99 protein-coding genes, 1 pseudogene and 1 riboswitch (1 of these 101 running past the window's edge) are annotated in these 115,343 nt (G+C 70.9%); of the genes and pseudogenes, 47 read left to right on the top strand and 53 right to left on the bottom strand.

Annotated features, from left to right (window positions below; translation table 11 throughout):
• Positions 1–890, bottom strand: partial view of an NAD-dependent epimerase/dehydratase family protein gene (locus ABT342_RS19365; protein ID WP_351574885.1) — the 5' portion only. The gene continues 103 nt to the left of window position 1, outside the view; the window shows 890 of its 993 coding nt (coding positions 1–890); it begins with the start codon at positions 888–890; its stop codon lies off the left edge, out of view.
• 225 nt (positions 891–1,115) lie between these two features.
• Here ABT342_RS19365 and ABT342_RS19360 point away from each other — a divergent pair, with 225 nt between their 5' ends.
• Positions 1,116–1,646 carry a hypothetical protein gene (locus ABT342_RS19360; protein WP_351574882.1) on the top strand — a complete coding sequence of 177 codons (531 nt, stop codon included), beginning with the start codon at positions 1,116–1,118 and terminating at the stop codon, positions 1,644–1,646.
• 50 nt (positions 1,647–1,696) lie between these two features.
• Positions 1,697–3,115 carry a PepSY-associated TM helix domain-containing protein gene (locus ABT342_RS19355; protein WP_351574880.1) on the top strand — a complete coding sequence of 473 codons (1,419 nt, stop codon included), beginning with the start codon at positions 1,697–1,699 and terminating at the stop codon, positions 3,113–3,115.
• Between the two features lie 103 nt (positions 3,116–3,218).
• Here the strand turns inward: ABT342_RS19355 and ABT342_RS19350 are convergent, their stop codons facing one another.
• The 3 genes from ABT342_RS19350 to glnII all read right to left on the bottom strand — a co-directional run bounded on the left by ABT342_RS19350 (position 3,219) and on the right by glnII (position 6,187).
• Positions 3,219–3,776: a winged helix-turn-helix domain-containing protein gene (locus ABT342_RS19350; protein WP_351574877.1), complete on the bottom strand. Its 558-nt coding sequence runs from the start codon at positions 3,774–3,776 to the stop codon at positions 3,219–3,221.
• Positions 3,777–4,106: 330 nt separating this feature from the next.
• The gene (locus ABT342_RS19345; RefSeq protein ID WP_351574874.1) at positions 4,107–5,021 is read right to left on the bottom strand and encodes a DUF6891 domain-containing protein; all 915 of its coding nucleotides are present in this window, start codon (positions 5,019–5,021) and stop codon (positions 4,107–4,109) included.
• Between the two features lie 146 nt (positions 5,022–5,167).
• Positions 5,168–6,187 (bottom strand): glutamine synthetase, encoded by a 1,020-nt coding sequence (gene glnII / locus ABT342_RS19340; RefSeq protein WP_351574871.1) that lies wholly within the window; start codon positions 6,185–6,187, stop codon positions 5,168–5,170.
• 239 nt (positions 6,188–6,426) lie between these two features.
• On the opposite strand from glnII, the gene ABT342_RS19335 reads away from it, so the two are divergent.
• Positions 6,427–7,335 (top strand): Gfo/Idh/MocA family protein, encoded by a 909-nt coding sequence (locus ABT342_RS19335; RefSeq protein ID WP_351574868.1) that lies wholly within the window; start codon positions 6,427–6,429, stop codon positions 7,333–7,335.
• A gap of 36 nt (positions 7,336–7,371) precedes the next feature.
• Here ABT342_RS19335 and ABT342_RS19330 read toward each other — a convergent pair whose 3' ends face one another.
• Together ABT342_RS19330 and ABT342_RS19325 are read right to left on the bottom strand one after the other, a co-directional pair.
• On the bottom strand, positions 7,372–8,043 hold the full coding sequence (locus ABT342_RS19330) for an SCO2207 family protein (RefSeq protein ID WP_351574866.1): 672 nt from the start codon (positions 8,041–8,043) through the stop codon (positions 7,372–7,374).
• A 148-nt stretch (positions 8,044–8,191) separates the two neighbouring features.
• A complete protein-coding gene (locus tag ABT342_RS19325; protein ID WP_351574863.1) occupies positions 8,192–8,551 on the bottom strand; it encodes an arsenate reductase family protein in 360 nt (119 codons plus the stop codon).
• A gap of 152 nt (positions 8,552–8,703) precedes the next feature.
• Here ABT342_RS19325 and ABT342_RS19320 point away from each other — a divergent pair, with 152 nt between their 5' ends.
• Positions 8,704–9,024: a hypothetical protein gene (locus ABT342_RS19320; protein WP_351574861.1), complete on the top strand. Its 321-nt coding sequence runs from the start codon at positions 8,704–8,706 to the stop codon at positions 9,022–9,024.
• A gap of 24 nt (positions 9,025–9,048) precedes the next feature.
• Here ABT342_RS19320 and ABT342_RS19315 read toward each other — a convergent pair whose 3' ends face one another.
• Complete coding sequence (locus ABT342_RS19315) at positions 9,049–10,392, bottom strand: DUF1254 domain-containing protein (protein ID WP_351574858.1); 1,344 nt, start codon at positions 10,390–10,392, stop codon at positions 9,049–9,051.
• Positions 10,393–10,560: 168 nt separating this feature from the next.
• The gene (locus ABT342_RS19310) at positions 10,561–12,486 is read right to left on the bottom strand and encodes an ABC transporter ATP-binding protein (protein WP_351574855.1); all 1,926 of its coding nucleotides are present in this window, start codon (positions 12,484–12,486) and stop codon (positions 10,561–10,563) included.
• Positions 12,487–12,819: 333 nt separating this feature from the next.
• On the opposite strand from ABT342_RS19310, the gene ABT342_RS19305 reads away from it, so the two are divergent.
• A complete protein-coding gene (locus ABT342_RS19305; protein WP_351574852.1) occupies positions 12,820–14,238 on the top strand; it encodes a hypothetical protein in 1,419 nt (472 codons plus the stop codon).
• Positions 14,239–14,374: 136 nt separating this feature from the next.
• Here the strand turns inward: ABT342_RS19305 and glnA are convergent, their stop codons facing one another.
• Complete coding sequence (gene glnA, locus ABT342_RS19300; RefSeq protein WP_351574850.1) at positions 14,375–15,784, bottom strand: type I glutamate--ammonia ligase; 1,410 nt, start codon at positions 15,782–15,784, stop codon at positions 14,375–14,377.
• Between the two features lie 223 nt (positions 15,785–16,007).
• On the opposite strand from glnA, the gene ABT342_RS19295 reads away from it, so the two are divergent.
• A complete protein-coding gene (locus ABT342_RS19295; protein WP_351574847.1) occupies positions 16,008–16,475 on the top strand; it encodes an RDD family protein in 468 nt (155 codons plus the stop codon).
• A gap of 79 nt (positions 16,476–16,554) precedes the next feature.
• Here the strand turns inward: ABT342_RS19295 and ABT342_RS19290 are convergent, their stop codons facing one another.
• The 4 genes from ABT342_RS19290 to lipB all read right to left on the bottom strand — a co-directional run bounded on the left by ABT342_RS19290 (position 16,555) and on the right by lipB (position 19,742).
• Entirely contained in the window at positions 16,555–17,259 is a 705-nt protein-coding gene (locus ABT342_RS19290) for a DUF4191 domain-containing protein (protein WP_351574844.1), read from the bottom strand.
• A gap of 18 nt (positions 17,260–17,277) precedes the next feature.
• The gene (locus ABT342_RS19285) at positions 17,278–17,481 is read right to left on the bottom strand and encodes an SCO2195 family GlnR-regulated protein (RefSeq protein ID WP_351574841.1); all 204 of its coding nucleotides are present in this window, start codon (positions 17,479–17,481) and stop codon (positions 17,278–17,280) included.
• Positions 17,482–17,805: 324 nt separating this feature from the next.
• Positions 17,806–18,771 (bottom strand): lipoyl synthase, encoded by a 966-nt coding sequence (gene lipA, locus ABT342_RS19280; RefSeq protein ID WP_351574838.1) that lies wholly within the window; start codon positions 18,769–18,771, stop codon positions 17,806–17,808.
• 146 nt (positions 18,772–18,917) lie between these two features.
• Positions 18,918–19,742 carry a lipoyl(octanoyl) transferase LipB gene (lipB, locus tag ABT342_RS19275; protein WP_351574835.1) on the bottom strand — a complete coding sequence of 275 codons (825 nt, stop codon included), beginning with the start codon at positions 19,740–19,742 and terminating at the stop codon, positions 18,918–18,920.
• 297 nt (positions 19,743–20,039) lie between these two features.
• On the opposite strand from lipB, the gene ABT342_RS19270 reads away from it, so the two are divergent.
• Complete coding sequence (locus tag ABT342_RS19270) at positions 20,040–21,497, top strand: NsdA family TPR-like regulatory protein (RefSeq protein ID WP_351574832.1); 1,458 nt, start codon at positions 20,040–20,042, stop codon at positions 21,495–21,497.
• Positions 21,498–21,742: 245 nt separating this feature from the next.
• Here the strand turns inward: ABT342_RS19270 and ABT342_RS19265 are convergent, their stop codons facing one another.
• Together ABT342_RS19265 and ABT342_RS19260 are read right to left on the bottom strand one after the other, a co-directional pair.
• Positions 21,743–23,068 (bottom strand): NAD(P)/FAD-dependent oxidoreductase, encoded by a 1,326-nt coding sequence (locus tag ABT342_RS19265; RefSeq protein WP_351574829.1) that lies wholly within the window; start codon positions 23,066–23,068, stop codon positions 21,743–21,745.
• Between the two features lie 284 nt (positions 23,069–23,352).
• Entirely contained in the window at positions 23,353–24,252 is a 900-nt protein-coding gene (locus ABT342_RS19260; RefSeq protein WP_351574827.1) for a TIGR01777 family oxidoreductase, read from the bottom strand.
• A 137-nt stretch (positions 24,253–24,389) separates the two neighbouring features.
• Between ABT342_RS19260 and ABT342_RS19255 the strand changes: the two genes are divergently transcribed.
• Positions 24,390–24,905, top strand: coding sequence for a GNAT family N-acetyltransferase (locus ABT342_RS19255; protein WP_351574824.1), 516 nt, complete (start codon positions 24,390–24,392; stop codon positions 24,903–24,905).
• Between the two features lie 63 nt (positions 24,906–24,968).
• Here the strand turns inward: ABT342_RS19255 and ABT342_RS19250 are convergent, their stop codons facing one another.
• Positions 24,969–25,622, bottom strand: a complete 654-nt coding sequence (locus tag ABT342_RS19250; RefSeq protein ID WP_351574821.1) for a TetR family transcriptional regulator — start codon at positions 25,620–25,622, stop codon at positions 24,969–24,971.
• Positions 25,623–25,737: 115 nt separating this feature from the next.
• Here ABT342_RS19250 and ABT342_RS19245 point away from each other — a divergent pair, with 115 nt between their 5' ends.
• On the top strand, positions 25,738–26,508 hold the full coding sequence (locus tag ABT342_RS19245) for an SDR family NAD(P)-dependent oxidoreductase (protein ID WP_351574818.1): 771 nt from the start codon (positions 25,738–25,740) through the stop codon (positions 26,506–26,508).
• Positions 26,509–26,561: 53 nt separating this feature from the next.
• Here ABT342_RS19245 and ABT342_RS19240 read toward each other — a convergent pair whose 3' ends face one another.
• Positions 26,562–27,080, bottom strand: a complete 519-nt coding sequence (locus ABT342_RS19240; RefSeq protein ID WP_351574935.1) for a DUF4240 domain-containing protein — start codon at positions 27,078–27,080, stop codon at positions 26,562–26,564.
• A 110-nt stretch (positions 27,081–27,190) separates the two neighbouring features.
• Between ABT342_RS19240 and ABT342_RS19235 the strand changes: the two genes are divergently transcribed.
• Positions 27,191–28,111, top strand: coding sequence for an SDR family oxidoreductase (locus ABT342_RS19235; RefSeq protein WP_351574815.1), 921 nt, complete (start codon positions 27,191–27,193; stop codon positions 28,109–28,111).
• 3 nt (positions 28,112–28,114) lie between these two features.
• On the opposite strand, the gene ABT342_RS19230 is transcribed toward ABT342_RS19235, so the two are convergent.
• Positions 28,115–29,071, bottom strand: a complete 957-nt coding sequence (locus ABT342_RS19230) for a helix-turn-helix transcriptional regulator (protein WP_351574812.1) — start codon at positions 29,069–29,071, stop codon at positions 28,115–28,117.
• A gap of 152 nt (positions 29,072–29,223) precedes the next feature.
• Here ABT342_RS19230 and ABT342_RS38245 point away from each other — a divergent pair.
• A pseudogene (locus ABT342_RS38245) lies at positions 29,224–30,552 on the top strand (serine/threonine-protein kinase); the annotation flags it as partial.
• A gap of 189 nt (positions 30,553–30,741) precedes the next feature.
• On the opposite strand, the gene aceE reads toward ABT342_RS38245, so the two are convergent.
• The 5 genes from aceE to ABT342_RS19195 form a co-directional block, all read right to left on the bottom strand.
• Positions 30,742–33,423, bottom strand: coding sequence for a pyruvate dehydrogenase (acetyl-transferring), homodimeric type (gene aceE, locus ABT342_RS19215; protein ID WP_351574810.1), 2,682 nt, complete (start codon positions 33,421–33,423; stop codon positions 30,742–30,744).
• Between the two features lie 1,034 nt (positions 33,424–34,457).
• On the bottom strand, positions 34,458–35,081 hold the full coding sequence (locus ABT342_RS19210; RefSeq protein WP_351574807.1) for a GntR family transcriptional regulator: 624 nt from the start codon (positions 35,079–35,081) through the stop codon (positions 34,458–34,460).
• Between the two features lie 119 nt (positions 35,082–35,200).
• Positions 35,201–36,979, bottom strand: coding sequence for a 2-oxoglutarate dehydrogenase, E2 component, dihydrolipoamide succinyltransferase (gene sucB / locus ABT342_RS19205; protein WP_351574805.1), 1,779 nt, complete (start codon positions 36,977–36,979; stop codon positions 35,201–35,203).
• 88 nt (positions 36,980–37,067) lie between these two features.
• Positions 37,068–38,456: a dihydrolipoyl dehydrogenase gene (lpdA, locus tag ABT342_RS19200; protein ID WP_351574802.1), complete on the bottom strand. Its 1,389-nt coding sequence runs from the start codon at positions 38,454–38,456 to the stop codon at positions 37,068–37,070.
• A 383-nt stretch (positions 38,457–38,839) separates the two neighbouring features.
• Positions 38,840–40,384, bottom strand: a complete 1,545-nt coding sequence (locus ABT342_RS19195; RefSeq protein WP_351574799.1) for a leucyl aminopeptidase — start codon at positions 40,382–40,384, stop codon at positions 38,840–38,842.
• A 293-nt stretch (positions 40,385–40,677) separates the two neighbouring features.
• Here ABT342_RS19195 and ABT342_RS19190 point away from each other — a divergent pair, with 293 nt between their 5' ends.
• The 3 genes from ABT342_RS19190 to ABT342_RS19180 are packed head-to-tail and all read left to right on the top strand — an operon-like array spanning position 40,678 to position 45,839.
• Complete coding sequence (locus ABT342_RS19190; RefSeq protein WP_351574796.1) at positions 40,678–42,780, top strand: hypothetical protein; 2,103 nt, start codon at positions 40,678–40,680, stop codon at positions 42,778–42,780.
• 12 nt (positions 42,781–42,792) lie between these two features.
• On the top strand, positions 42,793–44,337 hold the full coding sequence (gene pelF / locus ABT342_RS19185; RefSeq protein ID WP_351574793.1) for a GT4 family glycosyltransferase PelF: 1,545 nt from the start codon (positions 42,793–42,795) through the stop codon (positions 44,335–44,337).
• Positions 44,334–45,839, top strand: a complete 1,506-nt coding sequence (locus ABT342_RS19180; protein WP_351574791.1) for a hypothetical protein — start codon at positions 44,334–44,336, stop codon at positions 45,837–45,839. The genes pelF and ABT342_RS19180 overlap by 4 nt, the downstream gene beginning before the upstream one ends.
• A 9-nt stretch (positions 45,840–45,848) precedes the next feature.
• On the opposite strand, the gene cobS is transcribed toward ABT342_RS19180, so the two are convergent.
• On the bottom strand, positions 45,849–46,628 hold the full coding sequence (gene cobS, locus ABT342_RS19175; protein ID WP_351574789.1) for an adenosylcobinamide-GDP ribazoletransferase: 780 nt from the start codon (positions 46,626–46,628) through the stop codon (positions 45,849–45,851).
• Positions 46,629–46,719: 91 nt separating this feature from the next.
• Between cobS and ABT342_RS19170 the strand changes: the two genes are divergently transcribed.
• Positions 46,720–47,490, top strand: coding sequence for a hypothetical protein (locus ABT342_RS19170; RefSeq protein ID WP_351574786.1), 771 nt, complete (start codon positions 46,720–46,722; stop codon positions 47,488–47,490).
• Here the strand turns inward: ABT342_RS19170 and ABT342_RS19165 are convergent.
• The 3 genes from ABT342_RS19165 to ABT342_RS19155 form a co-directional block, all read right to left on the bottom strand.
• A complete protein-coding gene (locus ABT342_RS19165; protein WP_502965575.1) occupies positions 47,427–48,254 on the bottom strand; it encodes a hypothetical protein in 828 nt (275 codons plus the stop codon). The genes ABT342_RS19170 and ABT342_RS19165 overlap by 64 nt on opposite strands.
• A gap of 103 nt (positions 48,255–48,357) precedes the next feature.
• Complete coding sequence (gene cobT, locus ABT342_RS19160; RefSeq protein ID WP_351574931.1) at positions 48,358–49,464, bottom strand: nicotinate-nucleotide--dimethylbenzimidazole phosphoribosyltransferase; 1,107 nt, start codon at positions 49,462–49,464, stop codon at positions 48,358–48,360.
• A gap of 331 nt (positions 49,465–49,795) precedes the next feature.
• Positions 49,796–50,998 (bottom strand): bifunctional adenosylcobinamide kinase/adenosylcobinamide-phosphate guanylyltransferase, encoded by a 1,203-nt coding sequence (locus ABT342_RS19155; RefSeq protein ID WP_351574783.1) that lies wholly within the window; start codon positions 50,996–50,998, stop codon positions 49,796–49,798.
• Between the two features lie 99 nt (positions 50,999–51,097).
• Here ABT342_RS19155 and ABT342_RS19150 point away from each other — a divergent pair, with 99 nt between their 5' ends.
• Positions 51,098–51,307: a hypothetical protein gene (locus tag ABT342_RS19150; protein ID WP_351574780.1), complete on the top strand. Its 210-nt coding sequence runs from the start codon at positions 51,098–51,100 to the stop codon at positions 51,305–51,307.
• Positions 51,308–51,487: 180 nt separating this feature from the next.
• Here the strand turns inward: ABT342_RS19150 and ABT342_RS19145 are convergent, their stop codons facing one another.
• From ABT342_RS19145 to ABT342_RS19135, 3 genes are all read right to left on the bottom strand, one after another.
• On the bottom strand, positions 51,488–52,573 hold the full coding sequence (locus ABT342_RS19145; protein ID WP_351574777.1) for a S1C family serine protease: 1,086 nt from the start codon (positions 52,571–52,573) through the stop codon (positions 51,488–51,490).
• Positions 52,574–52,690: 117 nt separating this feature from the next.
• Positions 52,691–53,434, bottom strand: a complete 744-nt coding sequence (locus ABT342_RS19140) for a class I SAM-dependent methyltransferase (RefSeq protein WP_502965576.1) — start codon at positions 53,432–53,434, stop codon at positions 52,691–52,693.
• A gap of 50 nt (positions 53,435–53,484) precedes the next feature.
• Positions 53,485–54,081, bottom strand: coding sequence for a DUF3043 domain-containing protein (locus tag ABT342_RS19135; protein ID WP_351574775.1), 597 nt, complete (start codon positions 54,079–54,081; stop codon positions 53,485–53,487).
• Positions 54,082–54,350: 269 nt separating this feature from the next.
• Here ABT342_RS19135 and ABT342_RS19130 point away from each other — a divergent pair, with 269 nt between their 5' ends.
• From ABT342_RS19130 to ABT342_RS19110, 5 genes are all read left to right on the top strand, one after another.
• Positions 54,351–55,142 carry a PspA/IM30 family protein gene (locus tag ABT342_RS19130; RefSeq protein ID WP_351574772.1) on the top strand — a complete coding sequence of 264 codons (792 nt, stop codon included), beginning with the start codon at positions 54,351–54,353 and terminating at the stop codon, positions 55,140–55,142.
• A gap of 12 nt (positions 55,143–55,154) precedes the next feature.
• Positions 55,155–55,433 carry a PspA-associated protein PspAA gene (gene pspAA / locus ABT342_RS19125; RefSeq protein WP_351574769.1) on the top strand — a complete coding sequence of 93 codons (279 nt, stop codon included), beginning with the start codon at positions 55,155–55,157 and terminating at the stop codon, positions 55,431–55,433.
• A 61-nt stretch (positions 55,434–55,494) separates the two neighbouring features.
• A complete protein-coding gene (locus ABT342_RS19120; protein ID WP_351574766.1) occupies positions 55,495–56,739 on the top strand; it encodes a sensor histidine kinase in 1,245 nt (414 codons plus the stop codon).
• On the top strand, positions 56,736–57,425 hold the full coding sequence (locus ABT342_RS19115) for a response regulator (protein ID WP_351574763.1): 690 nt from the start codon (positions 56,736–56,738) through the stop codon (positions 57,423–57,425). Before ABT342_RS19120 ends, ABT342_RS19115 begins: the two co-directional genes overlap by 4 nt.
• Positions 57,426–57,579: 154 nt before the next feature.
• Entirely contained in the window at positions 57,580–60,762 is a 3,183-nt protein-coding gene (locus tag ABT342_RS19110; RefSeq protein WP_351574761.1) for an efflux RND transporter permease subunit, read from the top strand.
• Positions 60,763–61,454: 692 nt separating this feature from the next.
• On the opposite strand, the gene nadA is transcribed toward ABT342_RS19110, so the two are convergent.
• The gene (nadA, locus tag ABT342_RS19105; RefSeq protein ID WP_502965574.1) at positions 61,455–62,642 is read right to left on the bottom strand and encodes a quinolinate synthase NadA; all 1,188 of its coding nucleotides are present in this window, start codon (positions 62,640–62,642) and stop codon (positions 61,455–61,457) included.
• 317 nt (positions 62,643–62,959) lie between these two features.
• Between nadA and ABT342_RS19100 the strand changes: the two genes are divergently transcribed.
• On the top strand, positions 62,960–63,316 hold the full coding sequence (locus ABT342_RS19100; RefSeq protein WP_005318559.1) for a HesB/IscA family protein: 357 nt from the start codon (positions 62,960–62,962) through the stop codon (positions 63,314–63,316).
• A gap of 78 nt (positions 63,317–63,394) precedes the next feature.
• Here ABT342_RS19100 and ABT342_RS19095 read toward each other — a convergent pair whose 3' ends face one another.
• Both ABT342_RS19095 and ABT342_RS19090 read right to left on the bottom strand, forming a co-directional pair.
• The gene (locus ABT342_RS19095) at positions 63,395–64,816 is read right to left on the bottom strand and encodes a hypothetical protein (protein WP_351574756.1); all 1,422 of its coding nucleotides are present in this window, start codon (positions 64,814–64,816) and stop codon (positions 63,395–63,397) included.
• A gap of 81 nt (positions 64,817–64,897) precedes the next feature.
• The gene (locus ABT342_RS19090) at positions 64,898–65,104 is read right to left on the bottom strand and encodes a hypothetical protein (protein ID WP_351574753.1); all 207 of its coding nucleotides are present in this window, start codon (positions 65,102–65,104) and stop codon (positions 64,898–64,900) included.
• A gap of 130 nt (positions 65,105–65,234) precedes the next feature.
• Here ABT342_RS19090 and ABT342_RS19085 point away from each other — a divergent pair, with 130 nt between their 5' ends.
• Positions 65,235–66,209 carry a carbohydrate kinase family protein gene (locus tag ABT342_RS19085; RefSeq protein WP_351574750.1) on the top strand — a complete coding sequence of 325 codons (975 nt, stop codon included), beginning with the start codon at positions 65,235–65,237 and terminating at the stop codon, positions 66,207–66,209.
• Positions 66,210–66,357: 148 nt separating this feature from the next.
• On the opposite strand, the gene ABT342_RS19080 is transcribed toward ABT342_RS19085, so the two are convergent.
• The gene (locus tag ABT342_RS19080; RefSeq protein WP_351574748.1) at positions 66,358–67,722 is read right to left on the bottom strand and encodes a cysteine desulfurase/sulfurtransferase TusA family protein; all 1,365 of its coding nucleotides are present in this window, start codon (positions 67,720–67,722) and stop codon (positions 66,358–66,360) included.
• A 270-nt stretch (positions 67,723–67,992) separates the two neighbouring features.
• Between ABT342_RS19080 and ctaC the strand changes: the two genes are divergently transcribed.
• The 4 genes from ctaC to ABT342_RS19060 all read left to right on the top strand — a co-directional run bounded on the left by ctaC (position 67,993) and on the right by ABT342_RS19060 (position 72,449).
• Entirely contained in the window at positions 67,993–68,958 is a 966-nt protein-coding gene (ctaC, locus tag ABT342_RS19075) for an aa3-type cytochrome oxidase subunit II (protein WP_351574746.1), read from the top strand.
• On the top strand, positions 68,955–70,685 hold the full coding sequence (gene ctaD, locus ABT342_RS19070; RefSeq protein WP_351574743.1) for an aa3-type cytochrome oxidase subunit I: 1,731 nt from the start codon (positions 68,955–68,957) through the stop codon (positions 70,683–70,685). Before ctaC ends, ctaD begins: the two co-directional genes overlap by 4 nt.
• Positions 70,682–71,080, top strand: a complete 399-nt coding sequence (locus ABT342_RS19065) for a cytochrome c oxidase subunit 4 (protein ID WP_351574740.1) — start codon at positions 70,682–70,684, stop codon at positions 71,078–71,080. Before ctaD ends, ABT342_RS19065 begins: the two co-directional genes overlap by 4 nt.
• Before the next feature lie 118 nt (positions 71,081–71,198).
• On the top strand, positions 71,199–72,449 hold the full coding sequence (locus tag ABT342_RS19060) for a L,D-transpeptidase (RefSeq protein ID WP_351574737.1): 1,251 nt from the start codon (positions 71,199–71,201) through the stop codon (positions 72,447–72,449).
• Between the two features lie 13 nt (positions 72,450–72,462).
• Here ABT342_RS19060 and ABT342_RS19055 read toward each other — a convergent pair whose 3' ends face one another.
• The gene (locus tag ABT342_RS19055; protein ID WP_351574733.1) at positions 72,463–72,864 is read right to left on the bottom strand and encodes a DNA-binding transcriptional response regulator; all 402 of its coding nucleotides are present in this window, start codon (positions 72,862–72,864) and stop codon (positions 72,463–72,465) included.
• A gap of 190 nt (positions 72,865–73,054) precedes the next feature.
• On the opposite strand from ABT342_RS19055, the gene ctaE reads away from it, so the two are divergent.
• The 7 genes from ctaE to idi all read left to right on the top strand — a co-directional run bounded on the left by ctaE (position 73,055) and on the right by idi (position 80,708).
• A complete protein-coding gene (ctaE, locus tag ABT342_RS19050) occupies positions 73,055–73,675 on the top strand; it encodes an aa3-type cytochrome oxidase subunit III (protein WP_351574730.1) in 621 nt (206 codons plus the stop codon).
• An 80-nt stretch (positions 73,676–73,755) separates the two neighbouring features.
• Entirely contained in the window at positions 73,756–74,565 is an 810-nt protein-coding gene (gene qcrC, locus ABT342_RS19045; protein ID WP_351574727.1) for a cytochrome bc1 complex diheme cytochrome c subunit, read from the top strand.
• The gene (gene qcrA / locus ABT342_RS19040; RefSeq protein WP_351574724.1) at positions 74,562–75,614 is read left to right on the top strand and encodes a cytochrome bc1 complex Rieske iron-sulfur subunit; all 1,053 of its coding nucleotides are present in this window, start codon (positions 74,562–74,564) and stop codon (positions 75,612–75,614) included. The genes qcrC and qcrA overlap by 4 nt, the downstream gene beginning before the upstream one ends.
• A complete protein-coding gene (qcrB, locus tag ABT342_RS19035; protein WP_351574721.1) occupies positions 75,611–77,257 on the top strand; it encodes a cytochrome bc1 complex cytochrome b subunit in 1,647 nt (548 codons plus the stop codon). Before qcrA ends, qcrB (ABT342_RS19035) begins: the two co-directional genes overlap by 4 nt.
• 232 nt (positions 77,258–77,489) lie before the next feature.
• Complete coding sequence (locus ABT342_RS19030; RefSeq protein WP_351574718.1) at positions 77,490–78,746, top strand: cytochrome P450; 1,257 nt, start codon at positions 77,490–77,492, stop codon at positions 78,744–78,746.
• A 192-nt stretch (positions 78,747–78,938) separates the two neighbouring features.
• A complete protein-coding gene (trpD, locus tag ABT342_RS19025; protein ID WP_351574715.1) occupies positions 78,939–80,006 on the top strand; it encodes an anthranilate phosphoribosyltransferase in 1,068 nt (355 codons plus the stop codon).
• A gap of 126 nt (positions 80,007–80,132) precedes the next feature.
• On the top strand, positions 80,133–80,708 hold the full coding sequence (idi, locus tag ABT342_RS19020; RefSeq protein WP_351574712.1) for an isopentenyl-diphosphate Delta-isomerase: 576 nt from the start codon (positions 80,133–80,135) through the stop codon (positions 80,706–80,708).
• Between the two features lie 36 nt (positions 80,709–80,744).
• Here idi and ABT342_RS19015 read toward each other — a convergent pair whose 3' ends face one another.
• From ABT342_RS19015 to ABT342_RS18975, 9 genes are all read right to left on the bottom strand, one after another.
• Positions 80,745–81,173 (bottom strand): PPOX class F420-dependent oxidoreductase, encoded by a 429-nt coding sequence (locus ABT342_RS19015; protein WP_351574709.1) that lies wholly within the window; start codon positions 81,171–81,173, stop codon positions 80,745–80,747.
• Between the two features lie 38 nt (positions 81,174–81,211).
• A complete protein-coding gene (qcrB, locus tag ABT342_RS19010; RefSeq protein ID WP_351574706.1) occupies positions 81,212–82,822 on the bottom strand; it encodes a cytochrome bc1 complex cytochrome b subunit in 1,611 nt (536 codons plus the stop codon).
• Between the two features lie 325 nt (positions 82,823–83,147).
• Complete coding sequence (locus tag ABT342_RS19005) at positions 83,148–84,116, bottom strand: aminotransferase class I/II-fold pyridoxal phosphate-dependent enzyme (RefSeq protein ID WP_351574703.1); 969 nt, start codon at positions 84,114–84,116, stop codon at positions 83,148–83,150.
• A 19-nt stretch (positions 84,117–84,135) separates the two neighbouring features.
• Positions 84,136–84,369 (bottom strand): acyl carrier protein, encoded by a 234-nt coding sequence (locus ABT342_RS19000; protein WP_351574700.1) that lies wholly within the window; start codon positions 84,367–84,369, stop codon positions 84,136–84,138.
• Positions 84,370–84,407: 38 nt separating this feature from the next.
• Complete coding sequence (locus ABT342_RS18995) at positions 84,408–85,421, bottom strand: beta-ketoacyl-ACP synthase III (protein WP_351574697.1); 1,014 nt, start codon at positions 85,419–85,421, stop codon at positions 84,408–84,410.
• 117 nt (positions 85,422–85,538) lie between these two features.
• The gene (locus ABT342_RS18990; protein WP_351574694.1) at positions 85,539–86,552 is read right to left on the bottom strand and encodes a phytoene/squalene synthase family protein; all 1,014 of its coding nucleotides are present in this window, start codon (positions 86,550–86,552) and stop codon (positions 85,539–85,541) included.
• A 59-nt stretch (positions 86,553–86,611) separates the two neighbouring features.
• On the bottom strand, positions 86,612–88,396 hold the full coding sequence (locus ABT342_RS18985; protein WP_351574691.1) for a thiamine pyrophosphate-binding protein: 1,785 nt from the start codon (positions 88,394–88,396) through the stop codon (positions 86,612–86,614).
• A 37-nt stretch (positions 88,397–88,433) separates the two neighbouring features.
• On the bottom strand, positions 88,434–89,117 hold the full coding sequence (locus ABT342_RS18980; protein WP_351574688.1) for a hypothetical protein: 684 nt from the start codon (positions 89,115–89,117) through the stop codon (positions 88,434–88,436).
• 105 nt (positions 89,118–89,222) lie between these two features.
• Positions 89,223–90,182: a 3-oxoacyl-ACP synthase III family protein gene (locus ABT342_RS18975; RefSeq protein WP_351574685.1), complete on the bottom strand. Its 960-nt coding sequence runs from the start codon at positions 90,180–90,182 to the stop codon at positions 89,223–89,225.
• A 560-nt stretch (positions 90,183–90,742) separates the two neighbouring features.
• Positions 90,743–90,860, top strand: a riboswitch (SAM riboswitch).
• A gap of 219 nt (positions 90,861–91,079) precedes the next feature.
• Between ABT342_RS18975 and ABT342_RS18970 the strand changes: the two genes are divergently transcribed.
• The gene (locus tag ABT342_RS18970) at positions 91,080–92,504 is read left to right on the top strand and encodes an aminotransferase class V-fold PLP-dependent enzyme (RefSeq protein WP_351574682.1); all 1,425 of its coding nucleotides are present in this window, start codon (positions 91,080–91,082) and stop codon (positions 92,502–92,504) included.
• On the opposite strand, the gene ABT342_RS18965 is transcribed toward ABT342_RS18970, so the two are convergent.
• The 7 genes from ABT342_RS18965 to ABT342_RS18935 form a co-directional block, all read right to left on the bottom strand.
• On the bottom strand, positions 92,465–93,898 hold the full coding sequence (locus ABT342_RS18965; RefSeq protein WP_502965573.1) for a glycerate kinase family protein: 1,434 nt from the start codon (positions 93,896–93,898) through the stop codon (positions 92,465–92,467). The genes ABT342_RS18970 and ABT342_RS18965 overlap by 40 nt on opposite strands.
• The gene (locus ABT342_RS18960) at positions 93,895–95,313 is read right to left on the bottom strand and encodes an SLC13 family permease (RefSeq protein ID WP_351574679.1); all 1,419 of its coding nucleotides are present in this window, start codon (positions 95,311–95,313) and stop codon (positions 93,895–93,897) included. Before ABT342_RS18960 ends, ABT342_RS18965 begins: the two co-directional genes overlap by 4 nt.
• A 142-nt stretch (positions 95,314–95,455) precedes the next feature.
• The gene (locus ABT342_RS18955) at positions 95,456–96,115 is read right to left on the bottom strand and encodes a response regulator transcription factor (protein ID WP_351574677.1); all 660 of its coding nucleotides are present in this window, start codon (positions 96,113–96,115) and stop codon (positions 95,456–95,458) included.
• 11 nt (positions 96,116–96,126) lie between these two features.
• Positions 96,127–97,476: a sensor histidine kinase gene (locus ABT342_RS18950; RefSeq protein WP_351574926.1), complete on the bottom strand. Its 1,350-nt coding sequence runs from the start codon at positions 97,474–97,476 to the stop codon at positions 96,127–96,129.
• A gap of 52 nt (positions 97,477–97,528) precedes the next feature.
• Positions 97,529–97,846, bottom strand: a complete 318-nt coding sequence (locus ABT342_RS18945; protein ID WP_351574674.1) for a small hydrophilic protein — start codon at positions 97,844–97,846, stop codon at positions 97,529–97,531.
• A gap of 137 nt (positions 97,847–97,983) precedes the next feature.
• Positions 97,984–98,265: an Lrp/AsnC family transcriptional regulator gene (locus ABT342_RS18940; protein WP_351574672.1), complete on the bottom strand. Its 282-nt coding sequence runs from the start codon at positions 98,263–98,265 to the stop codon at positions 97,984–97,986.
• A complete protein-coding gene (locus tag ABT342_RS18935; RefSeq protein WP_351574669.1) occupies positions 98,262–98,963 on the bottom strand; it encodes a rhomboid family intramembrane serine protease in 702 nt (233 codons plus the stop codon). The genes ABT342_RS18940 and ABT342_RS18935 overlap by 4 nt, the downstream gene beginning before the upstream one ends.
• Positions 98,964–99,077: 114 nt before the next feature.
• On the opposite strand from ABT342_RS18935, the gene ABT342_RS18930 reads away from it, so the two are divergent.
• The 5 genes from ABT342_RS18930 (at position 99,078) to ABT342_RS18910 (ending at position 104,497) form a co-directional block, all read left to right on the top strand.
• The gene (locus tag ABT342_RS18930) at positions 99,078–99,320 is read left to right on the top strand and encodes a hypothetical protein (protein WP_351574666.1); all 243 of its coding nucleotides are present in this window, start codon (positions 99,078–99,080) and stop codon (positions 99,318–99,320) included.
• Between the two features lie 44 nt (positions 99,321–99,364).
• Positions 99,365–100,735: an NYN domain-containing protein gene (locus ABT342_RS18925; protein ID WP_351574664.1), complete on the top strand. Its 1,371-nt coding sequence runs from the start codon at positions 99,365–99,367 to the stop codon at positions 100,733–100,735.
• Between the two features lie 332 nt (positions 100,736–101,067).
• Positions 101,068–102,093 (top strand): C40 family peptidase, encoded by a 1,026-nt coding sequence (locus ABT342_RS18920; protein ID WP_351574661.1) that lies wholly within the window; start codon positions 101,068–101,070, stop codon positions 102,091–102,093.
• A 235-nt stretch (positions 102,094–102,328) separates the two neighbouring features.
• A complete protein-coding gene (locus ABT342_RS18915; protein ID WP_351574658.1) occupies positions 102,329–103,357 on the top strand; it encodes a C40 family peptidase in 1,029 nt (342 codons plus the stop codon).
• A gap of 24 nt (positions 103,358–103,381) precedes the next feature.
• On the top strand, positions 103,382–104,497 hold the full coding sequence (locus ABT342_RS18910) for a hypothetical protein (protein ID WP_351574655.1): 1,116 nt from the start codon (positions 103,382–103,384) through the stop codon (positions 104,495–104,497).
• 200 nt (positions 104,498–104,697) lie between these two features.
• On the opposite strand, the gene ABT342_RS18905 is transcribed toward ABT342_RS18910, so the two are convergent.
• Positions 104,698–105,963 carry a glycosyltransferase 87 family protein gene (locus ABT342_RS18905; protein ID WP_351574652.1) on the bottom strand — a complete coding sequence of 422 codons (1,266 nt, stop codon included), beginning with the start codon at positions 105,961–105,963 and terminating at the stop codon, positions 104,698–104,700.
• A 49-nt stretch (positions 105,964–106,012) separates the two neighbouring features.
• Between ABT342_RS18905 and ABT342_RS18900 the strand changes: the two genes are divergently transcribed.
• Together ABT342_RS18900 and ABT342_RS18895 are read left to right on the top strand one after the other, a co-directional pair.
• On the top strand, positions 106,013–107,161 hold the full coding sequence (locus tag ABT342_RS18900) for a glycosyltransferase family 4 protein (protein ID WP_351574649.1): 1,149 nt from the start codon (positions 106,013–106,015) through the stop codon (positions 107,159–107,161).
• A 242-nt stretch (positions 107,162–107,403) separates the two neighbouring features.
• A complete protein-coding gene (locus tag ABT342_RS18895; RefSeq protein WP_351574646.1) occupies positions 107,404–109,050 on the top strand; it encodes a GMC oxidoreductase in 1,647 nt (548 codons plus the stop codon).
• On the opposite strand, the gene ABT342_RS18890 is transcribed toward ABT342_RS18895, so the two are convergent.
• Positions 109,038–110,834, bottom strand: coding sequence for an AMP-dependent synthetase/ligase (locus ABT342_RS18890; RefSeq protein ID WP_351574643.1), 1,797 nt, complete (start codon positions 110,832–110,834; stop codon positions 109,038–109,040). The two genes, ABT342_RS18895 and ABT342_RS18890, sit on opposite strands and share 13 nt — an antisense overlap.
• Positions 110,835–111,095: 261 nt before the next feature.
• Here ABT342_RS18890 and ABT342_RS18885 point away from each other — a divergent pair, with 261 nt between their 5' ends.
• From ABT342_RS18885 to ABT342_RS18865, 5 genes are all read left to right on the top strand, one after another.
• Positions 111,096–111,857, top strand: a complete 762-nt coding sequence (locus tag ABT342_RS18885; RefSeq protein WP_351574640.1) for a metallophosphoesterase family protein — start codon at positions 111,096–111,098, stop codon at positions 111,855–111,857.
• Positions 111,858–111,925: 68 nt separating this feature from the next.
• Entirely contained in the window at positions 111,926–112,369 is a 444-nt protein-coding gene (locus ABT342_RS18880; RefSeq protein ID WP_351574637.1) for an SRPBCC family protein, read from the top strand.
• Positions 112,370–112,380: 11 nt separating this feature from the next.
• Complete coding sequence (locus tag ABT342_RS18875; RefSeq protein WP_351574634.1) at positions 112,381–113,565, top strand: ArsA family ATPase; 1,185 nt, start codon at positions 112,381–112,383, stop codon at positions 113,563–113,565.
• 61 nt (positions 113,566–113,626) lie between these two features.
• Positions 113,627–114,049 (top strand): DUF5304 domain-containing protein, encoded by a 423-nt coding sequence (locus ABT342_RS18870; protein ID WP_351574631.1) that lies wholly within the window; start codon positions 113,627–113,629, stop codon positions 114,047–114,049.
• 61 nt (positions 114,050–114,110) lie between these two features.
• On the top strand, positions 114,111–115,052 hold the full coding sequence (locus ABT342_RS18865; protein ID WP_351574628.1) for an ROK family glucokinase: 942 nt from the start codon (positions 114,111–114,113) through the stop codon (positions 115,050–115,052).
• The last annotated feature ends 291 nt before the right edge of the window (positions 115,053–115,343 follow it).

Here is a 115,343-nt window from a genome sequence, read left to right as displayed (position 1 = left end):
TCCGCGACCGTCTCGGCCACCGGGCGGCAGCGCAGACCGGCGGCCAGCGCCTTCGACACGTCCGCGCGGTGCATCGCGTCGTACGTCTCGCCGCGCGGGATCCAGATCGGCAGGTCCGTCCACGGCGCAACGCCCGCGGCGGCGATCGTCTCCGCGTCCAGTGGGCGCAGCCGCACGTCCGCCCCGGTCGCCCGGACGCATTCCGCCAGCAGTTCGCCCATGGTCGCGTGCCCGGTCGGGCTCACCAGGTTGTACGGGCCCGAAAGTCCCTGCTCCGATGCGTCGACGACCCACTCGGCCAGGTCCCGTACGTCGATGAACTGGAGCGGGAGATCACGCGGGCCGGGCGCCGGTACCGCACCACCCCTGGCCACCCGGTACAGCCACCACGGCAGCCGCCCCACGTTCTCCCACGGGCCGAGGATCAGACCGGCCCGCACCAGCAGCGAACGGTCCTCGCCGAAGGCCTCCACCGCCGCCAGCTCCCCGCCCCGCTTGTCGCGCGCGTAGTCGGTGGCCCCGGCATCCGCCGCCGCGCTCTCCACCAGCGGCCCGTCCTCGGCCAGCCCCGCGGCCGGGGGCCAGGCGTAGACCGAGCGGCTGGAGACGTACACGTACCGCCACGCCCGGTCGGCGAGCAGCCGGGCCGCGTCGCGTACGGCGTACGGCGCGTTCGACCACGTGTCGACGACGACGTCCCAGTCGCCCTCCGCCTCGGCGAGCGCCTTGAGCCCGCCCGGCTCGGTGCGGTCGCCGTGCAGCACGCTCACACCCTCGGGGGCCTCGTGGCGCCCCCGGTGAAACACCGTCACCTGCCAGTCGCGGGCGAGCGCCGCATCCACCACGGCCCGCCCCACGAACTCCGTCCCGCCCAGAATCAGAAGTCTCATGCGCCCGACTCTGCCCTGCGCGGGGCCGTGACCACCGAAGCTTCGCTACCGGAGGAACGGTCGCATCACCCCGTCTATCGGTCACGGTGGCCGGGATGGCACCATGACCAGGCTATGACGGATGCCCGGTCGCCGATGCGCGCACTGCGAGCCGCACTTTTCGCGGCGGTGTGTACGGCATTGGCCGCTGTAGGGCATTCATCCCTGTCTGGGCACGACCTGCCGGTGAGCGTGCTGCTCCTGGCACTCGCGGTGAGCGGGGGCGCGGCCTGGCTCGCGGGTACGCGACGCCGGGGCGCGTTCGCCATCGGAACGGGGCTCCTGGCCGTCCAGGGCGCACTTCACTTGATGTTCGCCGGCTCCGACTCCCGCACCGCCTCCCCGCACAGCGCCCACGCCGCACACACCATGAGCGGCGCGGATCCCATGGCGGCCGAAGCCATGACGGGTGCCGCGGACACGTCCGCCTCCGCGGGCATGCTCGCCGCACACCTCATCGGCGCGGCCGTGTGCGCACTCTGGCTCGCACACGGCGAGGCCGCCTTCTTCCGGCTGGCCCGCACGATCGGCACCCTGGCGTTCGCCCCCGTACGCCTGCTGCTCGCGGTCGTCCGCGTCCCGCGGCTCCCGTCCGCCGTGCGTCCGCGTCCCCGCACCCGCCGCCTCCACGGCGTCGTACTCGCGCACACCCTCTCGCGGCGCGGCCCGCCCCTGATCCTCGTCCCCCGTGCCACGGCCCCCGGAGCGAACGTCTGACCCGGGGACCGCCTTCCCCATGTCAACGCGCACCAAATCCGAGGACAGCCATGGCCATTGACGACTCCGTGAAGCCGGACGAACCGGCGACCGGCGACAGATCCACCACCCCCACTTCCACGTGGAGCGCGCTGCGCCCGCTCGTGCTGCGCATCCACTTCTACGCGGGCGTCCTCGTCGCCCCGTTCCTCCTCGTGGCCGCCATCAGCGGACTGCTCTACGCCCTGTCCTTCCAGGCCGAGAAGATCATCTACAGCCATGAGCTGACCACCGCGACCGGCGAGCGCACCGTCCCGCTCGCCACCCAGGTGAAGGCTGCCCGTGAGGCTCACCCCGAGGGCACGGTGACCGCCGTGTGGCCGTCCTCCGAGGACGGCGCGACCACCCGGGTCCTCATGAGCAGCCCCGATGTCGAGGAGGGCTCGTCCCTCGCCGTCTTCGTCGACCCGTACACCGCGGAGATACGTGGCGCGCTGCCCGACTCCGGCGGCGCTCTCCCGCTGCGCGCCTGGCTCAGCGAGCTCCACGCGGACCTGCACCTGGGCGATCTCGGACGCAACTACAGCGAACTCGCGGCCAGCTGGCTCTGGGTGGTCGCCCTCGGGGGCCTGCTGCTGTGGATCGGCCGCAAGCGGGCGTCGAAGCGCGATCTGCTGCTGCCCGAGCGCGCGGCCAAGGGCCGCCGCAAGACCCTGTCCTGGCACGGCTCGGTCGGTCTGTGGGCGGTGGCCGGACTCGTCGCGCTGTCGGCGACCGGCCTCACCTGGTCGAAGTACGCGGGCGAGAACATCGACGTGCTCCAGACCCGGCTCGGCGGTGCGACGCCTGCCGTCTCGGCCACCATCGACGGCAGCGCCGGCGGTGGCGGTGGCGAGCACGCGGGGCACGGCGGCGGCCATGACAGCGCCGCCCACCAGGGACCGGACATCGGCATCGACAAGGCGGTCGAGGCCGCCGCGGCCAAGGGCGTCGGCGGCGAGATCTCCGTCATCCTGCCCGCCGACGGCAACGGCTACGTCGTCAAGGAGACCGACAAGCAGTTCCCGGTCCATCTCGACTCGGTCGCGGTCGACCCGGCCGACGGCAAGGTCATCGACGAGCTCAGGTTCGCCGACTACCCGCTGCTCGCCAAGCTGACCCGGGTCGGTATCGACGCCCACATGGGCAGGTTCCTCGGTCTGCCCAACCAGCTCGCCCTGGCCGCGCTCGCCCTCGCGCTGATCATGCTGATCGTCTGGGGCTACCGGATGTGGTGGCTGCGCCGCCCGACGAAGGACCGCCGGCTGAGCATGGGCCGTCCGATGCCACGCGGCGCCTGGCGCAAGGTGCCGGTCACGGCGCTGCTGCCGCTCGCCGCGGGGACCGCGCTGGTGGGCTGGTTCATCCCCATGCTCGGGATCAGCCTGCTGGTGTTCCTGGCGGCCGACGTCGTACTGGGTCTGGTCGCCCGGGCGCGGGCGAAGGCCTGACGTGGTGAGGGGCCGGCGCAGGCGCGACCGGCCCCCTTACCTCTGGGTCCTGTCCGGCCCATCTTGCCGGGCTCGGCCTGATCGACCGGACAGGCCCTAGCCGTCAGGGCGTGTACTTGTAGCCGACCCGCCGCACGGTCTGGATCGTGTGGCGGTGCTCGGCGCCCAGCTTGCGGCGCAGCCGGGCCACGTGGACGTCGACGGTCCGGCCGTCGCCGACATGCCCGTAACCCCACACCGTCGTCACCAGCTGATCGCGGGTGTGGACCCGGTTCGGATGCGCCACCAGATGCGAGAGCAGCTCGAACTCGAGGTACGTGAGGTCGAGCGCGTGGCCGTCGACGAAGGCGGTGCGCTGCGTGCTGTCGATCGACACCGGCCCCTCGACGCCGTCGGAGTCCGCTGCGGCATCGGGGACGAGCCGGGGCTGCTGATCGGCCGGTACGAGGACCAGGTAGCCGACCATCGGAGGCCGGCCCGGCAGGGTGGGCAGGGTGTGCTGGGGCGCGGGCAGCCAGGTGGCACCCGGCGGCAGGAAGTCGGCGACGTTCACCACCTCGTCGGGGTCGACGGCCCGGAGTCGGTGCCGGCCCTCCCTGATGTGCGTGGCAGCGGCACTGGTGGCGGTGGCGGCGGTGGAGACGGTACGGGTGTTCACCATGAGAGGTCAGCTCTTTCGCGCGAAGGAGTACGGACGGACGTACGTCGTGCGCGGCGGCCGAAGGCCTGATACCTGAACGTGGACCTGGACAGGTGGCTTTAGAGGGCCGACGCGTTCCTCGCGCGGCAACACACCCGGTCGAAGTCGTGGTGCTGACGGGACGGCCAGAACGGTTCGAGGTCGATGCGACCCGTCACGTTGCTCAGAAGGCTGTCCATGACCCCATTCAAGCAGACGAGGGAGAGCGGCCGCACATCCCTCTCACTGGACGGACGTTCCTTGGCGCGAACTTGACGTCCCCCCTTCCCCTTCCGCCCACTTGGCCCCCTCTCAGCCCACCAGCCGCTTCCGCCAGTCCAGCGGCGTCACGTCGATCCCCCGATCCGGGTCACCGTCCCACTCCACACCCAGACCCACCTCCGCGAGCGCCGCCACAATTTCCTTCCCGACAGCCGCCGTCGTCTCCCGGGAGCCGTCGAAGCCGCCGTACAGCAGCGTCAGTCCATGGCCCGCCGCCGCCGAATCCGTGCACTGCGTGTGGAAGTAGACGAAGCCGCGCGCGTCGGACGGCCCTTCGGCCCCGATCTCCGCGGTGCCGCACGTACGACAGCAGGTGAAGTGCTCCCGGGCGGTGATCCCCGCCGCCTGAAGAGCGTCGAAGGCACGGGTGAGCCGCTCCGGGTCCGTCTCGCCCTCCCAGCCCTCCTGCTCGGCGACCCGCTCCAGCCACATCCGGTCCACGAGCTGCTCGGCCTGCTCGCGGGACACCGGACGGTGGTCCCCGCTGACGAGGTAGTCCTCGGCCGTCTCGGCCAGCTCCGCCCGCGCGGCGTACCCGCCGACGAGCAACTCCCGCACCCGCTCCTCGATCTCCTCGCGATCGTCTTCGTCGAGCTCCGGCACGGGCTCCGGGGCGGGCCCCATGTCCAGCAGCTCCCACGCGAGACCGGCGTCCCAGCCGTCCTCCCGCCGTGCCCAGCCCCGCATCGCCGCCACGACGGTGGCGGCGTCATCGGCCCGGATCTGGAAGTGTCGGTCCCGCGCGCCGTCGCGGTGCTCCAGCGTGTAGTCCCCGCCCTCCTCGTGCCACACCTGGATGAAGACGTCGGGCAGGTCCGGTATCCGCTGGACCACGAGGAACTTGTCGCCCTGGTCGCCGATCCGGTGCACCAGCTCGTCGAGCAGCTCCGCCGTCGGCCGGACGTGACGCTGCCAGTTCTCGGTCTTCACTGTGATCGCAAGCATGGGCATCACGATGACAGACGCCACTGACAGCGAGCCCACCCGCAGCCGGCCTACCGCCAACGGGCCTACCGGCAGCGGGCCCAGCGACAGCGAAGGGGGCGCCCGCCGCGACCGGCGAGCGCCCCCAACAGGCGAGTGGCGGAGGATCAGACCTGGCCGGCCTTCTCCAGCGCGCTGCAGCAGGTGTCCACCAGCAGGCGGGTCACCACGTACGGGTCGACGTTGGCGTTCGGACGGCGGTCCTCGATGTAGCCCTTGCCGTCCTGCTCGACCTGCCACGGGATACGGACCGAGGCGCCGCGGTCCGAGACGCCGTAGCTGTACTCGTTCCACGGGGCGGTCTCGTGCAGACCGGTCAGCCGGTCGTCGATGCCCGCGCCGTAGTTCTTGACGTGGTCCATCGGCTTGGAGCCCTCGCCGAGCGACTCGCACGCGGTGATGATCGCGTCGTAACCCTCGCGCATCGCCTTCGTGGAGAAGTTGGTGTGCGCGCCCGCGCCGTTCCAGTCGCCCTTCACCGGCTTCGGGTCCAGCGTCGCGGAGATCTCGAAGTCCTCGGCGGTGCGGTAGAGCAGCCAGCGGGCCACCCACAGCTGGTCGGAGACCTCCAGCGGGGCGAGCGGGCCGACCTGGAACTCCCACTGGCCGGGCATGACCTCGGCGTTGATGCCGGAGATGTCCAGACCCGCCTTGAGGCAGTTCTCCAGGTGCGCCTCGACGACGTCACGGCCGAAGATCTCGTCCGCGCCGACACCGCAGTAGTAGCCGCCCTGCGCGGCCGGGAAGCCGCCCTCGGGGAAGCCCAGCGGACGCGAACCCTTGAAGAAGGTGTACTCCTGCTCGATGCCGAAGATCGGCTCCTGAGCGGCGAACTTCCCGGCGACCTCGGCGAGCGCGGCACGCGTGTTGGACTCGTGCGGCGTCATGTCCGTGTTCAGGACCTCGCACAGCACGAGCACGTCGTCGCCGCCGCGGATCGGGTCCGGGCAGGTGAAGACCGGCTTCAGGACGCGGTCCGAGGCGTGACCCTTGGCCTGGTTCGTGCTGGATCCGTCGAAGCCCCAGAGGGGCAGCTCCGCGCCGTCGGCCAGGATCTTCGTCTTCGAACGAAGCTTGGCCGTCGGCTCGGTGCCGTCGATCCAGATGTACTCAGCCTTGAAGGTCACGGGTGTCATCCTTTGCGGTGCAGCGGGGTATGGCCGCAGCTTCGCAACACGGGATTTCCCGCCGGTTGCCCGATTGTGAACCCCGTGTTACCTGGGTTTACGCCCCGGTATACCGGGGGTGAGTCCGCTCACGCCGAAGCCATCGACGTCGTATACGGGCATACGCCGCGCCGCGTGCGAAACGCACTCGTCACCGCGTGTTCCGCCACCGGATCCGTCCGGCGTGCACACTGGCCCGCATGACGAAGCAGACGCGGATACGTATCGGGCTTCTCGGAACCGGCCCCTGGGCACGGCGCACACAGGCCCCGGCCCTCGCCGCGCACCACGGGATCGAATTCAGCGGGGTGTGGGGGCGGCGCCCCGAGGCGGCCGCCGAGCTCGCCGCCGTCCACGGAGTCACGGCGTACGAGGACGTGGACGCCCTCATCGACGCGAGCGACGCCGTCGCGATCGCCCTGCCGCCGGACGTCCAGGCGCCACTGGCCGCACGCGCGGCCGCCGCGGGCCGTCACGTGCTGCTGGACAAGCCGGTGGCGACGACCGTGGAGGCAGCGCGGGACGTGGTGTCGGCGGCGGAGCGCACGGGCGTGGCGTCGATCGTCTTCTGCACGCTGCGCTTCGCCGAGGGCACGGCGCCGTGGATCGCCGAGCAGGCCGCGGCCGGCGACTGGTTCATGGCCAGGGCGGACTGGCTGGGCTCGCTCTTCGCACCCGGTCCATCCGGTCCCGGCTCGGTGAGCCCGTACGCGGCCTCGCCGTGGCGGCGCGAGAAGGGCGGGCTGTGGGACGTGGGCCCGCACGTCCTGTCCGTACTGCTGCCGGTCCTCGGCGAGGTCACCGAGCTGACGGCGCTGCGCGGCCGGGCCGACACCGTCCATCTCGCGCTGCGGCACACCTCGGGCGCGTCGAGCACGGCGACGGTGGGCCTGAGCGCGCCGCCGGAGGCGTCCGCCGTGGGCCTCGAACTCTTCGGCGAGCGGGGGCGGGCGGCGCTGCCGGCGTGGGGTGACGCGGTCGGCTCGTTCCGGGCGGCGGTGGACGCGCTGCTGGAGTCGGCGCGTACGGGGGAGGCGCACGCCTGCGACGTACGGTTCGGGCTGCGGATCACCGAGCTTCTGGCGGAGGCGCAGGGGCGGCTGTCCTGACCGCCGCTCCCGCGCCTCCCTCCCTCACGTTCCGGCTCAGCCGACCCGCTCGATCCGTGCCTTGCGGATCAGGAACTTGCCGGGCTCGCGGACCTGCTCGAACGCGGCGTTGTTGAGCAGGGCGCAGCTGCCCGAGACCGAAGTGACCTCGACGGTGGTCGACTTGTCGTTGTCGAGGTTCGTCACCTTCAGCTTCGTCCCGGCCGGGAACTGGTTGCTGGAGGCGGCGGGGGCACCGCCCTCACCGGACAGCGTCACGGTCGATCCGGCACACACCACCTCACCGACGGCGCCGCCGCCGCCGGCGGGCGGCTGTTCGGCGGCCGGGGGCTGCTCCTGGGCGGGGGGCTCGGCCGGGGGCTGCTCCTGGGCCGGCGGCGCGGGCGGTGCTGCCTGACCGCCTCCGTCCGCGCCCCCGCCCTCCGCACTGCCTTCCCCGGCCTGGCAGCCGGACGCGGCCTGCTTGCGCTTGATCTCCTCGATCACGGCCTGCCGGTTGGCGATCCGCGCCTGCGACTGGGCGTCCGGGTTCGCCCGTTGCCCGGCGATGAAGCTCTCGTTGTTGCGGATCGCCTGGGCGAGTCCGTCGCAGGCCACCGACGCCTGGCTCGTCCCGGTCATCACCACCGCCGTACCGCCGACGAGCGCGACGGCACCGACGAGCAGGGCGAGCTTCTTCTTACCGCTGAGGGTCTTCTTGCGTGACACGTAAGGCTCCTGTCCCCGGCCGTGAACGGCGGCCGGATGGGTTCCGTGTGCCGTTACGTACGAGTAGCCCGCGGCCCGTGCTCAACCGCCCCAGGGGTCACTTCCTTATCTAAGGCTTAAGTTTTCGTGCACCCCGCTCGTCCCCCGGTCAGCGGCCGAGCGCGTCCCGTACCGCCTCGTCCGTCCGGGCCACCAGCGCCGTGCCGTCGTCAGCGGTGATGATCGGCCGCTGGATCAGCTTCGGGTGCTCCGCGAGCGCCGCGATCCACCGGTCGCGCGAGCCGGCCTCGCGCGGCCACTCCTTCAGACCCAGCTCCTTGGCCGCGGCCTCCGTGGTCCGCGTGATGTCCCACGGTTCGAGGCCGAGCCGTTCGAGCACCTCGCGGATCTCGTCCTGCGTGGGTACGTCCTCCAGGTAGCGCCGCACGGTGTACGAGGCGCCCTCCGCGTCCAGCAGGCTCAGCGCACTGCGGCATTTCGAACAGGCGGGATTGATCCAGATCTCCATGCCCGTCACGGTACCCCCGCCCTCCCCATGCGCCCGTCGGACGCCACTTCGAACACCACTCGGAGCGCGTCTGGCCAGGGCCGATTGTCAGTGCTGGGCAGTAAAATCGAACTAGTTCGTGAGGGTCCAACCACCGCGCCAGGAGGTCGCCGATGGCCGTCGCCGCAGTCACGACGAAGCCCAGTCCGAGGCACAAGAATCCGACGCACGGGAAACTGACGCACAGCAATCCGACGCACAGCAAACTGACCAAGCAGCCACTGCCCGCCGGCCTGCCGCGCGAGTGGTACGAGTCCCACAACCGCCGCCTCAAGGCCATGCGCCTCGCCATCGCCCTGCTCGACACGGGCGTCTACCACCCCGCGAACGCGAGCAACCGCCGGATACGCACCACGGCCGAGCGCATCGGCATCCACCCGCCGTCCGACACCACGTGCCGCATGGTGCGTGAGCTGATCCACTACGCCGACTGACGTCGGGTCTCCGGCGTCCGGCCGTCACCCGCGGCGCGGCTCGATCGGCGGCAGCCGGTAACTCCCCTCCAGAACGGCATCCTTGGGGGAGTAGAGCCGCACCACCGGCCGGAAGTCCCCGGGCGGGGCGGGCAGCCAGTTCGCCGCCTCGCCCGGTCCCTCCGGCCGGTCCTGCTGGATGCGGAGGGTCAGCGAGCCGTCGTCGGCGTACACGAGCCCGGGTGTGCGGCTGCCGATCGAGTACCGCCCGAGGGCGTTGGAGACCAGGTAGTGATCCGGGGTGTCGTACATGGTCACCGACCAGAACGCGTCGACCGGCGGCGGCTGTTCGAAGCGCAGCGTGTACGCCTTCGAGCCGTTCAGCCGCTCGCCCTCGGAGTCGGTGGCCACATGGGCGTGCACGGCCTCGTAACCGTGGCTCCGCCACAGCGCGGTGCGCGCCGACACGGCCCGTACGAGGTACGACTCCTCGCGGTCCGCGATCTTCCACTGCGGGGAGTCGAGCGTGCCGACCCCGAAGTGGTCCAGGTTGTAGTCGCAGGCGTGCGGGGCGATCAGCCACTCCCCGTTCGCGCCGACTTCGGCGGGCGGCCGGGCGGCCTCCTCGACCCGGGCCCTGCCCTCGGTGAATCCGTCCTTCAGCGCCCTGGTCAGCTCGGGACCGGCCGCGCGGTAGGGCGAAGGCCCCTCCTCCAGCAGCCCGAGCGGCTGGAACCGCTCCTGGTAGGCGGCATCGGGGGCCGAGGGCGGGAAGTCACCCAGCCACACCCGCAGCTTCTCGAAGAACCCGAGCGTCTCCGGAACGCCCGGCTCCGGCGTCGGCAGCCCCGTCGGATGCACGGCGCCGTCGAGGCTCTCCACCGTCAGCCGCTCCTGCAGCCCGGCGACCCTCGGCAGGTCCTCGGGCCCGTCGCACCCCCACCGCCCGATGACCGTCACGACGGCGGTCGGCGCGTCGATGATTCCCCGCACCCCCGCCGGCTCGGTCCCGGCCCAGCCGGGCGGCACGATCAGCCAGCTGCCCTCCGCGGTGCCGGTCGCCCGGGTGCCGACGTAGGCGAAGTTGTTGGTCCACGCGTCCATGAACTGCAGCACGTAGTACGCCCCGCCGGCGTCCGGCACATGAACCACCAGCGGTCCGCCGGACAGATCGAGCTGCGCGACCGAGTACACGGTGTCGTTGTTGGCCGACACGAAGGTGTCATGGTGGTCGGCGAGCTCACGCGCGTGCCCGAACGCGTTGAACGGCGTCGGCGGCAGCGCCCCGACGCCCTTGCGCACGAACGCTCCCGCCATCGTCAGCTCGTACACCAGCGGATAGCCGTACACATACGCCTCGGAGGCGAGCGCACTCGTCACATCGGCCATGACCAGCCCTTCGAGCCATTCGATAGGGGCGATTGATCCGCATCCGGAGTCTAGATCGCGTACACCGGCCCCGCATCGCGTAAGCCCGCCCCGCATCGCGTACACCGGCCCCGCATCGCGTAAGCCCGCCCCGCATCGCGTGCGGGACGGGCGTACGGCCGTCGGTCGCTACGCGCTCTCGGTACGGGGCGCCGGGATGCCCCGGTCGTTCTGGAGCTCCCACAGCTCCCGGAAGAGCCCCGGGGCCGCCACCAGTTCGGTGAACGTGCCCTGCTGGATGACGCGGCCCTGGTCGAGGACGACGATGCGGTCCGCGACGGCGACGTTCGCGAGGCGGTGGGTCACCAGGACGACCGCGCGGTCCCCGGCGAGTTCCCGCAGACCGGTGAAGATCCGGTGCTCCGCACGGGGGTCCAGCGCGCTGGTCGGCTCGTCCATGACGAGCAGCCCGGCGGGACGGTGGAAGGCGCGGGCGATGGCGATGCGCTGCCACTGCCCGCCGGAGAGCTCCACCCCGCCGAACCATTCCCGGGCGAGCAGCGTGTCGAGGCCGCTGCGCAGCCGGGCCACGACCTCGTCCGCGCCGGAGTGCTCGGCGGCGCGGGCCACGGACTCGTCGCCGCCGTGGGGCTGGCCGAGGGTGATGTTCTCGCGGGCGGTCATCGGCCAGTGGGCGAAGTCCTGCGGTACGACGGCGGTGTGTGCCCACAGGGCGTGCGCGTCGAGCTCTCGGGTGTCCTGGCCGTCCCAGGTCACACAGCCCTCGGTGGGCAGGTAGAGGCCGGAGAGGAGTTTGCTGAGCGTGGTCTTGCCCGATCCGTTCTCGCCGACCAGGGCCAGCACCTCGCCGCGGCGCACCTCAAGGCTGACCTTCTCCAGGGCCGGGGTCTCGGAGGCCGGATAGGTGAAGGTGAGGGCGTCGGTCCTGACGGTCGCCGGGGGCGCGGGCAGGAGAGCCCCGCGCTTGATGCGGTGGCCGCCGGCCTCCTGGGTGAACTCGACCCAGTCGTCGAAGTACAGGCCCGTCCGGAACAGCCGGGTTCCGTATCCGACGATGCCCTGGAGCGACGTACCGACGGTGCGCAGGGCGAAGACGGCGGTGCCGGCCGACGCCACCGACATCCGCCCGGTAGCGAGCAGCAACCCGAGCGACACCCACAGCAGCACCGACGCGATCCCCCCGGTGAAGGCACCGACGACGGCGTACCGCGCGCCCCGGTGCACGGCCCGGTCGGTCGCGGCGTCGACCCGTGCCCCGATGGAGCGGTAGCGCCCGAGCATGAAGCCGGCCATGGTGCCGGAGCGGATCTGGTCGGCGTAGTTCTTGTCGGCGATGTACCAGCGAAGATGCCCGAGCGTACGGCGCTCGGACGCCATGGCGCGGCTCGTCTCGTAGTGCACGCGGGCGCCCTTCATGCTGGCGATTCCCTGCGGCAGTACCGCGAGTGCGAGCAGCGGCAGCAGCAGCGGGTGCAGCACGGTGATCACCCCGGCCGCCGCGAGGACCGACGCCACGCACGCCATGACCTGCTGGGACTCGGTGATCAGATCCTGCGCGACCTCGGCGCCGCGGTCCGCGTTCTCCCACTTGTCGTTGAAGCCGGGGTGGTCGTAGGCCACCAGCTCGGTGTGGACGGCGGCGTCGAGCATCTCCAGCTCGGCCTCACGGGAGATCCTGGGGGACAGCCGCCCGGAGATGTTGACGATGGCGATGGCGAGCAGCGCGCGCAGTCCGGCCGCCGCCGCCAGCAGGGTGATGGCGGGGAGCGCGGCGACCAGCCGGTCCTGGATGTCTCCGGAGGAGATGAGCGCCGTGATCGTGTTCGTCGTGGCGATCAGCCCGAAGGCCTCGAGGCCTGCGGACAGCGCCTGGCAGGTCAGCAGCGCCACCACGGCCCGCCGGTCGATCCGCCAGGCGAGCGCGAGTGCTCTGCGTACGAGCTGGGGCAGCCGTCGGGCCATCGCCCAGGTGGTGACGGGCCGCCGTTCGAGCGCGGCGGTGCGGGAGGAGCGGTACCGGAATTCCTCGGTGGGCTTGCCGGTGGGTTTGTCAGCGGGTTCGTCGGTGCGTTTCTCGGTGTCCTCGGCAGTCAACTCGGCCCCTTCCGGACGCTGTTCAGGCAGGTCAGCGTGCCGGGTCGAGTGTCTGTACGTGCCGTGAACCGGGCTACACCACTCGATCGTGTCCAGCTGCGAAGGGCGCCTTCAGGACATCGTGCCGTGGTCGGGGACGCCGGGGACCGCTGGGCTGTCCCGGGTGACGGGCTCGCCCGTACGGACCGACCTGGGGAGCCCGCGGCACGAGATCATGGTCGGCTCATCTCAGTGTCCGCAGCCCGACGGCTCGCGCCGGGGCTGATCGCGGGCGCGGATCGGAGGGCACCGCAGGGGTGCCTCCTGGTGCAGATCAAGAGAGGAGCCCCCTCGATGTCGCGGAAGAACGCCTGGGCCAGGAGTCCGGTGCGGAGGTACCCGATGCGGGTGTGCGCCGTAGTCAGTGCGGCGACCATGGCCGTGGCAGGCCTCACGGCCTCGTCGGTCCAGGCGGCCGGCCCGTCCAAGAAATGTTCGGTGGTGGACCTCGTCGCCAAGATCAACGCGGCCAACAGCTCACCCGGCGCCGACACGATCCACCTGTCCGGCAAATGCGTCTACCGGCTGACTGCTCCCGATCCCAGCAGTCCCGCCAACGGCCTGCCTCCCATCACCAGCGAGATCACCATCGAAGGCCATGGCGCCACGATCACCCGGGACGATTCGGCTCCCGACTTCCGTATCCTCTTCGTCCCCTCCGGCGGCGATCTCACGCTCAACAAGACCACCATCAGCCGCGGCCGCGCCACGGACTGCCCGACGTTCCCCGGCCTCGCGGTCTGCGGCGGCGGTATCTCCAGCCTCGGAACCCTGACCGTCAACCACAGCCGCGTCATCAAGAACACCGCCGAGTCCGCCACCCTCTTCGCCGAAGCCGGCGGCATCGACAGCGACGGCACCGGCAAGCTCAACCACACCGAAGTCAGCGGTAACGTCGCCCGCTACACCGGCGGCGCCCTGAACAGCGCGGATGCCGGCGGCGTCTCCAACGACGGGCCGTTGACCGTCTACCGCAGCCGCATTGTCAACAACATCGTCAGTATCACCGCGAACACCGGAGGCTTCGCCTTCGGCGCAGGCCTCAGCAGCTTCGCCCCTACCACCGTCAAGCAGAGTGTCATCAGCTTCAACAAGGCCATTGCCCCCGGCGGCACCGCACGCGGCGCCCTGGCCAACGCCGTTCCGGCCTCGACCGTGATGACCGTCACCGACACCGTGCTGGAGGGCAACACCGCCAGCGCCCCCGGCGGCACCGCCCTGGGCGCCGCGGTCGCCAGCAACGCCAAGCTGTCCATGACCGACTCCCGGATCATCGACAACCACGCCAGCGCTCCTGGCACCACCACCGCCAGCGGCACCGCCGTCGGCGGCGGCCTCAGCGTCGGCCCCGTCGGCGACGTCGCCCTGGCCGACACCACCCTGCGCGACAACTCTGTGAATGCCTCCGGCGCCGGCAGTTCCGCCGTCGGCGGCGCCATCAACAACTCCGTCGGCGGCACCCTGAGAACCGTCCGCACCCACATTCGCGGCAACACGGCCACCACCTCAGGCGGCGGCACCGCGCGCGGCGGTGGCCTTTTCAACGGTGGTACTTCCCTCCTCCAGTGGAGCAAGGTCACCAAGAACAAGGCCGGCGACGGAGGCGGTATCTACGAGGACTCCGGCACCGTCACCCTCACCAGCACCACGGTCACCGACAACGACCCCAACAACTGCAGCCCGTCCGGCAGCGTGCCGGGCTGCGTCAACTGACCGGGCCGTCTTCTTCTGCGACAACCTTCTGCGACAACGCGAAAGGCCGCCGGCCGTGCCCATCCTCCCGGACAGGTACGGCCGACGGCCCACAGACGGCACAGGCGAGCGGAACCCGCTCTGACCTGCGGCGTCCTTAAATGTCGAAGTACAGCTCGAACTCGTGCGGGTGCGGACGCAGCTGGATCGGGGCGATCTCGTTCGTCCGCTTGTAGTCGATCCAGGTCTCGATCAGGTCGGAGGTGAAGACACCGCCGGCCTGGAGGTACTCGTTGTCCGCCTCCAGGGCGTCGAGGACCGCCGGGAGGGAGGTCGGGACCTGCTGGACGTTGGCGTGCTCCTCCGGAGCCAGCTCGTAGAGGTCCTTGTCGATCGGTTCCGCCGGCTCGATCTTGTTCTTGATGCCGTCGAGGCCCGCGAGGAGCAGCGCCGAGAAGGCCAGGTACGGGTTCGAGGACGGGTCCGGGGCGCGGAACTCGACGCGCTTGGCCTTCGGGTTCGAGCCCGTGATCGGGATACGCATGGCCGCCGAGCGGTTGCGCTGCGAGTAGACCATGTTGACCGGGGCCTCGAAGCCGGGCACCAGGCGGTGGTACGAGTTCACCGTCGGGTTGGTGAAGGCCAGCAGCGACGGGGCGTGCTTGAGGATGCCGCCGATGTAGTAGCGGGCGGTGTCCGAGAGGCCCGCGTAGCCCTGCTCGTCGTAGAAGAGCGGGTCGCCGTTGGACCAGAGCGACTGGTGGACGTGCATGCCCGAGCCGTTGTCGCCGAAGATCGGCTTCGGCATGAAGGTCGCGGTCTTGCCGTTTCGCCAGGCGACGTTCTTCACGATGTACTTGAAGAGCATCAGGTCGTCGGCCGCGGCCAGCAGCGTGTTGAACTTGTAGTTGATCTCGGCCTGGCCGGCGGTGCCGACCTCGTGGTGCTGGCGCTCGACCTGGAGGCCGACGTTCTCCAGCTCCAGGGAGATCTCGGCGCGCAGGTCGGCGAAGTGGTCGACCGGCGGGGCCGGGAAGTAGCCGCCCTTGTAGCGGACCTTGTAACCACGGTTGTCCTCGACCGCACCGGTGTTCCAGGCGCCCGCCTCGGAGTCGATGTGGTAGAAGCCCTGGTTCGCGGAGGTCTCGAAGCGGACCGAGTCGAAGACGTAGAACTCGGCCTCGGGGCCGAAGTACGCGGTGTCCGCGATGCCGGTGGACGCGAGGTAGGCCTCGGCCTTCTTGGCGATGTTGCGCGGGTCACGGCTGTACTGCTCGCCGGTGATCGGGTCGTGGATGAAGAAGTTGATGTTCAGGGTCTTGTCACGGCGGAACGGGTCCAGACGCGCCGTGGACAGGTCCGCGCGCAGCGCCATGTCGGACTCGTGGATCGCCTGGAAACCGCGGATCGACGAGCCGTCGAAGGCAAGCTCCTCGGACGGGTCGAACGCCGTGGCCGGAATCGTGAAGTGCTGCATCACGCCGGGAAGGTCGCAGAACCGGACGTCGACCATCTTCACGTCGTTGTCCGCGATGTACTTCTTGGCGTCGTCGGCGTTCTGGAACATCCAACTCCTCCTACTCCCGACCCGGAGCCGGGCGGGGTTGTAGCTCGGTCGTGCGGCCAGTGCGGTGGCACACGCTGGACCCGACCTTAGGCAGGCGGGATTTCTCCAGCATGACTCATTTGTTTCGGAGAAGTTAACCGGTCCGGTGGCCGGGCATGTCCGAGACATGCCCCACGACGACCCGGGCGGGGGTGATCAAAAGCGGGCACAGTACCGTGGTCGGGTGGACAACAGGCAAGCAATCGGATCCTGGCTCTCCGGGCCCCGCGCGGCGGCCGAGGACATGGGCGCCGACTTCGGCTACCGGGGCGAGCGGCTCGGACTTCCGGAGCAGGGGCCGGGCGCGATCGCCCCGCTCGGGCGGCGTTTCGGTGCGCTCTTCATCGACTGGGCCATGTGCATGCTGATCGCGTACGGGCTGCTCGCCCAGGGTGACCAGCAGGCGGCCGGCAACTGGGCACTGCTGATCTTCCTCGTGCTCAGCGTGCTGACCGTGGGCACCATCGGCAGTACGCCCGGCAAGCGGATTTTCGGCATCCGCGTCGTCGCCGAGAACGGCGGGCGCCTCGGATTCGGCCGTGTGATCGTACGCAGCGTGCTGCTCTGTCTCGCGATCCCGGCCCTCGTCTGGGACCGCGACGGGCGTGGTCTGCACGACCGGCTCGCCCGGGCCGTCCAGGTGCGGATGTGATCGTCGGAACAGCGTGACGACGTAAGACATAAGAAGGGGCGCCCCGGAAAGCCGGGGCGCCCCTTCGTGTCTGTGGGGGTCAGCGCATCTTTCCGCCGCGCGGCATCCGCATGCCCTTCGGCATCGGCCCCTTCGGCAGCGGCATGTTGCTCATCAGGTCGCCCATGGCGCGCAGCCGGTCGTTCGTCTGCGTCACCTGCGGGCCGGTCAGTACCCGGGGCAGCTTGACCATGGTGGTCCGCAGCTTCTTGAGCGGCACCTGGCCGTCGTCGTTGCCGACGATGATGTCGTGCACCGGGACGTCCACGACCACGCGGCCCATCTTCTTCTTCTCGGCGGCCAGCAGGCTCTTCAGCCGGTTGGGGTTGCCCTCGGCCACCAGCACGATGCCGGCCTTGCCGACCGCCCGGTGGACGACGTCCTGGCTCCGGTTCATCGCGACCGCGGGAGTCGTGCTCCAGCCGCGCCCGATGTTCTGGAGTACCGCGGCCGCCGCGCCCGGCTGTCCTTCCATCTGCCCGAAGGCAGCACGCTCGGCGCGGCGTCCGAAGACGATCGCCACCGCGAGGAAGGCCAGCAAGAAGCCCAGGATGCCGAGATAGACCGGGTGTCCGATCAAGAAGCCGATCGCGAGGAAGACACCGAAGGTGACGATTCCCACACCCGCGAGGACAAGACCGATCTTGGAGTCGGCTCGCCGGGTCATCTTGTAGGTCAGGGCGATCTGCTTGAGTCGCCCGGGGTTCGCAGAGGCAGCAGTCTCTGCCTGTTCCTTCCTCGCCATGTTTGCAGTTTACGTGGCTCAGGAGGAACGGGTCCGGGCGGCCTCCAGCACGTGCTGGGTCTCGGCCCGGTCCTTGGCGCGGCGCCGGTCCTCGAGCACCGCGGTCCAGGCGTTGCGGCGGGCGGTGCGCTGTCCGCCGCGCAGCAGGACGGACTCGACGGCGCGGAGTGCGTCGGTGACGGACGGGATCGCGTGGGCGCGTACGTGGGTCGCGGCCGGCATGGCGGGGGTCCTCCCTCAGAGTGGGTGAGATGAGGTGGGGGGTGCGGTGCGGCGGCGACGGGGTACGTCGCTGTCGCGGTGCGGCGGGGTGGCGATGTGTGTGGCGATGTGGCGATGCGTCGGAGTCGCAATCCGTAGCGATGCGTTCCATCAGCGTCACTGATTGGTGTTACCAGGGCGTGACCGACCGGTCAAACACCGATGAAACCTTTACGCGGAGCCCCGGAACGCTGACGCGGCCCGTACGCGTCCTCCGACCTGCGGAGAGCGTACGAGCCGCGTATCATCCGGCCTTTACTGGCCGGTAGTCTCTTGTGCGCGAATTCACACAGCCTGCGTAGCGGCCACTTCGCCGCGTCGCTCCATCGCCTGCTGGAACAGCCGGCCGGCCCGGTACGACGAGCGGACCAGCGGACCGGACATCACACCGGAGAAGCCGATCTCGTCGGCCTCCTCCTTCAGCTCCACGAACTCGTGCGGCTTCACCCAGCGCTCCACGGGGTGGTGGCGCACCGAGGGCCGCAGGTACTGCGTGATCGTGATCAGCTCGCAGCCGGCGTCGTGCAGGTGCTGGAGCGCCTCGCTGACCTCCTCACGGGTCTCGCCCATGCCGAGGATCAGGTTCGACTTGGTGACGAGACCGGCCGCGCGGGCCTCCGTGATCACCTTGAGCGAGCGCTCGTACCGGAAGCCGGGGCGGATGCGCTTGAAGATCCGCGGCACGGTCTCCACGTTGTGCGCGAGCACCTCGGGGCGCGAGGAGAAGACCTCGGCCAGCTGGTCCGGCTCCGCGTTGAAGTCGGGGATCAGCAGCTCGACCTTCGTCCGGCCGGCCTCGCGGTCCGCCGTCTGCGCGTGGATCTGGCGCACGGTCTCCGCGTACAGCCAGGCGCCGCCATCCTCCAGGTCGTCGCGTGCGACGCCCGTGATGGTGGCGTAGTTCAGGTCCATCGTGACGACCGACTCGCCCACGCGGCGCGGCTCGTCACGGTCGAGTGCCTGCGGCTTGCCCGTGTCGATCTGGCAGAAGTCGCAGCGCCGGGTGCACTGGTCACCGCCGATGAGGAAGGTCGCCTCGCGATCCTCCCAGCATTCGAAGATGTTCGGACAGCCCGCCTCCTGGCAGACCGTGTGCAGACCCTCGCTCTTGACGAGCTTCTGCAGCTGGTTGTACTCGGGGCCCATTTTCGCCCGGGTTTTGATCCACTCGGGCTTGCGCTCGATGGGGGTCTGGCTGTTCCGGACCTCCAGGCGCAGCATCTTGCGTCCGTCGGGTGCGACAGCGGACACGACCGGCTCCCTACCACTTCGATTCTTCGGCGAACACCAGGGTACGCCCGTTGTTTGTGAGGCCTTTACGGATGCCTGTACGGATGCCCTTTCGGGTGCCGTCACGCCTGGCCAACCTCTGGCCAGCGATCCGCATTCCGCATTCCTCAGGCGGCCGGCTCGGGCTCGGGCTTACGCTCGGCCTCGCGTTCGATCTCGCGCGGCTTCAGGTCCGCGTTCTCCAGCACGTCGCGCAGATGCTTCTCGGCCACCGGCAGGACGTCGGCGATCGTCACGTCCCGGCCCAGCTCGTTCGCGAGCGAGGCCACGCCCGCGTCGCGGATGCCGCACGGCACGATCCGGTCGAACCAGGTGTTGTCCGGGTTCACGTTCAGCGCGAAGCCGTGCATCGTCACGCCCTTGGCGACGCGGATGCCGATGGCGGCGAGCTTGCGGTCCTCGCGGCGCTGGCCGGCGTTGGAGGGGGCGTACTCCGGACCGTTCAGACGTGGGTCGAACTCCTCGTCGTTCAGCCGGGGGTCGAAGTCGAGCGAGAGGCCGCCGATCGCGGGACGCTGCTCGACCGGGTCGCCCAGCACCCACACACCGCTGCGGCCCTCGACCCGGCTGGTCTCCACGCCGAACTCCGCACACGTGCGGATCAGCGCCTCCTCCAGCCGCCGCACATGCGCGACCACGTCCACCGGGCGGGGCAGCTGCATGATCGGGTAGCCGACGAGCTGGCCGGGGCCGTGCCAGGTGATCTTCCCGCCGCGGTCCACGTCGACGACCGGGGTGCCGTCCAGGGGGCGCTCGTTGTCGGCCGTACGCCGCCCCGCCGTGTAGACGGGAGGGTGCTCCAGCAGCAGGCAGGTGTCGGAGATCTCGCCGGCGAACCGGGCCGCGTGCACGCGGCGCTGTTCGTCCCACGCCGTCCGGTACTCGACCGCGTCCTCACCGAAGCCCAGATGGACAAATCGCAGCTCGCTCACCGTCGTGCCCTCCTCAAGCTTTCACGGTGCACCTATCGCGCCCCGGGCCACTCTACGACTCGCCTCGAACCCGTCAGCGCCGCCCTCAATCCTCACACGATCGGATGAATGCGGGGCGAAGGTGGCAGTCGGGTCGGTATGGGCCAGTAAATTCGCGCCGTTCCTCCCCCAGGGCTTTTCCCCCAGAGCTGCTCCCCCAGAGCTGCGCCTGGGGGGACCCCCAGGGGACCCCCAGGTGGTACCCCAAGGCTGCGAGGGCTGCACCCCGGGCCCGGAAGGCAGGAGATCGCACAGCTGATGACGGAACGACCTCCGCAGCGCACCCCCAATCGCCAGCTCGCCGCGCTCATCGCCGAAGCGGGGTTCTCCAACGCGGGGCTCGCCCGCCGGGTGGATCAGCTCGGCCTCGAACACGGCCTCGATCTGCGGTACGACAAGACGTCGGTGACCCGGTGGCTGCGCGGGCAGCAGCCGCGCGGTACGACACCCGCACTGATCGCCGAGGTGTTCACCCGGCGGCTCGGGCGCCGGCTGTCGGCGCAGGACCTGGGCCTCGACGCGTGCGCGCCGGTCTACGCCGGGCTGGAATTCGCGGCCACGCCCGAGGAGGCCGTGGACATCGTGAGCGGGCTGTGGCGCAAGGACTCCGGCAGCCACGCCGAACTGCGGAAGATCGCGTTCACCCCGGCGGGGCTGGTCGTCCCCAGCCGGGACTGGCTGATCGGACGGGCCGACGAACGCGTCGGGCGGATGGACCCCGCCGTCGTCCAGGCCCTGCCGGGGTCGGTGCGGGTGCCCGTGCAGGGCCGCGCCTCCATGCCGCGCCAGCGCGGCACCGACCGCGGCCCCGGCCAGCGGGTCAGCTCCGGCGACATCGCCGCGCTGCGCTCGGTCGGCGAGCTGTTCCGCACCCTCGACCAGGCGTACGGAGGCGGGCACGCCCGTCAGGCCCTCGTGCGCTATCTGGAGCACGAGGCCGAGCCGATGCTGCGCGGGACCTACGGGGAGACGACGGGGCGGCGGCTGTTCGCGGCCGCCGCCGATCTGACCCGGCTGGCGGGCTGGACGTCGTACGACATCGCCGCGCACGGGCTCGCGCAGCGGTACTTCGTGCAGGCGCTGAGGCTCGCGCAGGCGGCGGGGGACCGGGCGTACGGGTCGTACGTGCTGGTCACCATGGCCCGCCAGGCCGTCTACCTGGGCCACGGCCGGGAGGCGGTCCAGCTCACCCGGGTCGCCCAGCAGGGCGTCGGCTCGTCGGCGCCCCAGGTCGTGCAGGCGCTGCTATACGCGGTCGAGGCACGCGGTCACGGCGTGCTCGGCGAGGTCCGGGCCTGCACGGCCTCCCTCGTACGGGCCGAACGGGCGCTGGAGGCGTCGCGGCCCGGCGACGACGTGCCGCACTGGGCGCGCTTCTTCGACGAGGCGCAGCTGGCGGACGAGTTCGGGCACTGCCACCGCGACCTCCAGCAGTACCGGGCGGCGGTGCAGCACGCGGAGCGCTCGCTGCAGCTACGGGCGCCGGGGTACGCCCGCAGCCGGTTGTTCTGCCGGGTGGTGCTGGCGTCCGCGCGGCTCGGGCTGGGGGAGCTGGACCAGGCGTGCGCGCTGGGCGCGGAGGCGGCGCAGCAGGCGTCCGAGATGCGGTCGGCGCGGGCGATCGAGTACGTACGGGACTTCGAGCGACGGCTGGAGCCGTACCGGGACGCGGCGGCGGTGCGGACGTATCGGGACCGGGTTGCGGCGATCGGGTGATGTGCGGGGAGTGTCTTCAAAGTAGCGTCGTCCGCCCGGAGGGCGGGCCCGGCGGAGTCTGGTGCTGGGGGCACCTCCCGTGCCCGTAGGGCTACGGGGGAGATCGTGCCAGGCGTCGCCGGGCAGACGGGACTTTGAAGGCACGACCTAGGGAGGGCCCGCCCCCGCGACGGGCGCGGAGGGCGGCTCGGGGGTGTCCTCGGCGTAGCGTCGCCGGGCGGACGGGACGACGTGGAGGACACGGCTCAGGCCGCGGCACTCGCCAGCGGGAGCGCGCCGTAGCCCGGCTGGATGCCGAAGTCGCGCAGTACCGCCCGCGCGGCCCTGCGGCCCGAGAACAGGGCGCCCTGGACGGTGGCGGTGTCGCGGTGGTCGCCGCACACGTAGAGGCCCGCGAGCAGGCGGACCGCGCGGCGGGGGTCGTGCGGCGGGGGCATCGCGGGGACCGCCTCCGGGTCGTGGTGGAGGCCGAGGAGCTCCCAGTCGCCGGTCGCGGTGCCGTACAGGGCGGCCAGGTGGGCGCGGGCGCGACGGTCCAGGTCGGCGGGCGGGCGGCCGAGGACGACGGAGGTGATCAGCGCCCGGCCGTCCGGGGCGCGGGACGGGTCGACCTCGCTCATCACCGAGGTGTACGCGACCGGGCCGACGCCGTCGGCGTCCAGCAGCAGCGCGGGCTCGCGCGAGGGCGCGGTGGGCGCGGTGTGGTGAAGGACCGTCACCGGCCGGAAGGACGGGACGCGCAGGCCCGGCAGCAGGGCGGCGGCGGTGCGGGCGCCGGTGGCCAGCAGCACGGAACGGCAGCTGAACCGCCCGTGCTCCTCGGTGCTGACGGAGTTGATCGAGGCCTCCGTGACGCGGACGCCGGTATGGACGGTGCCGGGCGGGAGGGACGCCGCGAGCAGCTCGGGCAGTGCGGCGGCCCCGCCCTCGGGAACGCACAGCCGGCCCCGGGCGAAGCCGCGGAGCACGAGGTCGGCGACGCGGCTGGAGGTGCTGAGCTCCGGGTCGCAGAGGAGGGCGGCGAGCAGGGGGCGCAGGACGCCGCTGACCGTACGGGCGGGGAAGCCGCGCGCGTACAGGGCGTCCAGCGCGGGCAGTTCGGGGCGGGCCAGCAGCCGGCGGGGCGGGGTGGCGGCGAGCCGGGCGAGGGCGGTGGCGAGGCGGGCCTGGTCGAACGCCTCACCCAGGGGTGTCCTGGGGGCGCCGGCCAGGGCGCGCGCGGCGTTGAGCGCGCCCCGCGCCCCGCGTGTGCCCCGTACGCTCCGGATGTCTCCGGCACGGAGATACCGGCCCTCGCTGTGCACGAGCACACCCGGTGAGAACGGCCGCAGGGTGAGCGCGGCAAGGCCCGGGGTACGGCGGAGCTCCGGGTACGAGGTGTTGAGCAACTGTCCGATCCGGTCGAGCCGGAACCCGTCGACCAGCTCCGTGGCCATCCGGCCCCCGACCCCGGGGGCGGCCTCCAGCACGGTGACCGTGACGCCCGCGCTGGTCAGTTGATGGGCCGCCGACAGACCGGCGACACCGGCCCCGACGATGACGACGTCCGCGTGGCGTGCGCTGCTGAGCACGTGCCCCTCCCCGAGGTCGGCGCGGCTGGTGGGTTCCTCATGCCCCCAACACGTCCGCGCAATCCGCAAGTTCGGGTGGAGAGTAGAAACCGCCCGGCCCGCCTGCCGCCACCGGCGCACTCCGGTCGCCCGGCAGCACGGGGTCGCACGCCTGTGCGCCTTTGCCCGGCCACGGCCTTTTCCCGGGCGGTTCGGTGTCGTCGCCGTGCGTTCGCGGTACCACGAACGCCGGAGCCCTCGGCGGGTCCGTCGGCCAGGGCCCTCGGCCGGATCAGCCGGAGCGCTCAGCGCGTCGCCGCGCGGATCGACGCGTCGATCGACGGGTACGTGAAGCCGAAGCCCGAGTCCACGAGCTTCTTCGGCAGGACGCGCTGGCTGCCGAGCACGTCCGCGGCGAATTCGCCGAGCGCGATCCGCAGCGCGAACGGGGGAACCGTGAACAGGGTCGGGCGGTGCAGGACGCGGCCCATCGCCTCCGTGACCTCGCGGTTGGTGAGGGGGACGGGGGCCGTCAGGTTCACCGGACCGGACAGGGCGGGGGTTTCGATGATGTGGCGGATCGCCTCGACCTCGTCGTGCAGGGCGATGAAGCTCCAGAACTGACGGCCGTTGCCGAGCCGGCCGCCGAGCCCGGCCTTGAAGATGGGGAAGAGCCGGCCCCACGCCCCGCCCTCGTGCGCCACCACCAGGCCCGTACGGGCGAACGCCACCCGGATGCCCGCGGCCTCGGCCGGGGCCGCCGCGGCCTCCCAGTCCACGCAGACCGACGGCAGGAAGCCGGAGCCGGCCGGGGCGCTCTCGTCCACGGCCCGGTCGCCGGTGTCGCCGTAGTAGCCGATCGCGGTGCCGCAGACCAGCACGCGCGGCGGCGTGTCCAGCGAGGCGACGGCCGAGGCGATCGTGGCCGTACCGAGCACCCGGCTGTCCCGGATCTCCTTCTTGTACGCCTCCGTCCAGCGATGCTCGCCCACGCCCGCGCCCGCCAGGTGGACGACGGCCTCGCAGCCGATGAGTCCCGCCGTGTCCACGTACTGCCGCGCGGGGTCCCACTCCACCTCGTCCTCCGCGCGCGGGGGCCGCCGCACCAGGCGGACGACGTCGTTCCCGTCCGTGCGCAGGGCGCGTACGAGGGCCGTACCGATGAGCCCGGTCGAACCGGTGATCGCGATCCGCATACGGCTCATCCTGCCGCATCGGGTGCGCCGTATCAGCGGAAGAGCAGCCGGATGGCGGTCTCCCGGTCGTGCCGCACGTGTCGCGCGCTGTCCTGAGGGGGAGCCGTGCTGCCCGGGAGGGCGGGGCGCGTGGCAGAGTGTCGGCCATGCCCGAGCCGCGCATACGCCCCGCACGCCCCGCCGACGACGACGCCCTGCGCGAGCTGGATGTGGCCACCTGGTCGACGTTGCACGCCGTGCAGCCGCGTCCGCTGCCGCCGTACCAGCCGTTCTTCGACGAGCGCCACACGCCCGGCGGCTATCTGGTCGCGGAGGGCAGGGGCGGCGACGGCGACGGGGACGGGCGGATCGCCGGCTACATCCGGCTGGAGGTGCCCACCCCGCTCGCCTGCAACCAGCACGTCCGCCAGATCCAGGGCCTCGTCGTGGCCGGCTGGGCGCGCGGGCAGGGGCTGGGCCGGGCGCTGCTGCGGGCGGCGGCCGACGAGGCGCGGCGGCAGGGCGCCGTCCGGATCACCCTGCGCGTGCTCGGCCACAACACACCCGCCCGCAAGCTGTACGAGTCAGAGGGATACGCCGTCGAGGGCGTCCTGCCCGGCGAGTTCTTCCTGGCCGGGCGGTACGTCGACGACGTACTGATGGGCCGCTCGCTCACCCGGTAGGCCGTAGGCCGCGCCCTCCCGCCGGCGTTCCTGGGCGCACACCGTGCGGACCCACCGGCCCGTTCACCCGGCCGGGCGCTCGGCCCCACCCGTCAACGGCCGCATCCCGCCCATCAGTTCACGCAGACACCGCACCGCGAGCCCGGCCGGGGCGCCGGGGCCCCCCGAGACCGGGGCGTCCGTCTCGGACCACGCCTCCAGGGCCACGCGGATCGCGTCCGTGGCCGCCGCCGCGGCGAGGCGGAGTTCCAGGGGGTCCGCGGACGGGCCCGCGAGCACGGCCAGGACGGGCAGCAACTGCTCCTCGGACTCCTGGTTCACCCGGTACCAGACGGCGCGCAGGGCCGGGTCGGCCGCCGCGGCGCGCAGCAGGCCGCGCGTCCAGCGCAGGCCCTCCGCCGCGTCGTCCCCCTGGCCGGACAGCGCCTCGGCGATGGACCGCTCCAACGCCTCCGGCACGGTCGTGCCCGGCTCGGCGGCCGCCAGCAGCTCCCGCCAGCGCGCCGCGCCGCCCGCGAGCAGCGGGGCCACGGCGTCCTGCTTGTTGCGGAAGTAGCGGTAGAAGGTGCGCAGCGCGACCCCGGCGCGGTGGGCGATCTCCTCGGCCGTGGTGCCGTCCGGGCCGCGCTCGGCGAACAGCTCGGCGGCGGCGCGCGCGATGTCGAGTTGGGTCGCGGCCTTGCGGCGTTCGGTCAGGGACGGCGAATGGGTGCTCACCGGAGGAAGCGTACGCCCAGCCACTGTCTGTAGGCACGAATCGCCACTGTGGCAAAACGTGCCATCTAGGCGTACGGTGTGCCCACCGAGAACGACGACGAGTGGAGACACGAACATGAATCGCTACGCAGGCCGCCGCGTACTCATCAGCGGCGCCGGCTCCGGCATCGGCCAGGCCACCGTGCACCGGATCCTCGCCGAGGGCGGCCATGTCGTGGGCGTCGACGTCAACGAGGAGGGCCTGAAGTCGACCTTCGCCAAGGCCGCCGCCGACGGCACCGCGGCCCGCCTCACCACGGCGCTGCTGGACATCTCCGACGAGGCCGCGGTCCGTGCGGGCGTCGCCGCCGCCGTCGAGACCCTCGGCGGCCTCGACGTCCTCGTCAACGCGGCCGGAATCCTCCGCTCCGAGCACACCCACAAGACCTCGCTCGACCTCTTCAACAAGATCATCGCGGTGAACCTCACCGGCACCTTCCTGATGATCCGCGAGTCCCTCCCGGCGCTCCTGGCGGGCGACAAGCCGGTCGTCGTCAACTTCTCCTCCACCTCCGCGACCTTCGCGCACCCCTATATGTCGGCGTACGCGGCGAGCAAGGGCGGCATCCAGTCGATGACCCACGCCATCGCGAGCGAGTACAGCAAGCAGGGCCTGCGCGCGGTCTCCGTCGCGCCCGGCTCCATCTCCTCCGACATGACCAGCGGCAACGGCCCGGGCCTGCCCGAGGACGCCGACATGTCGCTCTTCATGAAGCTCGCGCCCGCCATCGGCGCCGGTTTCGCCAGCCCCGACACCGTCGCGGGTGTCGTCGCCATGCTCGGCTCCGAGGACGGCGCCTTCATCACGGGCACCGAGATCCGCATCGACGGCGGAACGCACTTCTGACGCCCCTGCCGCTGCGGTCCCCGTCGAAACGACAGGGACCGCGGCCGCCAGTCCTAGATGCCGAAGCGCTCCCACAGCCGGGGAAACCGCCCGGCCAGCGCCCCGTCGTCGTCGAAGTCGAACGGTGTGCCCTCCGGCTCCGTCGTCTGTGACGGGATCCCCAGATCGGGCGCGACCACCCCGGTGAGCTGCTCGTACGCCTCGTCCGCCGCGTACCCCAGCTCCTCCCCGTCCCCGTCGATCTCCTCGTCGAAGTCGTTCAGGAGATCGGCGAGGGCGTCCGGATCGTGCACCGCCCCCTCGAAGACCTCCCGGCCCTGGCCGATCAGCCAGCAGCGGAAGTAGTCGAACGCGTCATCGCTCGCCCCGCCGAGCAGCACCGCCGCCGCACCCCACAGATCCCAGCGGTACGCGCGGTTGTAGCGCGCCTCGAAGTGCCGCGCGAAGTCCAGCACGGAGTCGGGATCGAGCTGCAACAGCCGTTCGACCAGCAGATCGGCGTGGTCCTCGGGGTCGCCCTCGGCGGCCTCGCGGGTGCTGTCGATGATCTCCCAGAACTCCGTCTCGTCCATCACGGCACAAGCATCGGGGTTGGCGAGGGGCCGCGCACGTGGAGCCACGGAAATGCTCGGTTTCAAAAATGCGGACAGAAGATGTCGCCTTTCGGTGGGACGGTCGCATCATGACGACCGACAGGGCACTGCAAGGGAAGATCGCGCTGGTCGCGGGCGCGACACGGGGCGCGGGCCGCGCCATCGCCGTACAACTGGGCGCGGCGGGCGCGACGGTCTATGTGACCGGACGCACGACGAGGGAACACATCAGCGAGGTCGGCCGGGCGACGGAAACGATCGAGGAGACCGCCGAGCTCGTCACCGAGGCGGGCGGCACCGGCATCGCCGTACCCACCGACCATCTGGAGGTCGAGCAGGTCCGCACGCTCGTCGCACGCGTCGACCGGGACCACGGCCGGCTCGACATCCTCGTCAACGACGTGTGGGGCGGCGAGCACCTCGTCGTCTTCGGCACCAAGATGTGGGACACCGACCTCGACGGCGGACTGCGCATGCTGGAACTCGGTGTCCGCACCCACGTCATCACCAGCAGCTGCGCCCTGCCCCTGCTCGTACGCAACCCCGGCGGTCTCGTCGTCGAGGTCACCGACGGCACGGCCGGGTCCAACCGGCGCTTCCGCGAGAACTTCTACTACGACCTCACCAAGAACGCCCCGATCCGCATGGCCTTCGCACTCGGCGAGGATCTCAGGAGCGCCGCGGGCACGGCGGTCTGCGTCACCCCCGGCTTCCTCCGCTCCGAACAGATGCTGGAGCACTTCGGCGTACGGGAGGAGAACTGGCGCGACGCGATCACCGCCGAGCCGCACTTCGCCATCGCCGAATCCCCCGTCTACGTGGGCCGGGCCGTGGCCGCCCTCGCCGCCGACCCGGAGCGGGCGCGCTGGAACGGGCAGTCCCTGTCCAGCGGACAGCTCGCCAAGGAGTACGGCTTCACGGACGCGGACGGCAGCAGGCCGGACGCGTGGGCCTACTTCGAGGACGTCGTCCACGGGGGCAAGGAGGCCACGGCGGACGAGTACCGCTGACGCTCAGTCGTACAGCGCACGCATACCGGCGGCGGCCTCCACGAACCGCTTCCGCAGGGCGGGCGGCTCCAGGATCTCCACCTCCGGCCCGAGCCCGAGGAGTTGGGCGTACGCGACCTCCTCGGACTCGACCGGCAGGGACACCGTGACGCGTCCCCGCCCGTCCGGCGGCCCCGCCGCCTCCAGCGCCTCGTGCGCGGCGGCGCGGTCCGTCGCGTACGGCAGCCTCCGGGCGCCCTCCGGTGACAGGCGGATCGTCACCTCGGCGCGCAGCAGCGAGCGGGCGAACTGCGCGGCGCGCTCCTCCCAGAAGGCGGGCAGATCGAAGGACTCGTCCCGCTCGAAACGGGTCTCGGTGAGGCCGACGGCACCGAAGCGGTCGATGCGGTAGACCCGGAAGGACCTGCCGTCGGCGCGGGCGCACAGGTACCAGACCCCGGCCTTCAGGACGAGCCCGTACGGCTCCAGCTCCCGTTCGGCGTCCCGATAGCGGGCGGTGACGACCCGGTCGTCCCACACCGCCTCGGCGACCGTGGGCAGCAGCGCGGGGGTCCGGGGCTCCTGGTACCAGCCCGGTGCGTCCAGATGGAACCGCTGCGCCGCCGACCGCGACGCGTCCCTCAGCGACGGCAGCAGCGCCGCCGACACCTTCAGCCGCGCCGCCGACCCGGCGTCCTCCAGCCCCATCTCGCGCAGCGCCCCGGGCAGCCCGGACAGGAACAGCGCCTCCGCCTCGCTCCTGCCCAGCCCGGTCAGCCGCGTCCGGTACCCGCCGACGAGCCGGTAGCCTCCGGCCCGCCCCCGGTCCGCGTACACCGGAACCCCGGCCTCCGACAGGGCGAGCGCGTCCCGTGTGACGGTCCGCTCGGACACTTCGAGCTCCTGCGCGAGCTCGGCGGCGGTCATGGAGGGCCGGGACTGGAGCAGGAGCACCATCTTGATGAGGCGTGCGGCGCGCATGACTCCAGCGTCGCACGCGTGTACCGCCTCCAGCGACGCGCCGCGGGCGCGGGCGGCGGCAACCCGGTTGTCTCGAAGGGAAGTTCGGCCCCGCATACTGGAGGGACAGCCCGGACCGGTGGGACGCCGGGCCATGACCTGGAGGGGCTGGAATGCGGGGGACGCTGCTCGGGGACAGGTATCGCCTGGGGGGACGGCTGGGCCGGGGCGGAATGGGCACGGTGTGGAGCGCCCAGGACGAGCGGATGCAGCGTGAGGTGGCGGTCAAGCTGGTCACCGCGCTTCCCCAGGTGGGCGAGCACGAGACGTTCCTCCGGTTCCGCAGGGAGATCAGGTCGGCCGCGAGCCTGCCGGGACGGCACACGGTGACCGTCCACGACTGCGGCGAGGGAACGGTCGACGACGAGCACGTGCTCTACATGGTCATGGAACGGCTGACCGGACGCACGCTGCTCCAGGCGGTCCACGAGGAACGGCCGCACTGGAGTGACGCCGTGAGCTGGGGGCACCAGGTCGCCGTGGCGCTGGACGCCGCCCACCGGCAGCGGATCGTCCACCGGGACATCAAGCCCGAGAACGTCATGTTCGCGGCGGACGGCGACATCAAGGTCCTCGACTTCGGCATCTCCAAATTCGTCGGGGACACCGTGAGGGTGAGCGGCCTCACCCGGACCGGGGTGCCGATGGGCAGCCTGCTGTACATGGCACCGGAGCAGGCCCGGGGTTCGGCGGAGGTCGACCACAGAGCCGATCTGTACTCGCTCGGCTGTCTGCTGTACTTCATGGCCACCGGACAGCCGCCGCTGCTCGCCGAGAACGTCCTGGCCCTGCTGTACATGCAGACCGAACGCACGGTGCTGCCGCCGCACGTGCTGGCCCCGGACCTGCCACCGGAGCTGAGCGCGCTGGTCATGCAGCTGCTCGAACGCGAGCCGGACGCACGGCCGGCCACCGCCGGGGAGGTGCTCGACCGGCTGAGGGAACTGCGGGTGAGCGACGCCGCCGAGGCCGCGAGCGTACGGATCGTCGAGCAGGCCCAGGCAGAGGCGGACGAGCTGCGCGCCGAGGCGCGGAAGGCCGCGCAGTCCACGCGCGCGGTGGCGGAGGCGCTCTTCGAGGAGACCCGGGCGGCGGCCGCGCAGGCCGCTGCCGACTTCGAGACGAGCCTGGCGAAGCGGCGGGAGCAGTCCGCGCGGGACCTGTTGGCGCGTCAGACGAAGGCGGAGGAGCGGCTCGCGGAGATCGAGGACCGTGCCGAGCAGCTGCGGCTGGAGGCCGAGAAGCTGCGTACGGACGCGGAGCGGCGGGCCCGTCAGACGGTGGAGACGGCGCAGCGCCAGTCCACGGACATCGTGGTCGACGCGAACGCCAAGGCGGACCGGATCCGTTCGGAATCGGAGCGCGAGCTGGCGGCGGTAACGGACCGGCGCGACTCCCTCAACGCGGCGCTGGCCAAAGTCCGCGAGCTGCTGGGCCTGCTGCTGGCCGACAGCAAGTTCATGCCGGTCGGCGAGCTCTTTCAGCAGCGTGCGACGATCCTGGACCAGCTCACCACCATCGAGCGGAGCCTCGGCGTGGCGATCGGGCGCGTGGACACCGTCGAGCGCGCTCCGGAAGACACCACTGGGGGCCGCGCCTACGGCGCGGCCCCCAAGGGATGATCACACGGCTTACAGGCCGTAGCGCTCGCGCGCGTCCTTCACCGCCGAGGCCGGGACCTCGCCGCGGCGGGCGAGCTGGGCCAGGGCCGCGACGACGATCGACTGGGCGTCGACGCCGAAGTGGCGGCGGGCCGCCTCGCGGGTGTCGGAGAGGCCGAAGCCGTCCGCGCCGAGCGAGGTGTAGTCCTGCTCCACCCACTGGGCGATCTGGTCCGGGACCTGGCGCATGTAGTCGCTCACCGCGAGCACCGGGCCCTCGGCGCCCTCGAGCGCCTGGCGTACGTACGGAACACGGTCCTCACCGCGCAGCAGCGCGGCGTCGGCCTCCAGCGCGTCGCGGCGCAGCTCGGTCCAGGAGGTCGCGGACCACACGTCGGCCGTGACGCCCCATTCGGCGGCGAGCAGCTTCTGCGCCTCGAGCGCCCAGTGGATCGCCGTACCGGAGGAGAGCAGCTGGATGCGCGGGGCGTCCGCCGGGCCCTCACCCGTGTTGAAGCGGTACAGACCGCGGACGATGCCCTCGTCGACGCCTTCCGGCTTCGCGGGCTGCGGCATCGGCTCGTTGTAGACGGTCAGGTAGTAGAAGACGTCCTCGGCGTTCTCGCCGTACATCCTCCTGAGGCCGTCCTTGACGATCGCCGCGACCTCGTACGCGAACGCCGGGTCGTACGTCAGCGCCGCCGGGTTCGTCGCCGCGATCATCGGCGAGTGGCCGTCCGCGTGCTGGAGGCCCTCACCGGTCAGCGTGGTACGACCGGCCGTCGCACCCACCAGGAAGCCCTTGCCGAGCTGGTCGCCGAGCTGCCACATCTGGTCGGCGGTCCGCTGCCAGCCGAACATCGAGTAGAAGATGTAGAAGGGGATCATCGTCTCGCCGTGCGTCGAGTACGACGTGGAGGCGGCGATGAAGTCGGCCATCGAGCCGGCCTCGGTGATGCCCTCGTTGAGGATCTGGCCGTCCTTGGCCTCGCGGTAGTACATGAGCTGGTCGCGGTCGACCGGCTCGTACGTCTGCCCCTTCGGCGAGTAGATGCCGAGCGACGGGAACAGCGACTCCATACCGAAGGTACGGGCCTCGTCGGGGACGATCGGCACCCAGCGCTTGCCGGTCTCCTTGTCCCGGATCAGGTCCTTCATCAGCCGGACGAACGCCATGGTCGTCGCGACCGACTGGGTGCCGGAGCCCTTGTCGAAGGAGGCGAAGGCCTTCTCGGACTGCGCGGGCAGCGGGCCGACCGGGTGGACGCGCCGGGCCGGGGCCGGGCCGCCGAGGGCGGCGCGGCGCTCCTGGAGGTAGCGGACCTCGGGGGAGTCGGCGCCGGGGTGACCGTAGGGGACCTTCCCGTCGGCGAACTGCGCGTCGGAGATCGGCAGCCCGAGCAGATCCCGCATCGTCTTGAACTCGTCCACCGAGAGCTTCTTCATCTGGTGGTTCGCGTTCTTGGAGGCGAAGCCCTCACCGAGGGTGAAGCCCTTGACCGTCTGGGCCAGGATCACCGTCGGGGCGCCCTTGTGCTCCAGGGCGGCCTTGTACGCGGCGTACACCTTGCGCGGCTCGTGGCCACCGCGCGAGAGGTGGAAGCACTCGAGGATCTTGTCGTCACTCAGCAGCTTCGCCATCTCGACGAGCGCCGGGTCCTTGCCGAAGAAGTCCTCGCGGATGTAGGCGGCATCCCGCGTCTGGTACGTCTGGACCTGCGCGTCCGGGACCTCACGGAGGCGGCGGACCAGGGCGCCGGTGGTGTCGAGCTGGAAGAGCTCGTCCCAGGCGTTGCCCCAGAGGGTCTTCACGACGTTCCAGCCGGCGCCGCGGAACTGGGCCTCCAGCTCCTGCACGATCTTGAAGTTGGCGCGGACCGGGCCGTCAAGGCGCTGCAGGTTGCAGTTGATGACGAAGGTCAGGTTGTCCAGGCCCTCGCGGCTGGCCAGTGCGAGTGCCGCGGTCGACTCGGGCTCGTCCATCTCGCCGTCGCCGAGGAACGCCCATACGTGGGAGTTGGAGACGTCCTTGATGCCGCGGTTCGTCAGGTAGCGGTTGAACCGCGCCTGGTAGATCGCGGACAGCGGGCCGAGACCCATGGAGACGGTCGGGAACTCCCAGAGCCAGGGCAGCCGGCGCGGGTGCGGGTAGGACGGGATGCCCTTGCCGCCCGACTCCTGGCGGAAGTTGTCGAGGTGCTCCTCGGTGAGCCGGCCGTCGAGGAAGGCGCGGGCGTAGATGCCGGGGGAGGCATGGCCCTGGATGTAGAGCTGGTCGCCGGATCCGTCGGCCTCCTTCCCGCGGAAGAAGTGGTTGAAGCCGGTCTCGTACAGCCACGCGGCGGAGGCGAAGGTCGCGATGTGACCGCCGACGCCGTGCTTGGCGCCACGGCTCACCATGGCGGCCGCGTTCCAGCGGTTCCAGGCGGTGATCCGGCGCTCCATCTCCTCGTCGCCGTCCACGGTGGGCTCGGCGCCGGTGGGGATGGTGTTGACGTAGTCCGTCTCCAGCAGCTTGGGCAGGTCCAGCCCGGCAACACCCTCGGCGTGCTGGAGGGTCCGCCGCATCAGGTACGCGGCGCGGTGCGGGCCGGCAGCCTTCGTGACGGCGTCGAGGGAGGCCGCCCATTCGGCGGTCTCTTCGGTGTCACGGTCCGGGAGCTGGTCGAGCTCACTCGGAAGTGGAAGCTTGCTGGCTGCGGGGTCGGTCATGATCGCCGCCTTCCGGAGAGGAGGGGGGTGGAGAAAAAGGGGGCCTTGTCTGGCAGGACAGGGCGGCGGGCTGGGTGCAGCCCGCCGTCGACTGTAAGTCCCTGATCGATGATCGATCAAAGGGTTGAGGGGAAAAACCTCTCAACCTGAAGAAAGTTGGCATGCGGTGCCTTGGGTGGTGGCACGGGGTGCCGTGCGATTTGGGGTCATACCGGGCGCGGGTGGCACGTCCGTGCGGGGGGCCGCTCGGATGGGCGGGCTTCTGGCAGGGGTGCGGCTGGCCTGCGGCGGGTTCCCTCGTGGGACGTGCTCGCCGTCGGCGGCGGTACGCCCGAGTGCGGGTGGGGGAGCGGCTTCCCTCGCGGAGGGTTGCTCGCCGTCGGCGACTGTACGTCCGTGCATGGCGCGCCCGGCCTGCGGCCGGGCTGGGGTTCCCACCCGCACCACCCGTGCGAGTAGGGGGGGGCAGGTGCGGGCCTTCCTGTGGGGCGTGCTCGCCGTCGGCGGCTACACGGTCCAGCCGCGGCCGTAGGGCTCGAAGCGGTGGGCGCCACCTCGCATGCCGTGCGGAGGGGCCGTGCAGGGTCGGCCCCGCAGGCGTTGGAGGGAGACCTGGGTGCGCAACCTGGGGGCCGTTCTGCCGCCGACGCCGAGGAGTCGAGCCTGGAGGAGCCCCGGGGCCCGTAAGCAACCGGCCTGGCCGGGCCCGACGTACCCGAGCCGCGCCCGGGAGCCCGTACGGAGCGAGCTCGACGGGCGCGACGGGCCCGCGCCGCGCCGGGGAACCCGTACGCACCGACCCGGCCGGGCCCGACGTACCCGGGCCGCGCCCGGGAGCCTGTACGCGCCGGCCTCGTAGGGCCCGACGTACTCGCGCCGCGCCGGGGAACCCGTACGCACCGACCCGGCCGGGCCCGACGTACCCGCGCGCCCGGAACCCGTACGTACCGAGCTCGTCGGATCCCGTGGCGGCCCAGGAACCCGTACGCACCGGCCTCGTACGGCCCGACGTACCCCGTGGTCCCCCCGGGAGGCTACGCGCGGGGGGCGCAGCCCAGGACGTGGGCCTTGACCAGGAGGCCGATCTGCGGGTCGCGGCGGCGGAAGGCCGCGACAAGGGCCTCGTGCTCCTCCGCGTAGGACTTCTGCTTCGTGCCCAGCCACCGGATCGACAGCGCCGTGAAGACCTCGATCCCCAGGCCCTCCCACGTGTGCAGCAGCACGCCGTTCCCCGCCGCCTTCACCAACTCCCGGTGGAAGGCCACCGTGTGACGCACCTGGGCCGTGCCGTCGGCAGCCCGGTCCGCCTCGTACAGCGCCGCCACATGCGGCTCCAGCGCCGAGCAGTCGTCCGCCAGCCGCTCCGCGGCCAGCTCCGCCGCGATCTGCTCCAGGCCCGCCCGGACGGGGTAGCTCTCCTCCAGGTCCGCCGCCGTCAGATTCCGTACGCGTACACCCTTGTTGGGCGCCGACTCGATCAGCCGCAGCGACTCCAGCTCGCGCAGAGCCTCCCGTACGGGCGTCTGGCTCACCGCGAGCTCCGTCGCGATGCGACGCTCGACGATCCGCTCGCCCGGCTTCCAGCGGCCGCTGACGATGCCCTCCACGATGTGCTCGCGGATCTGATCGCGCAGCGAGTGGACGACGGGGACGGTCATGGAGCGCTCCTTCAAGAAGAGAAGACCTCTAGACAATACGGCGGCGCCCCCGCCCGGAAGTACTCCCGGTCGGGGGCGCCGCTGGTGAGACGCGTTACACGCGGTGCTCAGACGTGTGCTCAGAGGCCGAGCTCGACCTCGAACTCACCGGCCTCCAGGATCGCCTTGACCGCCGTCAGGTAACGGGCGGCGTCGGCGCCGTCCACCAGTCGGTGGTCGTAGGAGAGCGCCAGGTACGTCATGTCGCGGACCGCGATCGTCTCGCCCAGCTCCGGGTGGTTGATGACCACCGGACGCTTGACGGTGGCGCCGATGCCCAGGATGCCCACCTGGTTCGGCGGCACGATGACCGTGTCGAACAGCGCACCGCGCGAGCCGGTGTTGCTGATCGTGAAGGTCGCGCCGGAGAGCTCGTCCGGGGTGATCTTGCTGGCCCGGACCTTGCCCGCCAGGTCGGCGGTGGCCTTGGCGATACCCGCCAGGTTGAGGTCGCCCGCACCCTTGATGACCGGGGTCATCAAGCCCTTCTCGGAGTCCACGGCGATGCCGATGTTCTCCGTGTCGAAGTAGGTGATGGTGCCCTCGTCCTCGTTGATCCGGGCGTTGACGACCGGGTAGGCCTTCAGCGCCTGGGCCGCCGCCTTCACGAAGAACGGCATCGGGGACAGCTTGACGCCCTCGCGGGCGGCGAAGGAGTCCTTCGCCTTGGCGCGCAGTCGCATCAGCTTGGTGATGTCGACCTCGACGACCGAGGTCAGCTGGGCCTGGCCGTGCAGCGCCTTCATCATGTTGTCGCCGATGACCTTGCGCATGCGCGTCATCTTGACCGTCTGGCCACGCAGCGGGGAGACCTCCAGGGCGGGGGCCTTCGCGGCGGCGGCCGGAGCGGCGGCGGCAGCGGCGGGAGCCGGGGCAGCGGCGGCGGCCTTGGCGGCCTCCGCGGCGGCGATGACGTCCTGCTTACGGATACGGCCACCGACGCCGGTGCCCTTGACCGTGGACAGGTCCACACCGCTCTCGGAGGCGAGCTTGCGCACCAGCGGGGTGACGTACGCACCCTCGTCCGCGACCGACGGAGCCGGGGCGGCCGGGGCGGCGGGAGCCACCGGGGCGGGAACGGCGGCCGGTGCCGGGGCGGCAGCGGCAGGCGCGGCCTGGACCGGAGCGGGCGCCGCGGCCGGAGCCGCCGGGGTGGCAGGCGCGGCCGGGGCAGCGGCCGGAGCCGCAGCAGGGGCCGGAGCCGCGGCGGCGGGGGCTGCCGGAGCAGCCGGAGCGGCACCGGGGGCGCCGATCACGGCGAGCTTCGCGCCGACCTCGGCGGTCTCGTCCTCGCCGACGACGATCTCCAGCAGCACGCCGGCGACCGGCGCGGGGATCTCGGTGTCGACCTTGTCCGTGGAGACCTCGAGCAGCGGCTCGTCCTCCGCGACCTCCTCGCCGACCTCCTTCAGCCAGCGGGTGACGGTGCCCTCGGTGACCGACTCGCCCAGCGCGGGCAGGACGACGTCGGTGCCGGAGGCGCCACCGGCCGGAGCGGCGGGGGCGGCGGCGGGGGCCGGAGCCGCGGGGGCGGCCTCGGCGGCGGGGGCCGCGGCCGGGGCGGCCGGAGCCGCGGGGGCCTCGGCAGCCGCCGGGGCCGGGGCGGCAGCGGGCGCGCCCGTGCCGTCATCGATGATCGCCAGCTCGGCGCCGACCTCGACGGTCTCGTCCTCGGCCACCTTGATGGAAGCGAGGACACCGGACGCCGGGGCGGGGATCTCGGTGTCGACCTTGTCGGTCGAGACCTCGAGCAGCGGCTCGTCGGCCTCGACGCGCTCGCCCTCGGCCTTCAGCCAGCGAGTGACGGTGCCCTCGGTGACGCTCTCTCCGAGCGCCGGAAGGGTTACGGAAACCGGCATGGTTTCGGTTGCTCCTTACGAATGTGCGGTAGTGGTCGTCGCGCCCGTTACTGCGCTGTCCGGGGTGCGGATCCCCGGATGCCCAGAACTAGTCGTGGGCGTGCAGCGGCTTGCCCGCCAGAGCGAGGTGCGCCTCGCCGAGCGCCTCGTTCTGCGTCGGGTGCGCGTGGATGAGCTGCGCGACCTCGGCCGGCAGGGCCTCCCAGTTGTAGATCAGCTGCGCCTCGCCGACCTGCTCGCCCATACGGTCACCGACCATGTGAACGCCGACCACGGCGCCGTCCTTGACCTGGACGAGCTTGATCTCACCCGCGGTCTTCAGGATCTTGCTCTTGCCGTTGCCCGCGAGGTTGTACTTCAGAGCGACGACCTTGTCCGCGCCGTAGATCTCCTTGGCCTTGGCCTCGGTGACACCGACGGAGGCGACCTCGGGGTGGCAGTACGTCACCCGCGGCACACCGTCGTAGTCGACCGGGACGGGCTTCAGACCGGCCAGGCGCTCGGCGACCAGGATGCCCTCGGCGAACCCGACGTGCGCGAGCTGGAGGGTCGGGACGAGGTCGCCGACGGCGGAGATGGTCGGAACGTTGGTCTGCATGTACTCGTCCACGAGGACGTAGCCGCGGTCCATGGCGACCCCGGCCTCCTCGTAGCCCAGGCCCTGCGAGACCGGGCCGCGGCCGACGGCCACCAGGAGCACCTCGGCCTCGAAGGTCTTGCCGTCGGCGAGGGTGACGCGGACGCCGTTCTCCGTGTACTCGGCCTTCTCGAAGAAGGTGCCGAGGTTGAACTTGATGCCGCGCTTGCGGAAGGCCCGCTCGAGCAGCTTCGAGCTGTTCTCGTCCTCGACCGGGACGAGGTGCTTCAGGGCCTCGATGATCGTGACGTCGGTGCCGAAGGACTTCCACGCGGACGCGAACTCGACGCCGATGACGCCGCCGCCCAGCACGATCGCGGACTGCGGGACGCGGTCCAGGACCAGGGCGTGGTCCGAGGAGATGATGCGGTTTCCGTCGATGGTCAGACCCGGCAGGGACTTCGGTACGGATCCCGTCGCGAGGAGGACGTGGCGGCCCTGGATGCGCTGACCGTTGACGTCGACGGAGGTCGGCGAGGACAGCCGGCCCTCGCCCTCGATGTACGTCACCTTGCGGGAGGCGATCAGACCCTGCAGACCCTTGTAGAGCCCGGAGATCACCTCGTCCTTGTACTTGTGTACAGCGGGGACGTCGATGCCCTCGAAGGTGGCCTTGACGCCGAACTGCTCGCTCTCGCGGGCCTGGTCGGCGATCTCGCCGGCGTGCAGCAGGGCCTTGGTGGGGATGCATCCACGGTGCAGGCAGGTGCCGCCGACCTTGTCCTTCTCGATCAGGGCGACGTCCAGGCCCAGCTGCGCTCCGCGCAGGGCCGCGGCGTAACCACCGCTACCACCGCCGAGGATCACTAGGTCGAAAACGGTGCTGGCGTCGTTCGCCACGTCACGTCCTCCATGCATGTGCGCCGGGCGCCGGTCGAGCATGACCGGGCGGCGGCTGGTGTTCGGCCGCTTATCTTCGGCCCTGTGGTGGGGGCCCTGTCCTGCCGAGAACCCATCTTCGCACTTGTTGACGGGAGGCGGGACGCGGGGCCGGGGTCTGGGACGGCGGTTCCGTCGTCCCCGGCGGTTACCGACCCGTATGAACCTACGGATTTCGTCGAAGGCGAACGGTTGCGCGACCGCGACTATTCCTGAGACCTGCTGATATTCCTGAGATCTGCTGACAGCACGCGGCGCGGGGCCCCACGCTCCGGGGCCCCGCCGGGCCGGGGCGGAACGGGCGGTACCCCGCCCCCGCCCCGCCCCCCGCGCGGTCCTGCGCGTCAGCCCAGGTCGCCCGACGCCGTGCGTTCGGCCAGCTTGACCAGCGTCCGGACCGCGGAACCCGTGCCGCCCTTCGGGGTGTAGCCGAACGGCGCGCCCTCGTGGAAGGCGGGCCCGGCGATGTCGAGGTGGGCCCAGGTGATGCCCTCGCCGACGAACTCCTTCAGGAACAGGCCGGCCACCAGGCCGCCGCCCATCCGCTCGCCCATGTTGGCGATGTCGGCGGTCGGCGAGTCCATGCCCTTGCGCAGGTCCGACGGGAGCGGCATCGGCCAGGAGTCCTCGCCGGCCTCCTCCGCGAGCTCATGGATGGTCGTACGAAACGCGTCGTCGTTCGCCATGATCCCGAACCGGCGGTGGCCCAGCGCCAGCACCATCGCTCCGGTCAGGGTCGCCACGTCCACGATCGCGTCCGGGTTCTCCTCCGACGCCTTGGTGAGCGCGTCGGCGAGCACCAGCCGGCCCTCGGCGTCGGTGTTGAGCACCTCCACCGTCTTGCCGCTGTACATGCGCAGGACGTCACCGGGGCGGGTGGCGGTGCCCGACGGCATGTTCTCGGCGAGCGCGAGCCAGCCGGTGACGTTCACCTCCAGGCCGAGCCGGGCGGCCGTGACGACCGCGGCGAACACCGCGGCGGCGCCGCTCATGTCGCACTTCATCGTCTCGTTGTGACCGGCCGGCTTCAGGGAGATGCCGCCCGAGTCGTAGGTGATGCCCTTGCCGATGAAGGCGAGGGTCTTCTCGGCCTTGGGATGCGTGTACCCGAGCCGGACCAGCCGCGGGCCGTTGGCCGCGCCCTGGCCGACGCCCAGGATGCCGCCGTAGCCGCCCTTCTCGAGCGCCTTCTCGTCGAGCACCTGCACCTTGATGCCGTGCTCCTTGCCGGCGGCGGTGGCGACGGCGGCGAACGACTCCGGGTAGAGGTCGTTCGGCGGGGTGTTGACCAGGTCGCGGGCCCGGTTGAGCTCCTCGGTCAGCGCGATCGACCGCTCGGCCGCGGCCTTGAACGCCTTGTCGCGCGGCTTGGTGCCCAGCAGGGCGACCTCGGCCAGCGGCTGCTTCCTGCCGCCGTTCCCGTCCTTGCCGTCCTTACCGCCCTTGGCGTTCGTGTTCTGGTACGCGGTGAAGGCGTACGCGCCCAGCAGCGCGCCCTCCGCGATCGCCTCGGCGTCCTCGGCGGCCTCGATCGGCAGGGCGAACGCGGCCTTCTTCGTCCCGGACAGCGCCCGTGCGGCGGACCCGGCGGCGCGCCGCAGCGACTCCGCCGTGTACGCCTCGTCCTTTTCGGGTGCCGCGCCGAGGCCGACCGCGACCACGACCGGTGCCTTCAGCCCCGACGGCGCGGGCAGCTTGGTCACCTCGCCCTCGGCACCGCCGGCGCCGAGCGTCTCCAGGACGGAGGCGAGCTTTCCGTCGAACGCCTTGTCCACGGCCTCGGCGCCGGCGGCGACGACCGGGCCCTTGGCGCCCTTCGCCACACCGACGACGATCGCGTCGGCGCGCACCGTCGCAGCGCCGGCAGTGCTGAGAGTGAGAGCAGTCACGGTGGTGAAATCTCGCTTCCGTTGAGTTCCATGGCCGAAAGAGGTGGGGTCGGCCGCCCGGCGCATCGTAAGGCGGGCGGTCCGGCGCGCCTGACCCGAGCCTACGCGCGACTGCCGTGTTCGCTCAGGGCAGCCGAGATTCACCCATCAGTGGTGTCTTCGACACGATGACCGAACAGGCAGTGAGTCCTGCGTCACACTCGGACCAATTGAGCAAGCCAACAAGACGTTGCTTTGCATGATTTCCACAGATCCTCCGCGGATTCTCCCGGGAGGTTCCGAGGGGGGAAACGATGGCCAACGCATTCAGTCCTGACGCGCGCCCGCTCACGCGCCGCCGCGGTACGCGCAGACCCGCCGGGCGCGGCACCGCCGTGGTCGCGCTCACCGCTTCCGCGCTGCTGGCGGCGGTGCTTCCCGCCGTGCCGGCCACGGCCGCCGCGCCGGTGCCGCGGATCGACCTGAAGGTCCTCGTCGTCGACGACGGTGGGGAGTCGGTTGCCGCGGTCACCTCCGAGCTGCGCGGCACCGGCGTCCCGTACAGCGTCGTCGACCTGGACGACCCGGGCCGCCCGCAGATCACCCCGGGGTTCCTGAGCGACACCGTGAGCGGCCGTCCGCGCGCCAAGTACCAGGGCGTGGTGCTCCCGAACGAGGCGCCGTTCGGGACCGACCCCACGGGCGCCGCCGAGCAGGCCGCCCTCGTCGCGTACGAGAAGACCTTCGGCATCCGCCAGGTCGACGCGTACACCTGGGCGCATCCCGGCGTCGGGCTCGACTACACGAGCGACGGCGGCTGGGCAGGGACGCTCGACGGCGCCGCGGCCGCCGTGACCCCGGCGGGCCGCTCGGGCCCCTTCGGGTACCTCGACGGGGCGCTCACCTTCGAGGACAACGCGCCGACGGTCGGTGAGAGTTACGGCTATCTGGGCCGCCCGCGCGAGGGCTTCACCAGCTACGTCGACGCCCCCGTCCCGGACACGGGCGGCCGGGCCAGCCTGGTCGGCGAGTACGCCCACGACGGGCGCCGTGAGCTCGTCGTGACGTTCGCGTACAACCAGCACCAGCGGCAGTTCAGGCTGCTGGCGCGCGGCATCGTCGAATGGCTCACCCAGGGCGTCCACCTCGGCCAGAGCCGCAACTACTTCTCCGTCCACGTCGACGACGTCTTCGCGCCCGACGCCCGCTGGGACACCGAGCGCAACTGCACCCCCGGCGACATCGACTGCGCGGGCCCCGGCGGCGAACAGACCCCCGACATCCGGATGACCGCCGACGACGCCCGTTACGCCGCCGCCTGGCAGCGCTCCGCGGGCTTCACCCTCGACATGGTCCACAACGCGGGCGCGGGCGAGGAGTGGAAGGCCGAGCACGGAGGCAGCGACCCGCTCGCCGCCCAGCTCCTCGCCGACAAGGCGCAGTACCGCTGGGTCAACCACACCTACACCCACCCCTTCCTGGGCTGTGTCCAGGACGTCTCGGTCGTGCCCTGGCGGTGCGCCAAGAACGCCGACGGCACGACGCGGTACATGAGCCGCGCCGAGATCGCAGCCCAGATCCGCGACAACCACAACTGGGCCGTCCGTAACGGCCTCCCGGTCGACCGCACCGAACTCGTCACCGGCGAGCACTCGGGCCTGCGCGTCCTGCCGCAGCAGCCCGACGACAACCCGAACCTGGCGGGAGCGCTCGCCGACACCGGGGTCACCTGGATCGCCAGCGACAACTCGCGCGACCCGCAGCAGCGTTCCGTCGGCACCGCCCGCACCGTCCCGCGCCACCCGATGAACGTGTACTACAACACGGGCACGGCCGCCGAGATGGCCGACGAGTACAACTGGATCTACACCTCGAAGGCCGACGGCGGCAGCGGAATCTGCGAGACGAACCCGGCGTCCACCTGCCTCCCCGCGCCCCTGGACCCGGCCACCGGATACGCGACGCACATCGTGCCGCAGGAGGTCAGGACCGCCCTCGGCCATGTCATCGCCGGTGACCCGCGCCCCCACTACGTCCACCAGTCCAACCTCGCCGAGGAGCGCATCCTCTACCCCGTCCTCGACCGGGTGCTCGCCGACTACCGTGCCCTGTTCGCCGACAGCACCCCGCTCGTGAACCCGCGCCATCGCGAGGTCGGCACGGAGCTGAACCGCCGCGCCGCCTGGCAGCAGGCGCTCGCGGGCGGCAAGGTCACGGCGTACCGCATCGGCACCACGGTCACCGTCCAGGCCCCGTCCGGAGTCGCGGTCCCCGTCACGGCCCCCGAGGGCACGCGCAAGCAGCACCTGCTCGGCACCACCGTCTTCGGCACGCCGTACGCGGGGCAGCGGTCCGCCTGGACCGGGCCGGAGCTGCTCCAGACCGCCGTCACGCTGCGGCTGCCCGCCACGACGTGACGAGTGGATGCGATGAGTGACGGATGCCGTCATGTCACGATGCTCACCGAAGGCACCTATCCGCACGTCCACGGAGGCGTGAGCACCTGGTGCGACCAGCTCGTGCGCGGCATGCCCGAGGTCGGGTTCACGGTCGTCGCCCTCACCGGCAGCGGCCGTGAGCCCGTCACCTGGGAGCTGCCTCCCAACGTCGTCCGGCACACGGTCGTACCACTGTGGGGGCCGCGGCCGCCCGGACGGGCCCGCGCCCCGTTCGGCGCGGCAGCCCGCCGCCGCTTCCTCGGCGCGTACGAGCGCTTCCTGCTGTCGATACTCGACCCGGACGCGCACTGCGACTTCGGCACCGGACTCGACGAGCTGGCCGAGCAAGCGCGTGCGGGGAGGCTCTCGGCAGCCCTGCGCACCGAGGCCGCCGTCCGCACCCTGATGTGGATCTGGACCATGCCGCACCTGCCGACCGCCGAGGCCCGCCCCACCGTTCACGACGCCCTGACCGCCATCGATCTGCTCGAGCACGCGCTGCGCCCGCTCGTGGCCCGGATACCCGAGGACAGCGTCGCCCACGCGGTCAGCGCCGGACTCGCCACGCTACCCGCGCTCGCCGCGAAACGCCTGGACGGTGTGCCCTTTCTCCTCACCGAACACGGCATCTATCTGCGCGAGCGCTATCTCGGCCACCGCGCCGAGGCCGCGGCCGGCCGGCGCTGGCCGGTCAAGGCCCTGATGCTCGGCTTCTACCGCGAGCTCAACACCCTGGGCTACCGGCGGGCCGACCTGATCACGCCGTGCAACCAGTACAACCGCCGCTGGGAGGAGCGCGGCGGGGCCCGTGGCGACCGTATCCGTACCGTCTACAACGGCGTCGATCCGCACGCCTTCCCGCATGCCGGACCCGAGCCGCCCGTACCCACCCTGAGCTGGGCCGGCCGGATCGACCCGATCAAGGACCTGGAGACCCTGATACGGGCCTACGCCCTGGCCAGGGCCGAACTGCCCGCGCTGCGGCTGCGGTTGTTCGGGGGAGTCCCGGCGGGCGGGGAGTGGTACCGGACCCGGCTGGAGAAGCTCGCCGCGGAGCTGGGCGTCGCCGACGGGATCGGCTGGGAGGGCCGCGTGGACGATGTGGCCCGCGCGTACGCCGCCGGGCATGTGGTGATGCTCTCCAGCATCAGCGAGGGCTTCCCCTTCTCGATCATCGAGGCCATGTCGTGCGGCAGGACGACCGTGTCGACGGACGTGGGCGGCGTACGGGAGGCCGTCGGCGACACCGGTCTCGTCGTCCCGCCCCGCGAGCCGAAGGCACTGGCCGCGGCGGCCCTGGAGCTGCTGCGGGACGACCGGCGTCGCGCCGAGCTGGGCCGGCGGGCCCGGCAGCGGGTCATCGACCGCTTCACCCTGCGGCGTTCGGTGGACGCCTTCCGCGAGATCTACCGGGAGCTGGCCGGGGCACCGGGCGCGGTGTACGAGCCGCCGCTCGTCGAGACCGTCGACGACTGGACACTGGAGCTGAGGGATCCGTGGTACCGGGAGCTCGCGTCGGACGGAAGCGCCTGGTGAGGAGAGCGACCCCGAGCTGGGCCGTGCGCCGGGGCGCCGACCCGGTCGACGAACTCGCCGAGCAGCTGGACGACTTCATCGCGGCGGCCGTCCACCCGGACGAGATCGCCGCCCTGCTGGAGTCCGAAGGGCTGACCGACGAGCAGATACGGCTCCGCTACGGCCGCGAGGACTCGTTCGCGCTGGCGGAGGAGCTGTACGGGCGGGTCGAGCGCCGCTACCCGGAGCCGGTGACCCAGCCCGCAGGCCTTCCGGGCCCCACGCTCCTCGCCTGCCTGCTGCGCGGCCTGATCTTCGCGCTCCCCGGGCTCGGTTACGTCCTCGCCGCGCCGCCTCTCTCCGACGTGATCCCGCTCCTGGCGGGTGGACTGGCCGCCTGGGCGTGGAACCAGGCCCTCGCCCACCGCGCCTACGCGTGGCTCGGCCTGGGCGACCGCGCGGCGGCACGCCGGGCGCTGCTCGTGGGCGCCCCCCTGGGCGTCCTCTTCAGCACGGCCGCGTCCTTCGCCGCCGGCCCGGCCCTGCTCTTCGTGGCGGTCCAGTCCCTCTACCTGGCGGCGGCGACGGTCCTCCTGGTCCTGTCCCACGACCGCGCGCTGCTGTGCGCGTTGCTGCCGCTGGTGGGGGGTGCGGTGGTCGTGGTGTTCCACCCGCTGCCGCCCTGGGCGCGGGCGGCCCTGCTCCTGACCTCCGTGACCGCGGCGACGGCCTTCGCGGCGGGGGCGACCGCACGTCCATGCCGGACCGGGGTTTCCACCCGCAAGACCCGCGCCACCCGCGCGCGCCGGAGGTCGGGCGCGGACCTCCCCGAGGTGTCCGCAGGTATCGCCCCGGCCCCATGCGACCGAGCCCGTGTGCCCGGGGAAGCCGCGCGGCCCGACCCGTCCGGACGCGGCGCACCCCGCAGCGCCGAAGGGGCCGCACGTATCGCCCCGGACCGTCGGGCGGGGGCGCGTGCGGGCAGGGATGCCGCGCGGAGCGGGCCCTCCGTCATCGCGTCCCTGCCGCACGGGATCTTCGGGCTCGGGGCCGGCGGGATGGTCCTCCATGTCGCCCTGGACACCCCGGCGTTCGCCGTGGCGCTGACGCTCGGCATGGGGCCCGCCGAGTGGCTGCTGCACCGGCTGCGCGTGGACAGCCTCGCCGGGCTGCGGGGCAGCACGACACCGGGTGCCTTCCGCGCGGCGGTCGCCGCACATCTGGCCCGCTGCCTCGCCGGGTACTTGGGCGCGCTGCTCAGCCTCGTCGGTGCCGCGCTGTTGCTGTGGCCGGCGGGCGGCGGGGAGCCTGCCGGGGTGCTGCTGCTCGGGGTCGCGCTGTGGGCGGCGCTGCTGCTCCAGGCGTTCGGCACGGTGCTCAGCGCCGCCCTGGTGTGCTGTGCGGCGGCGCTCGCCGCCACCCTGGTCCCCGCCGCGGCGCCCCTCGTCGTGCCTGCGGTGGCCGCCGCCGTCCTCTTCGGGCAGGCGTGCGCTCTGCTGGGCCGGATCACGGCCCACCGCTGAGCCCCGGCGTCAGCCGGTCCCCAGCGTCAGCGCGACGAGCGCCACCGTGGCCCCCGTCTCCGCCAGCGCGCCGAACACGTCCCCCGTCACCCCGCCGAAGCGCCGTACGCAGTGCCGCAGCAGCAACTGGGCGGCGGCGAGCGCCGCCACGACGGCGCATGCGTGCCGCACCGCCGCGTACGGGCCGAACAGCGCCCCCGCGGCCGCGCACCCGGCGGCGACCAGGACCGTCACCATGAGGGCGTGACGTACCGGCACGGTCTCGGCGACCGCCGCGCCCAGGCCCTCCGGGCGGGCCGCCGGCACCCCCGTACGGCAGGCGAGGGTGAGGCCGAGGCGTGCCACGACCCCCGCCAGCGCCGCCGCCACCGCGCCGTACGCCCAGCCGCCCCGCCCGTACAGCTCGTACAGGGCCGCGATCTGCGCCAGCAGTACGAACACGATGGTGATCACGCCGAACGGTCCGATGTCCGACTGCTTCATGATCCGCAGCGCGTCCTCGGCGGGCTTGGCGCTGCCCAGCCCGTCGGCGGTGTCGGCGAGCCCGTCCAGGTGCAGCCCGCGCGTGAGGGCCGCCGGTACGGCCACGGAGGCCACCGCCGCGAGCAGCGGCCCCGCGCCCAGGACCAGCAGCAGTCCGCCCAGCGCCGCCGCGCAGAGGCCGACGACCAGCCCGGCGAGCGGGGCGCAGAGCATTCCGGCGCGCGCCGCGTCACGGTCCCAGCGGGTCACCCGGACCGGCAGCACCGTGAGGGTGCCGAAAGCGAACCGTATGCCGTCTGTCGTCATCGTGCTGTCTTCATCGAGGTCACCGCGCGCAGGGTAGTCGGTCCGCCCCGGCGGTAAATTGCGCGTAACGGACGAAACGGGAGCGGGTGGCATGGGTCACTGGTTTTACCGCAACATCGTGGAGCCGGGAAAGCTCCCCCTGCTCCTCGCGCTGGCCTCGTTCGTGCTGACCTTCCTCATCACACGGATGGTCACCCGGCTGATCAGAGCGGGGAAAGGGCCGTTCCGCAACGTCAGCTCCGGCGGACTGCACATCCACCACGTCGTCCCCGGTGTCCTCCTGACCGTCGTCGGCGGTTTCGGGGCGGTCGCCACCAGCAGACACGACGGCCCCGGCGTCTACGTCTTCGCCGTGATCTTCGGGATGGGCGCCGGACTCGTCCTCGACGAGTTCGCGCTGATCCTCCACCTGGACGACGTCTACTGGACCGAGGCCGGGCGCCAGAGCGTGGAGGTCGTGGTGCTCACCACGGCGCTCCTCCTGCTCACCCTCGGAGGGTTCGCACCGCTGGGCGTCAACGACCTGACCGAGGACGAACGGGACGACCGCCGGGTCTTCCTGCTCACGCTCGCCGCCAATTTCGCCTTCGTCCTCGTCAGCCTCTTCAAGGGGAAGCTCCGCATGGCGATCATCGGCACGCTGGTGCCGTTCGTGGCGATCGTCGGAGCCCTCAGACTGGCCCGGCCCACGTCGCCGTGGGCCAAGCGCCTCTACCGCTCGCGGCCCCGGGCCCGCGCCCGGTCGGTGCTGCGCGCCTTCCACCACGACCGCCGCTGGAGCGGACCGCGACGGAGATTTCAGGACCTGATCGGCGGCACACCGGACTCGACGCCGCCGCCCGACGCCCCGGACCGGCGGTGAGCCAGGGCGGAGCCCGAGGCCTCAGAGGTACCGGACGAGGTGCCAGAGGTACCGGACGACGTACCCGAGGCGCCGGACGACGTACCCGAGGCGCCGGACGAGGTGGCTGAGAAGCGCGACGACAGCGAGGAGACCGCGCAGACCAGCAGCACGGCGACGATCGCCGCCAGATGTTCCTTGCCCGCCAGATTGGACTTGACGAACACCTCGACGACCATCGCGACGATCACCAGGTTCATCGTCAACCACGCCCGGTGGCGGAAGCAGACGTACACCGCGAGCCCGACCACCGCCGCCGAGGGGCCGGTGTCCACGACGCGCGCGTCCGAGCCGGGCAGCCCGAGCGGACTGTCCGGGCCGAGCCAGATCCCGAGCCGCGCGTACGTCGTCCCGGCGAGCGTGGCCAGGTACGCGACCACGAGCGTCCGCCGCCGCCCCATACAGATCTCGGCGATCCCGAACACCACCAGCACCTGTGCGAGCGCGCCCCATACCGGCAGGTCGAGGGCCGGTACGAAGAGCGAGAGCGGCGTACGGAGCAGCGCGAGCCAGAGCGGGTCCTCGGCGCGCACCGAACCGAGGCCGTGGACCGGCCCGTAGCCCCAGGACTGGTTCTGGACGAGCTGGCACAGCGCGGTGAGACAGACCGCGGTCAGGGCCATCGGGACGGCTCGCCACCGCTTCGCGGCGAGCGCGGTCCTCACGGCCCCGTACAGCGAGCCCCACTCGCGGCGCGCGAACGCGCGCGCTCCGGTCATGGCCATGAATCGCGGCTCCAGGATGGATGGTCTTGTATCGCTGAAGACCGATCCGAACACCGCGAAGTTGACTGGTACGGGAGTGGCGCCGATCTCGTACCCGGCCGGGTCAGCCCTCCTGCTGCTTCTGCTGCTCCGGAAGCTCGGGCTCCGCGGGCTGCTCGGGCTGCTCGGGCTCCGCGGGCCGCTCCGGAAGCTCGGCGACGAGCGCCGCGGACGCCCGGACGAGGGGGAGCGCGAGCAGGGCCCCGGTCCCTTCCCCGACCGTGACCCCGTGGTCGAGCAGCGGGTTGAGCGCCATCCGGTCCAGCGCCTTCGCCTGCGCCGGCTCGCCGCTGACCTGGCCCGCCAGCCACCAGTCCGGGGCCCGGAACGCGGCCCGCTGCGCCACCAGCGCAGACGCCGCCGACACGACACCGTCCAGGATCACCGGCATCCGGCGCACCGCGGACTGCAACAGGAACCCGGTCATCGCGGCCAGATCCGCACCGCCCGCCACCGCCAGCAGCTGGAGCTGGTCACCCAGGACGGGCCGGGCGCGGCGCAGCGCGTCACGGATCGCCGCGCACTTGCGCATCCACGCCAGATCGTCGATCCCGGCGCCGCCGCGGCCCGTCACGACCGAGGCGTCCGTACCGCACAGCGCGGCGATGAGAGCGGAGGCGGCCGTCGTCCCGCCGACGCTGACGTCGCCCAGCACCACCAGGTCGGTGCCGGAGTCGGCCTCCTCGTCGGCGATCGCCATCCCGAGGCGCACGGCCTGCTCGGCCTCTTCCGTGGTGAGGGCGTCCTCGATGTCGATCCGTCCGCTGCCGCGCCGGACCCGGTGCCGTACGACGTCCTCGGGAAGCACTCCCGGATCGCAGTCGAGCCCCGCGTCGACGACCCGCACGGGCACGTCCAGCGCGCGGGCCAGCACCGCGACGGGGCTGGCCCCTTCCAGCACGGACCGCACCAACTCGTGCGCGGTACCCGCGGGCCGCCCGGACACGCCCAGCTCCGCCACCCCGTGATCCGCGGCGAACACGACCACCCGCGGTCGCTCGATCACCTTCACCGGGACGGCCCCCTGTGCGGCCGACAGCCACTCACCCAGCTCATCCAGCCGCCCCAGCGCACCGGGCGGGACGGCCAGCCGCTCCCGGCGTTCCTCGGCATCGCGCCGCATGCCGCTGTCGGGGCGCTCGATCAGATCGGAGAAGTCGTCGAGATTCAGCGAGCTCATTCGCCGAACAGTACCGGCCTTGGGGTGGGGCGCCTGCGGCGGGCTTTTCTCCCCGCCCCGCCCCTTCCCGCAGTGTCGATTTGCGGCTCCGCCGCGTCGGGGGCTCTGCCCCGGACCCCGAGCCTCAATCTCCCCCTACGCCCTGGCGGGCGTGGGGGGACCCCCAGCGGGGCTCATTCTGAGCCCGTCCGGCGTTTGAGGACACGGCCGAAGGCCGTACCGGGGGTCTGGGGGCTTGCCCCCCACGCGGCGGAGCCGCAAATCGACACTGCGGGAAGGGGCGGGGCGGGGAAAGGCCCGCCGCAGCCCCCCGCACGCGTGCTCAGCCGCGCAAGGGCAGGGCCTGGCCCGCGACCACCAGCAGGACGTGCTCGCACTCCGCCGCGAACGCCGCGTTCAGGCGCCCGAGTTCGTCCCGGAAGCGGCGGCCCGACGCCGTCGCCGGCACCACGCCCGCTCCCACCTCGTTGGTGACGGCGACGACGTGGCGGCGGGTGGTGCGCAGGGCCGAGACGAGCGCGGCGGTGCGGGCGTGGAGGGCCTCGCGGGCCGAGGACTCCCAGCGCTCGTCGTCCCACGCGCCGACCGTGTCCATCGCGTCGGTCAGCCACAGCGCCAGGCAGTCGATCAGCAGCGGGGGCCCGGACTCGGCCAGCAGCGGGACGAGGTCGCAGGTCTCGATCGTGCGCCAGGAGCCCGGCCTGCGGTCGCGGTGGGCCGCGACCCGGGCGGCCCAGTCCGGGTCGCCGGCCCGGGTGCCGCTGGTCGCGACGTACACCACGTCGGGGAAGGACTCCAGGCGCCGCTCGGCCTCCAGCGATTTGCCGGACCGCGCCCCGCCGGTGACCAGCGTGCGGCGCGGTACGTCGGGCACCGCGTGGTACTCGCCGACGTACAGCGTCGTTCCGTCCGGCACCGCCCGCGCTCCGGCCGCCGCCAGCCTCCTCGCCAGCTCCGCGCCCGGCGGGACGTCGTGGTCGATGTGGACCGCGACGACATCCGTCGAGGGGCCGATCGCCCCGGTCGCCCGCAGGCGCGCCAGCGCGTCGGGCCGCCCGACGACATCGGCGACGACCATGTCGTACGGGATCGGCTCGCCGTCCGGCATCCCGGCCGGCCCCCCGTGGGGCGGCAGGTACAGCAGCCGTTCGCCGTCCGGTGAGGTCACCTCGTATCCGGTGCCCGGCGAGTCCATCGCGATCGCCCGCACCCGGTGCCCGCTGATCAGCGTCAACTCCTGTCCGTCCGGCACCCGCCCGGCCGTCGGCAGCCCCGCGGGCAGCTCCATCGCGGGCCCGTCGTGCGGATGCGTCAGCAGCACGTGCCGTACGCCGACGAGTGAGTGCCCGGCACGGGCGGCGGACAGCGCGGCCCCGGGGGTGAGGTCCAGCATCAGCGCGTCGTCCACGAGCAGCGCGGTCGCCGCGCGCGCCTGGGCGCCGCGGGCCGCGGCGCACGCGGCGCAGGGGCAGTCGGGGCGGGGGAGCCCACTGGGGGCTCCGGTGCCGAGCAGAGTCAGTTCCACAGGAACGATCCTCCCGCGTCGCCGCTGCCGGTGCGCGCCCGGCTACGCTGCGGGCAGCAAACCGATCAATCGGCGGAACCCGACACCCGGGAGGCGCACATGGCGTGGACGTGGCGGTTCGAGAAGTCCGACGGGACGGAGGTCCAGCCGGCCGTGGAGCCGGAGGAGTTCAGCACGCAGGGAGACGCGGAGACCTGGATCGGTGAGGTCTGGAAGGAGCTTCTGGAGGGCGGGGCGGACCAGGTGTTCCTGTTCGACGACGGCAGTGAGATCTACGGGCCGATGAGCCTCCACGCCGAAGGCGCCTGAGCGGGCCTCTGATCGCGCGTGACGGCCGCGCCCGTGGACGACTCAGCTCCGCGGGCGCGCACCACGCATCGCGTTCGGCTCCTCGCGGGCGGCCGCGCCCCTCGCGCCGCGCCGGTCCTGCGCAGCGCGCCGCAGGCACCGCGCCGGCTCTGCGCGGGCGGCCGCGCCCCACACACCGCCCTAGATCTCCCCGAGCGTGACCTCGACCGTCCGCTCCTCGCCGCCCCGCTCGTACGTCACCTTGATCCTCTGCCCCGGCTTGTCGGACGCGAGCGACTCCGCCAGCGACGTGATCGTGGTGATCTCGTCGTCGCCCAGCCCGGTGATGATGTCGCCGATCTCGATGCCCGCCTTCTCCGCGGCCCCGCCCTTCGCCACCTCGACCACCGCGACGCCCGAGGGCTCGTATTCGTCGTCCAGGACCGTTCGGGCCCTGACGCCCAGCGCGGCCCGGCCGGAGTCGGTGACCCTGCCGTCCTTGATGATCTGGTCGGCGACGGTCCTGACCATCGACGACGGGATGGCGAAGCCGATTCCGGCCGCGGCCTCGCCCAGCTTCGGGTCGGTCGCCCCGAGCGTCGGGATGCCGATGACCTCGCTGTCCAGGTTGACCAGTGCCCCACCGCTGTTGCCGGGGTTGATCGCGGCCGATGTCTGCACCATGTTGGCGATGGTGGCCCCGGGCCGGTCGTCCAGCGGGGGCTCGCTCACGGTCCGGCCGACCGCCGAGACGATGCCCTGGGTGACGCTGCTGGACAGGCCGAACGGGGAGCCCATCGCGAGGACTATGTGCCCGACCTCGACCTTGGACGAGTCACCGAACTCGGCCGCCTTCAGCCCGTTCGGCACCTTGTCCAGTTTGATCACCGCGAGGTCCTGTTCGGGGTACGTGGCGACCAGCACGGCGGCCAGCGGCGCCTTGTCGGTGGCGACGGTGACCTTGAAGTCCTTCTCGCGGCCGACCACGTGGGCGTTGGTGACGATGTGGCCGCGGTTGTCGTAGACGACCCCGGAACCCAGACCCTCGCCCGCCTCGATCTGGACGACCGACGGCAGCACGTTCTTGATCACGTTCTTGTAGGCCTTCTCCAGGTCGCTGTCGATCCTGGCGGCCGGTGCGGTTGTCTCGGCCGTGGGCCCGCTGTTCGCCTGCGTGCCGTCCGAGCAGCCGCCGAGGAGCGCCACCGTGCAGGACCCGGCTATGAGACCGGTGATGAGAGGCGACAGCACCCGGCGCACCCGGCGCTGACGCAGGGAGACGTCCATGACCGGAGTATCCCTTTTGTCGGTGCGGGGTGCACCTTTGTCCGAGCGGGGTGCGCCTGAGATCAGAGGGCACCCTGGTCAGCCGCGTACGCCGCTCGGCCGTCTACCCCGCCCCGATCAGCCGCGTACCCCGCACAGATGAAGCAGCGCCGCGACCGCGCGGTACGGATCCGTGCGCCCCGCCCTGTCCTCCGCGGCCAGCAGCCGCTCCAGCTCGTCCGCGGCCGGCGGCTCCGCCTCGTCCGGCGCGTTGTCCGTGAAGACCCGCACCCCGTACCAGGCGTGCAGCGGCGCGGCGATCCCCGCGAGCGTCGCCGTCAGGGAGGCCAGCCGGTCGGCGCGGACGGGCAGCCCGAGGCGGTTCGTGTACGCGTCCGAGTCGAAGGCCGCCATCGTCGTGGGCCAGTCACCGGCCAGCCCCGGCCGCATGGCGAGCGCGTCCGCGTTCCGTACGAGCAGGGAGAGCAGGCCGCCGGGGGCCAGCATTCGGGCCAGGCCCGCCAGCATCGCGTCCCGGTCCTCGACGTACATCAGCACGCCGTGGCACAGCACCACGTCGAACGCGCCGGGCAGGAAGTGCACCCCGGTGTCCCGGCCGTCGCCCTCGATCATCCGGAACCGCTCCCGGATGCCCGCCGGCTCGGTCGCCAGGGTCTCGCGGGCCACCGCGAGCATCCCGGGGTCGGACTCCAGACCCGTCACCGAGTGCCCGGCGCGCGCCAGGCGCAGTGCCTGGGTGCCCTGACCCATGCCCACGTCCAGCACGCGCAGCCGCTGCCCCACGGGGAAGCGGGCGGCTATCTGCTCGTCGAGCTGGCGTGCGACAAGCTCCTGCCGGACGGTGTTGCGCAGTCCGCCCAGGCCCTTCAGCCAGGCCGACGCACCCCCACCGAAACCGACAACGTCCGTGCTCAGGGCCGCTCTCCGCGCTTGACCTGCGGCTTCGGCAGGCGCAGTCGGCGCATCTGGAGCGTACGCATCAGGCCGTACGCCACCGCGCCGCGCTTCGGCTCGTTCGGGAAGCGCTCGTTCAGCTGCTTCTTCAGGCGGATCCAGATGCCGACCGAGTCGACCACGATCATCGCGATGACACCGGCCCACAGCAGCAGTGCGATGTTCTGCACCTGCGGCATGCGGATCATGGACAGCACCAGGATGATGACCGCGAGCGGCAGGAAGAACTCCGCGATGCAGAAGCGGGAGTCGACGAAGTCGCGGACGAAGCGGCGCACCGGACCCTTGTCGCGGGCGGGCAGGTAGCGCTCGTCACCACTGTTCAGCGCCTCGCGCTGCTTGGCCAGGTCCGCGCGGCGGGCCTCGCGCTGCCGGCGCATGGCCTCCTTGCGGTCGGCCGGTGCCGACTGGGCACGGCGACGCTGGGTCTGGGCCTCACTCCGCTTCGGGGTCGGGCGGCCCTTGGGGGCCTCGGGGTCGCGGGGCTGCTTGGAGAGGTCCGCCGTCACCTTGTCGGTGGGGGCCTTCTCTTCCTTGGAACGGCTACGGAACACAAAACCCAAGGGTACGGGGTGGCGGGATCAGACCCCAGTCCCCGGGGGAACGATCCGGCAACGGCGGGCGTCACTAGAGGGCAGAACACGCGTTGCGCCCGGTTTCCCCGACGGCCATCTACTCCCTGGGCCGGATCGGAGCCGCCAGCAGGTCGTTCTTGGGGAGGAGCCCATCCGCGCCCGAACGGTGCGGTAATAGATGCAGGGCCCGTACTGTGGGTTCTGGAGTAGCCGGAGCAGAGTCCGTCAGAAGGGGGCGCGCGAAGCCCATGAGCGGTGTCATGAAGCGTATGGGGATGATCTTCCGCGCGAAGGCAAACAAGGCCCTTGACCGGGCCGAGGATCCGCGCGAGACCCTTGATTACTCGTACCAGAAGCAGCTGGAGCTGCTCCAGAAGGTGCGCCGGGGCGTGGCCGACGTGGCGACCTCCCGCAAGCGCCTGGAGCTGCAGCTGAACCAGCTCCAGGGGCAGTCCTCCAAGCTGGAGGACCAGGGCCGCAAGGCGCTGGCGCTCGGCCGTGAGGACCTGGCGCGCGAGGCGCTGTCCCGCCGCGCCGCGCTCCAGCAGCAGGTCACCGACCTGGAGACGCAGCATCAGACGCTCCAGGGCGAGGAGGAGAAGCTCACGCTCGCCGCCCAGCGGCTGCAGGCCAAGGTCGACGCCTTCCGTACGAAGAAGGAGACCATCAAGGCCACGTACACGGCGGCCCAGGCGCAGACCCGCATCGGCGAGGCGTTCTCCGGCATCTCCGAGGAGATGGGCGACGTCGGCCTGGCGATCCAGCGGGCCGAGGACAAGACCGCGCAGCTCCAGGCCAGGGCGGGCGCGATCGACGAACTGCTCGCCTCCGGCGCGCTGGACGACCCGACCGGCATGGCGAAGGACGACATCGCCGCCGAGCTGGACCGGATCTCCGGCGGTACGGACGTGGAGCTGGAACTGCAGCGCATGAAGGCCGAGCTGGCCGGGGGCGCGCCGTCGCAGCAGGCCATCGAGGGCGGCAACGGCTCCGTGCAGGACCAGGCGCAGGGGCAGGGCCACAAGTTCGACAAGCAGTAGGGACGGCGCGTCATGATCGTACGGATCATGGGGGAGGGCCAGTGGAGGGTGGCGGACAGCCACTTCCCCGAGCTCAACAAGCACGACGACGAACTGCTCGCCGAGATGGAATCGGGCGACGAGGACGGCTTCCGCCGCACCCTCGGCGCCCTGCTCGAGGCGGTGCGCCGCCTCGGGGAGCCGCTGCCGGACGATTCCCTGGAGCCGTCGGAGCTGATCCTGCCCTCCCCGGACGCGACGCTCGACCAGGTCCGCGACATGCTCCGCGACGACGGGCTGATCCCGGGCTGAGCCGGACCGTCCGGCCCGGGGGCGGGGGTGACCGGGGCGGGACGCCGTACCGTTGCTTGACGTGACCGCACCCCTGACCGGACTCACCGGCATCGCGCGCACCCGCGCCTGGCTGCGCGAGCACCCCCTCGCGTGCGACGGCGCCCTCGCCGTCGGCGTGCTCGTGTGCATGGTCGTCGCCTCGTTCGCCGATCCGCACGGGCCGCACGGGCCGACCTTCGGCAGCCGTACGCCCGAAGTCCGCAGCGTGATGCTGATGGTGCTCGCGGCCGGCACGCTCGTGTTCCGGCGGCGGGCGCCGATGGCCGTCCTGGGCGTCACCGGAGGGCTCGCCTTCGTCGAGCTCGTCGTGAGCGACCAGCGCGCGCCCGTCGCGATGGCCGCGGTGATCGCGCTCTACACCGTCGCGTCCCGGACCGACCGGCCCACCACCTGGCGGGTCGGCCTGCTGACCATGACGGTGCTGACGGCGTCCGCGATGCTGTCCGGTTCGGCGCCCTGGTACAGCCAGGAGAACCTCGGGGTGTTCGCGTGGACCGGAATGGCGGCCGCCGCGGGCGACGCCGTACGCAGCCGGCGCGCGTTCGTCGACGCCATACGGGAGCGCGCCGAGCGGGCCGAGCGCAGTCGGGACGAGGAGGCCAAGCGCCGGGTCGCCGAGGAGCGGCTGCGTATCGCACGGGATCTGCACGACGTCGTCGCCCACCACATCGCGCTGGTCAACGTGCAGGCCGGGGTCGCCGCCCACGTCATGGACAAGCGTCCCGACCAGGCCAAGGAGGCGCTCGCGCACGTACGCGAGGCCAGCCGCTCCGCGCTGAACGAGCTGCGCGCCACCGTCGGGCTGCTGCGCCAGTCCGGGGACCCGGAGGCCCCCACCGAACCGGCTCCCGGCCTCGCCGTCCTCGACGAGCTACTGGGCACTTTCCGCAACGCCGGGCTGCCGGTCGAGCTGGCCCGTACCGACCACGGCACGGCACTGCCCGCCGCCGTCGACCTCGCCGCGTACCGGATCATCCAGGAGGCCCTGACCAATGTGCAGAAGCACGCCGGCGCGGACGCCAAGGCCGAGGTGAGCGTCGTACGGGTGGGCCGCACCGTGGAGGTCACCGTGCTCGACAACGGCGCACCCGAACCCGCCCCCGCCCCGGACGAGGACCGCGGGCACGGCGGGCACGGCCTGATCGGCATGCGTGAACGCGTCACCGCGCTCCGCGGCACGCTCACCGCCGGACCCCGCTACGGCGGAGGCTTCCGCGTCCAGGCGATACTGCCGGTCAACAGCCATGCCGAGGGGGACGCATGACCATCAGGGTGCTGCTCGCCGACGACCAGGCGCTGCTGCGCAGTGCGTTCAAGGTGCTCGTGGACTCCGAGCCCGACATGGAGGTCGTGGGGGAGGCGGCGGACGGCGCGGAGGCGGTGGCCCTGGCCCGCTCGGAGCGTGCCGACGTGGTGCTCATGGACATCCGGATGCCCGGTACGGACGGACTCGCCGCCACCCGCATGATCAGCGCCGACCCCGCGCTCACGGCGGTCCGGGTGGTGATGCTGACGACCTTCGAGGTGGACGAGTACGTCGTCCAGTCGTTGCGCGCCGGGGCCTCGGGCTTCCTCGGCAAGGGCGCGGAACCGGACGAACTGCTCAACGCCATCCGTATCGCCGCGGCGGGTGAGGCGCTGCTGTCACCGGCGGCGACCAAGGGGCTCATCGCGAAGTTCCTCGCGCAGGGCGGGAGTTCGGACGGCGACGGTCAGGAGGCGGGGGCGTACTCGGAGCGGCTCGCTGCCCTCACCGGCCGCGAACGCGAGGTGCTCGTCCTCGTCGCGGGCGGCCTCTCCAACGACGGGATCGCCGAGCGGCTGGAGGTCAGCCCGCTCACCGTGAAGACCCATGTGAACCGGGCGATGGCCAAACTGGGCGCCCGGGACCGGGCGCAATTGGTGGTTATCGCGTACGAATCGGGCCTGGTACGTCCAAGGGTGGAGTGAGGAGCAGGCCCGTCGTACTCCAGCCGGAGTATGCGCGGGATAAGGATCTGGACCTGGGACCGAGGGATCCGCCCCCTCGAATGGCTGAGGGTATAAGCGGGTGGCCGACTCTGCCGCTGCCCGCCTGCCGCGTACGCCACAGAAGAGAGACCCCATGTCCTGGCTGTCAAGATTCAGCCTCGCGCAACGGGCCCTGATAGGGCTGATGTCGATCGTGGCGATCGTCTTCGGAGCGATCGCCATCCCGCAGCTCAAGCAGCAGCTGCTGCCCTCCATCGAACTGCCGATGGTGTCGGTGCTGGCCCCCTACCAGGGCGCGTCCCCCGATGTGGTCGAGAAGCAGGTCGTCGAACCGCTCGAGAACACCATCAAGGCCGTCGACGGCATCACCGGCATCACCTCCACGGCGAGCGAGGGCAACGCCGTGATCATGGCCACGTTCGACTACGGGGACGAGAGCACCAAGCAGCTCGTCGCCGATGTCCAGCAGGCCGTCAACCGAGCCCGCGTCCAGCTCCCCGACGACGTGGACCCGCAGGTCGTCGCCGGTTCGACGGACGACATCCCGACCGTCGTCCTCGCCGTCACCTCCGACAAGGACCAGCAGGCACTCGCCGACCAGCTGGAGCGGACCGTCGTCCCGGCCCTCGAGGACATCGAGGGCGTCGGCCAGGTCAGCATCGACGGCGTCCAGGACCTCCAGGTCTCCGTCACCCCCGACGACAGGAAGCTCGCCGCGGCAGGACTGAACGCCATGGCGCTCTCGGAGGCGCTCAAGGCGGGCGGCGCCACCATCCCGGCAGGCTCCTTCTCCGAGGCGGGCAGCAGCCGCACCGTCCAGGTCGGCGGCGGCTTCACCTCGCTGAAGCAGATCGAGGACCTCCGCATCGCCCCGCAGCCGGGGACGGGACAGCGGGCGGACAAGGTCGGCAAGCCCGTCCGCCTCGGCTCGGTCGCCACGGTGAAGCAGGAGGAGTCGCAGCGCGTCTCCATCACCCGGACGAACGGCAGGCCCAGCCTCGCCGTCATGGCCACCATGGACAACGACGGCAGCGCCGTCGCCATCTCCGACGCGGTCAAGGACAAGCTGCCCGAGCTCCGGGCGGACCTCGGCTCCGGAGCCGACCTCACCGTCGTCTCCGACCAGGGCCCGGCCGTCTCCAAGTCCATCTCCGGCCTGACCATGGAAGGCGCGCTCGGCCTGGTCTTCGCGGTCCTCGTGATCCTGGTCTTCCTCGCCTCGATCCGCTCGACGCTCGTCACGGCGGTCTCGATCCCGCTGTCCGTCGTCCTCGCGCTGATCGTGCTGTGGACGCGGGACCTGTCGCTCAACATGCTGACGCTCGGCGCGCTGACCATCGCCATCGGCCGGGTCGTCGACGACTCGATCGTGGTCCTGGAGAACATCAAGCGGCACCTCGGCTACGGCGAGGAGCGCCAGTCGGCGATCCTCACGGCGGTACGCGAGGTCGCGGGCGCCGTCACCTCCTCGACGCTGACGACCGTCGCCGTCTTCCTGCCGATCGGCCTGGTCGGCGGCATGGTGGGCGAGCTGTTCGGCTCGTTCTCGCTGACGGTCACCGCGGCGCTGCTCGCCTCGCTGCTCGTGTCCCTCACGGTCGTTCCCGTCCTGTCGTACTGGTTCCTGCGCGCGCCGAAGGCCCTGCGGGACATCGACCCCGACGAGGCGCGCCGCAAGGCGGAGGAGAAGGAGGCGCGCAGCCGGCTGCAGCGGATGTACGTCCCCGTGCTGCGGTTCGCGACCCGTCGCCGTCTCACCAGCGTCGCGCTCGCGATCGTGGTCCTGGTCGGCACCTTCGGCATGGCCCCGCTCCTGAAGACGAACTTCTTCGACCAGGGCGAGCAGGAGGTCATGTCGATCAAGCAGGAGCTGAAGCCCGGCACCAGCCTGGAGTCGGCCGACGCCTCCGCGAAGAAGATCGAGAAGGTCCTCGACGGGATCGACGAGATCAAGGACTACCAGGTCACGGTCGGTTCGTCGGGCTTCATGGCGGCCTTCGGCGGCGGCACCGGCGCCAACCAGGCCTCGTACCAGCTGACCCTGAAGGACTCGGCGTCGTACGAGAAGACCCGCGACCGCATCGACGAGGAGCTGGGCAAGCTCGACGGCATCGGCGACACGACGATCGCGGCGGGCGACGGCTTCGCCAGCCAGGACCTGAGCGTGGTCGTGAAGGCCTCCGACCCGGAAACGCTGCGGAAGGCCGCGGACCAGGTACGGGACGAGGTCGCGAAGCTCGACGACGTCACCGACGTACAGAGCGACCTGTCGCAGTCCGTGCCGCGGATCTCCGTCAAGGGCACCGCGAAGGCGGCCGAGGCGGGCTTCAACGACACCACGCTGGGTCTCGCCGTCGCCCAGGCGGTGCGCGGCACTCCGGCCACCAAGGGGATCCTCGGTGACACCGAGCGCGATGTCGTCATCACGTCGGCCAAGCCGGCGAAGACGATGGACGAGCTGAAGAAGCTGCCGCTCGGACCGGTCAGGCTCGGTGACATCGCCGAGGTCAAGCTGGTCCCCGGCCCGGTCTCGATGACCCGGATCGACGGTTCGCGCGCCGCGACGATCTCGGCGAAGCCGACCGGTGACAACACCGGCGCGGTGAGCGCCGCGCTCCAGACGAAGATCAACGCGCTGGACCTGCCGGAGGGTGCGACCGCGTCCATCGGCGGCGTCTCGCAGGACCAGGACGAGGCCTTCGCCTCGCTGGGCCTGGCCATGCTGGCGGCGATCGCGATCGTCTTCATGCTGCTGGTGGCGACGTTCCGCTCGCTCGTGCAGCCCCTGATCCTGCTCGTCTCCATCCCGTTCGCGGCGACGGGTGCGATCGGTCTGCTGGTGGCCACCGGCACGCCGATGGGTGTCCCGGCGATGATCGGCATGCTGATGCTCATCGGCATCGTGGTGACGAACGCGATCGTGCTGATCGACCTCATCAACCAGTACCGGTCCCAGGGCCTGGGCGTCGTCGAGGCGGTCATCGAGGGCGGCCGTCACCGGCTCCGCCCGATCCTGATGACGGCCCTCGCGACGATCTTCGCGCTGCTGCCGATGGCGCTGGGCATCACGGGCGAGGGCGGCTTCATCGCCCAGCCGCTCGCGGTGGTCGTGATCGGCGGCCTGGTGACGTCCACGCTGCTGACGCTGCTGCTGGTGCCGACGCTGTACGCGATGATCGAGCTCCGCAAGGAGCGGCGCCGGGCGAAGCGCGAGGCGAAGCGGGCGCGCAAGTCCGGGGACGGGGCGGCGGCCCCGTCGGCCCCGTCGGCCACGGAGCCGTCGGACGACGCGGATCCGCAGCGGGTCAACGCGTAACGCCTCCGGCGAGCTCGACCAACCACCCGGCGCGGGCCCTCCCGCGCCGGGTGGTTCCCGTTGGGGGCGGCCCCGGCCACCCGGGCCGGGTGGGGGTGGTTGACCCGTGAAGGGTCGGCTGCCGTTGGCGGGTGGCGGGTGGCGGGTGGCGGGTGGCGGGTGGCGGGTGGCGCGTGGCGGGTGGCGGGTGGCGCGTCGGGCCGGTGGGGTGGCGGGTGGCGCGTCGGGCCGGTGGGTCCGGCGTGCCGTCGGTCGGCCATGTCGCCAGGACCGGGGGCGCCGACAGGCGGTCGTGGTCGGGCCCGTGCCGGGACGGTGGCCGTTGGGGCCGCTCCGGGGGCGTGTTCTGGACTGTCGGTCCTCACCGCGCTTCGCGCGAGTTGCGGGCGCCTTTACGTCCAGAACACGCCCCCTGCGCGTCCCCCTTCGTGGCGGCTGACGACCCACCTGTTTGTGGGCATCTGTTCCGCTGGGGCGGGACGGGTGGGCACAAACCCACCCACCCGGCCGCACCCGAAAAGCGGTGCCCCCGGCGGCGGGGCACCAAGGGCCCAGGCTGCGCCCGAAAGGCGGTGCCCACGGCGGGAGCGGCGCACCGCGGGGCGCAAACGGCCCGCGCCGTGCCCGAAAAGCCGTGCCCCCGGCCGCGCGGCGGTACCGCGTGCCGGGGGCACCAGGGGGCAGCGGCCCCGTTACGGAAGCGCCAGCATCCGCTCCAGGGCGAGCTTGGCGAAGCTCTCCGTCTCGCGGTCGACCTGGATCCGGTTGACGAGGTTGCCTTCCGCGAGGGACTCCAGCGCCCACACCAGGTGCGGCAGGTCGATGCGGTTCATGGTCGAGCAGAAGCAGACCGTCTTGTCGAGGAAGACGACCTCCTTGCCCTCGGGGGCGAAACGGTTCGCCAGCCGCCGGACCAGGTTCAGCTCCGTACCGATGGCCCACTTGGAACCGGCCGGGGCCGCCTCCAGGGTCTTGATGATGTACTCCGTCGAGCCCACGTAGTCGGCCGCGGCGATGACCTCGTGCTTGCACTCGGGGTGCACGAGGACGTTCACGCCCGGGACGCGCTCACGGACGTCGTTCACGGAGTCCAGCGAGAACCGGCCGTGGACCGAGCAGTGGCCGCGCCACAGGATCATCTTCGCGCCGCGCAGCTCCTCGGCGGTGAGCCCGCCGTTCGGCTTGTGCGGGTTGTAGACGACGCAGTCCTCCAGCGTCATTCCCATGTCGCGGACCGCCGTGTTCCGGCCGAGGTGCTGGTCCGGCAGGAAGAGGACCTTCTCGCCCTGCTCGAAGGCCCAGTCCAGCGCCCGCTTCGCGTTGGACGACGTGCAGATCGTGCCGCCGTGCTTGCCGGTGAAGGCCTTGATGTCGGCGGAGGAGTTCATGTACGAGACCGGGACGGTCACGTCCGCGACGCCCGCCTCGGTGAGGACGTCCCAGCACTCCGCGACCTGCTCGGCCGTGGCCATGTCGGCCATCGAGCAGCCGGCCGCGAGGTCGGGGAGGACGACCTTCTGGTCGTCGGTGGTCAGGATGTCCGCCGACTCGGCCATGAAGTGCACACCGCAGAAGACGATGTACTCGGCCTCGGGGCGCGCCGCCGCGTCGCGCGCGAGCTTGAAGGAGTCGCCGGTGACGTCCGCGAACTGGATGACCTCGTCGCGCTGGTAGTGGTGACCGAGCACGAAGACCTTGTCCCCGAGCTTCTCCTTGGCCGCGCGGGCGCGCTCCACCAGGTCCGGGTCGGACGGGGAGGGAAGGTCTCCGGGGCACTCCACGCCGCGCTCGCTCTTCGGGTCGGCCTCGCGGCCGAGCAGCAGCAGAGCGAGGGGCGTCGGCTGGACATCCAGGGGCTGGGCGGTGGTCACGTCACGCACCCTTTCTTCTCATCGGTGAGCGCGGCGAAGTCGCTCCAGTGGAGCCGGTGCTTGCGCCGAGGAGCCTTTTCGTCTAGTTGACGTTATCTATCATAACCGGTTCATGTCACTTTGACGATGTCCATTGCGTCGATGTGACGCAATTCCCGGCGCCATGCCGGACCTTGCCGGATCGCCGCTGTCCACAGGCCGTGTCCCATCGCGAGGACGTGTGCGAGCATGAAGAGGAAAGACTAGGGCTCGCCCGGAATGAATCCCGGGCCCCGCCGGTTGCAACCGTCGGCAAGCAGTCTCCGTACAACCCGGGAGAGAAGCAGATGTCCGTATCGGACGAGACCACCACCGTGAGCGACGGCATCCTCCTGTCCGACGCCGCCGCGGCCAAGGTCAAGGCCCTGCTGGACCAGGAAGGCCGGGACGACCTGGCGCTGCGCGTCGCGGTTCAGCCCGGCGGCTGCTCCGGCCTGCGGTACCAGCTCTTCTTCGACGAGCGCTCGCTCGACGGCGATGTCGTCAAGGACTTCGACGGTGTGAAGGTCGTCACCGACCGCATGAGCGCCCCGTACCTGGGCGGCGCCTCGATCGACTTCGTCGACACCATCGAGAAGCAGGGCTTCACGATCGACAACCCGAACGCGACGGGGTCCTGCGCCTGCGGCGACTCCTTCAGCTGAGCCGTCGGCCTGTACGCCGGAGGGCGGCGACCCCTCTCGGGTCGCCGCCCTCCGGCGTACGGTGTCAGTTCCGCGACGTCACGCGCGGGGCACGTTCTCGCCGCTCGCCGCGTCGACGACCTTCCGCTCGCCCAGCGGCCGCTCCAGCGTCACCTTCTCGGTCAGCTCCTTGGCGATCATGATGCAGACCCGCTCCGGGTCGGGCCTCGACTCGATGATCTTCACCTTGACCTCGGTGCCGCTCTCGTCCGCCCGCGCCGAGTAGTCGCTGCACACCCCGCCCCAGAAGCGCAGGCTCAGCGTCCGTCCGTCGGCGGAGACGGCGTACGACTCGACTCCCCGCGTGGAGGTCTCCGGCAGCGTCGTGGGATCGGGTGACGGGAGCTTCGTCTCCGCGGGAGGCGCGGGCTTCAGATGCTCCGGGGCCACGGCGGGGTGAGTGACCGTGTGCCGCTGGGCGCCGTCCTGCGGGGCCACCTCGAACAGCCAGGACGGTACGAGCGCGGACTTGCCGCCGTCCACGGCGTGCATCGCGAGCCCGAAGACCGCCTTGCTGATGGTCCGGGTCTCGGGGGTGCCCTTCTTCGGCTCGCAGGGAGCGGACTCCGCCGGCACCGGGGTCGCGCAGCCGCCGATGTCCGCGCGGTGGGTCTTGTTGAGCCCCTTCAGGGCCTCCTCGGCGCTGATCACCGGATACTCGGTGCTCTTCACCGGCGCCTTCAGCTTGCCGCTGCCGCCGACGACCTGGCCGTCGCTGCCGACCTGGATGCCGGTCGACCAGCCGTACGTCGGCAGCCCGCCGATCACCGGGTCGGCGTTCACCACCCGTACCGCACCCATCAGCTGGCTCGCGTCCCGCGCGGCATCGCTCTGGCCCACCGCCGCCAGCACGGGCGCGGCGGCCTTCATCGCCGCCTGCTCGCTGGCCGCGGAGCCGGGGGCGGGGGCGTTCGGGGTGGCGGCCACCGGGCAGGGCTTGCCCTTGAGGCAGTTGTCGCTGCCGGGCACGGCGGAGTACCGGCGATACGTCCAGGTCCCCGGCGCCTGCCGGTCGACCTGGAGCAGCGGACCGCCGCCGTCCTTCTCCGCGCCGATCTTCCATACGGTGCCGTGCGCGCGGGGCGTGCCCGCGAGCCCGAGCGCCGTGGCCAGCCGGGTCACCTCCGCCGCGCCGACCGTCCCGCTCGGCCTGTGGACCGCCGCCGAGCCGGGGCCGTCCGGCAGTTCGCCCGCCGCCCGGTAGACGACTCCGTTCGGGTCGGGCTCACCAGGGCCGATACCCGGCGCGATACCGGGCGCGACACCCGGCGCGGCGCGGCTGTCGAGGGCGAGCGGGGGCAGCGGCTTCGCGTCCGTGCTGCCGTCGGGTGCGCTGGTGGCGACGTACGCGCCACCGCCCCCGGCGATCAGCACCGCGGCGGCCACCGAAGCGACGGCCCATGGGGACCGCCGCGGTCGCGGGCCGTCGGTGCTCGTGGGGGGCCGCTCCGTACTGTTCACCGCATTGCTCCTTCGGGACCCGTGACGTGGGACACCCATGTGACGGAGCGGAGGAGCGCGCGGTTCCCGTTGCGGCGTTTCTCAGCCGCCGTACACCGGCATCGCGTCGACCAGCCGGGCGGACGCCGGGGAGATCACCACCCCGTGGATCAGTGACGGCGGCACCGGCGCGGAGGAGGGCGCCGGTGGTACGGCCCAGTGCGGCACCATCCGTGCGCTGTCACCGCGCAGCTCGGCCAGGCTGGTCTCGGAGTCCCGCCGCTCGCGCGGGGCGATGTGGTTGGGCATAGGGGCACCGTACGCACGGGGCTGCTGCGAAAAAAGACCTACTATCGGGTAGTTTCCCCACTTCGGCGGGGCTCTCCGGACCCGGTAGCGTTAACTGTCAACGCCGTCTCCCTCCCAGGAGCACCTCGCCGTGCGAATCGCAGTCACCGGCTCCATCGCCACCGACCACCTCATGACCTTCCCCGGCCGCTTCGCCGACCAGCTGGTCGCGGACCAGCTGCACACGGTCTCGCTCTCCTTCCTGGTCGACAACCTCGATGTGCGCAGGGGAGGGGTCGCCGCCAACATCTGCTTCGGAATGGGCCAGCTCGGCACCCGCCCGATCCTGGTCGGGGCAGCGGGCTCCGACTTCGACGAGTACCGCGCCTGGCTGGACCGGCATGGGGCCGACACCGCGTCCGTGCGGATCTCGGAGGTCCTGCACACGGCGCGCTTCGTCTGCACGACGGACGCGGACCACAACCAGATCGGCTCCTTCTACACGGGCGCGATGAGCGAGGCCCGGCTGATCGAGCTCAAGTCGGTCGCGGACCGCGTCGGCGGGCTGGACCTGGTGCTGATCGGGGCGGACGACCCGGAGGCGATGCTGCGCCACACGGAGGAGTGCAGGACGCGGAAGATCCCGTTCGCCGCCGACTTCTCGCAGCAGATCGCGCGGATGGACGGGGATGAGATCCGTACGCTGATGGAGGGCGCGACGTACCTCTTCTCCAACGAGTACGAGAAGGGCCTCATCGAGTCCAAGACCGGCTGGAGCGACGAGGAGATCCTGGGCCGCGTCGGCCACCGGGTGACCACGCTCGGCTCGCGCGGCGTGCGCATCGAGCGGGCCGGCGAGCCGGCCATCGAGGTCGGCTGCCCGGAGGAGGACGCCAAGGTCGACCCGACGGGTGTCGGCGACGCGTTCCGGGCGGGCTTCCTGTCGGGGCTGTCGTGGGGTGTGGGCCTGGAGCGGGCCGCGCAGGTCGGGTGCATGCTGGCGACGCTGGTGATCGAGACCCTCGGCACCCAGGAGTACACGCTGCGGCGCGCCCACTTCATGGACCGCTTCACGAAGGCGTACGGCGACGACGCCGCCTCCGAGGTCCGTACCTACCTGTCCTGACGGGTTCCTCTGGAGCCCCGCCGGCGATTGAGGCGCGGGGCTCCGGGGGCGGAGCCCCAGTTGTCGGGAAGGGGGGCCGGGCCGGGGGCTGTGTCCGATATGCGGCTCCGCCGCGTCGGCCCGCCGCAGGCGCCCCCTCCCGTACCGCTCAGCCCGTGCGGCGCACCACGTACGCCGAGCCCCGCGGCGCCGGACGCTCCCCCACGTACTCCTGGCCGCGCATCTCGCACCACGCCGGGATGTCGAGGCGCGCCGCCTCGTCGTCGGCGAGGACCGTCACGGTCCCGCCGACGGGGACGTTGCCGATGACCTTGGCCAGCTCGATGACGGGGATCGGGCAGCGCTTGCCGAGGGCGTCCACCACGAGGGAGGGCGCCTCGGCGGACGGCTCCGCCGAATCCGGTGCCCCCAGCCGGCGGCGGACCCCGGCGACGACCCCGGGCAGCACGTCGAGGAAGCGGTCGACGTCCTCCTCCGCCGTGCCCACCGGCAGGGACACCCGTACGTTCCCCCCGCTCAGTACGCCCATCGCCCGCAGGACATGGCTCGGGGTCAGCGTGGAGCTCGTACAGGAGGAACCCGAGGAGACGGAGAACCCCGCCCGGTCCAGCTCGTGCAGCACCGTCTCTCCGTCGACATAGAGACAGGAGAAGGTGACGAGGTGGGGGAGCCGGCGCACCGGATCGCCGACCACCTCGACGTCCGGGATCAGCTCGGGGACCCGGACGCGGATCCGGTCGACCAGGGCCCGCAGGCGTCCGGCCTCCGCCTCCGCCCCGTCCCGTACCGCACGCAGTGAGGCCGCGGCCGCCACGATCGCCGGGATGTTCTCGAAACCGGCCGCCCGCCCCGACTCCCGTTCGTCCGCCGGGCCTTGAGGGGCGAACCGGACACCCTTGCGCACCACCAGCAGCCCGACGCCCGCCGGACCGCCCCATTTGTGCGCACTCGCGGTCAGTAGCGACCAGGCCCCGTCGACCCGCCCCCACGGCAGGGACTGCGCCGCGTCGACGAGCAGGGGTACGCCCGCCGCCCGGCAGGCCTCGGCGACCTCCGCGACCGGCTGCTGCGTACCCACCTCGTGGTTCGCGGACTGGAGGCAGGCCAGTGCCGTGTCCTCCCGCAGCGCGGCGTCGAAGGCATCCGGCGTCACCGCGCCCGCGCGGCCGACCGGGACCTCGGTGACCGGCAGTCCCTCAGCCGCGTGCAGGACCGCGGAGTGCTCCACCGCGGATACGACCAGATGCCGACCGACACGCCGACGGCCCGCCATCGCCCCCGCGATCCCCGAATGAATCGCGCGGGTACCCGAAGAGGTGAAAACCAGCTCGTCCGGGCGGCACCCCACGGCCTCCGCGGCCGCCTCGCGGGCCGCGTCCAGCAGCAGCCGCGCCCGCCGCCCTTCCCGGTAGAGCCGGGCGGGGTCCGCCCACCCCTCGTCGAGAGAGGCCTGCAGGGCCTGCCGGGCGACGGGGTGCAGCGGAGCCGAGGAAGCGGCGTCGAAGTAAGGCACACATCCACGCTAACTCGCCCCCGGAGGCGCACGTCGAAGAGGGCGTCAGAAGGCTCTCGGAAGCCAGGAGTCCGGGCCCCGGAACTGCGCAGTCCACCCCTTCGGGTCGTCGGACGGCGCGTTGGGCACCCTCCCCGCGCGACCCCAAATTGCGTCCAGTAGGGTTTGGTCCGCATAAACATCCAAACCCCTGCCCGCGTCAGGGCCGGCGACCGACCAGCGAGACGGCCGCAGCCGGCCGCGCGGGCGAGACTCTCGGGAAGGCGCTACGTGAGTCCCAACGGCTCCGACCGCTCGTCGCGGCGCCCGATGCGGCGGAAGCTGCCGCAGGTGCTGACTGCGGGCCTGATCCTGGCGACCGCTACCGGTTGCACATACAAGGACTTCCCCCGCCTTGGAATGCCCACTCCCGTGACGGAGGAGGCTCCGCTCATCCTGCAGCTCTGGCAGGGATCGTGGGCGGCCGCACTCGTCACGGGTGTACTGGTATGGGGTCTGATCCTGTGGAGCATCATCTTCCACCGGCGCAGCCGCACCAAGATCGAGGTTCCCCCGCAGACCCGGTACAACATGCCCATCGAGGCCCTGTACACGGTGACCCCGCTCATCATCGTTTCGGTGCTCTTCTACTTCACCGCACGTGATGAGTCGAAGCTGCTCTCCCTCTCCCCCAAGCCGGCCCACACCGTGAACGTGGTCGGCTACCAGTGGAGCTGGGGCTTCAACTACGTCGAGAACGTGGACGGCAATGCCGGCACGGGCGACGCCAAGGCCGACAAGAACCTGAAGGCCATTCCGGACAAGTACTCCAAGAACTTCCCCGCGGGTGCGGAAGGCGTCTACGACGCCGGCATCCCCGGTGACCGGAACCCGCAGACCGGCAACCCCGGTCCGACCCTGTGGCTGCCGAAGGGGGAGAAGGTTCGCTTCATCCTGTCCTCCCGTGACGTCATCCACTCCTTCTGGGTGGTCCCCTTCCTGTTCAAGCAGGACGTCATCCCGGGCCACACCAACGTCTTCGAGGTGACGCCGAACCAGGAGGGCACGTTCCTCGGCAAGTGCGCCGAGCTCTGCGGTGTCGACCACTCCCGGATGCTCTTCAACGTCAAGGTCGTCTCCCCGGAGCGCTACCAGCAGCACCTGAAGGAGCTGGCCGAAAAGGGGCAGACCGGATTCATTCCGTCGGGCATTGAGCAGACGGACCCGGCCCGGAACGCGGAGAAGAACCAACTGTGAGCATCCTCAACGAACCTCAGGGTGCCGCCAAGACCGACGACTCGTACGAGAACGAGATCCCGGTCCGGCGCAGGCAGCCCGGCAATGTGGTGGTGAAGTGGCTGACCACCACCGACCACAAGACCATCGGTACGCTGTACCTGGTCACGTCGTTCGTCTTCTTCTGCATCGGCGGAGTCATGGCGCTCTTCATGCGCGCCGAGCTGGCCCGTCCGGGTATGCAGATCATGTCGAACGAGCAGTTCAACCAGGCGTTCACGATGCACGGCACGATCATGCTGCTGATGTTCGCGACGCCGCTGTTCGCCGGATTCGCGAACTGGATCATGCCGCTGCAGATCGGCGCGCCCGACGTGGCGTTCCCGCGGCTGAACATGTTCGCGTACTGGCTGTACCTCTTCGGCTCGATCATCGCGGTGGCCGGCTTCCTCACCCCGCAGGGTGCGGCCGACTTCGGCTGGTTCGCCTACTCCCCGCTCTCGGACGCCGTCCGTTCGCCGGGTGTCGGCGCCGACATGTGGATCATGGGTCTGGCCTTCTCCGGCTTCGGCACGATCCTCGGTTCGGTCAACTTCATCACCACGATCATCTGCATGCGCGCTCCGGGCATGACGATGTTCCGTATGCCGATCTTCGTCTGGAACGTGCTGCTGACCGGTGTGCTGGTCCTGCTCGCCTTCCCGGTGCTGGCCGCGGCCCTGTTCGCCCTGGAGGCGGACCGTAAGTTCGGCGCCCACATCTTCGACGCGGCCAACGGCGGCGCGCTGCTGTGGCAACACCTCTTCTGGTTCTTCGGCCACCCAGAGGTGTACATCATCGCCCTGCCGTTCTTCGGCATCGTCTCGGAGATCATCCCGGTCTTCAGCCGCAAGCCGATGTTCGGTTACATCGGTCTGGTGGCCGCGACCATCGGTATCGCCGGTCTGTCCGTGACCGTGTGGGCCCACCACATGTACGTCACCGGCGGCGTGTTGTTGCCGTTCTTCTCCTTCATGACCTTCCTGATCGCGGTACCGACCGGTGTGAAGTTCTTCAACTGGATCGGCACCATGTGGAAGGGCTCGCTGTCCTTCGAGACCCCGATGCTCTGGACGATCGGCTTCCTGATCACCTTCACCTTCGGTGGTCTGACCGGTGTCATCCTGGCCTCGCCCCCGATGGACTTCCACGTCTCCGACTCGTACTTCGTCGTCGCGCACTTCCACTACGTCGTCTTCGGCACCGTGGTCTTCGCGATGTTCGCCGGATTCCACTTCTGGTGGCCGAAGTTCACGGGCAAGATGCTGGACGAGCGGCTCGGCAAGATCACCTTCTGGACGCTGTTCATCGGCTTCCACGGCACGTTCCTCGTCCAGCACTGGCTGGGTGCCGAGGGCATGCCGCGCCGTTACGCGGACTACCTCGCCGCCGACGGCTTCACCGCGCTGAACACGATCTCGACGATCGCCTCGTTCCTGCTCGGTCTGTCGATCCTGCCGTTCCTCTACAACGTCTGGAAGACGGCGAAGTACGGCAAGAAGATCGAGGTCGACGACCCGTGGGGCTACGGCCGTTCGCTCGAATGGGCGACGTCCTGCCCGCCGCCGCGGCACAACTTCCTCACCCTGCCGCGGATCCGCTCCGAATCCCCGGCGTTCGACCTGCACCACCCGGAGATCGCGGCCCTCGACCAGCTCGAGCACGCCGGTCACGGTGCCATCACCGCTGACAAGGAGGCCGGCAAGTGAAGATCCAAGGCAGGATGTTCATCTGGCTGAGCGTCTTCATCCTCGCCATGGCCATTCTCTATGGCGTGTGGTCGAAGGAGCCGGCCGGTACGACGGCGCTGTTCCTGGCCTTCGGCCTGAGCATCATGATCGGCTACTACCTGGCCTTCACGGCCAAGCGTGTCGACGCCATGGCTCAGGACAACAAGGAGGCCGACGTCGCGGACGAGGCCGGTGAGGTCGGCTTCTTCTCCCCGCACAGCTGGCAGCCGCTGTCCCTGGCCGTCGGTGGTGCCTTCGCCTTCCTGGGCATCGCGATGGGCTGGTGGCTGGTGTACTTCTCGGCCCCGCTGATCCTCATCGGGATCTTCGGCTGGGTGTTCGAGTACTACCGCGGCGAGAACCAGAACCAGTAACGAGCGGTCCGCTCCGCATGACGCAGGGGCCCGGACACCACCCGATCGGGTGGTGTCCGGGCCCCTGTTTGCAGTCATCCGGCGCGCCGCCACCGGGCGTTCTTCATAGCGTGTGCTCATGAACGACATGCCGCGCAAGCGCATCGCAGTGAGCGTCACCGCACTGGTGCTGGCCATCGGGGCGGCCATGGCCGCATGTGACGGCCAGGAAGGCCACCCGTTGTCCGCGAGGCCGTACGACGCGGCACGTCAGGTCGCCGTCAACGCGCCCACGGGGAACGCCAAGGCGAACCTGGACAAGCCCCTGGAAGTCACCGCCAAGGGCAAGGACGGCCGGATAACCGACGTCACCGCCGTCGACTCGGCCGGCCGCTATCTGGCGGGCGAACTCGCCGCCGACGGCAGCATATGGCGCTCCACGGGCCCGCTCCTGGCCGGAACGCGCTACACCGTCAAGGTCTCCACGGAGGACGAGAACGGGGCGCCGGGGATCCGTATACGCACGTTCGACACGGCCGCGGCCAAAAAGGTCATGAAGGTCGAACTGGGGCCGAAGTCCGGCACGTACGGCGTCGGCCAGCCCCTCACGGCGGAGCTCGGCGCGCCGGTGAAGTCCAAGGACGCCAGGGCGGCCGTCGAGCGCTCCCTGAAGGTCACCTCCATGCCTCCGGTGGACGGCGCCTGGCACTGGGTGGACGACAAGAAGCTGCACTTCCGGCCCAAGGAGTACTGGCCGGTGGGCGCCACGGTCCAGGTGCGCAGCACTCTGGAAGGCGTCAAGGTCGGCGACAAGCTCTACGGAGGCCCCGCCGAGCCCGTCGAACTGACCATCGGCGACCGGATCGAGGCGATAACGGACGCCGGCTCGCACCGGATGACGGTCAAGCGCAACGGAAAAGTGATCAACACCATTCCGGTGACCACCGGCAAACCGGGCTTCTCCACCCGTAACGGCGTCAAGGTGGTGCTCGGCAAGGAGTACTTCGTACGGATGCGCGGCACCAGCATCGGGATACCCGCGGGCAGCTCCGAGTCCTACGATCTGCCCGTCTACTACGCCACGCGCGTCACCTGGAGTGGTGAATACGTCCACGCCGCGCCGTGGTCCGTCGGCTCCCAGGGCAACGACAACGTCAGCCACGGCTGCACCGGGATGTCCACGAGCAACGCCGCCTGGTTCTTCAACACCGTCCGTCAGGGCGACATAGTCGAGGTCGTCAACAGCCTCGGCAGCGGAATGGACCCGTTCGGCAACGGCTTCGGCGACTGGAACATAGCGTGGGACGACTGGCGGGACGGCAGCGCCCTGCTCGACGGGACCCGAGGCGGCGGCCGCGTCGAGGCGGCACGCCTCCGCCCGCAGGTGTAGGGGATGTCCCGGCTCAGTGGTTGGCGCCCAGCCTCGCACGCAGCAGACCGGCCAGGGCGTCCGCGAACTCGACGGGTTCGACCGGAAGGGTCACCGCCGCGTCCGCACGGCTCCAGGTGGCCAGCCAGGCGTCCTGAGGGCGCCCCATGAGCACCAGCACGGGCGGGCAGTGGAAGATCTCGTCCTTGATCTGCCGGCAGACGCCCATACCGCCGGCGGGAACCGCTTCGCCGTCCAGTACGCAGACGTCGATGCCGCCCTTGTCCAGCTCCGCGAGCACCGCGGGCAGCGTGGCGCACTCGAGGAACTCGACCGGGGGAACGTCGGCGGCCGGGCGACGGCCCGCGGCCAGCCGTACCTGTTCGCGGGTGTTGGCGTTGTCGCTGTACACCAGCACCGTGGCGGTCGACTGCATGGTTCCTCCGGTTCGTCAGGGAGAACTTCGGGTGCACCGATGCGCGGGAGCCTACCCCTCCCGACGCGTTGTCAGCACCGGTTCGGAAGCGTCGATGACGGCATTTCGATGGGCCGTTCGGGCTGGACAGGGGGTACGGACACACCGAACGGCACCCCCCGGAGTGAGGGCTGGATAAGCGACCGACATAATGTCGGTCGTGGCGACAGCAACGACAGTAGAAACCGGGCACGCGCACCCGTCGGTCAATCGGCCGAACCTCACCAGCGTCGGAACCATCATCTGGCTGAGTTCCGAGCTGATGTTCTTCGCGGCCCTCTTCGCGATGTACTTCACCCTGCGATCGGTGACGGGTGCCGAGTATTGGTCCGAGCAGGCGGCTCACCTGAACTTCCCGTTCTCGGCGGCCAACACCACGATCCTGGTGCTTTCCTCCCTCACCTGCCAGCTCGGCGTTTTCGCCGCCGAGCGCGGTGATGTGAAGAAGCTCAGGACGTGGTTCATCATCACGTTCGTGATGGGTGCGATCTTCATCGGCGGCCAGGTGACCGAGTACACCGAGCTGGTCAAGGACGCGGGCATGTCGCTCTCGTCCGGACCGTACGGCTCGGTCTTCTACCTGACCACCGGCTTCCACGGTCTGCACGTGACGGGCGGTCTCATCGCCTTCCTGCTGGTTCTCGGCAGGACGTATGCGGCCAAGAGGTTCACCCACGAGCAGGCAACCGCCGCCATCGTCGTGTCCTACTACTGGCACTTCGTCGATGTCGTCTGGATCGGCCTCTTCGCCACGATCTACATGATCAAGTAGTCGGGTCCGTACCCGCCGGGTCCATACCCGCACACATTCCAGAAGCATCGACGCAGAAGATCCTGACACCGGGGTAATCCGTGAAAAAGCTCTCCGCACGACGACGCCATCCGCTGGCGGCGGTCGTCGTCCTACTCTTCGCGCTGGCGGCCACTGGGGGGCTGTACGCCGCGTTCGCACCCGCGGACAAGGCGCAGGCCGATGAAACCGCCCAGTCCCTCGCCATCGAGGAGGGCAAGAAGCTCTACACCGTCGGCTGCGCCAGCTGCCACGGAACCGGCGGTCAGGGCACTACCGACGGCCCGTCCCTGGTCGGCGTCGGTTCCGCCGCCGTGGACTTCCAGGTCAGCACCGGCCGTATGCCCGCACAGCAGCCGGGCGCCCAGGTGCCGAAGAAGCCGAACATCTACACCCAGGCCCAGATCGACCAGCTCTCCGCGTACATCGCGTCGCTGGGCGCCGGCCCCATCACGCCGACCGAGAAGCAGTACAGCGTGGAGGGTGCCAGCGTCGCCAACGGTGGCGAGCTGTTCCGCAACAACTGCGCCCAGTGCCACAACTTCACCGGTGAGGGCGGCGCCCTCACCCACGGCAAGTACGCGCCGAGCCTCGCAGGCGTGAGCGAGAAGCACATCTACGAGGCCATGCAGACCGGCCCGCAGAACATGCCCTCCTTCCCGGACACGACCATGCCGGAGAAGGAGAAGAAGGACATCATCGCGTACGTCAAGACCGTCAACGGTGACCAGACGGTGAACCCCGGCGGTCTGAAGCTGGGTGGTCTCGGCCCCGTCACCGAGGGTCTGTTCGCCTGGATCTTCGGTCTGGGCGCCTTGATCGCAGTTGCCATCTGGGTCGCGGCCCACACCGCTAAGGCCAAGAAGTCATGAGTAGCCAAGACATTCCAGAAGAGAACCTGCCGGCAGGGCAGGAGCACGCGCACGGAGAGGTCGCGGTCAAGGACGACCCGTTCGCCGACCCCGGTCTCCCCGCGCACAAGCCGCGCATCCAGGACATCGACGAGCGGGCCGCCAGGCGTTCCGAGCGTACGGTCGCCCTGCTGTTCACGGTGTCGATGCTTGCCACGATCGGTTTCATCGCGTCCTACGTGATCTTCCCGGTCGACATGAACATCTACGTCTGGCCGATCGGTCACATCAGCGCGCTGAACTTCGCGCTCGGTATGACGCTGGGCATCGCCCTCTTCTGCATCGGCGCGGGCGCGGTCCACTGGGCCCGCACCCTGATGTCCGACGTGGAGGTCGCGGACGACCGTCACCCGATCGCGGCCGAGCCCGAGGTCCGGGCCAAGGTCCACGCCGACTTCCGGGCGGGCGCCGAGGAGTCCGGCTTCGGCCGGCGCAAGCTGATCCGCAACACCATGTTCGGCGCGCTGGCCATGGTGCCGCTCTCCGGCGTGATGCTGCTGCGCGACCTGGGCCCGCTGCCCGAGCTCAAGCTGCGCAAGACGCTGTGGGCCAAGGGCAAGCGGCTCATGAACATGAACACGGGCCAGGCGCTCCGTCCTGAGGACATCGTCGTCGGTTCGCTGACCTTCGCCATGCCCGAGGGTCTGAAGGAGCACGACCACAGCTTCCAGAACGAGATCGCCAAGGCCGCCCTGATGATCGTCCGGATCCAGCCGGAGGACATCAAGGACAAGCGCGAGCTCGAGTGGTCGCACGAGGGCATCGTGGCGTACTCGAAGATCTGCACCCACGTCGGTTGCCCGATCTCCCTGTACGAGCAGCAGACCCACCACGTCCTCTGCCCGTGCCACCAGTCCACCTTCGACCTCGCCGACGGCGCCCGTGTCATCTTCGGCCCGGCCGGTCACGCCCTTCCGCAGCTGCGGATCGGAGTGAACAAGGGGGGCTACCTCGAGGCGCTCGGCGACTTCGAAGAGCCCGTCGGTCCTGCCTTCTGGGAGCGCGGATGAGTACCAACACGCAGACGTCAGCCGCAGGCGCGGCGGGCAACCGCAAGGCACCCGCGGGCGAGCGGGTAGCCGACTGGGCGGACGGCCGGCTCGGGATCTACTCCCTGGCCAAGGCCAACATGCGCAAGATCTTCCCGGACCACTGGTCCTTCATGCTGGGTGAGGTCGCGCTCTACAGCTTCATCATCATCATCCTCACGGGTGTGTACCTGACGCTGTTCTTCCACCCGTCGATGAACGAGGTGGAGTACCACGGCTCGTACGTGCCGATGCAGGGTGTCCTGATGTCGGAGGCGTACGCCTCGACGCTGGAGATCAGCTTCGACGTGCGCGGTGGTCTGCTGATCCGGCAGATCCATCACTGGGCCGCGCTGATCTTCCTCGCGGCGATGTTCGTGCACATGATGCGCGTGTTCTTCACGGGCGCGTTCCGCAAGCCGCGTGAGATCAACTGGCTGTTCGGCTTCCTGCTGTTCGTCCTCGGCATGTTCACCGGCTTCACCGGTTACTCGCTCCCGGACGACCTGCTCTCCGGCACCGGTCTCCGCATCGGTCAGGGTCTGGTTCTGTCCATCCCGGTGGTCGGTACCTACATCTCGATGTTCCTGTTCGGCGGGGAGTTCCCCGGAACGGACTTCGTGGCGCGGTTCTACTCGATCCACATCCTGCTGCTGCCGGGCATCATGCTCGGCCTGCTGGTGGCGCACCTGATCCTGGTCTTCTACCACAAGCACACGCAGTTCGCGGGTCCCGGTCGGACCAACAACAACGTCGTGGGCATGCCGCTGCTGCCGGTCTACATGGCCAAGGCCGGAGGCTTCTTCTTCCTGGTCTTCGGTGTCATCGCGGCCGTCTCGGCCGTCGCGCAGATCAACCCGATCTGGTCGATGGGTCCCTACCGTGCGGACCACATCTCCACCGGTGCCCAGCCCGACTGGTACATGGGCTTCTCCGAGGGACTCGTCCGCATCATGCCGGGCTGGGAGATCAACGTCTGGGGCCACACGTTCGTCCTGGGCGTGTTCATCCCGCTGATCGTCTTCGGTCTGATGCTCATGGCGCCCGCGGTGTACCCGTTCATCGAGTCCTGGGTCACCGGGGACAAGCGGGAGCACCACATCCTGGACCGGCCGCGCAACGCGCCGACCCGTACCGCGCTCGGTGCCGCATGGCTCACGATGGTCTTCGTGGCGATGATCGGTGGTGGAAACGACCTCTGGGCGACCCACTTCAGCCTGTCGATCAATGCGGTCACCTGGTTCTGCCGGATCTTCCTGTTCGCCGGACCGGTCATCGCGTTCATCGCGACGAAGCGGATCTGCCTGGGTCTCCAGCGCCGCGACAAGGACAAGGTCCTGCACGGTCGCGAGACCGGCATGATCAAGCGTCTGCCGCACGGTGAGTTCATCGAGGTCCACGAGCCGCTGTCGCAGGCCAAGCTGCACACGCTCACGGCGCACGAGCAGTACGCGCCGCTCGAGCTCGGTGCGACGGTCGACGAGAACGGCGTCGAGAGCAAGCCGACCCGCAAGCAGAAGCTGCGCGCGAAGCTCAGCAAGGGCTACTTCGGCGAGGAGAACCAGATTCCCAAGCCGACGGCGGAGGAGTACCGGGAGATCACCAGCGGCCACGGCCACCACTGATGAGCACCGTTTGCTGAAACCACGGTGAGGCCCCGCGGAAATACTTCCGCGGGGCCTCACCCTTTTGTTGCCCTTTTACGGCGTCCGGCCGAAGTTGATCGTTACCTCTTCGTAATATCCACCCTGTGGGGCGAGAGATAAGATCATCCGAGTTAGTGATCTTGAACGTGTGGTGAGACGGTCTCGACGGGCGGCGGCCCTGAGCCGGCGCGCAGACGGGGGAAAATCAAGAATGTCCAATCCTGAGGTCAACACCGGTTTCCCGTTCGATCCGGCGGACCCGGAATTCCGGCGCGATCCCTATCCGGTCTACCGCAAGCTCCGGGACGACCACCCGGTGCTGCGAGGCCCGCTGGGCGCGTGGGTGGTCAGCCGCTACAAGGACACCGAGGTCCTGCTGCGGGACCGCCGGCTCGGCAAGGACCTGAGCAGCACCCAGTTCTTCGCCCAGGCCGCCGGCGCCGAGGGCGAGGAGCCGCCGCCGTTCCTCGGTCTGGGCATGGACGGCTGGGACTCCAACCTCTTCAAGCTGCTGGACCCGCCGGAGCACACCCGTCTGCGGAATCTGGTCGCCGCGCCTTTCACGCCTTCCGCGGTCGAGAACCTGATCAAGTCCGTGACCGTGGTCGTCGATGAATTGCTCGACGAGCTGCCCGAGCGTTTCGACGTCATGGATTTGCTGGCCATGCCGCTTCCCGTTCGCGTCCTGGGCGACATGATGGGAATTCCGCGGGAGGATCAGGAACTCTTCACAGCGTGGTCCTCCGAGATCGCCCGGATTCTGGAGCTGGGAGCGGAGCCGCCGCAGGACCTCGCCGAGGCCTGCCAGAAGGCGGTCGCCCAGTGTACGGAGTACTTCGTCAAGGTCCTCCAGGAGCGGGAGCAGGGGGACGGCGACGACCTGATCTCCAAGCTCGCCCGCAGCCCCAAGGAGATCGCCGACGACCTGACGGTCCACCAGATCGCCGCGGTCTGCGTGCTCCTCATCGTTCCCGGGCTCGACACCTTCTCCAACCTGATCGGAAACGCCGTCGCGCTGCTCGCGGAGCACCCCGAGGCGCTGACCCGGCTCGCCGAGGACCCGGCGCTCGCGGACGACGTCGTCGACGAGGTGCTGCGCCTGGAGCCCCCGACGCACGCCTCCTGGAGGGTCGCGACGGAGCCGATCGAGCTGCACGGCGAGACCATCCAGCCGGGTGACGTGGTGCTCCTGATGCTGGCGGCCGCCAACCGTGACGAGCGGGTCTTCCCGGACCCCGACTCCTTCACCCTCGGCGCCCACGGCCGCAAGCACCTCTCGTTCGGCCGCGGCATCCACTACTGCCTGGGCGACAACCTGTCCAAGCTGATGGCCAAGGAAGCGCTCATCGGCCTGGCGAAGCGCGCCGCCACCCTGACGCTCGAGGACGACGAGGTCGCGCTCAAGCCGGGTATCTGGCTGCGCGGTCCGTCCCGGCTTCCCGTGGTGGTGGAGCGGCGGGCCGGCTGAGTCCGGCCCTTGACCCCGGCCGCTCACTATGCGGGCCGACACCCGGGGGAGTGGGGACGTCGATAGGCTGGACCGGGGCAGAGGCCGCGTCGGCACGCTGTTCGTCGACGTGGTGATCCCGCCCGCAGCCCTGTCGTCCGATCTCCGGTCCAGCGGTCCCCGACTGGGCAGGCACACCCAGGAGCGTGGAGTATGAGCACGGTTCCCTTCGCCGGTTCGTCCGCCGGAGGCGTCCCGCGGAACTGGCCAGACGTGCTGAGCGCGCTGCTGGCCGGGCAGGATCTGAGCGCGGACGCCACCGCTTGGGCGATGGACCGCATCATGCGCGGCGAAGCCAGCGACGTACAGATCGCCGGCTTCGCCGTGGCACTCCGCGCCAAGGGGGAGACGGTCGAGGAGATCACGGGTCTCGTACGCACGATGTACGAGCACGCGCATCTCATCGAGGTACCCGGGGCCACCGTCGACATCGTCGGCACCGGTGGCGACCGCGCCAAGACCGTCAACATCTCCACGATGGCGTCCATCGTGGTCGCCGGTACCGGAGCCACGGTCGTCAAGCACGGCAACCGGGCCTCCTCCAGCGCCTCCGGTTCCTCGGACGTCCTGGAGAAGCTCGGTGTCAATCTCGAGCTGACCCCTCAGCGCGTCCAGGAGGTCGCCGCCGAGGCGGGCATCACCTTCTGCTTCGCGGTGAAGTTCCACCCCTCGCTGCGGCACGTGGCGGTGGCGCGCAGGGAACTGGGCATCGCCACCACCTTCAATTTCCTCGGTCCGCTGACCAACCCGGCCCGGGTGCGTGCCCAGGCCACGGGTGTCGCGGACGCGCGTATGGCTCCGATCCTCGCCGGTGTGCTGGCCGAACGCGGCTCGTCCGCGTTGGTCTTCCGGGGGGACGACGGGCTGGACGAGCTCACGACGACCGGTACGTCCACGGTGTGGATCGTCCGGGACGGGAAGGTCCGGCAGACGTCCTTCGACCCGCGCGACGTGGGCATCGAACTGGTGCCGATCGAGGCACTGAGGGGCGCGGACGCCTCCTACAACGCCGAGGTGGCGCGCCGTCTGCTGGCCGGTGAGCGCGGTCCGGTCAGGGACGCCGTACTGCTCAACTCGGCTGCCGCCCTCGTGGCGTTGGAGCCCAGTGACGCTCCGCTGCCCGAGCAGATCGCCGAGGGGATGGCCAAGGCCGCCCACTCCATCGACTCGGGCGCGGCCAAGGCCGCCCTGGAGCGCTGGGTGGCGGCCACGACGACCTGACGCCGGGACGCGTGGCGCCACCCTTCTTCTTGATCTTCTAGACCTTCATTACAGAACGTGACCGCAAGTAAACGTCTGAGCGTGCCCTTAACGGGTACGTGATGTCTCGAAACAGGGGTTGAAACAGTGGCATCCATTCCGTCCTCGCAGGATCTGCCCAGCGAACCGATTCTCCTCGAGCTGGTCGATGCCGACGGCCGGACGATCGGAACCGCCGAGAAGCTCTCGGCGCACCAGGAGCCGGGGCAGCTGCACCGCGCGTTCTCGGTGTTCCTCTTCAACGGGGAGGGGCACCTGCTGCTCCAGCAGCGGGCTCTGTCGAAGTACCACTCGCCCGGCGTGTGGTCCAACACCTGCTGCGGTCACCCCTACCCCGGTGAAGACCCCAAGGCCGCCGCCACGCGGCGGGTCGGTGAGGAACTCGGACTCTCCGAGTTCACGCTGACGCCGGCCGGAACGGTGACCTATCACCACCCCGACGAGATCTCGGGCCTGGTGGAGAAGGAGTTCAACCACCTCTTCGTGGGCATCGTCGACCAGCCGGTCGACCTGAATCCGGACGAGGTGAACGACACCCGGTACGTGACCCGCCAGGAGCTGAAGGAACTGCAGCAGGAGAAGCCGGTTTCCGCCTGGTTCGACACCGTGCTGGAAGCCGCTCTTCCGGAGATCCGCCGTATCGCTTCCGGCGGCGGCTGGTAAAGGCGCCCCTGAAGGGCGTGGCCGCCGCGGGAGGCTTCAGTTCAGGCTGTAGGTGTGGGCGGGCTGCCACGCCGGGCCGAGGAGCAGCTGGCGGGGGCCGGCCGGGGTGATGCGGATGCCCACGGTTCCGTCCAGGCCGTTGCGGAACCGGTGCAGGGCGAGCGCCAGCAGCGCGGTGACACCGTACTTGTTGATCACATGGGTCCGGTACCGCACCGTCAGCTCCGGTCCGCACAGGGTCGCCTTGGCGCGCAGCAGGCCCTCGTCGCCCGGACAGGCGGCGATGAGCAGGGTCCGGCAGCTGCGTACCCACTGAGCGGGTGGTGAGTCGGTGGGTACGCAGATGCCGAGGGCGTTGCCGTCGGCCACCACCCAGGCGGCCGTCCGCACGGGCGCGCCGTCCGGGGTGAACGTGGTGACCCAGAGGCGCCGGGCGGAGGCGAGTTCGTCGCTTCGATAAGGCACGCGATGCTCCTTGCCCGCGCTCGGCGCCGCCGGGGGAATCAGTGGTGGCCGTGGCCGCTGCTGATCTCCCGGTACTCCTCGGCCGTCGGCTTGGGAATCTGGTTCTGCTCGCCGAAGTAGCCCTTGCTGAGCTTCGCGCGGAGCTTCTCGGAGAGCGTGACCTTGCGCTCGACACCGTGCTCGTCGACCTTCGGCGCGAGCTCGACCGGCCGGAACTGCTCGTGCGCCGTGAGCGTGTGCAGCCTGCCCTGCGGGAGCGGCTCGTGGATCTCGACGAACTCTCCGTGCGGCAGGCGCTTGATGATGCCGGTCTCGCGACCGTGCAGGACCTTGTCCTTGTCGCGGCGCTGGAGTCCCATGCAGATCCGCTTGGTCACGATGAACGCGAGGACCGGGCCGGCGATGAAGGCGATCCGGACGAACCACGTGATCGAGTTGATCGACAGGTGGAGGTGGGTCGCCCAGAGGTCGTTTCCGCCACCGATCAGCATGACCATGTACATCACGACCCACCCCACGCCGAACGCGGTACGGGTCGGCGCGTTGCGCGGGCGGTCAGCGATGTGGTGCTCGCGGTCGTCACCGGTGAGCCAGGACTCGAAGAACGGGTACGCCGCGAGGATCACCAGCAGCAGCCCGAAGAGCACCAGCGGGATGAACACGCCGAGGACCAGTGTGTGTCCCCAGAGGTTGATCTCCCAGCCCGGCATGAACCGGATCAGTCCCTCGGCGAAGCCCATGTACCAGTCGGGCTGGGCGCCGGTGGACACCATGTCCGGGCGGTACGGGCCGATGGCCCAGATCGGGTTGATCTGGGCGATGGCCGAGATGATGGCGATGACACCGAAGACCAGGAAGAAGAAGCCTCCGGCCTTGGCCATGTAGATCGGCAGCAGCGGCATGCCGACGACGTTGTTGTTGGTCCGGCCGGGGCCCGCGAATTGCGTGTGCTTGTGGTAGAAGACCAGGATCAGGTGTGCCACCAGCAGGCCGAGCATGATGCCCGGCAGCAGCAGGATGTGGATCGAGTAGAACCGGGCCACGAAGTCCGTGCCGGGGAACTCCCCGCCGAAAATGAACATCGAGAGATACGTGCCGATGATCGGCGTGGACAGGATCGCGCCCTGCGTGAAGCGGACACCGGTGCCGGAGAGCAGGTCGTCCGGCAGCGAGTAACCGGTGAATCCGGTGAACATGCCGAGGACGAACAGCGAGAACCCGAACACCCAGTTGATCTCACGCGGCTTGCGGAACGCGCCCGTGAAGAACACGCGCATCATATGGATGAACATCGCCGCGAGGAAGAGCAGCGCGGCCCAGTGGTGGATCTGCCGGATCAGCATTCCGCCGCGCACGTCGAAGCTGATCTCCAGCGTCGAGGCGTACGCCTCCGACATCAGGACACCCTGCATCGGCACGTACGAACCGTGGTACTCCACCTCGTTCATCGACGGGTGGAAGAACAGCGTCAGATATACACCCGTGAGGATGATAATAATGAAGGTGTAGAGCGCGACCTCACCCAGCATGAAGGACCAATGGTCCGGGAAGATCTTGCGCATATTGGCCTTGGCCAGGCCGTAAATGCCCAGCCGGCCGTCCGCCCAGTCCGCGACCCGCTCACCCGCAGGCGCCTGCTCCCGAGCCATTGCACTCCTGTCCGCGAAATAACAAGACGCCAGAATTATTCGCACGATCCGGGTTGGCGGGCATCCCGGCTCCGCCCGGATGCAGCGCCGCACGACGCAGTCACGATAAGGGCCGTCGACCGGCGAACTGGCGATTCTCCTGCGTGTCGTCACGCCACGTCACACCCGGCCGCCGTGCAACCATTCCCAAAATTCATCCATTTGGCGCACACGCATCTGCGGATTCGCCGGAAGTCCCTCGAAAACGACTGAGCCCGTCGGCATGGATGCCGACGGGCTCAGTGGTTCTGGGCTCTGTGGTTCTGGAGTCCGGTGCGGAGAGGGCCTACCGCGGGGAGGAGAGAGCGGAGAGCACCGCGTCGTTCGACGCCCGCTCGCCGATGGTCAGCCGGACGCCGTCGCCGGGGTACAGGCGTGCCCGGACGCCGACGCGGTCCAGCGCGGCCCCCACCTGGTCCACCCTGGCCGGCTCGTCGAGCCAGAGGAAGTTCGTGTGGCTGGGCAGCACGCTCCAGCCGGACTCCGTCAGGCCTCGGACCACGCGCTCACGTTCCGCCACGATATGCCGCACGCGGTCCTCGAGCTCACGCTGCTCGCGAATGGACGCCTCCACCGCGACCACCGAGAGCGAGCTCATCGAGTAGGGCAGCCGGAACTTGTTGATCCGCTCGGCCATCTCCGGGTGGGCCACGCCGTAACCGACGCGCATGCCGGCCAGGCCGTACGCCTTGGAGAAGGTACGCAGCACCAGCAGATTCGGGTACTGCCGCACCCACTTCAACGAGTCGGGCCGCTGAGACCGCTCGACGAACTCGATGTAGGCCTCGTCCAGAACGATCAGGGTGTCGGCCGGGATCAGCCCGATGAATTCCTCGAGCTCGTCCGCCGAGAGCAGCTGCCCCGTCGGGTTGTGGGGATTGCAGACGATGACCGCGTCCGCATCGGCCGCGGCTTCCTTCGCCACCCCCGTCAGGTCCTGATGGCCGCCGGGCAGGAGCGGCACCTGCACCGCGCGTGCCCCGGTCATGTCGGCCAGCAGGGGATACGCGTCGAAATTGCGCCACCCGTACACCAGCCCGTTGCCGGGCCGTACGTGTGCCTGGAGTGCCTGGAGCGCGACTCCCACGGACCCGGACCCGACGACGACCCACTCCTCGGGGAAGCCGAGCCATTCCGCCACGACGGATTGCAGGTGCTCCGGATAGAACTCCGGATATCTGTTGATGCTGCCGGCCCCGCGCGCGATCTCCTCGGCCACCGAGGCGAGCGGGGGGAGCGGGTTCTCGTTCAGCATCAGTAGGTGATCCATCGGGTTACCCCACACCCTGGGACTTCAGGAGCTCCCGCGCTTCGTCGAGGGTCGACCCGATGCCCAGCTCGTTGCCGTTCAGCATCGTCGGCAGCTCGAAATGACGCTCGAGAAGAATGATGAACTCGACCACGCCCATCGAATCTATGCCGGATTCCTGGAAGGTGGAGCCACTGAACAGGGCATTGGTGGAGTCGGGAAACCTTTCATTGATCAAGGCCTTGAGCTTTTCGTCCACGATGTCCGTCGTCCTTATCTCGCTGTTGTTTTGGATGGTCAGCGTTCGCCGCCGACGGCGGTGATGCCGGGCCACGTGAGAGCCGCGGACCCCCAGCTGAGACCGCCGCCGAAACCGGTGAGCACCACACGCTGCCCCGCCTCGAGCCGACCGTCGGCGGACGCGTCGGCGAGGGCCAGGGGAATGGACGCGGCGACGGTGTTCCCGACCCGGTCGACGTTCTTGACCACACGGTCCGCGGAGACGCCCAGTTCCCGCGCACAGGCGTCGAGGATGCGCACGTTGGCCTGATGCGGGACGACGTGATCGATGTCCTCGGCATCCCACGCGACGTCCTTCAGGACGGAGCGCACCGATGAGGTCATGTGCCGGACGGCGCGTGCGAAGACCTGCGGCCCGTCCATGTGGAAGTAGGTGTCCGCCTCCTCCGCCGTCACACCGCTGCCGCGCTGCTCGGACCCGCCGGCGGGAACGGTGATCAGGTCGACCCCGCGACCGTCGCTGCCGAGGTCGAACCCGCGCAGCGCCCCGGCTTCCTCGTGGTCTCCCGCGCGCAGCACCACGGCTCCGGCCCCGTCACCGAAGATGACCCGGGTGGTCCGGTCACCGGGGTCGAGGATGGTCGAGAAGGTGTCGGCCCCGATGACGAGCGCGGTCTTCGCCACCGAGGTGCCGATGAGCCCCGCCGCCGTCGCCAGGCCGTACACGAAGCCGGTGCACACCGCCGCCACGTCGAAGGCGGCGACGCCGCTCAGTCCGAGCCGGGAGGCGACGACGGGGGCCGTCGCCGGGCACGGGCGGTCCGGTGTGCTGGTGGCCACGACGACGACGTCCACGCCGGTGACGCCCGCCGATTCCAGCGCGCGGCGCCCCGCTTCCGTGGCGAGATGGCCGGTGCTGACTCCGGGGTTCACGACATGCCGCCGAGTGATGCCCGTCCGGGTTCTGATCCACTCGTCGGAGGTGTCCAGCTCGGCCGCGAGCATGTCGTTGGTGACGACACGCGGTGGAACCCACGTCCCGAGCCCGCAGATGACCGCGGCTCGTGTCATGTGTGTACTCCTTGGGTCTGTGTCTGTCCTGTCGCGAGCGTGTGCCGTCGTCCGGTCGAACGGACCGGACGACGGCACACGGCGGGCAGGCTCCGGCCGATCAGGCGCCCCGGCCGCTCAGGAGGCGTCGCCGGCGTAGGGCGGACGGATCCGGTAGCCGGTCCGCTCCGCCTGCTGGTTGATCTTCTTGGCCCGGGCCACGGCGGCGGCCGTACGCGGGATCATCCGGGCCGACACGAAGTCGAGGCCCTTGCGCGGGTTCTTGAAGAACGCGTAGTCGTTCTTGACCAGCTCCGGAATCATGGCGTCATGGGTCTGGATGTCGGTCTCCATGAACGTCCGCGAGGTCGGGTGCAGCGTCCGGGGCCACGGCCGGCCGGCGTCCAGATGGGACTTGGCCAGGTCGATCTCGAACTGCATCAGCTCGCGTACGGCCTCGCTGATGTAGCCGCTGCCGATCTGCCGGGACAGGTCGGTCCTGGTCAGGCCGAAGCGGGCCAGGTGGTCGTTGGGCAGGTAGAGCCGCCCGAGCTCCAGGTCCTCCTGCACGTCCCAGACGAAGTCGAGCAGCTGGAACGCCGTGATGGTGTGACGGCACAGCTCCTCGGCGTCCGGGCTCTGCGGCTCGAAGAGCTGGTTGATCCAGACGGCCGGGAGCAGGGTCACGGTCTGGATGAACTCGTCGAGGTGCTTCTCGTCGGTGTACTCGAACGTCCTGAGCGCCTGACGGTGACCGTCGACGAACTCCGGTACACGCAGGTAGGGAAGATCCCAGGTCCGCATCATGTGGACGAGTGCGCGGGCGAGCGCCGCGTCCGTCTCCTCGGCGCGGGAAAGCGGCTTGTCGCTCTCCACCGCCTCGCCCTTGGCGATGGCCATGTAGGTGCGTTCCCACTCGTCGAGCCGCTGGGAGCGGATCTCGAGGCTGTGGTTGATGTCGTCGGCCAGGTCGTCGACGTAGCAGACGAAGGCGAAGAAGACGTCGAAGTAGGGCCGCTTGGCCGCCGGGAACATGTAACGGCCCAGGAAACGCCCCCGGCCGATGTCCCGGAACAGCTTGGAGCTGACGAGATAGTCCGAGCGCAGCTTGGAGTCCGTGATCCCCGCGAGATCGAGCTCATGAACAGTCATGTGATCTTTTCCTGGTTGTTGGTTGGAGCGTTGCTGAGGCGCGCCGCCCCCGCTGCACGTCAGGCCGTCGCCATCGTTTCGGCGTCGTGGTACGAGGCGAGGTCCTGCCAGGGCCTCGGCACCGCGACGGTGGGCTCGTCCGGCGGAAGGAACGCGGCGAACGGAGGGACTTCCTCCACCTCCAGGCGCAGCTCCAGCACACCTGTCGGATGGGACCTGCGGCGGTGGTCGGACAGGAGCGCGACCAGTTCCGACCGGGTCCCGGCACTGCCGACCCACAGCTGGTCCGGTGTTCCGAGTCCCCGCGCCACCGACTGCACGTCCACCGGTGTGTACTGCACGGTCGTGATACGGGAATCGAAGAAGGTCTGCTGCCGGGTGGCGCACATGCCGTGCATGCCGTTGTTGAAGACGACGAAAAGTACCGGCAGGCCGAGTTCCACCGCCGTGTGCACTTCGAGACCGCTCATCAGGAAGGCACCGTCGCCGCAGAACACCACGCTCCGGGTGCCTTCGGGCGAGCCGAGCTGCGCTCCGACCGCGCCCGGGATGCTGTATCCCATACCGCCCATGCCCAGGGCGATCGTCGAGGACGAGCCGGGCGGGACGGACGCGTAGTGCATCGAGGCGACGGCGCAGTTGCCGGCGTCGTAGAGCAGATGCCCGTCGCGGGGCAGGTACTCCTCGATGATGCCGACGGCCTCGCTCTGCAGGAGGGCGTCGCTCTCGGCCGGAGTCTCGCGGCCGGGGACGGGAGTGGCCGGCCGCGGTACGAACCGCGTCAGTTCGTACCCCTCGCAGGACGGTGCGGTGAACGGTTCGGTGTCCAGCAGCCGTCCCAGCCGGTGGAACACCTGGCTGGCGTCGCCCCGCACCACGGTGTCGGTGACGGCGGACCGCAGCAGTTCGCCGGGGTCGATGTTGACCGCGGCGAACTTCCGCGGGTCCACGCCGGACAGCGCGCCCCTGGTCATCATGGCCAGGCCGGTGCCCACCAGCACCACGAGGTCCGACTTCTCCACGTAGGACGCGGCCGAGGGGTGGCCGCCCCCGCCGACGACTCCCAGGTAGAGGGGATCGTCGTTGGGGAACTCGCCCCGGGCGCCCATCGTGGTGAGGACCGGGATGCGCGCCCGCTGGGCGAAGAGCCGCACGGCGTCGGGGTCGCAGGACCGGCGTACCCCGTGGCCGAGCACCAGGACGGGGGCGGTCGCCTCGCGCAGCCGGCCGAAGAGCTCGCGCACCTCGCCGTCGTCCACCGGCTGGGGCTGGATGAACGCGCTGATGTCGCTCGGCCAGTCGGCGGGGAAGGGTCCTACCTCCAGCTCGTAGGAGTCCCTGGGGATGAGGAGAGCCACCGGGCCCATCCGCCCGCTGAGAGCGGTTTCGATCGCGTCCCTCAACTGGGCCCAGAACACACGGGGATCGGTGATCCGGACGGTCTTCTTGGTGACCGAGGCGAGCATGGAGAGCCCGTCCACCGTCCGCCCGATTCCGGAGGAGTCCTGGAACGACCCCCGGCCGTCCAGGGCCGCGGGCGGCTGGCCGACTAATGCCAGTACGGGCACGGACTCGGCGTGGGACTCGGCCAGTCCCGCGACGAGATTCATCATTCCGCCGCCGGAAGTCGAACAGCAGACTCCCAGAGTGCGGTGGACCCGGGCGCGGGCGTCGGCCATGAAGGCCGCGCCGTCCTCGCGCTTGGCGAGGACGGAGGTCAGCCGCCCGTTGCCCAGTCGTTCGATGGAATCGTGGATGTGCTCGATGTTCGCGCCACTGACACCGAAGACGTAGCGAGTGTCCAGCTCGCGCAGTGCAGTGACTATGGCGTCGGCTATCCGCATGGTTACCCCCGTGTGAGCGCCGGTGGAGAGCTGGGTTTTACTCCTTCGGCAGCGAGCCGAAGCGGTGCTCGAGGATCTTCTTCAGGTTGCCCATCTCGATGCTGTGCCCGGCGTGGAACACCGGCCAGATGTCACCCACCCACACGCGGTCGGTGCGGGCGCGGCCCTCGGCGATGTAGTCCGGGACGTCGGTGGTCGCGCGGTCGTAGTACGGGTGCTTGCAGTTGGTCCACAGCACGACCGTGCCCGGCTTGTTGAACACCTTGGCGGAGTCGATGATCGTGAGGTAGTAGCGCATCCACAGCTCGTGGCCCTGGTCCCAGGCGCACGGGTAGATGACGAGGCCCTGCTCCGGGCCCTTCTGGGCGTCGGCGCGGATGTAGATGTCCGTGTCCGGCTGGATCATCTCGTCGGCGCGGTACAGGCCACCGCCCAGGTGCTTCATGTTGCGGATGCTGTACGTCCACTCCTCGAGCGAGCGGGCGTTGGCGGCGTACTCGAAGACGATGTCGTACGGCACATTGATGTGCTCGGCGAGCGAACAGTACTGCCCGAATATCTCGCTGTGGTCGTACGTCTCCTTCGTCTTGCTCTCCATCAGCTTCATCATGTCGTCCATGCTGGTGTTCTCGTTCCACACCAGGCCGAGGTCGAGCAGATCGGAGTTGTCGAGCTGGTAGTTCTGGGCAAGCCCGGACTCGTCCGGCGTACGGATGGCCATGATCGCTCCCGTTATGGTTGAGATTTTTTCGATGGCGCGGTGATTGGGCCCGCGCCGAGAGAACCCGCGGTGCATGCATCCGCGGTGGTCGAGCCGGCGTGCGGATCAGTTCCAGCGCCAGACCATCGAGGCCACCAGTTCTCCACCGTGCGAGAACGTGGCGAAGGTCAGGACGTCGCCGCTCGAAATCTTGCCCTTTTCCAGGGCTTCGGCGAATGTCACCGGCAGAGAGCTCTGGAACATGTTGCCGTAATGTCCCAGCGTGTCATAGGCCCGGGAGTCGTCGAAACCGCAGCGCTTGCGCCATTCCGCGATGTAGCTCTCGTTGGGCTGGTGGGTGAAAAGATACGAGACGTCCTCGTTCTCCACACCTGCCTTCTCCAGGGCGATGGAAACGGCCTTGGGCAGCTGCTCCATGGTGACCGCCCACAAACGGGCGAGCATGTTCTGGTTGAACTTCACGGTGAGCGGTCCGGAGCCGCCGGCCCAGAACGGCAGGTCGATGGCGTCCACCGTGTCGGGCTCGACCCGCAGGGCGCCCCAGTTCTCGCCGAAGGCCTGCTCGTGCACGGACAGCACGGTCGGCTCCTCCCCGGCGACCAGCAGGGTCGCGGAGGCGCCGTCGCCGAGGACGAAGGACTCGGGGGTCTTCTGGAAGTCCTCCAGGCGCGACACGAAGTTCGTCACCGTGACAACGGCGACCTTCCGGTACTGACCGGAATCGATGAACGCTTTGGCCGTGTTGATGGACGAAATCCATGAACAGCAGCCGTTGTCCACCTGGAGGACGCCCGCCTTGGTCGCTCCGACCGCGTGCTGAATCGCGGTGCCGACGCCCGGTGAGAACGTGTCGTTGAGCTGGGCGGAACAGATGATCATGTCCAGCTCGCTCGCCTGCACACCGTTGCGCTCAAGGAGCTTCTTCAGTGCCTCGGTGCCGAGCTGGGTGGAGTTGTATTCCGGCGAGGCGAAGCGTCGCTCATGCACGCCGGCGAAGAAGGAGTGATCGCTCAGCTCGTTGCTTTCGCCGAGCAGATCGCTGTTGCGTACCACTCGTTCCGGCATGAAGTTGACTACGTCGACGATGCGCGTAGAAGTCACAAGTATTCCCGATCTCAGGGGGGATGGCGTTTAAAGCGTAATGACGCAGCCGTCGCGTGGATCCGCAGAAACTCTGAACTGATTCATGTAACCGCCCCCGGTTTTTATCTTCGCGTGGCAATTGGTCTGTGCCGGCCTTAGTGGCTGTCGCGAGAACTGATCATGACTCTATTGTTGTCCGGGTTACGGATGTATCACGCTCATGTAACGGATTGATTGCGTTCGTTCGACGGGGAAGGTTGTCGTCGACGGTCGGGAGTGTCGACGGTCACCCGTAATTGATCAAGGATTTGTTGACTTGAAAGTGGGGCCCCTGGTATGCGTGGAGATGGTGAAACCGCTTGTCAGCGAAGTAACTTGACTGACCGTCGGTAACTGGGTCCCCGGCAGGGTGGCTGGTTCCCTTCCTTGCTTCCGGCCCCGTGGTGCGGGGTCCACGGTGTGAGACGGGTGTCCACGAGGTGTCTCACCAGGTGGACAGGGGGATGCTCATCGCCTCCCGGTGTGTGTAACACTGCTCGTCAGGTCATGAGTGACAGCGACTACGGCCCCGGCCCGCTGTCCGGCAACCCTCCGTCCGTGGCGGGGTGCCCCGGGTGAAGACCAGGCCGTGGGCAACAAGGCCCACGGCAAGCGCGGACCCCTCGGACATCGGTGATGTCACGCCCCTGGGGTCCTGGTCCTCAAGGGAGCTGTCTCGTGAGCAAGCGAATGCGATAGGGCCTTCCGGCCCCTTTTTCACCCTCCGCCCGGCCCGTCATCGCCGTGCGTCGAGGCAACACCCGTATGTGCCGAGGCCGCCTGGCCGCCGTGCGGGTCCTTCATCGCTCTTTCGCCTTTTCCTGCCCGGGAGATACCGCCATGTCCGCACGCCCGAACGCCGCCGCCTCCGCCACTGCTCTTGCCGGGGGCCCGTGCTGCACCGAGCCGCTGCCGGTCCTCGGCCGGGACGTCACCGTCCCGCTGGTGACCGGTGGCGAGGTCACCTACGCGGCTCTCGACTACGCGGCGAGCGCCCCGGCGCTGCAGCGCGTGTGGGACGACGTGTCCGCGTACGCCCCGTACTACGGCAGCGTCCACCGCGGCGCCGGCTACCTGTCGCAGCTGTCCACGGACCTGTTCGAGAACAGCCGGGTGACGGTCCATGAGTTCCTCGACTGCCGGGACGACGACCAGGTCGTCTTCACCCGCTCGACGACGGACTCGCTGAACCTGCTGGCCGCCGCTCTGCCCGCCGACTGCCAGGTCTTCGTCTTCGAGACCGAGCACCACGCCTCCCTGCTGCCGTGGAGGGATGCCCGGGTGACCTACCTGAACGCGCCGCGCACCCCCGGGGAGGCGGTACGGACGCTGGAGCTCGCGCTCGCCGAGCGCGACCCCTACGGGCCCGCCCTGGTCTGCGTGACCGGTGCGTCCAACGTGACCGGTGAGCTGTGGCCCGTACGGGAACTCGCGGCCGCCGCGCACGCCCACGGCGCCCGGATCGTCCTCGACGCGGCGCAGCTCGCGCCGCACCACGCCGTGTCGGTGCAGGACCTGGACGTCGACTGGGTCGCCTTCTCCGGGCACAAGCTGTACGCGCCGTTCGGCTCCGGCGTACTGGCCGGGCGGGCCGACTGGCTGCGGGACGCGGACCCGTACCTCGCGGGCGGCGGGGCCTCGCGCAAGGTCGCGCGGCGCACGGACGGCGGGGTGGACGTGGAGTGGCACACCACCGCCGCCCGCCACGAAGCCGGCTCCCCGAACGTCATCGGTGTCTACTCGATCGCCTCCGCCTGCAAGGCGCTCACCGAGGCGGGCTTCGACAGCCTGGTCGAGCGGGAGCAGCGGCTCATCCGCACGGTGCGGGCAGGGCTCGCGGAGGTGCCCGAGGTCAAGGTGCTTTCGCTGTTCGGCGACGACGCCCCGCGGGTCGGTGTCATCTCCTTCGTGGTGGAGGGCTGGAACAGCTCGCACTTCGCCGCCGCGCTCTCCGCCGAGTACGGAATCGGCGTGCGCGACGGCCTCTTCTGCGCCCATCCGCTGGTCCGCACCCTGCTCGGCAGCGACCCGGAGCAGGTGGGCGAGTGCGGAGCCCCGGAGGCCGAGCCGGGCGAGCGAAGCGAGGTGGGGGTCCCCCCGGCCGAAGGCTGGGGGAGGTCGCTGAACGCGATCCGGGTCAGCTTCGGCGCCGGCACGCCGGACGAGCACGTCGAGCGGTTCGTACGGGCCGTGAAGGAGCTCGTGCGCGACGGTGCGCAGTGGAACTACCGCACGGAGGACGGCCGCTGCGTGCCGGCGGTCTGAGCCGACGGGGCCAGGGCCTGTCCGGCGGATCTTGCTGGGCTCTCGACGCCCTGCGGCTCCGTCTCCTGCGTTGTCGTCAGTCGGCATGGCTCCGCCATGCCTCCCTCCTCCGCCTTGGGTCCGAAGCCGCATGACGCCGCTCGCTGATCCAGCCTGATCCGCCGGACAGGCCCTAGCCTGGTCCCCAGCACGATCATCCTTATGGCGCGCTCGGCCGCGTCGGCGAGGAATTCGCCGGCGCGGCCGAGCGCTTCCGTCATCGGCACGGGCGCCGGGACGATCGAGCTGTACGCGTCCACGCCGATGGCCCGCACCTCGTGCGCGCCCTCCCCGATGCACCCGGCGAGCGCCAGCACCGGCCGGCCGCACCGCTTGGCCCGGTGGGCGACCTCACCCGGGATCTTCCCGTACGGGGTCTGCCCGTCCAGCGCCCCTTCCGCGGTGACGACCAGATCTGCGACGGCGAGCCGGGCGTCCAGGTCGAGGTGCCCCAGCAGCACGTCGAACCGGGGGAGGAGCTGCGCCTCGATGGCGGCGAGCCCGGCGCCGAGACCGCCGGAGGCCCCGGTCCCGGGGCCGAACCGGAGGTCGGGGCGGGGCCGCGGGCCGGGACGGCTCGGTTCCGCGCCCACCACGTCCTGCTCCGCGCCCACCACGTCCTGCTCCGCGCCCACCACGTCCCGCGCCAGCACCGTCGCCCACCGCTCCAGCGCCGCCGACAGCTGCTCCACCTGGCCCGGCGTCGCCCCCTTCTGCGGGCCGAAGACCCGGGCGACCCCCCGCTCCCCGCACAGCACGTTGTGCGGATTGCAGGCCACCAGGATCTCGGTGCGCGCGAGGCGCGGGTCGAGGCCGGTCGGGTCGATGCGGTCGAGGCGGATCAACTCACCGCCGCCGTGCCCCAGTTCGCGGCCGTCGCGGTCGAGGAGCCGCGCGCCCAGGGCCTGCAGGGCCCCCGCGCCGCCGTCCGACGTGCCCGAGTCGCCGCAGCCGACCAGGACGCGGCGGGCCCCGCTGTCCAGGGCGGCGAGGATCAGTTCGCCGACGCCGTACGTCGTCGTACGGGCCGGGTCACGGCGGTCGGACGGGACCAGCGCCAGTCCCGCGACCGCCGCCATCTCGACGACCGCGGTGCCGGAGTCCAGCAGTGCGAAGTGGGTGCCGACGGGGTCGCCGACCGGCCCGGTCGCGGTCAGCCCGACCAGGCGCCCGCCGCCCGCCGCGGCCAGTGCCCGCGCGGTGCCCTCGCCGCCGTCGACCAGCGGGATGAGGTCGACCACGGCGTCCGGCACGACCCGCAACAGGCCCTCGGCGATCGACGCCGCGGCCTCCGCCGCCGACAGCGATTCCTTGAATCCGCTGGGTGCCACGGCGATCCGGAACGGACGGGTCATGGCTTCTCCCCATGGACGGGCACGCCGAGCAGCGGCCAGACGGTGAGCGCGAACAGCAGCACCACGCCCGCGGTCAGCGGCGCCAGCACCGCGGACAGGCGCAGCAGATCGCGCGGGGTGTAGCTGCCGGGAAGGTCGGCGTACAGCGCGACCGGTTTAGCCGAGGCGGGCAGGGTGTGGCAGAAGCCGGCCGCCGCCGTCGACGCGAGCGCGGCCGCCACCGGGTTGACCCCCGTACCGGCAGCCGCGGCGACCACCAGCGGAACCAGGACCGACGAGCGGGCCGAGCGCGACTGGAGCACGAGATGGGCGGCCGTGGAGACCGCGACGACCACGGTCAGGAACAGCCACGGGGGCACGGACACGGGCAGCCCGCCGACCAGCCACCCCGCCGCCCCCGACTCCGCGAGCGCGACCCCCATCGCCGTCGTCGCCGCCATGAACAGCAGCAGCGGCCACGGCACCGTCCGCAGACCCTCCTTCAGCCCGACGGTGCCGAGCGCCGGCGAGGCCGCCACGACCGCCCCGATCAGCGCGACCACGGCCGGCGGCACCCGGTGCAGCGGCTCGCTGCACCACAGCACCACCACCGTGGCGAGCAGCGCCACGCACCGGCCCTCGGCCGTGCTCAGCGGGCCGGTGACCGGCGTCTCGGAATGCTTCTGCAGCTGCGCCGCGCTGATGTGCACCGGGGTGCGGCGCTCGGCGCGCCGGGTCGTCGTCAACAGCACCACCTCGGCGGCCAGATGGGACGAGACGACGGCCAGCGGCAGCCCGAGCAGCAGCCACTCGACGAAGCCGAGCCGCTCCCCGGTCTGCTCCCAGAGCACGTTCACGGTGATCAGATGGGCCCCGGCGCCGATCAGCGTGGCGACGGCCGACAGCAGGACCACCGTGGGAAAGAGCAGCGCCAGCATCACGATCAGGCGCTTGCGCTCGCCCAGGGCCCGCGCCAGGGCGAGGAAGACGGGCAGGGCGAGCGCGGCCCGGCCCGACGTGGCGGGCACGGCGAAGGAGGTGACGACGAGCGCGGCCGTCGTCAGATGCACCAGCTGCCGCACGGTCCTGGCCCCGCCCACCAGGAACGCGGCAGCCCGGCCCGCGAGCCCGGTCCGGCCGACCGCCGCCGCCAGCACGAACGCGCAGATCAGCAGCCACACCGTCGCGTCACCGAGGGTCGCGAACAGGGTCTCGCTGCTGATCACTCCGGTCGCGGTGAGCGCGAGCCCGGCGCCCAGCGCGATGAAGGTGTCGTCGACGGGGGTCGCGATCCAGGCGCAGGTGGCGAGGGCGAACACGGCGAGAGTGAGCCGGGCGTCGGCGCCGAGGCCGGGGAAGTTGGACGGCACGGCCAGCACGGCGCAGAGGCTGAGCGCGCCGCACAGCCAGAAGGACTGCCGGAACGAGAGGGTCACGACGATCAGTCTCGGCAGCCGCCGTGAGTCCCGAATGAGCGCTTTGTGAAAGGAACTTCATCGACCGTCCCCACGGCTCACGGCTCACGGCTCACGGCTCATGGCTCATGGCTCATGGCCCCAGGGCCCTCGGCCCCGCGGCTCACCGCATGCGGTAGCCCATGCCCCGCACCGTCTCCAGGCACTCCGCGCCCAGCTTCTTCCGCAGCGCCCGCACGTACACGTCCACGATGTTCGAGCCCGGGTCGAAGTCGTAGCCCCACACATGGGACAGGATCTGCTCGCGCGACAGCACCTGCCCCGGATGCCGCAGGAACAGTTCCAGCAGCACGAATTCACGGGCCGTCAGATCCACCGTCCGGCCGCCCGCCCGTGCCCTGCGGGTCCGCAGGTCCAGGCCGATGTCGCCGCTGCGCAGCACCGTCACCTCGGGCACGCGTGCGGCGGTGCGCAGCCGCAGCCGTACCCGCGCCAGCAGTTCCTCGAAGCGGAACGGCTTCGTCATCCAGTCGTCCGCGCCGCCCTCCAGACCGGCCACCGTGTCCCGTACGGAATCGCGGGCCGTCAGCACGACGACCGGCAGGGTCACCCGGGCCTCGCGCAGCTCCCTCAGCACGGTGAAGCCGTCGCGCCCCGGCAGTCCGATGTCGAGGACCATCAGGTCGAAGCCGCCGGTGACGGCGTAGTCGAGCGCGGTGTCGCCGTCGGCGGCGACGGTGGTGGTGAAGCCGTTGGCGCGCAGGCCCTTCTGGACGAAGGAGGCGATGCGCTCCTCGTCCTCGGCGATGAGAATCCGGTTCACGCTCACGTCCCTCACGTCTCTTCCAGTACGAGTACGAAGGTGGCGCCGCCGCCCTCGGTGGGGCGCAGCTCGACGCGGCCGCCCCGGTGGCCCTCGGCGATGGCCTTGACGATGGACAGCCCGAGGCCCGCGCCGCCGGCCCTGCTGCCCCGGCGGGCGGTACCGCGCCGGAACCGCTCGAAGATCACATCGGCGTCCTGCTCCTGGACGCCGGAGCCGCTGTCGGCGACGTACACCTCCAGTCGGCTGCCCAGATCCCGTGAACCGATGCGCACCCGCTGGCCGGGGACGGTGTGCTGGACGGCGTTCTGCGCGAGCTGCACCATCGCCTGGGTGACGCGCTGCGGGTCGAGCACGGCCTCGCGGTCGGCGACCGGGTCCAGGATCCAGTCGCGTTCGCCGAGCGTACGGGCCTTGACGAAGACATCGGCGGTGAGTTCGCCGAGCTGGACCGGCTCCGGGCGGACGAAGTCGGGGCGTTCGGCCTTCGCGAGCAGCAGCAGGTCCTCCACGATCCGGCTCATCCGGTCGAGTTCGTCGGTGACGAGCCGCACCGTCTCCTCGCGTTCCGCCGGGTCGTCGCCCATCAGCTCCAGATGGCCGCGCACGATGGTGATGGGCGTACGCAGCTCATGGCCGGCGTCGTCGACGAACTGCCGCTGCCCGGCGAACGCCCGCTCCAGCCGGTCGAGCATGGCGTTGAACGTCTCGGCGAGCGCGGCGATGTCGTCCCGGCCCCGCACCGGGATGCGCCGGGTCAGATCCTGCTCCGTGAGCTGCGCGGCGGTCGTCCTGACGATGCGTACGGGGGCGAGGATGCGGCCCGCGACGGCCCAGCCGATGCCCGTCGTCAGCAGCAGCGCGACACCGGAGATGGCGAGCAGAGTGCGGAACGCCTCGTCGGCGACGGCCCGTTCGTGGTCGGCGTGGAACGCGACGACGAAGGAGGCGCCGGAAGGCTCGATGGGGACCTTGGCCCAGCGGATCTCGCCCTGGGGGCGGTGCAGGGTGCCGGAGGAGGCGGGGGAGGCGTGGATGCGGGTGAGCGCGTCGCCGTCGCGGTAGAGCGCGATCCGGGCGGGGATGTCCCGGGACTGCCGGATCACATGGGGCCGGGGCCCGATGGCGGGGCTGAGCCCGAGCAGTTCCTCGTCCGGGTCGGAGTACTGGCGCTGGAGGAACACCTCGAGGAGCCGGCGCGGATCGGTGAACGGTCCACCGGTGGCCGGGTCGACACCCTGGTCGACGAAGTTCGCGAACTCCCCGGTCTCCTGGGTGAGCAGCTGGCTGATCCGGTGGTTCACGTCCCGCAGCAGGATCGACCGGGTCGTCCCGGCGACGGTCGCGAGCGCCATCGTCATCACCAGCAGCAGCCACAGCAGGATCCGTACGCGTGCGGAGATCCTGCGGGCGTCAGCCGTCGTCACCGAGGTCGTCGTCCTCGTCGTCGGTCGCGGGCGGCCCCGGCACGACGGCGTCGCTCGGCGTCGGCGCCTTGCGGGTGGGTGTCGGCGCGGGGGCGGGGGTCGGCGGCGCGGGTGTCCGGGTGGAGGACGGGGCGGGCGGCGCCGGACTGCTGGGCGTGCCGCCCGCCGGCGCGGTGCTCAGCTCCACCTTGGGCGGCACCTTGGGCGCCTTTGGCGCGTCGGTCAGTACGTAGCTGGTCGCCGCGATACCGAGGGGGATCGCGACGACCGCGGCGAGCGTCGCGAGTCGGTGTGCGAAGGCCATACGGCCATCATCGGGGCGCCGCCCGGTGCCCCGGATGAGCCGGAGATGAAGGCTTCCTCATCCGGGCCTCATCCGAAACAGAGGAGGCGACCCCGGTACGCCGACGGCCGCCCGGTCCCGTACACCCGCCGGCGGACCTATGCGTCGAGACCGATCGCGAAGGCCGCCTCCAGGTCGTGCTGGGAGTACGTACGGAACGCGACGTGCGTGTCCGTCGCCTCGACGCCTGGGATCTTGCTGATGCGGCCCGGAATGACGTCGGCCAGTTCCTCGTGCTTGGCCACACGGACCATCGCGATCAGGTCGTACGTACCGGTGACGGAGAAGACCTCGGTGATGTTGTCCAGCGCGGCGATCGACTCGGCGATCTCCGGAATGCGGTCCACGCTGGTCTTGATGAGCACGATCGCGGTGATCACGGCTGGCTGTCTCCCTCGGTGGCCGTGGACTGGGCCTTCACTCTAGTCCTCCGGAAGCAGCCCCACGCCAGCAGAAAGCCGGTCCCGAAGCCCACCAGATGGGCCAGGTACGCGACTCCCGGACCCGACGACGCGTTGCGGGCCTCCGCCACCCACTGCAGCACGAACCAGAAGATCAGCACGATCCAGGCGGGGAAGCGCAGCGGCAGGAAGAGGAGGAAGGGGAAGAGGCTCGTCACCCGTGCCCGGGGGAAGAGGCACAGGAACGCGCCGAGCACCCCCGAGATCGCCCCGGAGGCCCCCACCAGCGTCTGGGCGGACTCCGCGTTGGCGGCGGCGTACGCGACGAGCGCGAAGTAGCCGCAGCCGAGGTAGAAGAGCGCGAACCGCACATGGCCCATGTGCTCCTCGGCCATCGCCCCGAAGACATAGAGGAAGAGCATGTTGCCCAGCAGGTGCAGCCAGCCGCCGTGCACGAACAGCGCGGTCAGCGGGGTGAGGAGCGTGCGCGGGGAGCCGTGCATCAGCTCGCTCGGGATGACTCCCCAGCGTGCGAAGTGGTCGCTCTGTGCGGCGAGGAGCGTGTCCCCGGTGCCGTATGCCGGGTTGAGTCCGGAAACCGGACCGATGACGAACAGCAGACAGCACAGACCGATCACTCCGTAGGTCACGGTGGGACCCGTTCGCCAATCGATCATTCACAGAGCATGGCGTACCGGGAGGGAAGGGGGCAGACTGCCTCGCCGTGTCACCGCGTGCAGGTGAGGTCGTAGGGTTACGGGCAGTACGCACGACGAGACGAGGACGGCACGATGACGACGGTTCCGACGCCGACGGCCACCACCCGGTGGCGCTGCACGCTCTGCGGCAATCTCACCCGGTTCGATGTGACCCGGTCGTCCAAGGTCGTCGAGTACGTCCATCTGGACCTGGCGGGAGAGCCCACGGTGGAGGAGCGCGAGGTGGTCAGTGAGACCATCGAGTCGGTGCGCTGCCGCTGGTGCAACGCGGTGGACCAGATCGAACTGGTGGACAGGCCGGGCGCCGACTCCTGACGGGAGACGCCCGGACCCGTACGGAGACATTGGGGTGACGGATTGTGGAGCAGCCTGACAGCGGCGCCGGCCCGGCCGGTGCGGCCGGCGATGCCGGTGGTGCCGCCGAGGCGCTCGACCGCCCGCTGCCCGAAGGTGTGCGGCGACGGGTCGTCGCGCTGGTGTCGGACGCGTTCGGCGGGCTGACCGTCGCGGAGCTTCCCGCCCAACTGCGGCAATATGCCCGGTTCACCCCTTCCCGGCGTGCCAAGTACGCGGGGAACGCCATGGCCGCCACGCTGGAGGGCGACCCGCTGTTCCGTCAGCGCATCGGCGAGCGGCTGCGCGAGGCGCAGCCGGAGCTGGCGCATGCGCTGGAGTCCGGGTCGCCGCTCGCGGCCGCCGACCCCGTCGACGTGGCCGCGGCCGCCTACGTGCTGCGGCCCGCCGGCTGGGTGAAGCTGGTGGCCGCCGCCGGTGAGGAGGCCCAGCGGGCGGACGCCGAGCGCGCCGACGAGGAGGGCCGGCGCGAGCTGGAGCGGCTGCGCGAGGAACTGGACCGGCTCAAGTCCCACACCAAGGCCGAGACCGAGCGGCTGCGCACCGAACTCGAAGCCGCCCGCAAGGAAGCCGAATCGCTTCACCGCAAGCTGCGCAGCGCCCAGAGCGATGTGAAGCGCGGCGAGGCGGCCGTGCGCCGCCTCGCGGCCGAGACCGAGGCGGCCAAGGCGGAGGCGCAGACCCAGCTCTCCGCCGCCGAGAGCGAGGCCCGGCGGCTCAAGGCCCGCCTCGGCGAGGCGGAGTCGGCGGTCGAGGCGGGCCGCAGGGCCGCCCGCGAGGGCCGCTCGATCGAGGACATGCGGGTCCGGCTGCTGCTGGACACCGTGCTGGACGCGGCCCAGGGCTTGCGCCGCGAACTGGCCCTGCCGCCCGCGTCCGTACGGCCCGCCGACACGGTCGACGCGGTCGAGCCGGGACGTATGACCCCCAAGGACATCGCGGCGCGCGCCCTCTCCGAGACGGACCCGGCGCTGCTGGACCAGTTGCTCGCCCTGCCGCAGGCGCATCTGGTCGTGGACGGCTACAACGTCACCAAGACCGGCTATCCGACGATGCCGCTGGAGAAGCAGCGGCTGCGGCTGCTGGGCGGGCTCGCGATGCTCGCCGCGCAGTCGGGCGCCGAGATCACCTGTGTCTTCGACGGGGCGGAGCTGGCGGCGCCGGTGCTGCTCGCGCCGCCGCGCGGGGTGCGGGTGCTGTTCTCCAAGCCGGGGGTGACCGCGGACGAGCTCATCCGTCAGCTCGTACGGGCGGAGCCGCCCGGGCGGCCCGTCATCGTGGTCTCCACCGACCGGGAAGTCGCGGACGGTGTCGCGAAGGCGGGCGCCCGGCCCGTCGCGTCCGTCTTGCTGCTTAAGCGGCTTTCACGCGTCTAGTGCGCCGTTCTCGTAACTCCTGCGGTTAATGCCCGATTTAGTCGCACGGCTGCGGAACGTACCGTCAATTGGCCGCTACTGCCCGTGCGGTGTCTGTAAAGAATGCGCTTCGTGAGGCAGTTTTTTCTCATGAGGATTTGAACTGATCACAAGAAGGTCACTAGGGTCGGGCCTCGAACCTTCGCGCGGTTGATCGTCCATCGGGGATGACAGCGAAGGAACCGCCGAATTCGTACAGTTCAGCCCAATTTCGCGGGGGAGCTGACGGTGCGAGCCGGGGATTCAACCCCCCACTGCCCGGTAGGCGGCTGAGGAAGAAGGAGCTCGCCTTCGTGGCGTCCCACCGTCGTCCCAAGCAGCCGAGCCGCGCCCGTGTGACCGTGCTCACCGCGACCGCCGCCGCGGCCGTCGCTCTGACCTCCCAGGCCGCGCAGGCCGACCCGAAGCCGAGCAAGGACGAGGTCAAGGCGAAGGTCGACAAGCTCTACCACGAGGCGGAGAAGGCGACCGAGGACCACAGCTTCGCCAAGGAGCAGCAGACCACGCTCCAGAAGCAGGTCGACGCGATCCAGGACAGGGTCGCGCGCGGCCAGGACGAGCTCAACACCCTGCGCGACGGCCTGGGTTCGGTGGCCACCGCCCAGTACCGCTCCGGCGGCATCGACCCCGCCCTCTCGCTCTTCCTCTCCTCCGACCCGGACAGCTACCTCGACAAGGCGTCCCTCGTCGACCAGTTCGGCGCCAAGCAGGCCGCCGAGCTGGAGAACATCCAGTCGAAGCAGCGCACCCTGGCCCAGGAGCGCGCCGAGGCGACCCGCAAGCTCGCCGACCTCGAGGACGTCCGCAAGACGCTCGACGCGAAGAAGAAGACGATCCAGGCCAAGCTCGCCGAGGCCCAGAAGCTCCTCAACACGCTGACCGCCGAGGAGCGGGCGAAGATGGCGGACGAGGAGCAGCGCGCCAGCCGCGAGGCCGGCGACCGCGTGGACCTCGGCAACGAGGTGCCCGCCTCGCAGCGTGGCGCCGCCGCCCTCGCGGCCGCCGACACGCAGGTCGGCAAGCCGTACGTCTCCGGCGCCGAGGGCCCCAACTCCTACGACTGCTCGGGCCTGACCCAGTGGGCGTACCGCCAGGCGGGCGTGGGCCTCACGCGCACCACCTACACCCAGCAGAACGACGGCGTGAAGATAGGCCGCAGCCAGCTCAAGCCGGGCGACCTGGTCTTCTTCAACGGCCTTTCGCACGTGGGCCTGTACGCGGGCAACAACCAGGTCCTGCACGCCCCGAAGCCGGGCGCCTACGTCCGCTACGAGTCGATGGACTGGATGGGCACCTTCCAGTTCGGCGTCCGCATCTGAGCCGACGGTCCCGCATTCGACGGTCCCGGATCCGACAGCCCTCGGATCCGACGCCCATTCGGGGGAATCGCGGATCCCCCCGCTGACGTCACGCCCCGCCGGTGACCTTGTGGTCTCGGGCGGGGCGTCACTGTTCAGGCGTGACGCCGCCTTTGGCCGACCCGTGATCGCGCCGCTACTCTCTGCCGCTGGCAGCCGACAGGCTGCCTCGTCCAGCGGAAGGAGTACGGCTCCTGTGGCGTCTCATCGCCGACCCTCAGCGTCCGGATTCAACCGGGGCGCCCGGGTCACCCTCCTGTCGGCAGCGGCGGCCACCGCCGCGGCCGCGTTCGGAGCCGCACCGGCCGGCGCCGACCCGGGCCCCGGCAGCACCCGGGCCAAGGTCGACCGGCTGCACGAAGAGGCCGAGAAGGCAACGGAGCGGTACAACAAGGCCGACGAGCGCGCGGACCAGCTGCGTGGGGAGGTCGCGGCGGTACAGGACAGCGCGGCGCGCGGCCAGGAGCGCATCAACCGGATGCGGGGCGCGCTGGGTTCGGTGGCCAGCGCCCAGTACCGCTCCAGCGGCATGGACCCGGCGCTCGAACTGCTGCTGTCCACGGACCCCGACACGTACCTCGAAAAGGCCGCGGTACTGGACCGGCTGAGCGAGCGCCAGACGAACGCGCTGCACGAGCTGGAGCGGGCGCAGCGCACACTGAACCAGCAGCGCACGGAGGCCACCCGCAAGCTGGCCGAGCTGGAGCGCACCCGGTCCGCCGTGGCCACGCACAAACGCAGCGTCGAGGCCAAGCTCGCCGAGGCGCGGCGGCTGCTGAACTCCCTTCCGGACGCGGAGCGGGAGTCCTACGACCGGGCCTCCCGTTCCGGCCGCGACGGCGCGCTGCCGGATCTGTCCGGGGGCCTCGGCCCCTCCTCGGCGCGCGCCGCGGCCGCCGTGGCGGCGGCGCAGAGCGTGGTCGGGCGGCCGTACGTATGGGGCGCGAACGGACCGAACGGCTTCGACTGCTCCGGCCTGACCCAGTGGTCCTACGCCCAGGCGGGGGTCGGGCTGCCGCGCACCTCCCAGGCGCAGCGGTACGCCGGGCGCCAGGTGCCCCTGTCGGAGGCGCGGCCGGGCGACCTCGTGACGTACCGCTCCGACGCCAGCCATGTGGGGATGTACGTCGGCAACGGGCAGGTGATCCACGCGCCCTACCCCGGGGCCGCCGTGCGCTACGACCCTGTGCGGATGATGCCGAACGCCACGGTGACCAGGCCCTGACGATGTGACCGTACGATCGGCAGGGTGCCTGGTGGTCGGAGAAGGATCCGCGGGGCGGTCGGCGCGTGGTGCGCCGCCGCCCTGCTGCTCGTGCTCTCCGGCTGCGCCGGCGGGGCCGCGGCGCCGCCGGACACCACGCGCGCGGACATCCAGCGCACGCTGGACGCCCGCGCGGCCGACGAGCGCCGCAGGCTCGCCGATGTCCCGCTGAGCTCGTGGGAGTACCGGCTGAGCGAGGTGCGCCGCACCGGTGACCGGGCCACCGCCCAGGCCCAGCTGCGCTACCGCATCGACGGCTACGACGCCGCGCCCGTGTCCACCACCCGCACCCTGGAGCTGCGCCGCTCCGGGCAGGAGGGCGATTGGTACGTCACCGCGGACCGGGCGGGCCCGGGCGGCGCCCAGCAGCTGTGGCAGCAGGGCGACGTCGATGTCGTACGCGGCACGCGCAGCCTGGTCCTCGGCGCCGGCCAGGACCCGGCGCGGCTGCGGGCGATCGCGGCGGAGGCCGACCGGGCCGTGCCCGCGGTCTCCGCCGCCTGGCCGGAGAAGTGGGCGGGGCGGGTGGTGGTCCTGGTGCCCCCGTCGCTGGACGCGATGGGCGCTCTGCTGAGCGCGCCCGCCGCGAGCTACCGGGGCATCGCGGCGGTGACCACGGGCACGCGGGTGATCGTGAACCCCGAGGCGTACGAGTCGCTGAGCGAGCTGGGCCGCCGCGTCGTGCTCACCCACGAGACCACGCACGTGGCGACGCGCCCCCACACCACGTCCGCCACCCCGATGTGGCTCTCGGAGGGCTTCGCCGACTGGGCCGCCTTCCGGGGCACGGGCCGCACGGCCGCCCAGACCGCGCCCGAGCTGCGGCGCTCGGTCCGCGGCGGCGCCGTGCCGGCCGCCCTCCCGGCCGACGCGGCCTTCGGCTTCGGCACCGACGCGGACGCCCTGGCCCGGGCCTACCAGGGCTCCTGGCTGGCCTGCGAACTGATCGCGGACCGGTGGGGGCCCCGCGCCCTGACGGACCTCTACCGGTCGGTGGGCAAGGGCGCCGGGCTGGAGAGCGCCCTGCGGGACGTGCTGGGCACGACGGTGGAGGGCTTCACGGGGGAGTGGCGGGGATATGTGCGGGGGCGGCTGCGGTAAGCGGCCCTGTCGGGGGCGGGGCGCAGTCCGGTGGACCGGGCCCGCTGCGGTAGGTGGCCCCGCCGGGGGCCGGGGCGGTCCGGTGGACCGGGCCCGCTGCGGTAAGTGGCCCCGCCGGGGGCCGGCGCAGTCCGGTGGACCGGGCCCGATGCGGGTGCCGGGGGCCGGGGCAGTCCCGTGGACCGGGCCGCGGCCACCGCTCAGGACCCGAGCAGCTCCTTGTCCCGCACCGGCCGCGCCGCGCGCGCCTGCGCCCCGTCGCCCCGCGCCCCCGGCACCGTCCCCGCCCACAGCCGCCGGCAGGCGATCAGCGTCGCCGCGACCAGCAGCCCGTTGCGCAGCACCAGCATCGCTATGCCGAGGGGACTGCTCTCCACCACCTGGGTGAATCCGATGGGGAACTCAAGGAACGTGACGCCGGTCGCCACCAGGATCAGCCCGGCGGGCAGGCCCATCCGGCTCGACCGGAACGCGAGACAGACGGCGGCGGTGCCCACCAGCCAGATCAGATACTGCGGGCTGATCACCCGGCTCGTGGTGGTGAACAGCAGCACCGCCACGAACGCCGCGTCCGCGGGCGTACTCGACGTGAACGTCCTCGCCCGCAGCCGCCACACCACCAGCCAGCCCAGCGCGAGCACCGTCAGCCCCAGCGCGGCCCCGCTGACCAGCGGGACGTACGGGCCGAGGAACTCGACCGAGCCGTAGTGCAGCAGCACCTGCCCCTCCCACCCCGCGTGCCGGGCGATGTGGAAGACCAGCGCACCCAGCGACTCGACCTCGGTGCCCCGGTCGCGCTGGAAGGTCAGGAAGGCCAGCGCCCCGGGCATCGCCGCCGTGCACAGCAGCAGGACGACGACCCCCGTGACCACCGCCGCCGTCCAGGACCCGCGCGTGGCGCGCCCGCGCGGCGTGCCCACCAGCAGCAGCACCGGCCACACCTTCAGCAACGCGCCGAACCCCGCCAGGGCGCCGAGCACGCGCGGACGGCGGGCGGCCGCCAGCAGCGCCGCGACGGCGACGGCCGTCACCATCAGGTCGTAGCGGGCCAAGGAGGTCGGGCCGAGCAGCGCCACGCCCGCCACCCAGACCCACGCCCCCCTCGGGGACTTCCCGGGCCGCCGCCCCGCGTACAGCAGCAGCCCGAACACCACCGCGTCGCACAGCAGCGCCAGGACGAAGAAGGCGGTGGCGTACTCCAGGAAGGGGAGAAGCGCGGGGGAGAGGATCGCGAGCGCGGCGGCCGGCGGGTACTGCCAGGTGACGTCGTCCAGCGGGTACGTGCCCGTCTTCAGCACCTCGTACCAGCCCCGGTAGATCCCCGAGACGTCGCTGGTCACATCGGGGCCGGGGACGACGAGGACCTTCAGGACGCAGAGCAGCAGGACGGTCCTCGTGAGGGCCCACGCCGCGATCGTTATCCCGGTTTTCGCCACAGGGAGCTGCACGCCCGCTGTGCCCTTCATGTCCACCTCATGATATTTCAGGCCGCTGTGGGCTGTAATGTCGGCGGCGATGCGCAAGACCCTGATCGTGACCAACGACTTCCCGCCCCGGCCCGGAGGCATCCAGGCATTCCTGCACAACATAGCGCTACGGCTGGACCCCCAGCAGGTCGTGGTCTACACCTCCGCCTGGAAGCGGGGCCGGGCGGGGGCCGAGGCGGCCGCCGCGTTCGACGCCGATCAGCCCTTCAGGGTCGTCCGGGACCGCGCGACCATGCTGCTGCCCTCGCCCCGCGTCACCCGGCGGGCCGTCGGGCTGCTGCGGGAGCACGGCTGTACGGCGGTGTGGTTCGGGGCCGCGGCCCCGCTCGCCCTGATGGCACCCGCGCTGCGCCGGGCGGGCGCGCGCCGGATCGTCGCCACGACCCACGGCCATGAGGCGGGCTGGGCCCAGCTGCCCGGGGCCCGGCAGCTGCTGCGCCGGATCGGGGAGAGTACGGACACGATCACCTATCTCGGTGAGTACACGCGTTCGCGCATCGCCGCGACGCTCACACCGCAGGCGGCGGCGCGGATGGTGCGGCTGCCGCCCGGCGTCCACGAGAAGACCTTCCACCCCGACTCGGGTGGCGCCCTGGTCAGGGAGCGGCTGGGCCTGACGGACCGCCCGGTGGTCGTCTGCGTGTCCCGGCTGGTGCCGCGCAAGGGCCAGGACACGTTGATCCTCGCGATGCCCGCGATCCTGTCCCAGGTGCCGGACGCGGTGCTGCTGATCGTCGGCGGCGGCCCGTACGAGCGGGAGCTGCGGGGGCTCGCGCACCGGACCGGTGTGGCCGCGTCGGTGCGCTTCACGGGGGCCGTCCCATGGAAGGAGCTGCCCGCGCACTACGGCGCCGGTGACGTCTTCGCCATGCCGTGCCGTACGCGACGCGGCGGCCTGGACGTGGAGGGCCTCGGCATCGTCTACCTGGAGGCCTCGGCCACCGGCCTGCCCGTCGTCGCGGGCGACTCGGGCGGCGCACCGGACGCGGTCCTCGACGGCGAGACGGGCTGGGTCGTGCGGGGCGGCGTCCCGGAGGAGTCCGCGGACCGCGTCGTCACCCTGCTGAAGGACCCGGAACTGCGCCACCGCATGGGGGAGCGCGGCCGGGAGTGGATCGAGGAACGCTGGCGCTGGGACCTCCTGGCCGACACCCTCAGGACACTGCTCCAGCAGTAGGGGGCGTTGCGGCGGGCGGCGCATTTCAGCCCGTCCGGCGTTTGAGGACGGTCACACGGGGTGCCGTTGCGAGGGCGGCGCATTCCCAGCCCGTCCGGCGTTTGAGGACGGACACACCGGGCGCCCTGGCGAGTGCGGCACTCTTGCGCCCGGCCGAAAACCGCACCGCACCCTCGCGCACCCGCCGAAAATCATGCGCGCAGCACATAGCCGGAATCCCGAAATCCGCCCATGCTGCGCCCATGACACCAAATCTGACGCGTCGTCACCTCTTAGGTCTCGGCGCCCTCCACACCGCCGCCGCCCTCGGGCTGACCAGAATCGGCCCCGCGGCCGCGGCCACCCCCGCAGCCGGCCCCGCGGCCCGGTCGTCGGCCGCGGCCGACCACACCCCCGCCCTCGTCATCGGCTCCGGCTACGGCTCCGCCGTCACCGCGCTGCGCCTCGGCGAGGCCGGCATCCGCACCGTCGTCCTCGAAATGGGCCGCCTCTGGGACGCCGGCACCCCCGGCCCCGACGGCAAGGTCTTCTGCCCCACCAGTACCCCCGACCACCGCTCCATGTGGTTCCGCACCCGCACCGAGGCGCCGCTCGCCACGTTCCTCTGGCTCGACGTCGTCAACAGGAACATCACGCCCTACCCCGGCGTCCTCGACCGCGTCCGCTTCGACAACATGTCCGTCTACGTCGGGCGCGGCGTCGGCGGCGGATCGCTCGTCAACGGCGGCATGGCCGTCACCCCGCAGCGTGCGTACTTCGCCGAGACACTGCCGACCGTCGACGCCCCCGCCATGTACGACACGTACTTCCCGCGCGCCCGCCAGATGCTCGGCGTCAACACCATCGACCCGGCCTGGTTCGAGTCCACGGAGTGGTACCGCTTCGCCCGGATCTCCCGTAAGCACGCCGAGCGCACCGGTCTGCGGACCACCTTCGTCCCCAACGTCTACGACTTCGGCCACATGCAGCGGGAAGCCGCCGGCCAGGCCCCCAGGTCCGCGCTCGCGGGCGAGGTCATCTACGGCAACAACCACGGAAAGCGCACCCTCGACAAGACCTACCTCGCCGCCGCCCTCGGCACCGGGAACGTCACCATCGAGACCCTGCACCGGGCCCGCGCCGTCCGAAGACAGCCGGACGGCACCTACGTCGTCACCGTCGACCGGACCGACCTGGCCGGCAAGGTCGTCGCCACCCGCGAACTCTCCTGCGACCGGCTCTTCATCGGAGCGGGCAGCCTCGGCACCACCGAACTGCTCCTGCGCGCCCGCGAGACCGGCGCACTGCCCGACCTCAGCGAGCACATCGGCACCGGCTGGGGCACCAACGGCAACGTCATGACCGCCCGCGCCAACCACATGTGGGACACCGTCGGCGCCAACCAGTCGACCATTCCCGTCATGGGCATCGACGACTGGTCCCACCCCACCCATCCGGTCTTCGCGGAGATCGCCCCGCTCCCGATGGGCTTCGAGCACTGGATCAGCCTCTACCTGGCGATCACCAGAAACCCGGAGCGCGGCACCTTCACCTACGACGCCGCCACCGGCGCGGCGAAGCTCAACTGGACCCGGGCCCAGAGCCAGGTCTCCGTCGCCGCCGCCAAGTCCCTCTTCGACCGCATCAACCTCAAGAACGCCACGATCTACCGCTACGACCTCTTCGGCGGCAACAGGACCTTCGCCGACGACTTCACGTACCACCCGCTCGGCGGCTGCGTACTCGGCCGGGCCACCGACAACTACGGGCGGGTCACCGGCGCTCCGGGTGTGTACGTCACCGATGGAGCCCTCATCCCGGGCTCCATCGGTGTCAATCCGTTCCTCACCATCACCGCGCTCGCCGAGCGCAACATGGCACGCGTCCTCGCCGAGGACTACGCCCGGTAGATCGCCTCGATCTCGTCCGCGAAGTCCTTCGCCACCACATTCCGCTTCAGCTTCAGCGACGGCGTGATGTGACCGGCTTCCTCCGTGAACTGGGAGTCAAGAATGCGGAATTTCCGCACCGATTCCGCCTTGGACACCGCAGCGTTGCCCTCGTCCACCGCCCGCTGGACCTCCGCCAGCAGATCCGCGTCCTCGCGCAGCGACGCCGCCGTCGAACCGGCCGGCTTTCCGTGGTCGGACGCCCAGCGGGTCAGGAACTCCTCGTCGAGGGTGACCAGCGCGCCGACGAACGGCCGCCCGTCACCCACGACCATGCACTCCGCGACCAGCGCATGAGCCCGGATCCGGTCCTCGATGACCGCCGGGGCGACGTTCTTGCCGCCCGCCGTCACCAGGATCTCCTTCTTCCGGCCCGTGATCGCGAGATAGCCGTCCTCGTCGAGCGTGCCGATGTCACCGGTGTGGAACCAGCCGTCGGCCAGCGCCTCCGCGGTCGCCGCCTCGTTGTTCCAGTAGCCCGTGAAGATGTGCTCGCCGTGCAGCAGCACCTCGCCGTCGTCGGCGATCCGCACCACCGAGCCCGGCAGGGGCTGGCCGACCGTACCGATCTTCTGCCGGTCCCACGGGTTGAACGCGGTCGCCGCGCAGGACTCCGTGAGGCCGTAGCCCTCCAGCACCGTGAAGCCGATGCCGCGGAAGAAGTGCCCGAGCCGCTCGCCCAGCGGCGCGCCGCCGGAGATCGCGAACTCGCCGCGCCCGCCCAGCACCGCGCGCAGCTTGCTGTAGACGAGCTTGTCGAAGACCTTGTGCTTGAGCTTCAGCCCGAACGGCGCGCCCTGCGGGCCGCTGGTGGCCCGGCTGTACTCGATCGCCGTGGCGGCGGCCTTGTCGAAGATCTTGCCCTTGCCGTCCGCCTGGGCCTTCGCCCGCGCCGAGTTGTAGACCTTCTCGAAGACGCGCGGCACGCCGAGGATCAGCGTCGGCCGGAAAGCGGCGAGTTCATCGGTGAGGTTCTTGATGTCCGGTACGCAGCCGAGGCGGATCGGCGCCATCACGGACGCGATCTCGACCATGCGCCCGAAGACATGGGCGGCCGGCAGGAAGAGGAGCACGGAGCCCTCGCCGGTACGGAAGAGCGGCTTGAGGCGCTCCACCAGGTTTCCGCACTCCGCGAAGAACGCGCGGTGCGTGAGCACACAGCCCTTGGGGCGGCCGGTGGTTCCCGAGGTGTAGACGATCGTCGCCGGGTCGTCGGCCTTCGCGACCGCGCTGCGCTCGTCGACCGTCTCGTCGGAGACCTCGGCTCCGGCGGCGGTCAGCTCGTCGACCGCGCCCTTCTCGATCTGCCAGACCTGCTTCAGGGCCGGCAGCGTGTCCCGTACGGACTCCACGGCGGCGACGTGCGTGTCACCCTCGACGATCACCGCGACCGCGCCGGAGTCGCCGAGTATCCACTGCACCTGCTCGGCGGAGCTGGTCTCGTACACCGGCACGGTCACCGCGCCGGCGCTCCAGATCGCGAAGTCCAGCAGCACCCACTCGTAGCGGGTGCGCGACATCAGGGCGACCCGGTCACCGGGGCTCACACCGGCGGCGATCAGGCCCTTGGCGGCGGCGCGCACCTCGGCCAGGAACCGGGTGGCGGTGACGTCCGTCCAGACGCCCGCGACCTTTCTGCCCATGACAGCCACATCGGGATGCTGCGCGGCATTGCGTCGGATGAGATCCGTCAGATTGCCGTCCGCGGGGACCTCGTACAGGGCCGGAAGGCTGAACTCGCGCAAGACTGCTGCTCCTCATCGGACGCCGGCGCCACGGCTCTGTGTGACCGCACCGGGGAATGGCCCGGACGTTACCCACCGGTACGTGGTTCCGGATAGGGGGTCCCGGCCAGATGTTTTCTGCGTCACACGACTGTCTCACCTGCGCCACATCTGTGTGCCGCAGCATCGCGAACCCTATTCCACCCGCCGGACCACCGGGAAGTAACCGCAGGTCCGGCGCCCTCTACCCACGCTCACACCGACGACCTTAGGGTGATCACCATGCGAGTTCATGTGGTGAGCGACGTACACGGGAACGCCCAGGATCTGGCCAAGGCCGGCGACGGCGCCGACGCCCTGATCTGCCTCGGCGACCTGGTGCTCTTCCTCGACTACGCCGACCACTCGCGCGGTATCTTCCCCGATCTCTTCGGAGTGGAGAACGCCGACCGGATCGTCGAACTGCGCACCGCGCGCCGCTACGAGGAGGCCCGCGAGCTCGGGCGGCGGCTGTGGGCGGGACTCGACCGGGACGCCGCGATCCTCGCCGCCGTACGGCGCCAGTACGCCGAGATGTTCGCCGCGTTCCCCACACCGACGTACGCCACCTACGGAAATGTCGACATCCCGACTCTCTGGCCGGAGTACGCGGGCCCCGGCACCACCGTCCTCGACGGAGAGCGCATCGAACTGGGCGGCCGGACCTTCGGCTTCGTCGGCGGCGGACTGCGCACCCCGATGCGCACGCCGTACGAGATCTCCGACGAGGAGTACGCCGCCAAGGTCGAGGCCCTCGGCGAGGTCGACGTCCTGTGCTCCCACATCCCCCCGGACGTACCCGAGCTGACCTACGACACCGTCCCGCGCCGCTTCGAACGCGGCAGCCGCGCCCTGCTCGACGCCATCCGGCGCACCCGCCCCCGGTACGCCCTCTTCGGGCACGTCCACCAGCCGCTGGCCCGCCGGATGCGGATCGGCTCGACCGAGTGCGTGAACGTCGGACACTTCGCGGCCACGGGGCGGCCGTGGGCCCTGGAATGGTGAGCGGCACCGTCGCGATAGATTGCAGACCGCAACCCCTTCAGCAGCAGCGCACCGGAGGAGCCACGGCGATGGCGGAACACACCAGCTCGAGCATCACCATCGACGCGGCACCGGCCGACGTGATGGGGGTGATCTCCGACTTCGCCCGCTACCCCGAGTGGACCGGGGAGGTGAAGGAGACCGAGATCGTCGAGAAGGACGAGCAGGGCCGCGCCCTGAAGGTCCGCCTCGTTCTCGACGCGGGCGCGATCAAGGACGACCACACCCTCGCCTACACCTGGACCGGCGAGAACAAGGTCTCCTGGACGCTGGAGAAGTCCCAGATGCTGCGCGCGCTGGACGGTTCGTACACGCTGAAGCCGGTCGACGACGGCAAGCGCACCGAGGTCACCTACCAGCTGACCGTCGACGTCAAGATCCCCATGCTCGGCATGATCAAGCGCAAGGCGGAGAAGGTCATCATCGACCGCGCCCTCGCGGGTCTCAAGAAGCGCGTCGAGTCCGGCGCCTGATCCGTATCTCGATGCGCACCGTCCTTGTCACCGGGTCCGGCGGCTCCGGCCGCACCACCGTCGCCGCGGCGACCGCGCTCGCCGCGGCGCGCCGCGGGAAGCGCACCCTGCTGCTCTCCGGCGAAGCCGGCGCCCTCCTGGACGTACCGGTCGGGACCCGGCCGGACGAGGTGACCGACGGCCTGTGGGCCGCCCGGGTCGACTCCGGCGCGCACTTCCGCGCCGAACTGCTCGCCCTCCAGGAGCGCAGCACCGCCGCGCTCGACCTGCTCGGCGCCCACAAGCTGGAGGACGCGGAGCTCACCGAACTCCCCGGCACCGAGGAGTTCGCCCTGCTCAAGGCGGTGCGCGAGCTGCCGGCCGGTGACTGGGACACGGTCGTCGTCGACATGCCCCCGGTCCGCGAGACCATCGCCCTGCTCGGGCTGCCCGAACAGCTGCGCCGCTATCTGCGCCGGCTGCTGCCGCCCGAACGGCAGGCCGCGCGTGCGCTGCGCCCGATGCTGGCCCAGCTCGCGGGCGTACCGATGCCCGCGCAGTGGCTGTACGAGACCGCCGCGCGCTGGGAGTCCGAGCTCGCGGCCGTACAGAAGCTGATCGAGGACGCGCACACGTCCGTGCGGCTGGTCGCCGAGCCGGGTCCGGCCGCCGAGGACAGCCTGCGCACCGCCCGTCTCGGCCTCGCGCTGTACGGGATGCGCGTCGACACGCTCGTCGCCAACCGGATCCTGCCGCCCGAGACCCCCGACCCCTGGCTCGCGGGGCTCAGGGCGCAGCAGGAGAAGGTCCTGCACGCGTGGCACGAGGAGTGGACGCCGGGCTCCGCCCTGCGCGAGCTGCCCCATCTCGGCCGGGACCCGAGAGGGCTCGACGACCTCACGCCCCTCACTGCGATGACGGTTTTGTATGGCGAGCCGGTCGCCGCGAACGCGGCCGGGCTCGGTCCGTGGCGCGTCGAGGGGCCGCGGGACGACGGCGACCTGCACTGGATACTTCCGCTGCCGGGGGCCGTCAAGGACGAGCTGCAGCTGGTCCGCAGGGGCGACGAACTGCTCCTCGCCGTCGGACCGTTCCGGCGGATCGTCCCCCTGCCGTCCGCCCTGCGCCGCTGCACCGTCTCGGGGGCCGGCCTCACGGACGGCGAGCTGAGGGTCCGATTCACGCCGGACCCCGGGCTGTGGCCACGAAGCCGCTGAACGGCCACCCGCCGGTCGGGTAACGTCGACCGTACGCAGTCCCGTTTTCCAGGAGTACGCCATGAGCGATGCCACCGAGCGTCCCGCCGTCGACGCCGACGCCTGGGCCGAGGCGTGTGCCGAGGACCTGGAGGCGGAGAAGGCCCGCCGCCGCGAGCACCACGGACCGCAGCCCGGGTCCGCGGCCGAGGAGCTGCGCAAGCTCGTGGACGCCGTCGCGGGCAAGCTGTCCTCGTTGCAGAACCCGCTGTTCGGCATGGCCGCGCAGGGGGCCGTGCAGCAGCTGATCACCCAGGCCAAGCAGGCCGTCGAGCCGGTCATCGAGCGCAACCCGGAGGTCTTCGACCACCTCGCGGCGGCGGGCAACGAACTGCTGGCCGCGTACCGCTCGGCGGTGGAGGGCCAGGAGAGCCGCTGGACGCGCGGCGACAAGCGGGACGACGACCCCGGCGCGGGCTCCGGCGAGAAGATCGATCTGGACTGAGGCCGGGGGTCCCTCCGGTACGGTTGGCCCTAGCGGGGCTCGACCGAAAACTGAGGGACACATGGGACTCACCATCGGCGTCGACATCGGCGGTACCAAGATCGCGGCCGGCGTGGTCGACGAAGAGGGCGCCATTCTCGAAACGCACACGGTGCCCACTCCGCAGACCGCCCCCGGGATCGTGGACGCGATCTGCGCGGCCGTCGCCGGAGCCGGTCAGGGGCACGAGATCGACGCGGTCGGCATCGGCGCCGCCGGTTACGTCGACGACAAGCGTGCCACCGTCCTCTTCGCGCCCAACATCGACTGGCGGCACGAGCCGCTGAAGGACAAGGTCGAGCAGCGCACGGGCCTCCCGGTCGTCGTGGAGAACGACGCGAACGCGGCGGCGTGGGGGGAGTACCGCTTCGGCGCGGGCCAGGGCCACGAGGACGTCATCTGCATCACGATCGGCACGGGCCTCGGCGGCGGCATCATCATCGGCAACAAGCTGCGGCGCGGCCGCTTCGGCGTGGCCGCGGAGTTCGGTCACGTCCGCGTCGTTCCCGACGGCCTGCTGTGCGGCTGCGGCAGCCAGGGCTGCTGGGAGCAGTACGCCTCCGGCCGCGCCCTCGTCCGGTACGCCCGCCAGCGCGCCAACGCGACACCCGAGAGAGCGCAGATCCTGCTCGGCCTCGGCGACGGCACCCCGGCGGGCATCGAGGGCAAGCACATCAGCGCCGCCGCCCGCCAGGGCGACCCGGTCGCCATGGACTCCTTCCGCGAACTCGCCCGCTGGGTGGGCGCGGGCCTGGCCGACCTCGCCTCGCTGTTCGACCCGTCCGCCTTCATCGTCGGCGGCGGTGTGTCGGACGAGGGCGATCTGGTCCTCGACCCGATCCGCAAGTCCTTCCGCCGCTGGCTGGTCGGCTCCCAGTGGCGCCCCCACGCCCAGGTCCTCGCCGCCCAACTGGGCAACAAGGCGGGCCTGGTAGGCGCGGCGGACCTGGCCAGACAGGGCTGACCGTGCTTTCCCGGGGGTGACCCCCGGACCCCGGGTACGGCCTTCGGCCGTGTCCTCAATCTCCCCCTACGCCCTACGGGCGTGGGGGACCCCCGGACGGGCTCATTCTGAGCCCCTCCGGCGATTGAGGAGCGGGGGTTCGGGGGCAGAGCCCCCGATTCGGGAAGGGGCGGGGTGGGGACAAAGCCCGCCGCAGGCGCCCCCCCCCGCCCCCCCCCCCCCCGCCCCCCCCAGCGCCCCCCCCCCCCCCAGGCCCCCCCCCCCCCCCCACGCGTCCCCCCCCCCCGGCCC

Source organism: Streptomyces sp. NPDC000410 (genome assembly GCF_040300305.1).
Lineage (GTDB): Bacteria > Actinomycetota > Actinomycetes > Streptomycetales > Streptomycetaceae > Streptomyces.
The sequence above is the reverse complement of the archived record's forward strand: the minus strand, read 5'-3'. Positions and strand labels throughout refer to the sequence as shown.

Coding starts and splice junctions, on each gene's coding strand:
- ABT342_RS19090 (WP_351574753.1), bottom strand. CDS start 65,104: ATGCCCAACCACATCGCCCCGCGCGAGCGGCGGGACTCCGAGACCAGC.
- ABT342_RS19055 (WP_351574733.1), bottom strand. CDS start 72,864: ATGCAGTCGACCGCCACGGTGCTGGTGTACAGCGACAACGCCAACACC.
- ABT342_RS18970 (WP_351574682.1), top strand. CDS start 91,080: ATGTCCGCACGCCCGAACGCCGCCGCCTCCGCCACTGCTCTTGCCGGG.
- sucB (WP_351574805.1), bottom strand. CDS start 36,979: ATGCCGGTTTCCGTAACCCTTCCGGCGCTCGGAGAGAGCGTCACCGAG.
- ABT342_RS19235 (WP_351574815.1), top strand. CDS start 27,191: ATGACGACCGACAGGGCACTGCAAGGGAAGATCGCGCTGGTCGCGGGC.
- ABT342_RS19240 (WP_351574935.1), bottom strand. CDS start 27,080: ATGGACGAGACGGAGTTCTGGGAGATCATCGACAGCACCCGCGAGGCC.
- ABT342_RS19190 (WP_351574796.1), top strand. CDS start 40,678: ATGGCCAACGCATTCAGTCCTGACGCGCGCCCGCTCACGCGCCGCCGC.
- ABT342_RS18985 (WP_351574691.1), bottom strand. CDS start 88,396: ATGCGGATAGCCGACGCCATAGTCACTGCACTGCGCGAGCTGGACACT.
- ABT342_RS19060 (WP_351574737.1), top strand. CDS start 71,199: ATGAACGACATGCCGCGCAAGCGCATCGCAGTGAGCGTCACCGCACTG.
- ABT342_RS19245 (WP_351574818.1), top strand. CDS start 25,738: ATGAATCGCTACGCAGGCCGCCGCGTACTCATCAGCGGCGCCGGCTCC.
- ABT342_RS18885 (WP_351574640.1), top strand. CDS start 111,096: ATGCGAGTTCATGTGGTGAGCGACGTACACGGGAACGCCCAGGATCTG.
- ABT342_RS19130 (WP_351574772.1), top strand. CDS start 54,351: ATGAGCGGTGTCATGAAGCGTATGGGGATGATCTTCCGCGCGAAGGCA.
- ABT342_RS19150 (WP_351574780.1), top strand. CDS start 51,098: ATGGCGTGGACGTGGCGGTTCGAGAAGTCCGACGGGACGGAGGTCCAG.
- glnA (WP_351574850.1), bottom strand. CDS start 15,784: ATGTTCCAGAACGCCGACGACGCCAAGAAGTACATCGCGGACAACGAC.
- ABT342_RS19100 (WP_005318559.1), top strand. CDS start 62,960: ATGTCCGTATCGGACGAGACCACCACCGTGAGCGACGGCATCCTCCTG.
- ABT342_RS18865 (WP_351574628.1), top strand. CDS start 114,111: ATGGGACTCACCATCGGCGTCGACATCGGCGGTACCAAGATCGCGGCC.
- ABT342_RS19170 (WP_351574786.1), top strand. CDS start 46,720: ATGGGTCACTGGTTTTACCGCAACATCGTGGAGCCGGGAAAGCTCCCC.
- ABT342_RS19255 (WP_351574824.1), top strand. CDS start 24,390: ATGCCCGAGCCGCGCATACGCCCCGCACGCCCCGCCGACGACGACGCC.
- cobS (WP_351574789.1), bottom strand. CDS start 46,628: ATGACGACAGACGGCATACGGTTCGCTTTCGGCACCCTCACGGTGCTG.
- ABT342_RS19260 (WP_351574827.1), bottom strand. CDS start 24,252: ATGAGCCGTATGCGGATCGCGATCACCGGTTCGACCGGGCTCATCGGT.
- ABT342_RS18965 (WP_502965573.1), bottom strand. CDS start 93,898: ATGACCCGTCCGTTCCGGATCGCCGTGGCACCCAGCGGATTCAAGGAA.
- qcrA (WP_351574724.1), top strand. CDS start 74,562: ATGAGTAGCCAAGACATTCCAGAAGAGAACCTGCCGGCAGGGCAGGAG.
- ABT342_RS19165 (WP_502965575.1), bottom strand. CDS start 48,254: ATGGCCATGACCGGAGCGCGCGCGTTCGCGCGCCGCGAGTGGGGCTCG.
- qcrB (WP_351574721.1), top strand. CDS start 75,611: ATGAGTACCAACACGCAGACGTCAGCCGCAGGCGCGGCGGGCAACCGC.
- ABT342_RS19345 (WP_351574874.1), bottom strand. CDS start 5,021: ATGCTTGCGATCACAGTGAAGACCGAGAACTGGCAGCGTCACGTCCGG.
- pspAA (WP_351574769.1), top strand. CDS start 55,155: ATGATCGTACGGATCATGGGGGAGGGCCAGTGGAGGGTGGCGGACAGC.
- ABT342_RS19005 (WP_351574703.1), bottom strand. CDS start 84,116: ATGCTGAACGAGAACCCGCTCCCCCCGCTCGCCTCGGTGGCCGAGGAG.
- trpD (WP_351574715.1), top strand. CDS start 78,939: ATGAGCACGGTTCCCTTCGCCGGTTCGTCCGCCGGAGGCGTCCCGCGG.
- ABT342_RS18900 (WP_351574649.1), top strand. CDS start 106,013: ATGCGCAAGACCCTGATCGTGACCAACGACTTCCCGCCCCGGCCCGGA.
- ABT342_RS19110 (WP_351574761.1), top strand. CDS start 57,580: ATGTCCTGGCTGTCAAGATTCAGCCTCGCGCAACGGGCCCTGATAGGG.
- ABT342_RS19030 (WP_351574718.1), top strand. CDS start 77,490: ATGTCCAATCCTGAGGTCAACACCGGTTTCCCGTTCGATCCGGCGGAC.
- ctaE (WP_351574730.1), top strand. CDS start 73,055: ATGTCGGTCGTGGCGACAGCAACGACAGTAGAAACCGGGCACGCGCAC.
- ABT342_RS18875 (WP_351574634.1), top strand. CDS start 112,381: ATGCGCACCGTCCTTGTCACCGGGTCCGGCGGCTCCGGCCGCACCACC.
- ABT342_RS19285 (WP_351574841.1), bottom strand. CDS start 17,481: ATGCCGGCCGCGACCCACGTACGCGCCCACGCGATCCCGTCCGTCACC.
- ABT342_RS19315 (WP_351574858.1), bottom strand. CDS start 10,392: ATGGCCGATGTGACGAGTGCGCTCGCCTCCGAGGCGTATGTGTACGGC.
- ABT342_RS19290 (WP_351574844.1), bottom strand. CDS start 17,259: ATGGCGAGGAAGGAACAGGCAGAGACTGCTGCCTCTGCGAACCCCGGG.
- ABT342_RS19350 (WP_351574877.1), bottom strand. CDS start 3,776: ATGGTGAACACCCGTACCGTCTCCACCGCCGCCACCGCCACCAGTGCC.
- ABT342_RS19335 (WP_351574868.1), top strand. CDS start 6,427: ATGACGAAGCAGACGCGGATACGTATCGGGCTTCTCGGAACCGGCCCC.
- ABT342_RS18995 (WP_351574697.1), bottom strand. CDS start 85,421: ATGACACGAGCCGCGGTCATCTGCGGGCTCGGGACGTGGGTTCCACCG.
- ABT342_RS19320 (WP_351574861.1), top strand. CDS start 8,704: ATGGCCGTCGCCGCAGTCACGACGAAGCCCAGTCCGAGGCACAAGAAT.
- ABT342_RS19305 (WP_351574852.1), top strand. CDS start 12,820: ATGTCGCGGAAGAACGCCTGGGCCAGGAGTCCGGTGCGGAGGTACCCG.
- ABT342_RS18930 (WP_351574666.1), top strand. CDS start 99,078: ATGACGACGGTTCCGACGCCGACGGCCACCACCCGGTGGCGCTGCACG.
- ABT342_RS19210 (WP_351574807.1), bottom strand. CDS start 35,081: ATGACCGTCCCCGTCGTCCACTCGCTGCGCGATCAGATCCGCGAGCAC.
- ABT342_RS18895 (WP_351574646.1), top strand. CDS start 107,404: ATGACACCAAATCTGACGCGTCGTCACCTCTTAGGTCTCGGCGCCCTC.
- pelF (WP_351574793.1), top strand. CDS start 42,793: ATGAGTGACGGATGCCGTCATGTCACGATGCTCACCGAAGGCACCTAT.
- ABT342_RS18950 (WP_351574926.1), bottom strand. CDS start 97,476: ATGACGATGGCGCTCGCGACCGTCGCCGGGACGACCCGGTCGATCCTG.
- ABT342_RS18945 (WP_351574674.1), bottom strand. CDS start 97,846: ATGGCCTTCGCACACCGACTCGCGACGCTCGCCGCGGTCGTCGCGATC.
- ABT342_RS19270 (WP_351574832.1), top strand. CDS start 20,040: ATGACGGAACGACCTCCGCAGCGCACCCCCAATCGCCAGCTCGCCGCG.
- aceE (WP_351574810.1), bottom strand. CDS start 33,423: ATGACCGACCCCGCAGCCAGCAAGCTTCCACTTCCGAGTGAGCTCGAC.
- ABT342_RS18880 (WP_351574637.1), top strand. CDS start 111,926: ATGGCGGAACACACCAGCTCGAGCATCACCATCGACGCGGCACCGGCC.
- ABT342_RS18975 (WP_351574685.1), bottom strand. CDS start 90,182: ATGCCGGAACGAGTGGTACGCAACAGCGATCTGCTCGGCGAAAGCAAC.
- ABT342_RS19355 (WP_351574880.1), top strand. CDS start 1,697: ATGGCCATTGACGACTCCGTGAAGCCGGACGAACCGGCGACCGGCGAC.
- ABT342_RS19115 (WP_351574763.1), top strand. CDS start 56,736: ATGACCATCAGGGTGCTGCTCGCCGACGACCAGGCGCTGCTGCGCAGT.
- ABT342_RS19145 (WP_351574777.1), bottom strand. CDS start 52,573: ATGGACGTCTCCCTGCGTCAGCGCCGGGTGCGCCGGGTGCTGTCGCCT.
- ABT342_RS18990 (WP_351574694.1), bottom strand. CDS start 86,552: ATGACTGTTCATGAGCTCGATCTCGCGGGGATCACGGACTCCAAGCTG.
- ABT342_RS18935 (WP_351574669.1), bottom strand. CDS start 98,963: ATGATCGATTGGCGAACGGGTCCCACCGTGACCTACGGAGTGATCGGT.
- qcrB (WP_351574706.1), bottom strand. CDS start 82,822: ATGGCTCGGGAGCAGGCGCCTGCGGGTGAGCGGGTCGCGGACTGGGCG.
- ABT342_RS19230 (WP_351574812.1), bottom strand. CDS start 29,071: ATGCGCGCCGCACGCCTCATCAAGATGGTGCTCCTGCTCCAGTCCCGG.
- ABT342_RS18905 (WP_351574652.1), bottom strand. CDS start 105,963: ATGAAGGGCACAGCGGGCGTGCAGCTCCCTGTGGCGAAAACCGGGATA.
- ABT342_RS19325 (WP_351574863.1), bottom strand. CDS start 8,551: ATGGAGATCTGGATCAATCCCGCCTGTTCGAAATGCCGCAGTGCGCTG.
- ABT342_RS18980 (WP_351574688.1), bottom strand. CDS start 89,117: ATGGCCATCCGTACGCCGGACGAGTCCGGGCTTGCCCAGAACTACCAG.
- ABT342_RS18870 (WP_351574631.1), top strand. CDS start 113,627: ATGAGCGATGCCACCGAGCGTCCCGCCGTCGACGCCGACGCCTGGGCC.